Genomic DNA, 112,583 nt, shown 5'->3' on the forward strand with positions numbered 1-112,583 from the left:
GATCGACGCCGGCAACCCCGGCGTGCTGGACTTCCAGGACGCGCTGTACGGCCCGATCACCTACGACGTCGTCTCGCTGCTGCGCGACGCCTACGTGCAATGGGACGAAGAACTGGTGCTGGACTGGGCCATCCGCTACTGGCAGCACGCCAAGTCGCTGGGCCTGCCGGTCAACAAGGACATCGACAGTTTCTACCAGGACTTCGAGTACATGGGCTTGCAGCGCCACCTGAAAATCCTCGGCATCTTCTGCCGCCTGCACTACCGCGATGGCAAGGACCAGTACCTGGCCGACCTGCCCACGGTGATGGACTACGTGCGCAAGACGGCCGGCCGCTACCGCGACCTGAAACCGCTGGTGCGCCTGCTCGACCTGCTGGAAGACGTGCAGCCGCAAGTCGGCTACACGTTCTGAGGTCGGGCTGATGAAGGCCATGATTTTTGCCGCCGGACGCGGCGAGCGCATGCGTCCGTTGACGGACACCTGCCCCAAGCCGCTGCTCAAGGTGCGCGGCCGTCCGCTGATCGTCTGGCACATTCTCGGCCTGGTGCGCGCCGGCATCACGGAAATCGTGATCAACCACGCCCACCTGGGCGACCAGATCGAAACGACGCTCGGCGACGGCAGCAAGTACGGCGCCAAACTGCTGTACTCGTGCGAAGACACCGCGCTGGAAACGGCCGGCGGCATCGCCAACGCCCGCCACCTGCTCGGTGACGCACCGTTTGTGGCGATCTCGGGCGACATCTATTGCCCGCATTTCGACTTCGAGCAGGTCAAGGACGTGCTGCACGACGAAGACATGTGGGGCAACCCGTACCCGGCCGACCAGCGCGACATCTGCTGGCTGTACCTGGTGCCGAATCCCGACTTCCATCCCGAGGGCGACTTCGGCCTGTCGATGTACACGCTGAACAACGACGGCACGCCGAAGTTCACGTTCGGCAATATTGGTGTGTACCGTCCCGAAATGTTCGACGCCATCACGCCCGGCGACCACGCCAAGCTGGGCCCGCTGCTGCGCGCCTTCATCGACAAAAAACTCGTCGGTGGCGAAGTGTACGAGGGCGAGTGGCACAACGTGGGCACGGTGCAGCAGCTCGAGTTGCTCAATGCACCAAGGGCCGCGCTGGCGCCGGGTCCCAGGGCTGCGCAGTGACCAGGGAGACAGCTGCTCGTCGTGCGCGCCTGCTGGCGCAACTGCCACCGGGCGCGGTGGCGGTCCTGCATACGGCGCCCGAGGTGGAGCGCAACGGCGACAGCCACTATCCTTACCGCTACGACAGCGCGTTTTATTATTTGACCGGTTTTACGGAGCCGGAAAGCGCGCTGGTGCTCGTCGCCGCACACGGTGCTGCGCCGGCCCGAAGCCTGCTGTTCTGCCGCGAGAAAAATCCTGACCGCGAGATCTGGGATGGCTTTCGTTATGGACCGGAAGCCGCGCGTGCCGCCTTCGGTTTCGCCGAGGCATACCCGATCGAGGACCTCGACGGCGCACTGGCACAGCTGCGCGCTGGTGCGGCGGCCGAGCCGGTTGACTTGCTGCCGCTGCTGGCCGAGATGCGCCTGCTGAAAGACGACAGCGAACAAGCCACCATGCAGCGCGCCGCCACCATCTCGGCGCTGGCCCACGTGCGGTCCATGCAACACGCGCGCGCGGGCATGCACGAGTATGAAATCGAAGCGGAACTGCTGTACGAATTCCGCCGCCATGGCGCCCAGGGCCAGGCGTATCCGCCGATCGTGGCGGCCGGCGCCAACGCCTGCGTGCTGCACTACAGCGCCAACAACGCCCTCGCCCGCGACGGCGACCTGGTACTGATCGACGCCGGCTGCGAGCTCGATGGCTACGCCTCGGATATTACCCGCACCTGGCCCCTCAACGGACGCTTTACCGCGCCCCAGCGCCAGCTGTACGAACTGGTGCTGGCCGCGCAAAGCGCCGCCCTGGACGCCGTGGTGCCGGGCCGCCCGTACGCCGGCATCCATGCGGCAGCATTGAATGTGCTGGCGCAGGGCATGCTGGACCTGGGCCTGCTCGATAAAAACACCTGCGGCAGCGCCGCCGACGTCATCGCCGACAAGCGCCACCTGCAGTTCTACATGCACGGCACCGGCCACTGGCTGGGCCTGGACGTGCACGACGTGGGGGCCTACCGCGACCTGGGCGTCGCGGACCACCGTTCGCGCGCGCTGCAGGCGGGCATGGTGCTGACGGTGGAACCGGGCATCTACGTGCGCCCGGCTGCCGGCGTGCCCGAACAATTCTGGAACACGGGGATCCGCATCGAAGACGATGTGCTGGTCACCGCCACCGGCCACACGGTATTGAGCGCAGCCGCGCCCAAGTCCGTCGCCGACATCGAAAAGCTGATGCCATGACCGACCACGACACCCCGCCCGTTACCTTGTCCTGCGATGTGGCCATTTGCGGCGCCGGCCCGGCCGGCATGGCGCTGGCCGCCCTGCTGGCCAAACGCGGCATCCCTGCCCACCGCATCGCCCTGATCGACGCCAAGACCCTGGCCCAGTCGAGCGCCGATCCGCGCTCGCTGGCACTGTCGTGGGGCAGCCGCCAGATCCTGGAGGACATAGGCGCCTGGCCCTTCGCCGGCACGGCGATCAACGAAATCCACGTCTCGCGGCGCGGCCAGTTCGGCCGCAGCATGATCACCAGCACCGAGCAAGGCGTGCCGGCGCTCGGCTATGTCACCCGCTACGGCGACATCGTCAAGGCGCTGGGCGCCGTGTGCGAGGCAGCCGGCATCGCCACCCAGCGCCCGGCGCGGGTCGATGCGCTCGACGAACTCGATGACGAAGTGGTGCTCACCATTACCGACCTGGCGACGGGCGCGGCGCGCTCGCTGCACGCGGGCTTGGTGGTGCAGGCCGAGGGTGGCCTGTTCAACGAACAGCAGGACCGCGCCCAGCGCCGCGACTACGGCCAGACCGCGATCATCGCCCAGGTGCGCAGCAGCCGAGCCATCGCGCACCGCGCCTACGAACGCTTCACCGACGAAGGCCCGCTGGCGCTGCTGCCGCAGGGCGAGGCGCATGTGGGGGCGCAGGCGGCTGTGCATTCGGGTGCCCGGTCGGGTGAGTATTCGCTGGTATGGTGCGTGCGGCCGGCGCGCGCGGAACAATTGCTGGCACTGGACGACCAGGCGTTCCTGGCGCAGTTGGGCGAGGCGTTCGGCGACCGCGTGGGGCGTTTTACGTACGCCTCGCCACGCCTCGGTTTCCCGCTCGGCCTGAATGCCGATGCAAGGACCACGGCCCGCACGGTCGCCATCGGCAATGCCGCGCAGACGCTGCACCCGGTGGCGGGACAGGGCCTGAACCTGGGCCTGCGCGACGTGACGGTACTGGCGCGCCTGCTGGCGCAAGGCGCTACGCCGCAGATGCTGGCGCAGTTCACTGCGGCCCGACAGCAGGACCGCAGCACCACCGTGCGCCTGACCGACACCATGGCGCGCGTGTTTGCCAACAACTCGCCGGCGCAGGCGCTGCTGGGGTTGTCGCTGGCGGCGATCGACGTGGTGGGACCGGCGCGCAGCGTGCTGGCCGAATTGATGATGTACGGCCGGCGCTAGGCTTTACTCGACCGCCTTCACCATATCCTCGATCACCTTCTTGGCGTCGCCAAACACCATCATGGTATTGGCCTGGTAAAACAGCTCGTTGTCGAGCCCCGCATAGCCGGACGCCATCGACCGCTTGTTGACGATGATGCTCTTGGCTTTATAGGCTTCCAGGATCGGCATGCCGGCAATCGGCGAACCCGGGTCCTTGGCCGCCGGATTGACCACGTCGTTGGCGCCCAGGATCAGCGCCACATCGGCCTGGCCGAATTCGCCGTTGATGTCCTCCATCTCGAACACCTGGTCGTACGGCACCTCGGCTTCGGCCAGCAGCACGTTCATGTGGCCCGGCATGCGGCCCGCCACCGGGTGGATCGCATATTTCACGGTCACGCCCTTGTGCGTGAGTTTTTCCACCAGCTCTTTCAACGAGTGCTGGGCGCGCGCGACGGCCAGGCCGTAGCCAGGCACGATGATCACGCTCTCGGCATTGGCCATGATGAAGGCCGCGTCGTCGGCCGAGCCGGATTTGACGGGCCGCTGCTCCTTGGCGCCGCCGGCGCCGGCATCGCTTGGTGCGCCGCCAAAGCCACCCAGGATCACGTTGAAGAACGAACGGTTCATGGCCTTGCACATGATGTACGACAGGATCGCGCCCGAGGAGCCGACCAGCGAACCGGCGATGATCAGCATGGCGTTGTTGAGCGAGAAGCCAATACCGGCAGCCGCCCAGCCGGAATAGGAGTTCAGCATCGACACCACCACCGGCATGTCGGCGCCGCCGATCGGGATGATGATCAACACCCCAAGCACAAAGGCGATCGCGGTCATGACCAGGAACGGCGTCCACGCGGGTGCCACGCCATCGGCAAAGCAGAACGCCAGGCCCAGTCCCACCATGATCAGCGCCAGCACCAGGTTCAATGCATGCTGGCCGGCGAAACTGACCGGCGCGCCCTGAAACAGCCGGAACTTGTATTTACCCGACAGCTTGCCGAAGGCGATCACCGATCCCGAGAACGTGATCGCGCCCACGAACGTGCCGATGAACAGTTCGATGCGGTTACCGAATGGCAGCGCCTCGCCCACGGCTGCGATCCCGAACGCGTGCGGCTCCGACACGGCAGCGACCGCGATGCACACGGCGGCCAGGCCAATCAGCGAGTGCATGGCGGCGACCAGTTCCGGCATCTTGGTCATCTCGACTTTTTTCGCCAGGATGGCGCCAATCGCGCCTCCCACCACCACGCCCACTGCCACCAGCGCCAGCCCCATGCCGCCATTGAGACCCGCCTGCAATGCTTCCTCGCGCAGCTTGAGTATCAGGGCGATGGTGGTAATAAAGGCGATGGCCATGCCGGCCATGCCGAAGGCGTTACCCGAGCGCGCCGTGGCCGGCGACGACAGCCCTTTCAGGGCCTGGATGAAGCACACCGAGGCGACCAGGTACAGCATCGTCACCAGGTTCATGGTGATAAAGTTCATTTGCCGTCCTCCCGCTTGGCCTTCGGCTCTTTTTTGCGGAACATCTCGAGCATGCGCTGCGTGACCAGGAAGCCGCCAAACACGTTGACGGCCGCCAGCGCCACGGCCACCGTGCCGGCCACCTGGCCGACGATGCCCTCCGTGAGCGCAGCCGCAAGCATGGCGCCCACGATGATGATCGCCGAGACGGCGTTGGTGACGGCCATGAGCGGCGTATGCAGCGCCGGGGTCACGGTCCAGACCACGTGGTAGCCGACATAGATGGCCAGCACGAAGATAATCAGGTTGATGATGGTGTGGCTCACTTCCATGGCGTGTCCCCTTTTATTGTCGTAGCAGTTGGCCGTCCGCGCACAGCAGCGTGGCCTTGATGATCTCGTCTTCGCGGTCGATGACCAGTTGATCGTCCTTGTCGATGATCAGCTTGAGGAAGTCGAGTACATTGCGCGCGTACAGCGCCGAGGCGTCGGCCGCCACCAGCGTGGCCAGGTCGGGTTCGCCGACGATGTGCACGCCGTGTCTGATCACGGTTTTATTGAGCTCCGACAGCGGGCAGTTGCCGCCCTGGGATACGGCCAGATCGACGATCACGGAGCCGGGCTTCATCGCCTTGACGGTGTCTTCGGAAATGAGCACCGGCGCCGGGCGGCCGGGGATCAGCGCGGTGGTGATGATGATGTCGGCCAGCTTGGCCCGTTCGTGGACAAGGGCAGACTGGCGCGCCATCCAGTCGGGCGGCATCGACCGCGCGTAGCCGCCCACGCCCTTGGCGATTTCGCGTTCCTCGTCGGTGAGGAATGGTACGTCGATGAACTTGGCGCCCAGCGACTCCACCTGCTCTTTCACCGGCGGACGCACGTCGGACGCCTCGATCACGGCTCCCAGGCGCTTGGCCGTGGCAATCGCCTGCAGGCCGGCCACGCCCACGCCCATGATCAACACGCGCGCCGCCTTGACCGTGCCGGCGGCCGTCATCAGCATCGGCATGAAGCGCTGGTAGGTATTGGCCGCGATCATCACCGCCTTGTAGCCGGCGATGTTCGCCTGCGACGACAGCACGTCCATCGACTGTGCGCGCGTGATGCGCGGCACGGCTTCCAGTGCCAGCGCGCGCAGGCCGGCGGACGCCATGGCGGCGTTGTTGGCCGCATCGAAGGGGTTGAGCATGCCGATGACGACCGTGCCGGGCTTGATCAGTGCCCGTTCGGCATCGTCGGGCGCGCGCACCTTGAGGACGACGTCGGCGCCGAAGGCCTCGGCCGCGCCAGCGATTTGCGCACCCGCTGCCGCGTAGGCGTCGTCGGTGATGGAGGCGGCCAGGCCGGCGCCCGCCTGCACGATCAGTTGATGTTTCGCAGATAACTTCTTGACGGTTTCAGGGGTTGCTGCCACCCGGGTCTCCCCCGGTTTTGTCTCAACCGGTATGCCTATTCTCATTGTGTCTCCCCAGCAGATATCGCAAACCTACTGCGCGCCCCGCTCTCGCTTTCCGTTGCTCAGCGTACTTCCGTACGCTTGCGCTACTCGAAGCGACAGCAGGCCGCTCGCTACGGTTTTCGAAAATCTGCAAATGATTAATAAAGTGACTAGCCAATCTAACACGGTTTTTTGCGCAAAAGTCGTTATCTGGCGTTGTTTATCCCATGAAACGTTGCGTAATTTCAAAGCAAATGCTGTTTTTAACGACAGTGGTTTCAAACCAAATCGGCGGAACAGGCTAAAATGTCGGCTCTTTTCAAGGATGACTCATGCCGCGTATCTGGAAACCCTCTGTTACTGTTGCCGCCATCGTCGAAAAAGACGGCAAGTTCCTGCTGATCGAAGAAGAGACCAGCGACGGCATCCGCATCAACCAGCCTGCCGGCCATCTCGACCCCTACGAATCGCTGGAACAGGCCGTGATCCGCGAGACGCTGGAGGAAACCGCGTACGACTTCACACCCACCGCGCTGGTGGGCATGTATATGTCGCGCTACACCTCCAACCGCACCGGCGAGGAAGTGACGTACCTGCGCTTTACCTTCTGCGGCGTGCCGGGCGCGCAGCACGACCGCCCGCTCGACGAGGGCATCCTGCGCACCATGTGGCTCACGCGCGACGAACTGGCCGCCTGCGCCGACCGTCACCGCAGCCCTACCGTGCTGCAATGCGTGGACGAATACCTGGCCGGCATCCGCGCCCCGCTTGAATTGATACAGACCCACGCTTCCGTGTACAAAGAAGCCGTGAGTACCGCTATTGGATAGACAAGGATTGATGTAATGAGCAAGAAAAAAGTCGTGATCGGTATGTCGGGCGGGGTCGATTCCTCGGTCGCGGCGTGGATGCTCAAGGAGCAGGGCTACGACGTGGTGGGCCTGTTCATGAAGAACTGGGAAGACGACGACGATTCCGAATATTGCTCCACGCGCCAGGACTGGATCGATGCTGCCAGCGTCGCCGACGTGATCGGCGTGGACATCGAAGCCGTCAACTTCGCCGCCGAATACAAGGACCGCGTGTTCGCCGACTTCCTGCGCGAATACCAGGCCGGCCGCACCCCGAATCCCGATGTGCTGTGCAACGCCGAAATCAAGTTCAAGGCTTTTCTCGATCACGCCATGCACCTCGGCGCGGACCTGATCGCCACCGGCCACTATGCGCGCGTGCGCCAGAACGGCGAGAAGTTCGAGTTATTGAAAGCCGTCGATCACACCAAGGACCAGAGCTACTTCCTGCATCGGCTGAACCAGTCGCAGTTGTCGCGCACCCTGTTCCCGCTCGGCGAAATCCCGAAAACCGAAGTGCGCCAGATCGCCGAAAAACTGGCCCTGCCCAACGCCGCCAAGAAGGATTCGACCGGCATCTGCTTCATCGGCGAGCGGCCGTTCCGCGAATTCCTGAACCGCTACCTGTCGTACAAACCGGGCCCGATGAAAACCCCGGACGGCAAGGTCGTGGGCGAACACGTGGGCCTGTCGTTCTACACGCTGGGCCAGCGCAAGGGCATCGGCGTAGGCGGCATGAAAGCGTACAAAAATCCCGACGGCAGCAGCGACGCCTGGTACGTGGCGCGCAAGGACGTGGCCGAGAACACGCTGTACATCGTGCAGGGCCACGACCATCCGTGGCTGCTGTCGTCCACGCTGCGCGCCGACCAGGCCAGCTGGATTGCCGGCGAGGCACCCTCCCCGCGCGCGCTGTCGGCCAAAACCCGCTATCGCCAGGCCGACGTGGCGTGCGAAGTCGCGCCCGAGGGCGACTCGGACTTTGCGTTGCGGTTCATGGAAGCCCAGTGGGCGGTCACGCCGGGCCAGTCGGCCGTGCTGTATGACGGCGATGTTTGCCTCGGTGGCGGCATCATCGACAGCTCCACCACTTAAAGCGCCCTCAGTTATTCGGCAGCGGCGCTGTCTTCTTCCGGCTTGGGCGCCAGGGCCGCCATCGCGGCGCGCTGGCGCTTGACCATCGCGATCACCACGTTGCGTATGGTATTGAGGACCGTGTCGGCTTTAAAAGGCTTGACGATGAAGCCGTTGACGCCCATCGCGTGCGCGGACTGGATCGTGGCCGCGTCGAGCTGACTCGAGACCATGAAGATCAGCGCCTTGGGCCACTTGGCCTTGATCTCGCGCATGCCGTCGAGATCGTTTTCCACCTGCTCCAGCGCGATGCACACGATGTGCGGATTGTGCTTGATCATCAGGGCTACGCCGGCCGCGCACGTGTGGGCCTGCCCCGCCACGTCGTAACCGCCATCCTGCAACACCGTATTGAGCAGGCCGCGCGCGACCGCGCTTGAATCGATAATTATCGCTTTTAACATCTTAAAACTGCTCCCAGGCCAGCATATTCCAGGTGACGCCGACGGTTACGTCGGTTTTCAGCGCCACCAACTGTCGAGAAAGATACAGCATTTCACGTTCTTTTCGTAAAGTTTCACCCAGAGAATCTTTAAGAATGCCGGCGCCGGCCATGATGGCGTCCAGGGTGCCGTAAGTACGCAACAGGCGGGCAGCGGTCTTCACGCCCACCTTGGACACGCCGGGAATCGAATCGGTGACATCGCCCATCAGCGCCAGCAGGTCGGGCAATTGCTCGGGCGGCACGCCCCACTTGCGTTCGACCCAGGCGTGGTCGTGCCATTCGCCCTTGAAATGATCCCACACGCGGGCGCCGTGGGCGATCAGGCCGTGCAAGTCCTTGTCGGTGCTGGCGACGGTGGCGTCGCCGCGGCTGTCGGCCAGCCAGCGCAGCACCACGGTGCCGATCACGTCGTCGGCCTCCACCTCGGGCACGCACACCACGTGCATGCCGATGGCGCGCAGCTTGTCGTAAAACGCCGGCAACGCCGCGCGCAGCGGCTCGGGCATCGGCGCCCGGCCTGCGCGGTAGCCGGCAAACAGATCGTGGCGCCAGGTGCGCCCGCCGAAGTCGAACGCGGGCAGCACGTGGGTGGGCTGGTGGTCGTTGATCAGGTTGCGCAGGGAAGAAAACGCGTGGCGCAGCGCGATCTCGGCCTTTTCGGGGCTGTCAGGTTCGGGGCTGGCTTCATAGACACGGCGCACGATATTGAGGCCGTCAATGGCAAGGAGTCTACCCATGTTAAACGTGGTCCGGGCTACTTGGTGAAGCCGCCATTTTAACCGAGCGAGATGCGGTGGCGCTTGCTTGAAATCGGTGACAGATAGCGTAACATCAACCGAATCCTGCGGAGGCGATGTGGCCCACCATTGCTTTGGAAGAGTTTCTGGCAGACCCGCAGAAGGTGCTTAAAAAAATCGCGGCGTCCAGCGACATCTATTTCATTACCGAAAACGGCACGCCGATACCCGATATCCGTCCCTTCCGCTCGGTGCCAAACGAAAAAATGCGCGGCAGCGTGCTGGCCGAAGGCGACATCGTGTCGCCCATTGAAGCTGACGGCTATGCGTCCTTCCGATGATACTGCTCGATACTCACGCGTTGATTTGGTGGTTTGAAGGCAGCCCCAGGCGCCTGCCCTCACGTGCGGACCATCTGATAGCGCCATCCACATTACTTCAGCAGCGCATACTCCCCGCCACGCTCGATCGCCCGCTTATAGGCAGGCCGCGCATGGATGCGCTCGAGAAAGCTCATCAGCCGGGGACGGCGGCTGTCGAGGCCGGCCCGGGCGGCGGCCGCTTCCAGCGGAAAGCTCATCTGGATGTCGGCGGCGGTAAATTCGGCGCCGGCAAACCATGGCGACCTGGCCAGTTCGGCTTCGAGGTAGTCGAGGTGAGAAGCGATTTGCGGCTCGATGTAGGTGCCCTTGACCTTGCGGGCGATGCCACGCGTGATCGGCTTCACAAAAAACGGCGCCGGGCTGGTTTCCACGCGATCGAATACCAGCTTCATCAACAGCGGCGCCATCGCCGAACCTTCGGCGTAGTGGAGGAAATAAGTCCAGCGGCGGCGGTCTTCGGTGCCGGCGGGCGGCACCAGGCGGCCATTGCCGTAGGTGTCGACCAGGTATTCGACGATGGCGCCCGATTCGGCCACCACCACGCCGTTGTCGACAATCACCGGCGACTTGCCCAGCGGGTGGATGGCGCGCAGCTCGGGCGGCGCCAGCATGGTCTTGGCGTCGCGCTGGTAGCGCACGATCTCGTAATCCAGACCCAGTTCTTCCAGCAGCCAGAGCACGCGCTGCGAGCGCGAATTATTGAGGTGGTGAACGACGATCATGTGGATTCCAAAAAAGAACGGCCGTGCCGCGATATGCCTAGCTTAGCATTACTGGCACGATTGCACTGCTGGCCGATCGGGAGAATATGCAGCGCTCCGGCTGGCGATTGGCAAACGAGCAACCCTTTCCGATAAAGCAAGGTATGATCGACCGGTGATCCAGTACCGGGTTGTCGCATGATCTTTGTCTCCCTCAATTGCCCGCAGTGCGGCGCCTCGTTGCCGTCCTCGGCGCGCTGGCGCACCGTGCAATGCCTGTACTGTTCGGCCATCGTCTCGCCCCAGGTCCGCACTATCCTGGCGGCCGATTTTCGCGCCGCTTACGAGCGTTCGCTGGCGGACGACAGCGCTGCCAGCCACATCGTGTGCGCCGGCCAGCGCTACCGCATCATCACGCCCCTGACGTCCAGCGCCAGCGTGCTGCTGGCACAGCGTATCGGCGCCGGCCCGGAGCGGGTCGTGATCAAACTGGCGCAGTCACCGCACACCCTGCAACACGAAGCAGCGATCCTGCACCAGCTGCAAGCTGCGGCCATTCCCGGCACCGCGTATTTTTCACAGCGCCTGCCGCAACTGGTCGCGCAAGGCGCGGCCACCGGCAACGTGGCAGCGGGCGCGCAGGCGCTGGTGCTGCGCCACCCGGTCGGATACTGGGGCAGCCTGGCCGACGTGCGGCGCCATTACCCGGGCGGCGTCGACCCGCGCCACGCGGTGTGGATGTGGCGCCGCATGCTCGAAGTGCTGGGTTATGTGCACGCCGCTGGCTGGGCGCATGGCCGCCTGGCCCCGGAACACCTGCTGGTCCATCCCGCCGATCACGGCATCCTGATCATCGGCTGGGCAGGCGCAAAGCGGCTAAGCGTCAACGCCACGGCAGCGCGCGACCTGATGCAAGCTGCGTGGTCGATCCGCTGCCTGCTTGACGGTAGCGGCGACGATGGCAATGAGCCGCCAATTGCCGCTGCGGTACCGGCGCCGCTGGCCACGCTGCTGCGGCGCGCCAGCGAAGATGCCGACTGGTGCGCGCGGCACGGCGCCGCCGGCATCGACCAGGCCCTCAAGACCGCCGCCGCAGCCGCGTTCGGCCCGGCGCGGTTTATCCACTTTACCCCCAACCCTCGCTGACAAGGAGCTTCCATGGGACACGGAAATTATTCGCAGGCGGCCCACGCCGCCATCATCGCCGACCGCGCCAACGACGCGCATCGCGAAGTATTTACCCAGCGCCAGTGCCACCCGCTGATGAATCCGCACGGCATGGGCGTGCGCGAGGCGCGCGACAGCGCCGACCACCCGCACTCGCTCGGCATCGTGTTCGCGCTGGACGTCACCGGGTCGATGGGTGCGATTCCCAACAGCCTGGCCACCCGCGAGCTGCCCACCTTCATGGCCTTGCTCACTGCGTGCGGCGTGCGTGACCCCCAACTGCTGTTCATGGCAATCGGCGACGCCACGTCCGACGACGCCGCGCTGCAAGTGGGCCAGTTCGAATCGACCGCGCAGCTGATGGACCAATGGCTGACCTGGAGCTATCTAGAGGGCGGCGGCGGTGGCACCGGCGAAGAAAGCTACGAGCTGGCGTTCTACGTGGCGGCGCAGCACATGGAAATGGATTGCTGGACCAAGCGCCGCAAGAAAGGCTATCTGTTCCTGACCGGCGACGAGCATCCGTATCCGGCCGTGTCGCGCCACCAGATCGATACGCTCATCGGCGACAAGCTCGATGAAGACATCCCGATTGCGGAAGTGATCGCGGCAGCGGCCGAAACCTTCCACATCTTCTTCCTGGTGCCGGACCTCCAGCGCCGCAAGAACTGCGAACGGCGCTGGCGCGATCTGCTGGGCGACCGCGTGATCTGCATGGAGGCGCCGGAAGACGCTTGCGCGGTAGCCGCCTCGCTGGTGGCGCTCACCGAAAAATCGGTCGCCGGCATCGATGCCCTGGCGCCCACGCTGGCCGCCAACGGCATTGTCGGCGACCGGATTTCCGCCATCATCCGCGCAGTCCGCCCTTACGCCGCGCTCGGCGATCCGGACGCCGCTGCCCACGGCATGGGCGGCGCGGCAGTTGGCGGCAGCAGCTGGTGGCGCCGCCTGTTCGGTTGAGTGCGATGGCAACCCGGCTGGTGTCGGTCCAGGGGCTGGGTTTTGGCGACTGCGGCAAGGGCATGTTCATCGATGCGCTGTGCCGCGCCATGCAGGCGCACACCGTGGTGCGCTTCAATGGCGGCGCCCAGGCGGCGCACAACGTGGTGCTGCCCGATGGCCGCCACCACACGTTTTCGCAGTTCGGCGCAGGCAGCTTCCATCCCGGCGTGCACACGCTGCTGGCCTTCCCGGTCATCGTCCATCCCACCGCGCTACTGGTCGAGAGCAGCTACCTGCAGCGCGCCGGCGTCACCGATGCCCTGCAACGGCTGGTCATCGATGGCCGCTGCCGCCTCACCACGCCGTTCCACCAGGCGGCCGGGCGCATGCGCGAGCTGGCGCGCGGCGCCGCCGCCCATGGCAGTTGCGGCGTGGGCGTGGGCGAAACCGTCCGCCACGACCTGGCGCATCCCGAACTGACGCTGCGCTATGCCGACCTGCTCGCGCCCGCCCGCGCGCTCGACAAGCTGGAAGCGCTCCGCACCTCCCTGCTTGCGGCGGTAGAGCAAGACGGCGCCTCCAACGACGCGAACGCCGGCTGGCGCGAAGAGCGGGCCGTACTGCGCGATGGCGCCCTGGCGTACCGCTGGCTGGAACGGGCGCGGGAACTGGTCCGGCATGCACCGCCCGCGCCGCAGGCGGACGTGGCAGCCCGGCTGCACCTGCCCGGCACCGTGCTGTTCGAAGGTGCGCAAGGCGTCCTGCTCGATGAGTGGCGCGGCTTCCACCCGTACACCACCTGGAGCACCATCCATACGTCGGCAGTCGAAGCGGTGGCCGTTGACGCCGGCCAGCACGGCCGCATCAGCCACCTGGGCGCGATGCGCAGTTACCTGACGCGCCACGGCAACGGTCCGTTCCCCAGCCACGACCGGCGCCTGGACCTGCTGCCCGAGCCGCACAATGCGGCAGGCGGCTGGCAGGGAGCTTTTCGGCGCGGCCATCCCGACCTGGTGCTGCTGCGCTATGCGCTGGCAGCAATCGGCCGGCTCGATGGTTTGCTGGTCAGCCATCTCGATGCGTTCGACCGGGCGCCGGCACTGCGCTGGTGCGAGGGATACGAGGTGACGCATGGGGCGCATGAAGCGCAGCTATGCCAGCGCAATGCACAGGGCGCAGTCATCGGCCTGCACCAGGGCGCCAGGGGCGACCTCGAACACCAGGCAGGTTTGACGGCGCTCTTGCAGCAGGCCGCGCCAAGGCTGGCGGCGCAGCCCATCGCCAGTGCGGCGCAGTTTATCGAACAACTGGAACAGGCGACCGGTCTGCCGGTGGCGCGGGGCGCCTTTGGCCCCACGTGGCAGACGGTACGAAGCTTGAAGACTGATCGGCTCTGAGAGAGCGCGCAGATCAGCGCTGCACGTGCAGCGGAATCACGCGCTTGAGCGGCTGCGACGTATCGCCGGCGGAACCGGCCGCCGGCGCCCTGTCCTCGGTACCGCACGACCCGCACGAACCACAGCCGGTGCCGCAGTCGGGCGTGGTCTTGAAGAATTTGGCGGCCTTGTCCTGGTTGACGCCACGGCGCGCCAGGAAGTACACGATATGCCGGCGCCAGGCGGCCGGCAAATACCTGGTACTGAAGTGCGCCAGGGCTGCCGCCACGATCACTGCCACGATAAGGTTCTGCCACATATATCAGCCTCCGATGATTGCCGTCGAAATGCGGAACGTGAGGAATGCCGCCACGTACGCCAGCGCAAACAGATAACCGGCCATGAACCAGGCAGCTTTGACGCTGTTGGTTTCACGGCGGACCGTACTCAGGGTGGCCAGGCACTGCGGCGCAAACACGAACCATGCCAGCAGCGACAGCGCGGTCGGCAGCCCCCAGCTGGCGGCCAACACCGGCGCCAGCGAATTGGCCAGTTCGTCGCCGGTCTGCGACATCGCATACACGGTGCCCAGCGCACCCACCGCCACTTCGCGCGCAGCCATGCCGGGCACCAGCGCGATGCAGATCTGCCAGTTGAAGCCAATTGGCGCGAAGATGTATTCGAGGCCGCGGCCGATGATGCCCGCCACGCTGTAGTAGATGGCCGGCTGGGTGGCGCCTTCCGGCGCGTCCGGGAACGAGCTCAGTGCCCACAAAATGATGGTGAGACTGAGGATGATGGTACCGACGCGGGTGACGAAAATCTTGGCGCGTTCCCACAGGCCCAGCGCCAGGTTGCGCAGGTGCGGCCAGTGATAGGCCGGCAGTTCCATCATCAACGGGTGCTTGCCCTTGCCGCCCATGGTGCGCTTCATGACGTACGCCACCAGCATGGCCGAGACGATGCCGGCCACGTACAGGATGAACAGCACCAGGCCTTGCAGGTTCATGATGCCGAGCACTTCGCGGCTCGGGATGAAGGCGGCGATCACCAGTGCGTACACCGGCAGGCGCGCGGAACACGTCATCAACGGCGCGATCATGATGGTGACAAAGCGGTCGCGCCGGTTTTGAATCGTGCGCGCGGCCATCACGCCCGGAATGGCGCAGGCAAAGCTCGAGAGCAGCGGGATGAAGGCGCGGCCCGACAGGCCCACGCCGCCCATCAGGCGGTCGAGCAGGAAGGCGGCGCGCGGCAGGTAGCCGCAGTCCTCGAGGATCAGGATGAAGAAGAACAGGATCAGAATCTGCGGCAGGAACACCAACACGCCGCCCACGCCGCCGATGATGCCATCGACCAGCAAGCTGCGCAGGTGGCCTTCCGGCACATACGCGCCCAGCACCGCTCCCAGGTGCTCGAAGGCGCCGGTGATCATGTCCATCGGCGTGGCGGCCCAGCTGAACACGGCCTGGAACACGAAGAACATCAGCACCGCCAGGATGATCGGGCCGACCACCGGGTGCAGCACCACGCTGTCGATTTTTTCGGACGTGGACGATGCTTCGTCGTCGCCGCTGACAGCGGCAGCGATGATGCGGCGCACTTCGCGCTGGGTCTCCTCCACCGACACCGCGTCGATGGCCGACAGCGGCTTGGTGACGACCTGCGGCAGCGGCAGCATGGCGTCAAGCGCGGCGACCAGCGCCTTTTCGCCGCCCGGCTGCACGGCCACGGTCTCCACCACCGGCATGCCCAGCTCCTGCGACAGGCGCGCGGTGTCGATGACGACGCCGTTCTTTTTGGCCACATCGACCATGTTCAGGGCCAGCAGCATGGGCAAGCCCAGGCGCTGTACTTCGAGCACCAGGCGCAGGTTCAGGCGCAGGTTGGTGGCGTTGACCACGCACACCAGCACGTCCGGCGCGGCGTCGCCCCGGCGCAAGCCCGCCACCACGTCGCGCGTGATCGCTTCGTCCGGGGTGTGGGCGGTAAGGCTGTAGGCGCCCGGCAGGTCGAGCACGCGGAAGGTGTGGCCAGCTTGCGAGTTGAAGGCGCCTTCCTTGCGTTCAATGGTCACGCCCGCGTAATTGGCCACTTTCTGGCGCGCGCCGGTCAGGCGGTTGAACAGCGCAGTCTTGCCGCAATTGGGATTTCCCAGCAGGGCCACGACGGGTGGCAGGACATTGGCCGGTGCGTTATGAACACCCGGCACCGTTTTTTCTACGACAGCCATTATTAATTATTCCGGTTGGATCGAAATCAGCGCTGCTTCAAAGCGGCGCAAGGCAAAGGTGGAGTTGCCCACCTTGATGGCCAGCGGTTCGCCGCCGGGCATGCCGCGCTTGAGCAGGCGGACTTTTTCGCCGGGCACGAAACCGAGTTCCATCAGGCGGCGCGACAGCGACACGCCGTCTTCGGCGACATCGCCGGGGGCGACCTGGGTGACGATGGCCGAGGCGCCGACAGCGAGCGCATCGAGAGTGAGAAAGGGAACAGCTTGCGTCATATGCTAAATCCAGGCTGGTGAGTCGGCACTTGTCGGCTGCGCGCAACAAACTTTTAGTGCGGCAAAGAACAGGATACTAGCATTATATTCGTTAATGCGAATGACTACTATTTAGGCTTGCATCCGCAACGGAACTGAGGCAGTATACGGCTAATGATAATGATTCGCATTAAGTTAGTAGCAAGCTTGTTCTTAGCCAACTACTTGCAACTTATTGCAGTCACCGTGCAAACCCGCTGTAGTGCGAGCCTAGCCAGAAGGTGTATCAATGATTGTATGTGTCTGCAACAACATATCTGATCGTGAAATCCGTCAAGCCATGGAGTTTGGCATCACGTCGATGGAAGAACTGCGCCGCGATCTCGGCGTTGCCACCTGCTGCGGCCAATGTTTCAGCTGCGCTGAAGACATTTTGAACGAGCACCTGGCCACCGCGCAGGCTGCCGCCATCGAAGAAACTGTGCTCAAGCGCCCAGTGTTTACCAACTAATCATGAATACAATGCTCTATGAACGGACCGCGAGCGCGATGTCCGTGGATGGCTCCGGCCTGATGTGGCGCGCCCGGCGGTTATGGCGCGTACGCGGACGCAAGGCAGCCCCAGTGGCGGCAATTGTCGCAGTACATGGAGTGCTGTTCTGGATGATGAGCACCGGCATGCTCAACAAGGTGGCGCAAGCCGTCATGCCCAAGGTCGTCACGGTCAGCTTCGTGGCGTCGCCCGAGCCGCTCAAGCCCCCACCGGAACCGAAGATCGTGCCGATGGTCGTGCAAGTGCCGAAGTTTATTCCGCCGATGCCGGTCCTGCCCACGCCGCAAACGCAGCCGACCATCACGGTCGCGCCGCCTTCGCCGCGTAACTCCGAGCCGACCCCGCCCGCTACACCGGTGGCTGTCACCACGCCCACGCCGACACCGCCCGCGCCTGCACCAGCTGCACCCAAGACCATCCACGGCGCCGACTATATCCGGGCGCCGCAACCGGTGTACCCCAATATCGCCCGCCGCATGGGCGAAAGCGGCACCGTGCTGCTGCGCGTGCTGATCAACGTCAAGGGCGAGGCCGAGCAAGTGCTGATTCAGAAATCGTCAGGCTCGACCAACCTCGACGAAGCCGGCCGCCAGGCCGTGCTGCGCGCGCTGTACAAGCCGTATATCGAGGATGGCAAGGCCATCCCCGTGTATGCGCTGGTGCCGATCAATTTCCAATTGGGTTAAGACAGCCTCAAACGTCCAGGCGGCCTTCGATGGAATCATCGAGGGTCTTGCCGGTAATAGCCCCCACCAGCATCTTCACCCCTGCCACAGCACGTCCGTGCTTGGTGTCCCAGTAGTAGCCGTAGGTTGGCGCGAACTTGATCAGCGTGATGCGCGGGTCGTCCTCGCCTTCGGTGAACCACGTCTTCAGCGTAAAGTTCCACAATTCCTTTTGCTTGACCGGATCGCGCAGCACGGTGGCGATGCCCTCCAAGTGCAGGAACTCGTGCGACGCTCCCTGAAAGTACAGCGTGGCCGACGGATCGGCGGCCAGTTCGCGGTTTTTCAGGCTGTCGCTGGCGCTGAAGAACCAGAGGTTGCCCAGGTCATCGACCTGCATCGTATGCATTGGACGGGTGTCGCCGGGGCCGCCGGCATCGCTGGTGCAGAAGAAGCATTCGGGGGTGCTGTCGACCAGGTCGCGGATCTTCTTGATGGCGTCCTGGCCCATCAGGTCTTCGTGGTTGTGTTCCGGCTGGTTGGCGTTGATCGAATCCATGGGGCGCTCCTGTTGGGTGAAAAGTTCGAACACCCATACTAGCCTTGAGCGCGTGCGCACTAGGTTGGCTGCTTCACACACAGCCAAACCCGCGCAAACGACGTCAGATGCGGATGCTAATTGTTCTCATTATTCTCACTGGTCTCGTTACGCGCAATTAAATACGTATTTACTGCATTTAAGCGAAATTAACTTCACATCGCAGCGAAGTTCGTGGCAGAATGCGGTCATTGTAACCATTTGAGAAAGCCGCATATGAAGGGCGACGCCGACGTTATCCGCTTGCTGAACGCACAGCTGACCAATGAACTGACTGCCATCAACCAGTACTTCCTGCACGCACGCATGTACCGCCACTGGGGCCTGGAAAAAATTGCGAAGAAGGAATACGAAGAGTCGATCGGTGAAATGAAGCACGCCGACAAACTGATCGACCGCATCCTGATGCTCGACGGCCTGCCGAACCTGCAGGCCATGCACAAGATCATGATCGGCGAGAACACCGAAGAAATGATAGCCTGCGACCTGAAGCTGGAAAAAGCTGCCCACATCACGGTCAAGGAAGGCATCGCCACTGCCGAGAAAGTCGGCGACTATGTCTCGCGCGACCTGCTGTTGATGATCCTGGAAGACACCGAAGAGCACATCGAGTGGCTGGAAACCCAGCAAGACCTGATCGCCAAGGTCGGCATCCAGAACTACCTGCAAAGCCAGATGCACAGCGAATAAAAAAACTGCCCGACGTAGCGGGCAGGTTTCATCAAGCCGCAGCCGGAAGCGATTCCGCCTGCGGCTTTTTAATTTTCACGAACAGCACCGCGACCGCGCCGCACAGCATCAGCACGCCGGCCAGGCGTATCACGTTTTCCGGGTTGCCACCCAACAGGCTGCGGTAGTACAGCGGCAGCGTGAAGATCTGGATGATCATCGGCAGCACGATGAACATGTTGAAGATGCCCATATAGACGCCGGTCCGCTCGGGTGGGATGCAGCCTGCCAGCATCACGTACGGATTGCCCATGATGCTGGCCCACGCCAGGCCGATGCCGATCATCGGCACGAACAGCAGCGCCTCTGAATGAATCGACGGGATGCTCATCATGGCAAAGCCGGCCAGGGTCAGGCATACGCTGTGAGTAATCTTCGGGCCATAACGGCGCGTAAAGGGCACCAGCGCCAGCGCACCGACAAACGCGATGAAGTTATAGAACGCCCCCACCTGCCCGGCCAGCAAACCGGCATCGCGGAAGCCCTGCGAGGCCTGGTCGGTGGTGCCATACAAGGTGGTGGACAGCGACAGCATGATGTACTGCCAATAGCAGAACATCGCATACCACTGGAACAGTTTTACCCAGGCCAGCTGGCGCATGGTCTCCGGCATTTCACGGATGGCGGTGACAATATCGCCCAGCGTGTGGCGCCAGCCCACCGGGCGCGAACGGATCTCGGCCAGCTCCACCGGCGAAAGCGGATGCTCGGGCGTGGTTTTGAGGGTCCACAGCACCGACGTGATCGAGAATACGGCGCCGATCATGAAGGCGGCAATCACGATGTGCGGAATATGGCTGCCGTTGACGGCGTCCTTGTTCATGCCCATCCACACCAAGAGCGACGGTGTCAGGTAAGCGAGCGTTTGCCCCAGCCCCGTAAACGCGCTTTGGGTGAGGAAGCCCAGCGAGTGCTGCTTGGGCGCGAGCTTGTCGGAAACGAAGGCGCGGTACGGCTCCATGGTGACGTTGTTGGCGGCGTCCAGGATCCACAGCAGGCTGGCGGCCATCCACAAGGTGGGACTGAACGGCATGGCGAGCAAGCCCAGGCTGCACAGGATGGCGCCGATCAGGAAGTACGGCGTGCGCCGGCCCCAGCGCGTGACGGTGCGGTCGCTCATGGCGCCGATCAGCGGTTGCACCAGCAGGCCGGTCATCGGGCCGGCCAGCCACAGGTAAGGCAGGCTCGCCTCGTCCGCGCCCAGGTACTTGTAGATCGGGCTCATGCTGCTCTGCTGCAGGCCAAAGCTGAACTGGATCCCGAAGAACCCGATGTTCATGTTGACGATCTGCCAGAACGACAGGTGCGGCTTCATGCGGCCACTCCCAGGTCCGCTGCCGGTGGCAGCACCTGCCCTGCGTGCCAGGCGGCCAGCCACGGCGCGTAGAAACCGATATCGGTTGGCACCGCGCCGGCCACGCCGCAAATGGCGCCGGCAAACGCGTTGGCGCGCGCCAGGGTCAATGGCAGCGGCCAGCCTTGTGCCTGGCCATACAGGAACACGGCGGAAAACGCATCGCCCGCCCCCACGGTATCGACGATGTGGGCTGGCGCGTGGCACTTCTGGTTGATGGTGACGGCGCCGTCGGCCTCGAACACCATCGCGCCGCGCTCACCGAGCGTGACGATCAGGGTTTGCAGGTTAAAGGTGCGCATCAGCGCCTGGCAGGCGTCGGCCATCTCGCGGCTATCGACCGATTTGGTGCCGGGCTGCGTGTGGGTGTACCACTTGAACAGGTCCTTCAGTTCTTCCTCGTTGACCTTGACGATATCGGCCAGGTGCAGCGACTCGAACGCGCAGCGTTCGGTGACCTGGCCGTCGCGCACGTTCAGGTCCAGGTAGCGTTGCGCCTTCGAGGCCTCGAGCATGGCGCACACGGTGGCGCGCGAGGTTTCGTGGCGCTGGGCCATGGTGCCGAAGTACAGCACCGACGGCTTTGAGGCTGCCAGCGCGGCCAGTGCCGGTGCTGCAGCGACGTAGTCGTAGGCCTGGTCGGGCAGAATGATGAAGCGATGGCCGGCGTCATTGCGCTCGACCACCACGCGGCCGGTCGCTTCCAGGGCGTCGATTTGCAGGCCAGCCTCGGTCATGCCGAAACGCTCGAACTCGCGCCGCACCAGCGCGCCGTTTTTATCTTCACCGATGCGGGTGACCATCAGGGTCGCCACGCCGAAAGCGGCCAGGTTGCGCGCCACGTTGAACGGTGCGCCGCCCACCACCTGTTCGGTGATGAAGTCGTCCACCAGCGATTCGCCGAATACGGCGATGGTTTGTTGGTTCATGCTTGTCTCCGCGCCCTTGCGGACGAGTGTATCCCAGCCCTGGGGGCCGGTTTGGAATTATTCGCGCACCAGCCAGTGCAGCGCGTACGGCGCCAGCGTCAACGTTCCGGTCAGGAGACCAGGCGTAACAACGTCGCGCCACGCGCCATCGAGCGGGTACTGCTGCGGCGTTGCCGAGAAGTTGAACAGCGTGAGGAAGCGTTCGCCGCGCGCCAGCGCCAGCACGCCGGCCGGCGCATCGGCCAGCAAGGTGCGCGGGGCGCCGGCAGCCAGGGCGTCGTGGCCACGGCGGGCGCGCAGCAACTGCGCCAGCCCTTCGTACATCGCGCCTGCGGTGGTGCCGGCGTCGTGGCGGTGTTCCCAGCGCTGCTGGTCGAACACGGGGCGGTGCAGCCAGCGGCTGTCCATCGCGTGCTCGGGGCGGGCCAGGTAGCTCTCGTCGTTCAGCATCGCCAGCTCGTCGCCCATGTACAGCACCGGCAGCGCGCCAAAGCTCAGCGCCAGGCCGTGCAGCAGCAACATGCGGCGCAGCGCCAGCGCGCGTTCTTCTTCGGTGACGGCCGTCTGCAAACCGGTCAGCGACGCGGCCATGCCGTTGCTGCCGTGCGCCGCGTTGGGATCGGTGCTCTGGAAAATCGCGCCGCGCGCATAGCTGCCCGGCATGGCGCCGGCAAAGAAGCGCGAGGCGGCTGCCAGCCGTGCTGCGCTGTTCTCGCCCGCTTCGGCGCGCAGCACGTTCCAGCCGATGTCGTCGTGGCAGCGCACATAACTGAGCCAGGTCGCCGCGCGCGGCAGGTCCGGCGTGTTGTTCACCACGGCGCGCAGTACTTCGGTATCCTGCTCGGCCAGCGCCACCCAGCCGGCCGCCATCAGGCTGCTGTGGTAGGCGATATGGCATTCGGGCGCGTCGGCACTGCCCAGGTAGGCGGGCAGTTCGCGCGTGGGCACGATCGCCTCGGCTTTCAGCAGCACACCCGGCGCGACGATATCGACGATGGCGCGCAGCGCTTGCAGCAGCTGGTGCGCCTCGGGCTGGTTCATGCTGTTGGTGCCTTCGCGCTTCCACAGGAAGGCGGTGGAGTCGAGGCGGAACGCTTCGATGCCGCGGTTGGCCAGGCGCAGCATCACGGCCGCCATCTCGGCAAATACGTCCGGGTTCGACCAGTTCAGGTCCCACTGGTACGGGTAGAACGTGGTCCAGACCCAGCCGCCGGCCGCTTCCACGTACGTGAAATTACCGGGCGCCACCTGCGGGAACACCTGGCCCAGCGTGCGCTCGTGGCGATCCGGCAGGTCGCGGTCCGGGAACACGTGGAACCGGGCGCGGGCATCCGCATCGCCGGCCTTGGCGGCCAGCGCCCACGCGTGGTCGTCGGCCACGTGGTTGAGGATCAGGTCCGAGCACAGGCTCACGCCGGCGCCGCGCAGCTGTTCCGTGAGCGCTTCGAGGTCGGCATTGCTCCCGAGTGCCGGATCGACTTCGTCGAAACTGGTGACGGCAAAGCCGCCATCGTTTTCACCAGAGCGCGGGCGCAGGAACGGCAGCAGGTGCAGATACGTCACGCCCAGCTCTTCCAGGTACGGAATGCGCCGCGCCACGCCATTCAGGTCGCCACCGAACTTTTGCACATAGGTGCAGTAGCCGAGCATGCGCTGGTCGAGGAACCAGCCTGGATCGGCCGCGCGCTGTGCGTCCTGCGCGTGCAGTGCCGGCGCGCGCTCGGCGTGCAGCCGGCCCAGCGACTCCAGCAGGTTGCCGAACCAGGCATCGAAACCGGCGTGGCCGCAGCGGTCGCCGTACAGGCCGGCCAGCAACCGGTGCAGCACCGGGCCACTGGTGGCCAGGCGCTGCGCCGCCGGCGCGCGCAGTTCGTCGGGAAGGACCGCCAGCAGGCGGTCGGCAAAAACATCAGGGGCCATGGTCGGTGTGCTTGGGCTAATTAAAAGGCGTAGGAAACGGTCGCCTTGACGGCGCGACCGGTGACCGAGCGTGCGGCATGGCCGTCGCCTTCGATCTCGGTGTAGCCGATCTTGTTGAACAGGTTGTTGGCGCTGAGGGCAATGGTCGCCTTTTCGGTCACGCGGTAGTTCACGAACGCGTTCACGATCGCATACGACGGCATGATGATGGTGTGCGCATCGTCGCCCCACGATTTGCCGGTACCGACCACGCTGGCGCCCACGGTAGCATCGCCGAAGGTGTAGCCTGGCGCCACCTGGTAAATCCACTTGGCCTGGCGGCGCGGGGTGTTGCCGATGTTGGCCACGTCCGCCGCTGCCGTGCCGACGATCTTGGCATGGGTGTAGGTGGCGCCGCCGGTGATGCGGAAGTCGCCGATGCTGTACGCGCCTTCCAGTTCCACGCCCTTGGCGTCGTAGCGATTCGAGGTGCTGCGCTGGGTGGTCGCTTCGTAGTTGCTCTCGTCGGTCTTGGCCTGGAACAGGGTCACGAACGTGCTCACGCCGCCGCTGCGCCATTTCACGCCGCCTTCGTACTGCTTGACGGTGTTGATGTTGATCGGCGCGCTGCCGTCGAGCGGGGTGCCGAACAGGATGCGGTCGGCATTGAAGGCCACGCCATCGCTCACGCGGGCGAACGCCGCCAGGTTGCTGGTGATGCGGTAGTTACCACCAACCGAGTACGAAGTATGGTCCACCTTGTAGTTGACCATCTGTTCGGTGGCCGGGTTGTACAGCAGGCCGTTGACGGCATTGGCCGAGGTGCTGGCCGAGGCCAGGTTGGCGGTGCCGGTGGCTTTCTGGTTATCGCGGCGCACGCTGGCGTCCAGGTTCAGCGCACCCACTTCGTAACCGACGTTCAGGTACGGCGACGTGGTCTTGTATTCCATGTCCACGGCGCGCGAGCAGCAGCCGCCGAAGGCCGGGCCGACCAGGCCCGGGGTGGCGCTGGCCGTGCGTAACAGGGCCGGCTTGTCGCCGGTGGCCTGCATCAGGTATTCATTGAAGTTCCAGGTCAGCGCCAGCTTCTGGTTCGACAGGTACAGGCCCGCCGTGGTGGTCAGCTTGGCGCCGCCGCCGAGGGCAAAGGTCTTCGACAGCTTGGTGTCGTTGAGGGTGTTACCGGCGTCGTCGATCGACGTGTTGAACACCACGGCCGAAAACGCGCGGCCGTTGTAGGCCTGGCCGCGGTTCGGACCGGTGGCGATGGTGTAGTTGCCGACCGCGCCGTTGTTGCCGGCGAAGATGCCGGTGAAGCGGCCGCTGTTGTCGGCGGTGCGGAAGTTGTTCGACAGGGTCCAGCCGTCGCCGAGCTTGAACGAGCCTTCGAGGCCGAAGGTGTTGCTCTTGACGTGCAGGCCGTCGTTGACATCGGTGGAGACCGGCGTGTTGTTCTTGCTCAGGACCACGTCGCGGGTCCAGTACGGCGAGTAGAAGCTGACCGTGCGCGGGTCGATGCCCGGGATTTCGCTGATGTGCTGGTTGTTCACGCTCACCGGCACCGGCAGCGCGGTCGGGGTCTTGTCGTCGAGGTGCTTGAACGACAGGCGGATGAAGCCGTTGTCGAGTTCGTGCGTGATATTGCCGCGCACCTGGCCGCCGCTGGCGGTGCTCATGCCGGTGTCGCGCACGCCTTCGCCGGTGCGGTAGTTACCGCCGATGAAGAAGCGGGTCTTGTCCGAGATCGGCGCGCCGTAGCTGAAGTCATAGCGGGTTTCGTCGTAGCCGAGGCCGCGGCTGATGGCAATCTTGCCGCCCTGCTCTTCGCCGGTCTTGGTGATGAAGTTGATGATGCCGCCCGGGGCGTTGGTGGCCAGGGTGGAGGCCGAGCCGCCGCGCACCACTTCCAGGTGGTCGAGCGTGCCGTCGATCTTGACGAAGCTGTCGGGCGTGGTGAAGTTGAAGTCGCCGAATTGCAGCACCGGCAGGCCGTCTTCCTGGATTTGCACGTAGCGCGCGCCACCGGCCGAGACCGGCACACCGCGTACGGTGATGTTGGCGTTGCCTTCGCCACCCGACGATTCGGCGCGCACGCCCGGCACCGAGCGCAGCACTTCAGCGGCGCTGAGCGGCGCAGCGTTCTGGATGGCGTCGCCCTCGATGGTACTGATCGACACGCTTGATTTCATCTTCGACGAGCCCAGCGTGGTGCCGGTGACGATCACGCGTTCCATGTTGAGGCCGTCTGGTTGGGCTGCTGGCGCAGCGGCGGTGGTGTCTTGTGCGTGGGCGCCCAGGTGCAACATGGCGATAGCGACAGCGGCGGCGATGCCGCCCAGTTTGGGGGTGCGTTGAATCATGGTGATCTCCGGTGTTGTTGTCGTTTTGCTCTGCTGCATTATTGAGCAGATGTGACATTATTCACCGGATTGAAAATTAATGCAATCGATTGCATACCGTGCTGCACAAAGCTATCCATGCAGAATGACTACCTAAAATCTCGTAGGGAATGAACGGATGTGGATTGCTGCGCTGCGGTATAAATAGTTATGCAATCGGTTGCATAAACCCCACAATCCTCAGACTGTGCGGCTGCTGCTGCGCACGACCAGGGTGGTCGGCAGTTGTTGCGACGGCGCTTCGCGGCCCTCGATCAGTTCCAGCAGCGACGTCACCAGCGCCCGGCCCGCTTCGCGGATCGGCTGGCGGATCGTGGTCAGCGGCGGGTGGAAATAGCTCGACAATTCGATATCGTCGTAGCCGACCACGGCCACCTGTCCCGGCACGTACAGGCCGTGCTCGCGCATGGCGTTAATCGACATCATGGCCAGCAGGTCGGAGCCGGCAAAGATGGCGTCGAACGCCACGCCCCGGCGCAGCAGTTCCTCGACCGCCTGCTGTCCGCCCGACGGCAGGAACGACACCGGCACCAGCAGTTCCGGATCAATGCCGACACCCGCGCGTTGCAGGGCGCGGCAATACCCGGCATAGCGCAGCCCGACCTCGGGCAGGTTGATGTCGCCAAAGAAGGCGATGCGGCGCCGGCCCTGTTCCAGCAGATGGTCGACGGCCAGCTCGCCGCCGGTGACGTTGTCGCCGCCCACGGTACAGTACAGCTGCTGCGGCAGTTGCGCGCCCCACACCACGATCGGCACATGGCGCGCGGCCAGCTGGTTCAACTGGTCGTGGTGGCGCCACTGGCCGATCAGCACGATGCCGATCACGCGGCCGGTGTCGAACGGCGCGGCAGCGGCGTCGAGTTCGTCGGCGTCCACGCGCGAGACCAGCATGTCGAAACCGAGTTCGGTCAGCGCATCGGCCAGGCTGCCGAGCATGCCGAGAAAGAACGGGTCGGACAGGTGCTGGCGCGTGTTGTGGTCGTACGGGATCACCACGCCGATGGTGCGGTTCTGCTTCATGCGCAGGTTTTGCGCGCCGATATTGATGGTGTACTTGAGCGAGCGCGCCAGTTCCATGATGCGCACCCGCGTCTCTTCACTAACCAGTTTGCTGCCGGCCAGCGCGCGCGACACGGTGGACGTGGACACGCCGGCCAGGCGCGCAATGTCGGCCATTTGCAGGCGCCGCTGCTGGGCGGCGGACGGGTTGCTGTCGTCGGCGGACGGCTTGGAGTCGGCCATCAGTCAGGCGGACGGGAAAGTGTCCTTGAACGACTGGCGCTCGGACAGCTTGTCGAACAGGCGCGCCAGGTTGGCGTGGTCGTCGCGCCAGCCGATGTCGGGGAAACGGAACGTCAGCCAGCCCAGCGTGCAGCCGACCGCGACGTCGGCCAGCGAATAATTTTTGCCCATGCAGTAAGGCAGGTCGCCCAGCTTGTCGGACAGCGCGGCCAGGCCCAGCTTGACCTTGCCCTGCTGGCGCGCCACCCAGTCCTCGCTTTGCAGCTCGATCGGCCGCAGGCGCTCGAGGCGCACGATGACCGCCGCATCGATGATGCCGTCGGCCAGCGCTTCCCAGCACTTGACGTCGGCGCGGTCGCGGCTGTTGGCTGGCAGCAGCTTGCACACGGGCGTGAGCGTATCGAGGTACTCGACCATCACGCGCGAATCGATCATCACCGAGCCGTCGTCCATGACCAGGCTCGGCACCTTGCCCAGCGGGTTGAGCTTGCTGATGGCGGTATCGGGCGCCCAGACATTTTCCAGTTCGAACTGGTAGTCGAGTTTTTTCTCGGCCAGCACAACGCGTACTTTGCGGACATAAGGACTGCCGAGGGAACCGATGAGTTTCATAGCACGCTAACGTAGATGACCGAAGCACAGGCCGGGGTTGAAGATCGGTGGTGAGTATAACATCGGCAGGCACCTGCCCTGCCAATGGTAAAATCTGCCTTTGCGCATTTTTCACCCTACCCCTGCCATCATGACCACTACTCCTTACTCCACGCTGTCGGCGCTGTCCCCGCTGGACGGCCGCTACGCCGGTAAAACCGATCTGCTGCGTCCCATCCTGTCCGAGTCCGGCTTTATGCACCACCGCGTCAAGGTGGAAATCTCGTGGCTGCAAGCGCTGTCGCTGGCGGGCTTCGACGAGATCAAGCCGTTCTCGGCCGAAGGCTCGGCCCTGCTGGACAAGATCGCCTCGAACTTCACCGAGCAGGACGCTGCCCGCATCAAGGAAATCGAAGCCGTCACCAACCACGACGTCAAGGCCGTGGAGTATTGGCTCAAGGAACAAGTGAAGGATGTGCCGGAACTGGTCGCCGCCTCCGAATTCATCCATTTCGCCTGCACCTCGGAAGACATCAACAACACCTCGCACGGCATGATGCTCAAGGCTGCGCGCGACACCGTGATGCTGCCGTCGCTGCGCAACGTGATTGCCAAGCTGACCGAAATCGCCCACGCCAATGCCGAACTGCCGATGCTCTCGCGCACCCACGGCCAGACCGCCAGCCCGACCACCCTGGGCAAGGAAATGGCCAACGTCGTGGCCCGCCTGCAGCGCGCGATCAAGCGGATCGAGCAAGTGGAAATCCTCGGCAAGATGAATGGCGCCGTGGGCAACTACAACGCCCACCTGTCGGCCTACCCATCGTTCGACTGGGCAGCGTTCTCGAAAGACGTGATCGAAACCCGCCTGGGCCTGGAATTCAATCCGTACACGATCCAGATCGAGCCGCACGACTACATGGCCGAACTGTTCGACGCCTTTGCCCGCGCCAACACCATCTTGCTGGACCTGAACCGCGACATCTGGAGCTATGTCTCGCTCGGCTACTTCAAGCAAAAGCTGAAGGCTGGCGAAATCGGTTCGTCCACCATGCCGCACAAGGTCAACCCGATCGACTTCGAAAACTCCGAAGGCAACCTGGGCCTGGCCAACGCCGTGCTGAAACACCTGTCGGAAAAACTGCCGGTCTCGCGCCTGCAACGCGACCTGACCGACTCGACCGTGCTGCGCAATATCGGCGTGGGCTTCGGCTACACGCTGCTGGCCTACGACAGCTGCCTGCGCGGCCTGAACAAGCTGGAAGTCAATCCGGCCCGCCTGGCAGCCGACCTCGACGCCAACTGGGAAGTGCTGGCCGAGCCGGTGCAAACCGTGATGCGCCGCTACGGCATCGAGAACCCGTACGAGCAGTTGAAGGAACTCACGCGCGGCAAGGGCATCTCGAAAGACGCGCTGCGCGACTTCATCACCGGCCTGGCGATTCCGCAGGAAGCCAAGGACGGCCTGCTGGCGATGACGCCAGCCAACTACATCGGTATCGCCGCCACTCTGGCAAAAGCCATCTGATGTTGTAAAGCAAACTCGCTTACACTAGCCCCCGCAACTGAAAAGTTCCGGGGGCTTTTTTATTCTGGTTTAATGCAAAGTTAAGCAAAAGAATTATTTGTTTGCTATAGTCCGATTTAGTCCTAACACGTACTAATTTCTGGAGCACCTATGCAACGCTATACCAAGACAGCCATGCTCCTGCACTGGCTGATCGCCCTGATGATCATCGCAGCCTTTTTCCTCGGGCTGACCATGGTTGCCATTCCCGGCTTCTCTCCCACCAAGCTCAAATACTTTTCCTGGCATAAATGGATCGGTGTGACGGTACTGGCCCTGGTCGCGATTCGCCTGCTGTGGCGCCTGTCGCACAAGCCGCCTGCGGCGCTGGCCAGCATTCCTCCGCTCCAGCACAAGCTGGCCGAAGGCATGCACTACCTGCTGTACTTCCTGATGTTTGCCGCGCCTATTTCCGGCTACCTGTACGGCAGCGCGGCCGGCGTGCCGGTGGTGTACCTGAAGCTGGTGCAACTGCCGATGATCATCGCCCCCGACCCTGAACTCAAGGCGCTGTTGAAGACGGTGCACTACGTCCTGGTCATGACCATGGCGGGCGCAGTTGTCGCCCATGCCCTGGCCGCCCTCAAGCATCACTTTTTTGACCGCGACACCACGCTCAAACGCATGCTGCCGTTCTAATTCCACGACTTTACTTACCCGGAGCCCTACATGAAAACACTGAAGAAAACCCTGAACAAACTCGCCTTCGTCTCCCTGCTGGGCGTGAGCCTGATCGCCGGCGCCGCCGTGCTCAAGGCCGATCCCGCCAAATCCACCGTCAGCGCCACCTTCAAGCAGATGAACGTGCCGATCGAATCGAAATTCAAGAAATTCACCGCCACCATCGACTACGACGCGGCCAAGCCGGACGCGTCGAAAGCAACCGTGGAAGTGGAAACGGCCAGCCTCGACATGGGCGACCCCGACTACAACAAGGAAGTGGCCAAGAAAGAATGGTTCAACGCTGCCCAGTTCCCGAAAGCGACGTTCGTCTCGAGCTCGATCAAGGCCGCCGGCGCCGGTAAATTGACCGTCACCGGCAAGCTGACCGTCAAGGGCAAGACCACGGACGTCACCTTCCCGCTGACCGTGAAAACCGAAGGCGGCAAGCAGGTATTCGACGGCGCCCTGCCGATCAAGCGCCTGGCCTACAATATCGGCGAAGGCGAATGGAAAGACACCAGCATGGTTGCCGATGAAGTGGTCCTGAAGTTCCACGTTGTCGCCGGCTAATCAATCACAACCACCACCAGGGAGATACCTCGCATGAAGCTGAAGTTACTGATCGCCACGCTGTTGACCGCCGCCACCGCTTCGTCGATGGCAGCGAGCACGACCTACAATCTCGACCCGACCCACACTTTCCCGAGCTTCGAGGCCGACCACATGGGCCTGTCCGTCTGGCGCGGCAAGTTCAACAAGAGCAGCGGCACGGTAACGCTCGATCCGGCAGCCAAGACCGGCGCGCTGAACGTCAAGATCGAGGCCGACTCGATCGACTTCGGCCTCGATGCGATGAACAAGCACGCCAAGGACGACACCATGTTCAACGTGGCCAAGTATCCCACCATGACCTACGTCGGCAAAACCTTCAAGTTCGACGGCGACAAGCTGGTGGGCGTGGACGGCGAGCTGACCATGATGGGCGTGACCAAGCCGGTGTCGCTGAAGATCGACAAGTTCAAATGCATCATGCATCCGCGCTACAAGAAGGAAGCGTGCGGCGCCGACGCCACCGCCGAGTTCAAGCGCAGCGACTTCGGCCTCAATATCGGTCTGCCCGCGTTCTCGCCGGAAGTCAAGCTGGCGATCCAGATCGAAGCCATCAAAGCCGACTGATTTCCCGGCATTGCAACAAAGCCCTGCCATCCACCGCCGTGGATGCGCAGGGCTTTTTTTTGTTGATATACTCCACCCGCTGTTCCCAATCACCACTTTGGAAAACGATATATAACAAATGCATAAGACACTGATCGCGCTCGCCATCCTGAGCACAACCGCTGCCGCCCACGCCGACGAAGGCATGTGGATGCCACAACAGCTGCCACAAGTAGCCAAACAACTGAAAGCGGCCGGCCTGTCGCTCGCCCCTGCCTCGCTGACCAAGCTGACCGAGTTCCCGATGGGCGCCATCGTCAGCCTGGGCGGCTGCTCGGCGTCGTTCGTCTCGCCGCAAGGCCTGGTCGCCACCAACCACCATTGCGTGTATGGCAGCGTGGCCCACAACTCCACGCCCGAGCGCGATCTGCTGGCCAACGGCTTCCTGGCCAAGACCCTGGGCGAAGAACTGCCGGCCGCCCCTGGCAGCCGCATCTTCGTGACCAAGGCGGTCACCGATGTCAGCAAGCAGGTGATCACTGCCGACGTGGCCAGGTTGAACGGCAAGGCCCGCCTCGACGCGATCGAGAAAAACACCAAGACCATCCAGGCCGAGTGCGAAAAAGACGCCGGCCACCGCTGCACCGTGTCGTCGTTCTACGGCGGCCTCGAGTTTTACCTGATCAAGCAACTGGAAATCCGCGACGTGCGCCTGGTGCACGCGCCGCCTGCCGGCGTCGGCAAATTCGGTGGCGACACCGACAACTGGATGTGGCCGCGCCACACCGGCGACTACGGTTTTTACCGTGCATATGTCAGCAAGGACGGCAAGGCTGCCGACTTCAGCAAGGATAACGTGCCGTACGTGCCGCAGCACTTCCTGAAACTGGCCAAGCAAGGCGTGAAGGAAGGCGACTTCGTCATGGTGCTGGGCTACCCGGGCCGCACCAACCGCCACCGCCTGCCATCGGAAGTGGCTTACACGTTCGACTGGAGCTACCCGGCCTTCGTGAAATCGTCGGGCGAGAGCCTGGCGATCATTGCCGAGACCACCAAGGACAACAAGGACACCGCGCTCAAGTACGCATCGCAAGTGGCCAGCATCAACAACTATTACAAGAACCGCCAGGGCATGCTGGACTCGTACGCCGGCAGCGACATGCTGGCCCGCAAGACCGCCGAGCATGAAGCGCTGAAACAGTGGATCAACGCCAACGCCGCCCGCAAGCAGGAATTCGGCGCCGACATCGCGGCCGTGGAACAACTGATTGCCGAGCGCGACGCCGACACCAAGCGCGACTACTTCCTGTCGTCGTCGAAACCGCGCCTGCTCAACACCGCGCGCATGTTGTACCGCCTGGCCAACGAAAACGCCAAGCCGGACACCGAGCGCAAGTCCGGCTACCAGGTCCGCGACGTGCCACGCATCAAGTCGAGCGTGGCCGCACTGGTGCGCAACTACGACGAAACCGTCGACAAGGCACTGGTGATGAACAGCCTGGTGAAGTACGCCGCCCAACCGGCCGCCCAGCGCAACGCCGCCTTCGACCAGGTTGTCGGCATCAAGGACGGCATGAGCCGCGCCGACCTGCAAGCGGCACTCGACAAGCTGTACGCCGGCAGCAAGCTCGGCGACGCGGCCGTGCGCACCGCCTGGATCGACAAGCAGCCGGCCGACTTCAAGGCCAGCGACGACAGCTTCATCAAGGCTGCCGTGGCACTGTACGGCCCGGACCTGAAAGAGGAAGAGCAGGAAGAAGACCTGGGCGGCAAGCTGCAGCAAGCCTACGCCAACTACATGAAGGCAAAAATCGCCTACATGAACAGCAAGGGCCAGGCCGTGTACCCGGACGCCAACAGCACCCTGCGCGTGACCTTCGGCAAGATCGCCGGTCGCAAGCCCGGTTCCGACGGCACCGACTGGAAAGCGTTCACCACCGTCGCCGGCGTGGTCGCCAAGGCCACCGGCACCGGCGAGTTCAACGTGCCGAAAGCGCAACTGGACGCAATCAAGGCCAAGGACTTTGGCAAGTACGTCGATCCGGCGCTGAAAACCGTGCCGGTCAACTACCTGGCCACACTGGACATCACCGGCGGCAACTCCGGTTCGGCAGCGCTCAACAGCAAAGGTGAATTCATCGGCCTGGCCTTCGACGGCACGCTCGATTCGATCATCTCGGACTGGGACTTCAACAAGGCCATGACGCGCTCGATCCAGGTCGACCTGCGCTACATGCTTTGGAACATGAAACACGTGGACCACGCCGACAATCTGCTCAAGGAAATGAACGCCGAATAAGCGTTTATCCCGGCAAAGCAAAACCACGCCCCGGCAACGCGGCGTGGTTTTTTTATGTGGGCTGATGTGGCCTTAACGCTGCTGGCGGACGCCGAGCTCACGGCGCGCGATGTCGCCAAGCTCGCGCAAGGCGCGCGCCTGCTGGCCGGTCAGGCGACGCGGCTCGGTATCGATTACGCACAGCGAACCGAGTTTGAAGCCGTCGGCGTCAATCAGCGGCACACCAGCGTAAAAGCGAATATGCGGAGCGCCGGTCACCAGCGGGTTGTCGCGAAACCGCGCGTCGTCGAGCGTATCGGTGACAAAGAAAATGTCGTCCTGGGCAATCGTGTAGTTGCAGAAGGCCCAGTCACGCGGAGTGTCTTTCATCGTCACGCCCTGGCGCGATAAAAACAGTTGCTGCGATTGCGTCAGCAACGTCAGCAAGGCAATTGGCGCCGTGGTGACGGTGCCCGCCAGCCAGGTCAACGGGTCGAATATCCGTCCGGTCTCGCGTTCTCGTAATCCCGAGCGCTCCACCGCCGCCAGCCGCTGCACTTCGGCAGGACTCAGCACATCGCCGCTCATCGGTGCGACGTCGGCCAGGCCCGCATCATGAGCGAGGCGCTGTTGCAAGCGCTGCACCGACAACAGGTGCACGCGGCGATGCCCGCCCGGCGTTTTCCACGACGGCAAATTGCCGTTTTCCATCCACAACTGTGCTGTCGAGATTGAAATGCCCAACAGGGCAGCTACGCCCTTGCTGGTCAGGATGGATTGCGGATCGCTATCGGCCGCTGTTTCGGGAGAAGGAAGTCTGTTGACCATGCCGGACTGTAACGCAATCGATGTGGCTGAACAAGGACCAGACTTCCGCCAAAATGCTAAATTCAATAGAAAAATATGATGAATTCAAATTATGGTGCTATAGTGCAACTCTAATTAACCTAGTACAATGAATTCTTGAGGCAATCGATGCTGTCAAATATCAAAATTAAACATCTGGTCATCGCCGCCCTGGCAGCACTCATGGCCGTCATCGTGCTCATCGGCAGCTACGGCATTTATGCCGCCGACCACTCGGTCGCCCTGATCAACGATGTCACGCTGGCCGACCAGGCCCGGTCCGGCGAACGCAATGCCATTCGGCTCGACATGGAAACCAACCGCAGCCAGATCCTGCAGGCGCTGCAACACAACACCGAATTCGAATGGGCCAAGCTGCACGACCACGAGCTGGGCGTGCACTGGGGCGTGATCGACGCGGCCAGCCAGCGCATCAATGACCGCTGGCAGCGTTATATCGGCAGCATCGACAACGTCGAACAGAAACGCCTGGCGCAGGAGTGGTACCGCGCCAGCGACGGCCTGGGCGTGGCCCACATTGCCGCTGCCGTCGCCGCCATCCGGAATGGCGACTGGGACGATGCCGAGCTGGTACTCATCAAGAAGATCAATCCCACTTACCGCATCGGCGACGTGGCATTGGCCGCGCTGGAGAAGTTCAGCGGCGCGCACGCCGACGCCAATCACGCTCTCGTCCAGGACAGCCTGGCCACCATGCGCTACAGCACCATTGCTGCATTGGTCCTCGGTGCTGCGCTGGCGCTGGCTGTCGGCTACTTGCTGATCAAGTCCATCGCCCAGCCCCTGCAACAGGCGATGGCGATTGCCGGGCGGGTCGCGGCCGGCGACCTGCGTGGCAGCGCCACCGCACATAGCACCAACGAAATCGGCACCTTGCTGACCGCGCTCGACACGATGAAAGGCAACCTGGCCGGCATCGTGGCCGAAGTACGCGGCAGCACCACCCACATGGCCAGCGCGTCCGCGCAGATTGCGGCCGGCAACCAGGACCTGTCGCAGCGCTCGGCCGAACAGGCGGCGTCGCTGGAAGAAACCTCGTCGTCGATGGAAGAAATGACGGCCACCGTCAAACAGAATGCCGACAGTGCGCGCCAGGCCAATACGTTGGCGCTCTCGGCCTCCGAAATCGCCGTCAAGGGCGGCGTGCTGGTGGCGCAGGTGGTTGAAACCATGGGATCGATCAGCGCGTCGTCGAACAAGATTGCCGACATTATCAGCGTCATCAACGGCATCGCGTTCCAGACCAATATCCTGGCGCTCAATGCGGCAGTGGAAGCGGCGCGCGCCGGCGAACAGGGCCGGGGCTTTGCGGTGGTAGCGTCCGAAGTGCGCAACCTGGCACAACGCTCGGCAGCCGCAGCGCAAGAAATCAAGGCGCTGATCGAGGACTCAGTGCAAAAAGTGGGCAGCGGCGCCAAGCTGGTGGACCAAACTGGTGCAACCATGCAGGAAATCGTGGGCAGCGTGCAACGCGTGACCGGCATCATGGGCGAGATCACCGACGCCAGCCAGGAACAGGCCATCGGCCTCGACCAGATCCGCGCGGCCATCGTGCAAATGGACGGCCTCACCCAGCAAAACATGGCCCTGGTCGAAGAAGCAAGCGCCGCTGCCGACTCCCTGCATGAACAGGCGCAAGGGCTGGACACTGTGGTCAGCGTGTTTCAACTCGACAACGTGAAGCAGGCGCCTGCCGCGGCTCGTCAGACCGTAGCACGGCTTTCACCGGGGCTGCAATTGCGGTATGCCTGAGAGGGTTGCAAACGCCACCTGCGGGCACGCCAGCGGTCCCTCCCAAAAGGCTGGCGCGCGCCTTGTGGCGGCGGGGATCGGTTACAGTAAGAGGTCGTTTATTTCCCCATTGTCCATCCCCACAGGAGATTCCATGTCCGCCAAGAAAATCGCTGTCATCATCGGCAGTCTGCGTAAAGACTCGATCAACCGCAAGTTCGCCCACGAGGTCATCGCGCTGGCGCCCGAGTCGCTGAGCCTGGAGATCGTCGAGATCGGCGAGCTGGCCATTTATAACCAGGACCTCGAAGAAAACGGTGCGGTGGCGCCGCAGGCCTGGACCCAGTTCCGTGACCGCGTCAAGGAATACGATGGCGTGCTGTTCTTCACCCCGGAATACAACCGCTCCACCACCGCCGCGCTGAAGAATGCGCTCGACGTCGGCTCGCGTCCTTACGGCAGCAGCGTGTGGAGCGGCAAGCCGGCGGGCGTGGTCAGCGTCACCCCGGGTGCGCCCGGCGGCTTCGGCGCCAACCACAGCGTACGGCAGTCGCTGGTCTTCCTCGACATGCCGGTGCTGCAACAGCCGGAAATGTACATCGGCAACGCCACCAAGCTGCTCGGCGACGACGGCAAGGTCAGCAACGAAGATACCAGGAAATTCCTGAAAAAGTTCATCGACACCTATGCGGCGTGGGTCGAGACCAACGCCAAGAAGTAAATCCGCACTGCACTGGCAGCGCCAGCCGCCCTTGAACGCCTGGGGTCGGTTCCTGCAAAGGTCGACAGGGACGCAGGTCCCCTGTTGGCGCTGTGGACTGGCGGCTAGCGCCGCACAGCCGTGAATGCGTAACCTCCAACGGTCAGTGGCTCTGGCGCCTGCCGGCGGCGCACCGGCAGCAATTGCAGCCCCTGCTGCGCCGGCAACAGCGCCATGTCGGCGCCCGGCAGGCGGTCGGGCAAGGCGCGTACTTCTTCGTCCGCCAGCGGCGTGCAACCGAGGTACACGCGGTACGACGCCCTGCCATGGCCCAGCTCCAGCATGAAACCGGCCACGTGCGCCGTCCCCGGCTGACCGGGCATGGCGGTGACGCGCAGCGAGGTTTTGCCCTTGCGCAGGTGCAGCGCATCCCAGGTGTGCAGCGGATACCAGCGCGGCCCCTGCCCGTCTGGCGGCGGCACTGCCAGGTGGCCGCCCACCTCTGGCAACACCACGCCCAGTCCATGCGATGACGCCAGCGGCGCCAGGCCGCCGTAGCGCCCGTGACTGGCCGGCGTCAGCACCAGCAAATCGGCGGCCGGCCAGTGCCGTACCGCCTCGGCGCTGTAGGCATCGGCATCGGCGCCCACCGCCAGGATCGCCAGCCCCTGGTAGCGGATCAGCGCCAGCCCGTTGCCTGCCAGCGCCACCCGGCCCTGCTGCGACGGCGTGTACTGACCGGGCTTGAGCTGCACCGAGTAGCGCGGTCCGATCTGCGCCAGCACCGCCCGGCATGCCAGCGCCAGCAACACCACGATGACCAGCATCGTCGCCCCAGACCTGTTCCGCATAGCCGCCTCCCGCGTTGATGAGCATGGCGCCAGTACATCATCGACAGCCGATATTTTCCTTGCAGCAACGCAACTGCAGCGCCGCAACCGCTCAAAAAACGGGCAGCAATGATACAATTGCTGCCCTTGAAACGTGCCGGCAAGCTCACGAGGCACACCGCACGCACCGCCACCATGCACCCTGAGAACCAGACCGCCATGCACCCAGAAATGCCGACACCCTACGAACAGGGCAATCAAAACCAGACCACCTTGCACAGCGAATGCATCGCCTTCTACGAGCAGCTGGCGCAGCGCTTTCCGCAAGTGCTGCGTTTTGAACAGATCGGCACGTCCGATGGCGGCATCCCGATCCATGCCGGCGTGGTCAGCGCCGATGGCGTGTTCGACCGCCACCTGATCAAGGCGCAAGGCCGCCCGGTCTTCTTCAACAACAACGGCATCCACCCCGGCGAACCCGAAGGTGTTGACGCCTGCATGGCCATCGTGCGCGACCTGTGTTTCGATGCCGACAAGCTGGCGGCACTGGGCACCACCGTGCTGCTGTTCGTGCCGCTGTACAACGTCGATGGCGCGCTGAACCGCGCCAACACTTCGCGCGTGAACCAGGACGGCCCCGAGCAGTTCGGCTTCCGTGGCAACAGCCGCCACCTGGACCTGAACCGCGACTTCATCAAGTGCGACACCCTCAACGCCCAGCTGTTCAACCAGCTGGTCAGCACCTGGGACCCGGATGTGATGGTCGATACCCATACGTCCAACGGCGCCGACTACCCGTACACGATGACCTTGATCCACACCCAGGCCGACAAGCTCGGCTACGGATTGGGTCCGTTCCTGCGCCAGACCATGCTGCCGCATATCTACGAGCAGATGGCCGCCAAGGGCTGGCCCACCTGCCCGTACGTGAACCCGGTGCACGACACGCCCGACGATGGCATCGCCGAATTCCTCGAAGTGCCGCGCTTTTCCACCGGCTTCGCGGCCCTGCACCACGTGATCGGCTTCATGCCGGAAACGCACATGCTCAAGCCGTTCAAGGACCGCTACGAATCGATGCGCGCGTTGCTCGACGTGACCATGGCTTTTACGACCACCCACGGCAAGCAGATCATCGAATTGCGCGCCGACGCCCGCGAGCAAGCTGCTAACGCCACTGAATTTACCGTCAACTGGAAGATGGACGAGGCCAATCCATCGACCTTCCGCTTCCAGGGCTACGCCGCCAAGCGCAGCCCCAGCCTGCTTGGCGACTACCAGCGCCTGTCGTACGACCGCACCCAGCCGTGGGAAAAGGACATCGCCTACTACAACAGCTTTGTGCCGGCCGCCACCGTGCGCGCGCCCAAGGGCTACATCGTGCCGCAAGCGTGGCGCGAAGCGATCGAGCGCCTGAAGTGGAACGGCGTGGAAATGGCGCCGTTCGACGAGGCTGCCACCATCGAGGCGCAGTACTATCACATCGTCTCGGTCACCTCGCGCCCGAACGCCTACGAAGGCCATATGTACCACGACGCGGTCGAGCTCGAAGCGCGCACGGCCAGCTTCACGGTGCAGGCCGGTGACTGGTTCATTCCGCTCAAGCAGCACAATGCCCGCTACGCGGTGGAAACGCTCGAACCGCTGGGCCACGATTCCTTCTTCCGCTGGGGCTTTTTCAACAGCGTGCTCGAGAAGAAAGAGGCATACTCGGACTACGTGTTTGAAGACCTGGCGCTGGACATGCTGGGCGCCGAGCCTGAACTGAAAGCGAAGTTCGACGCGTGGAAAGCGGCCAACCCGGCGCTGCTGTCACAACAGGATGCGGTACTGGGCTTTATCTTCGAACACGGCCAGCGCCACGCCGAGCCGGAATGGCGCCGTTACCCGGTGTTATCGGTCTTCTAAGGTTTTAGACAATCTGAGTTCTTCGGATGCACGCAGCGGCGATCCCGCCGCGTGCATCTTGTCGCTTGTTCCGCTGCCCACAAGGTCACCGCATGCACTACGCACTCAACCTGCGCACGTTTTTCTACAGCCACTATTTTTACCTGGGGCTGCGTTTTGCCGCCGGCCTGGTCGGCGTCACCCTGATCTCGCTGCAATTTACCGACCTGCACACGGCAATGACCGTGTGTATCGGCGCGCTGTGCACGGCGCTGATGGACATGCCCAGCCCGCTGCGCCACAAGTTCAACGAGATGAGCGCGTCGGTGCTGCTGTGCAGCTTCGTGACGTTGTTGATCAGCCTGTGCGCGCCGCTGCACTGGCTGTTGATGACCATGCTGGTCCTGATCAGCTTTTTCGCCTGCATGATGGTGGTGTACGGCAAAAAGTCGATGCCGCTGCAACTGGCCACGCTGTTCATCATGACCATGTCGATGGAACACTCGATGACAGCCACCCAGTCCTTCATCCACACCGCCTGGTTTACCTCCGGCGCGGTGGCTTACCTGGCGTATGCGATGGGGATTTCATGGATCTTGCGCCATCGTATCAAGCAGCAGGTGCTGGCCGAGGCGCTGTTCGAGCTGGCCCATTACATCGACATCAAGGCCGATTTCTACGACACCCGTTTCAACCTGAACGAGCAGTTCAACAAGCTGGTGCGCCAGCAAAGCGTGCTGGCCGACCGCCAGCAGGCCTCGCGCGACCTGATCCTGCGCGCCCACCTGAACGCCAAGGACGCCATCGTGGTGCAAACCCACGTGTGCATGCTCGACCTGTACGAACTGGTGCTGTCCACCCATACCGATTACGCCCAGTTGCGGCTGCACCTGGCCGACTCGCCGGTGATGAAAACCCTGCACGACCTGGCCTGGAAGTGCGCACGCGATATCGAATCGGTGGCCTACGACGTCACCCGCAAGAAAGCCTCCTACCCGGAAATTACCTACGGCCCGGAACTCGACGCCATCGAAGCGGAACTGGCGGCCCTGCAAGCGCGCATCGCCGCCGGCAAACCGGAGCAGGAGGCGCTGGCGGTGCTGCGCGCGCAGCGCAACAAGATCCGCGCCATCATCAAGATGATCGGCGAACTGCACCAGGCCAGCCAGAAGGCCTACGCGACCACGCCATTCTGGGTCGATGCCGACATGGGCCCGTTCCTGTCGCAGCAGAAATACGAACTGCGCATGATCCTGTCGCACCTGCGGCTCGACTCGCCGATCTTCCGCTTCTCGCTGCGCGTGGCCATGGCGATCTCGGTGGGGCTGGCCGTGGCGGCGCTGTTGCCGTACGCGGCGCACAGTTACTGGATCGTGCTGACCATCGTCATCATCCTGAAACCGAGCTTCAGCATGACCAAGCAGCGCAGAACCGACCGCATCATCGGTACCATCATCGGCTGCGTGATCACGGCAGTGGTGCTGCACGTGATTAACAGCATGGCGGTGATCCTGGCCATGCTGGTACTGGCCACGGTGGCCACCCCCACGTTTATTTACCTGCGCTACCGGTATGCGGCAGTGGCGGTCTCGATCATGATCCTGCTGCAAATGCACCTGATCGCACCCGGAAATAACGACCTGATCATGGAGCGGCTGGTCGATACCTTTATCGGCGCGGCAGTGGCCACCGCCTTCAGCTTCGTGCTGGCCAACTGGGAATACCAGAGCGTGCCCCGGCTGGTGCGCGGCGTGCTCGAAGTAAACCTGCGCTATATGCAGGCCAGCTTCGACCTGCTGCAGGGCAAAGGCAAGGACGACTTCGCCTACCGCATCGAGCGCAAGCGCCTGATGGACAGCCTGGCGGCGCTCAGCTCGGCGCTGGTGCGCATGTTGGACGAGCCGGCCAGCAAGCGCCGCGCGGTTGAAGATATCAATTTGTTCATCGTGCAGAATTACCTGCTGGTGGCGCACGTGGCTGCCCTGCGCGCCATCCTGCGCCGCCACGTGGTCGAGTTGCCGACCGAGCCGGTCAACGCCATGCTCGGCATCAGCCACGAGCAGGTGGTGCGCACCCTGAGCCAGGCGCTCGATCCGCAAGCTGCTTATATCCAGGCGCAACCAGCGCTGGAAACAGCGCCCTCGGCGGACGCCGTGCCGTGGTCGGGCTGGCCGCTGGTACAGCGCCGCATCCGCCTGCTGCAGGCCGACGCCGTGAAAATCATCGGCTACAGCCAGACAGTCCTGCGCAATATTGCCTGACTAATAAAGTTGCATCGCCATGGCGTGACTTATCACGTCCATGAATATCATACCGCGCGGCAACGCTATAGTGTTATATGCTTTTTCTATCGCATGCATCACAAAATGAAAGTATATTTATTTCTCGGAGAGGCGCATACTGCACTGCATCAAACAGACATTCTCAAGGAGCAACACATGACTACCACCGTTTTCAACTACCACACCAACGTTACCGACTTCGCCAGCGACGTTACCAACGCAGTGCGCAAGTTGTTCGTCGCGGTGTTCGTCAAGAAGCCAGTTGCCGTTGCCGAGCAAATCGCTGCTGAACAAAGCACCGAAGAAACCATCTGGTGGCTGAGCAGCACCGCCAACGAAGTAGCCGCGCACTCGCCGAGCCTGGCGTCGGAACTGCGTTACGCCGCAGCCCGCGCTTAAGTTGTCCGGATCCCTGTTTGAATCACTGAATTCTAGGAGAAATAACATGCTGACCATCATCGAAAACCTGCCAGTTGCCGTTGCCCTGACCGCCGTTGCCCTGCGTCTTTACCTCGGCTCCAAGCCAGGCAGCGCTAAGTAAGTCGTCATCTGTAAATGGGCAAAAGCCCCGGCCGCGCAAGCGGACCGGGGCTTTTTAACGTCCGGGCCTGGCCTGGCTGTCTATGCTTTGTTCAACTTTGAGTTGCGCATGCCGTACAGGAAATACGTAATGACAGCCGCCGACATCCAGATCGCAAAGATCGTGTAGGTGGTCAGCGACAGGCCGAACATCAGATACAAGCAGGCGCTGATGCTCAGTCCCGGCACCAGGTAAGGGCCGAACGGCACGCGGAAACCGGCGGTCGGGTTGGCGCGCTGCTTGTAGCGCAGTACCGGCACCGCCAGCGACACCACGATGAACGCCGTCAAGGTGCCCATGCTGACCATGTCCCACAGGAAGGTCGCATCGACAAAGCCGGCCACCAGTCCCACCACCAGGCTGACGATCAGGGTGTTTTGCACCGGCGACGCCGTGCGCGGATTCACTTTCTGGAAGGTCCTGGAAATCAGGCCGTCCTTGGAAATCGCGTACAGGATGCGGGTCTGGCCATAAATCGTTACCAGGGTCACACTGAAGACCGAAATCACCGCGCCGGCCGCCAGCACCAGTGCCGGCCACTTCTGGCCGGTGACGTTCTGCAAAATCACCGCCAGGCCTGCTTCCTGGCCGGCAAACATCGACGCCGGCTGCGCGCCCATGGCCGCAAATGCCACCAGCATATAAAACACGGTAACGATTGCCAGCGCCGACAAGATGCCGATCGGCACGTTGCGGGTAGGATTGCGCACTTCTTCGCCGGCGGTGGCCACCGTGTCGAGGCCGATAAACGAGAAGAACACGGTGGCGGCAGCGGCAGTCACCCCGGCCATGCCGGTGTAGTGGACGCCATTGTCCGGGCTGAAGAACGGGTGGAAATTATTGATATCGAAACCCGAGAACGCGATCACGATAAAGAACACCAGAATCGCCAGCTTGATCAGCACCATGATGGCATTGGTGGTGGCCGATTCCTTGGTGCCACGGATCAGCAACACGCAGCATAAGATCACCAGCAGGATCGGCGGCAGGTTGATATGACCGGGGCGCAACTCGATGCCATGGCTGGCCGTGGCCACGATCATGGGTGAGCGCAACATTTCCGGGATATGCCAGCCGAAGGCATTATTAAGGAAGTTGTTCAGGTAGTCGGACCAGCCGATTGCCGTGGCGCTGGCCGCCAATCCATACTCGAGCAGCAAGCAGGCCGCCATAATAAAGGCCAAAAACTCTCCCACCGTGGCGTACGCGAACGAATACGACGATCCCGACGCGGGTATGCGGAACGACAACTCGGCATAGCACAGCGCCGTCAGGCCGGCGGTAATGGCCGCGATCAGGAACGACAACACTACCGACGGGCCGGCCTTGGGCACGGCCTCGACCATCGTGAAGAAAATGCCGGTGCCGATGGTGGCGCCAACGCCGATCATGGTCAGCGGAAACAATCCCATCGAGCGATGCAGGCGGTTGCCGGAAGGCGCTTGATCGGCGCTGACATGCTCGACGGGTGGAGCGACCGGCTTGGTACGGGTCAGCTTCTGGACCAGCGTTTGATTCACAGTGATTCCTTGTGGGAGATATGTTCGGGCAAAAAAACTAAGCGATTATAGGCCTTTACGCCTTCCCTAAAGAAAGTTCTTGTGTGTGATCTATACAACTTAAATAAAGTGTTAACAATGCTATTGTCGTTACAGTTACTTACTTTTGATACAGCCAGGATGTAGATCGAGATCGATACGCGCGCTACTCTTGGTACAAGTTTGATACTTATATAAGACATCGAGGAGATTCGTGTTATGCCGGTTAAAAAAATTCATTCCCATATTCCCACCGTCTCGCGCCGCGTCCACCCTGCCGTCGGCGTTGCTGCCGCTCTGCTGGGCTTTGTCGCCACGCTTGCCGCCGTCCTCATCGTGCGCGGCCAGGGAAGCAACTAACAAGTTACTGCTGACCAGCCGGAAGCCAGGCTGTAAAATTGAGCCGGTCGGGATAAGAAGGGGTATCCCTGACACCCAGGGTCAGCCAAAGCAGTCCAAGCCAGCCTGTGACGGGAGCCGTCGTCCCCTTGGCTTTGGATTTATGTGGTAACACGCTACTACCGAGAACTGCTCAATTTCCTGTCGCGCGCGGTGAACAACCGCGAGGCTGCCGCCGACCTGGCGCAGGAGAGCTATGCGCGCGTGCTTGCCATGCAGCAGGACGGTGTGACCATTGCCGAACCCCGCGCCCTGCTCTACCGCACCGCGCGCAACCTCATGATCGACCAGCACCGGCGCGACACGGTGCGCGGCGTCTCCGCTGAACCAGATCACCACGCCGACGACTTCAAGGTGCTCGATACGCTGGCCGCCCCCGCCGCCCTCGAACCCGAAACCGCCGCCATGTCCGCCCAGGGCGTGCAGGCGATGCTGGCCGTGATCGGCGAGCTGCCGCTGCGCTGCCGCGAAGCCTTTATCCTGCATAAATTCGACGGCCTGTCGCAAGCGGCCGTGGCGCAGCAGATGGGGATTTCGGTGACGATGGTCGAGCGCCACATCAAGCACGCCATGCAGGCATGCCGCCGCTGCGCGGAAAGTCCACCGCATGAATAAATTGTTCGCCGCCCGGGGTTGGGCTGGCGCCGACTCGCGCGTCTACATCCATATCCCCATGACACCGCCATGAACCCAAGCCCGTCATCCCCCGCTCACGCAAGCGACGTCGATCAACAGGCGCTGGACTGGTTCGCCCGCCGCCAGCGCGCGTTCACGGCCGCCGAGGAAGCCGCGTTTCACACCTGGCTGCAAGCCGATCCGGCCCACCGAGCGGCGCTGGCCCGCTGGCACGACGACTGGCGCCAGCTCGACGAGTTGCCGGCCGATGGCGTGGCCCAGCTGCGCCGGCAGCTGGCGGCAGACCTGGCGGCGGAGCAGCGCGGCAGTGCCCCAGCATCCCGAGGCCGGCGCGACTGGCTGGCGAGCCTGGCGGCGATGGCGCCGCGTGCTGCGCTGGCGACAGTTGCCCTGTCGGCAGCCGGCGGCGGCTTCCTGGCCTGGAACCGCTGGCAGCAGCAACCGCTTTACGCGGGCAACTTCCGCACCCAGCGCGGCCAGCAGCAGGACGTGACCCTGCCCGACGGCAGCATGCTGCGGCTCGATACCGACACCCGCATCGCCGTGGCCCTGTACCGCGAGCGGCGCGAGGTGCGCCTGCTGGGCGGCCAGGCCGTGTTTCACGTCCAGGGCGACCCGGCGCGCCCGTTCGAGGTGCTGGCCGGCGCCGTGCGCGTGACCGTGGTGGGCACGCGGTTCTCGGTGCGCCACACCCCGGACATCCCCGGCGCCGACGAGATCCGGGTGCAGGTCGAGGAAGGCCGTGTACGCGTGACCGGCGGCGCCGGCTCGCCGGTGATGGAGCTGGGCGCCGGCCAGCGCATCGCTGCCGATGCCGATGGCCAGCTGGGCCTGATCGGCCGGGTGGCGGAAGCGGGCATCGCACCGTGGCGGGACGGCCGCATCACGTTCGATAACACGCCGCTGGCGCAGGTGCTGGCGGAATTCGGCCGTTACGGCAGCACCGGCCTGCAGGTGCGCGATGCCGAAGTCGCCGCCTTGCGCGTGACCGGCACGTTCGATCCGCAACGGCTGGAAAACTTCCGCCGCGTGCTGCCGCGCGTGCTGCCGGTGGCGCTGCGGCGCGACGGCGCGGTGACCGAAATCGTCTCCAATGACAAATAACTGAAAAATATTTTGCTGCGGGGGTTGGGGTTCCGTTACACCATGCGTCTACATGAGAAGGATTCTTATTCAACTTCTGGAGATCGCATGTCCCGTTTCAGCTTTCAACCTGCGCCGCTGGCCTTAGCCATTGCCCTCGCATTTGCCACCACCGGCGCGTGCGCCCAATCTGCGCCGTCGCCAGCGGCGGCAGTCGCGGTCGAGATCCGTATCGGCGCCCAGCCGCTGGCGCCCGCGCTCGACGCCCTGGCGCGCCAGACCCGGCTCGAGCTGATGGTGCAGCCGGCGCTGGTGGCCGGCAAAACCGCGCCGGCCGTCAATGGCCGCATGACTGCGCGCGACGCGCTGCACATCCTGCTCACCGGCAGCGGGCTGGCGGCCGATATCGACGGCACCGTGGTCACCATTCGTCCCCAGCGCCGCGACGACGCCGCCGTGCAAACGCTGGGAGCGGTGTCGGTCACCGCGCAGGCCAGCCCCACCACCGAGGGCACCGGCTCGTACACCACGCGCGCGGTCAGCATCGGCAAGGGCGAGCAGGCGCTGAAGGACATTCCGCAATCGATCAGCGTGGTTACGCGCCAGCTGCTCGACGAGCAGGCGCTGACGACCGTGTACGACACCCTGGCCAGCACCACCGGTGTCACCATCCAGCAAAGCCCGCAAGGCGGCAAATACATCTACTCGCGCGGGTTCGATTTGACCACCGTGCAGTACGACGGCGTGCCGCTCAATCGCGGCATGTACGGGCGCGCCAGCAATCTCAATGCCGGCACCGCCGTCTATGACCGGGTGGAAGTGCTGCGCGGCGCGGCCGGTCTGCTGCAAGGCGCCGGCAATCCCGGTGGCGCGGTAAACCTGGTACGCAAGCGCCCCCTGGCCACCGACGCCACCAGCGTGGTGGCCAAGGCCGGCTCGTGGGACAACTACGGCGTGCAGCTTGACGCCAGCCGCGTACTGAGCGACGACGGCAAGGTGCGCGCGCGCGTGGTGGCCGACTACGAAGACAAAAAATCGTTCATCGACTACGCCGACCGCCGCAGCCCCACCCTGTTCGCCACGCTCGAAGCCGATCTGTCGCCGCAAACCACGGTGAACCTCGCGCTCAGCTCCGAGGAAGTGAAAGGCCGCCCGTTCCTCAACGGTCTGCCGCGCTACAACAATGGCCGCGACCTCGAGCTGCCGCGCTCCACCTTTCTTGGCGCCACCTGGAACCGCCAGAACAACAGCAACCGCGGCGCGTTCACCGACCTGACCCACTATTTCAACGACGACTGGACCCTGAAAGTCAGCACCGCCTACGTCGAGGAAAAAAACGACATGAAGTACGCCGGCTCCGGCGTGGCGATCAACCCGACCAGCAATCGCGGTGCGCTGCGCGCTTCGAACACCATCGCCAAGAACAAGCTCTCGGGCATGGATGCCAACATCACCGGCAAGTTCGACGCGCTGGGCCGCCGCCACGAAGTGGTGGCCGGCGTGACGTACTCGTACGCCGAAGCGCGCACCATCTACGGCGTGAGCAGCAACTACTACACCTACGACATCAATAACTTCAATCCCGATTTCCCGGAACCATCCGACGATTTCATTTATCAAACCACGCGCGAGGCGCGGGTAGGCAAGTCGCGCGAAATCGGCGCCTACACCGCCGTGCGCCTGCAACTGGCCGACCCGCTCAAGCTGGTCATCGGTGGCCGGGTGGGCTGGTCGCGCACCGTGTGGGACACCGTTACCACCGGCCGCGCGGCGTCGATCTCGACCACCAACCAGGGCGAACACGCCAAGCTGGCGCCGTACGCGGGCCTGATCTATGCGATCAGCCCGACCTGGAACGCCTACGCCAGCTACGCCGACATCTTCTCGCCGCAATACGAGCAAAAGGAATCGGGCGAAGCCCTGAAACCGCTGGTAGGCGCCAACTACGAGGCGGGCGTAAAGGGCGAGCTGCTGGGAGGCCGTTTGAACACGTCGCTGGCGCTGTTCCGCGTGGTGCAGAAAAACCGCGCGCAGGAAGACTTCAGCACCAGCCCCACCTGCCGCAGCGACTACTACTGCTACACCGACACCGGCAAGGTGCGCAGCCAGGGCATCGATGCGGAAGCGAGCGGCGAACTGCTGAAAAACTGGAACATCTTCGCCGGCTACACCTTCAACCGCACCAAGTACCTGGAAGACGTCAACAGCGGCGGCCTGGCCTTCAATAGCTTCACGCCCAAGCACATGCTGCGCCTGTGGACCACGTACCAGCCTGACGGCGCGCTGCGCGACGTCACCGTGGGCGGCGGCGTCAATACCCAGAGCATGAGCTATCGCACCATTGGCGCGCAGTCGGCGGTGGTCAGCGGCCGCGCGGTGTGGAACTCGATGATCAAGTACCAGATCAACCCGCGCTGGTCGGCCACCGTCAACTTCAACAATATGTTCGACAAGCGCTATTACAGCACCCTGTCGAGCTTTGTGAACGCCAACTATTACGGCGATCCGCGCAACGTGATGCTGACCCTGCGCGGCAGCTTCTGATCGTCGCGGAGTTCAGGTCGTGATGAAAGACGGTTTCCGTCAACAGATGTCATGGCTGCACACTTGGTGCGGCCTGACGGCGGGCTGGGTGCTGTGCGCGATTTTTCTCACCGGGACGCTGGCGGTGTTCCGCCAGCCGATCACGCAGTGGATGGAAGCACGGCCGGTGGTGCAGGACGCTGCGGTCGGTGACCGCGCGGCCGTGCTGCGCGCGGCCACCACGCACCTGGCGGCCAACGCCGGCAAGGCGCGCTTCTGGCGCATCGAACTGCCGGGAGAGAACGGCGGCCCGGTCCTGCTGGTGTGGCAAGGCGGCGGTCCTGTCGCGCTGAACCCGGCCACCGGCGCGCCGCTCACTGGTGAACAAGCAGCGAGCCGCAAGACCGAGGGCGGACGCCACTTCATGTCGTTCCACTACATGCTGCAGGCCGATACGCCCGGCTACTGGCTGGTGGGCTGGGCCTCGATGTGCATGCTGGTGGCGCTGGTCACCGGCGTGGTCGTCCACAAGCGCATCTTCAAGGACTTCTTCACGTTCCGGCCCGGCAAAGGCCAGAGATCATGGCTCGACGCCCACAATGCCACGGCGGTGCTGTCGCTGCCATTCCTGTTCATGATCGTGTATACCGGGCTGACGTTTTTCTACACCAGCTACATGCCCTGGCCGCTGCAAGCGGTGTACGGCCAGGACGGCTACCAGCGTTACCAGCTTGAGCTCGATGGCGAGCAAGCCGCTGCACGCCGGCCACGCGGCGGCGCGCCAGCGGCGATGCAGGACCTGGCGCTGCTGGTGCCGCAGGCTGAAGGCCTGATGGCCCGTCCGGCGCGGCGCGTGCTGGTCGAGCAGCCGGGCCGCGCCGGCATGGTGGTGCGCGTATTCGGCCCCGCCGACGATCACCGCGCCGCGACCATCGCCCATACCTTGTCGAGCGTGGCGTTCGACGGCGTGACTGGCGCCGTGATCGAAGTGAAGACGCCGCGTGTGAATGAGCCTACTAGCAGCGCCGACGTCCACGAAGTTTTAAAGGCGCTGCACCTGGTGCGCTTTGGCGGCTGGAGCATGAAGTGGTTGTATTTCGTGAGCGGCCTGCTGGGCACGGCGATGATGGCGACCGGCACCATCCTGTTTTGTGTCAAGCGCCGCAAGAAGAGCGAACAGGAATTCGGCCGCGCCACCGCCGGCGTGTATCGCGTGATCGAGGCGCTCAACGTGGCGGCGATTGCCGGCATCGCGCTGGCCTGCATCGGCTACTTCTATGCCAACCGCTTGCTGCCGGTCGAGTGGACCGACCGCGCGCTGTGGGAAATCCGCGCCTTCCTGTGGCTGTGGCTGGCGACCTTGCTGCACGCGCTGGTGCGCCCCTCCATGCGCGCCTGGGTCGAGCAACTGGCGGCCGGCGCGGTGCTGTGCCTGCTGCTGCCGCTGTTGAACTATCTGACGACCGGCCAGCACCTGCTGGCGTATGCAACAGCTGGCGACGGGCAGCGCGCCGGCGTGGAGCTGGTGGCGCTGGGGTTTGGCGTGATGCTGGCTGTGATGGCACGGCGCGCACAGCAGGTTCAGAAAGGGAAACCATGAGCGCGAAAACGACTGGGGTAAGTGCACGCTATCGCTGGGAAGTGGCAGGCAGATTCGTGCTGGCCGGCGTGGGTGGCTACGGGTTGACGGCGCTGCTGTCGACGGTGCTGGCCTTGGCGCTGCCATGGCTACCAGGCGTGTCGCGCGCCGAGGGCGTATTGATCGCCAGCCTGCTCAGTTTTACGTTTTACACGCTGTATGTGCTGTGGGTGTTTGCCACCCGCAGCGCTTGGAGGGTGTGGGTGGCGACTGTGCTGGCCTGCGCGCTGTTGTACGGCGCGCAGGTGCTGCTCAGTTAAACCTGCCTCAGGCTACCCGCACCACCATCAACCCTGCCCGTAACCCCACCCGCACATCGGGATTGGGAAACACCACCAGCTCTTCCGGATGCTGCACCGTGTAGACAGTGTCGCCGTCGCGGGCGATTTCTTCGCCCTGCTTCATCGCAGTGAAGTTGTGGGTTTCCTTGCCGAAGGCCATGCGGAAGTCGTCGCTGAGCTTGATGATCTGGCGCGCGGTGTTGAAGATGTGCGGCTGGCGGCCGGCGCCCGAGGTTGGGGTGCCGCGCAGCAGGTCGTCCAGTGCCTGCGACGCGTCGGCGAATTGCGCCAGGTCATTCTGGCCCAGCGTGCCGATGCGACCCAGTTCCACCGTGGTGCCGGCCGCGCCGTGGTGCTCGGCCGAGTAGTAGCTGTACGTGCCCACCGATGCCGGATTCATGATCACGGCGCCGATTCCCGCTGCCCCCAGCCAGTCGAGCAGCGCACGGCGCGGTTGCTCGGCGATGATCTCGGGGACAATGGCAAAGGTCGGATAGACCGAAGGGCGGATCGCCGTGTGCAGGTCGAGGTGCCAGCGCACCTGGCCCGCGTCACCGAAGAAATCGGCGGTGGCGGCAATCAGCTGGTCGGCGCGCGCTGCTTCGGCGGTACCGGCCAGCGTACCGCGCTCGGCGCGGAACATGCGGTTCAAGTCGGCGTCGATGAAGCGCTTGCCGGCGCGGATGGCGCCGATATTGCCCACGCAAAGCATCAGGTTCACTGCCAGCTTGTCCGCCTCGCGCGACAGGGCGTCGAGCAGGTACGCGACCATTTCGATCGGTCCCGTCTCGTCGCCGTGCACGCCGACTGAAATCAGCAACGCTGGCCGCTCCCCGGGGTTACCCTCCGCCTTGATGGTCAGGATGCCGTCGGCCGGCTGCGCCACCGCGAAGCCGGCGGCGCCGAAGCGCTGCGCAACCGCGCTGAAATCGGCTTGCGCCAGCGCGCGTACCGGCTCTGGCAATGCCGCCGGTACTGGCGTGCGATAGCCAGCCATGCGCTTACGCCGCCAGCAGGGTGGTCCCTGCCGTGGTGCCCGCGTTGACCGCCTCGGACAATGCCCACACATCGAGCATCGCCTGTTCCAGGTCGGTCGGCTGCGCATAGCCCGACAGGCCGAGGGTGTTGGCCACCAGTTCCACCGCTTCGGCCGCCGAATGGCCGCCGGTTGCGTGTTGCAGGACCTTGGACAGCAGGCGTTGCTGGGTGCGGCGCAGCGCGTTTTGTGCGTAGTTGCGCAGCTGCTCCTGCGAGCGGTTGGCTGCCGGCAGTTTCAGGCCGCGTTCGAGCACGTCGATGCCCACTTGCGTGCGCAGCGCCAGGCCGATTTGCAGGAAGGCCGGCAAGTCCATGCCCGCCGGACGCTGCACCGACAGGGCGGCAAACACGAACGCCGCCACCGCTTCGATGGCATCGACCGCGTTCCATGCCTGGACGAATTCAGGGCGCAGACCGGTGGTCAGTTCGGCATCGGACTGGCCGTCGGCTGGCGTCAGTTGCGACAGCAGTTCCGGCTGGTCGAACAGGCGCGTGAGTTCTTCCACGCCGCCGCGCAGCTGGTCGGCTGGCACGGTCAACGCGCCTTCGATCACGGCGCGTTGCAGCACGCGGGTGCGGGCATCGACCTTGATCGAGACGGCGCGCGGGATCTTGAGCGCGTCCGCGTCGAGCGTGGCAAATACCGGCGCCAGGTTCAGTGCCGACCAGGCCTGGCCCCAGGCCTGGATCACGTCGGTTTCATCGACGCCATGTTCGCCGGCCAGCTGGCGCAGCATCAGCGGACCGCAGCGGTTGACCGCTTCGTTGGCCAGCACGGTGGCCAGGATGGCGTTGGCCAGCGGGTGCGCCAGCGCCGGACGGGTGGCGACCATCAGCTCGGGGAAGTACGGCTTGAGCATCGACTCGGCCCAGCTGTGTTCCGTCAGCGGCAGCGCCGACAGGATGCGCTTGTAGCGGTTTTTCACGTTGGCGATCACCACCGCCAGTTCCGGCGTGGTCAGGCCGCGGCCGTCGGCCTTGCGGCGCGCCAGTTCGGCCACCGTCGGCAGCTGCTCCAGGTCGCGCGACAGCGCCCCCTCTTCTTCCAGGAACGCGATCAGGTCGGCGTAGCCGTCCTGCACCGCCGGTTCCACCTGCGCCTGCGCTTCGCGCACCAGCAAATGGGTTTGCAGCGTGTTGTCGCGCAGGACCAGGCGTTCGATGTCGGCGGTCATCAGGTTGAGCGTGTGGTTGCGGTCCGCTTCGCTCAGCTGGCCGGCGTTCATTTCCACGTCCAGCCACATCTTGACGTTGACTTCGTGGTCGGAGCAATCGACGCCGGCCGAGTTGTCGATGGCGTCGGTGAAGATGCGGCCACCGGTCAGCGCGAATTCGATCCGGCCCGCCTGCGTGGCGCCCAGGTTGCCGCCCTCGGTAACGACCTTGCAGCGCAGCTGGTTGCCATCGACGCGGATATTGTCGTTGGCGCGGTCCTTGACCTGCGCGTGGGTTTCGGTCGATGCCTTGATGTAGGTGCCGATACCGCCGTTGTAGAACAGGTCCACCGGCGCTTTCAGGATGCGGTGCATCAGCTCTTCCGGCGGCAGCGAGGTCTCTTCGATGTCGAGCACTTCGCGGATTTGCGGCGACAGTGCGATGGTACGCGCGGTGCGCGGGTACACGCCGCCGCCGGCCGAAATCAATTCCTTGTTGTAGTCGTCCCACGAGGAACGCGGCAGCGCGAACATGCGCTCGCGCTCGACGAACGACTGCTCCAGGTCCGGGTTCGGATCGAGGAAGATATGGCGGTGGTCGAACGCAGCGACGATTTTCAGCTTGCGCGACAACAGCGCACCGTTGCCGAACACGTCGCCCGACATGTCGCCCACGCCGACCATGGTGGTTGGCGTAGCGTGGATGTCGTGGTCCATTTCGTAGAAGTGGCGCTGCACAGCTTCGAAGGCGCCCTTGGCGGTGATGCCCATTTTTTTATGGTCGTAACCATTGGAGCCACCCGAGGCAAACGCGTCCCCGAGCCAGAAGCCGCGCTGCACGGCGATGCTGTTGGCGATGTCGGAGAAGGTCGCGGTGCCCTTGTCGGCGGCCACTACCAGGTACGGGTCGGCACTGTCGTAGCAGACCGTGTCTGCTGGCGGCACGATGTTACCGAGCACGCGGTTGTCGGTCACTTCCAGCAGGCTGGAAATGAACAGGCGATACACTGCTTCGCCTTCGGCCGCGATGGTTTCGCGCACGGCGTCTTTCGGCATCTGCTTGCAGACAAAGCCGCCCTTGGCACCGGCCGGCACGATCACGGCGTTCTTCACCATCTGGGCCTTGACCAGGCCGAGGACTTCGGTGCGGTAGTCCTCCATGCGGTCGGACCAGCGCAAGCCGCCGCGCGCGACCGGGCCGCCGCGCAGGTGCAGGCCCTCGAAGCGGCGCGAGAACACGTAGATCTCGCGGTACGGCTTAGGTTCCGGCACCAGCGACAGGTTGCTGGTGTCGAACTTGAAGATGATCTTGTCGCCCTTCTGGTCGTTCTGGAAGTAGTTGGTGCGCAGGGTGGCGGCAATCAGGTTGGCCAGCGCGCCCAGTACTTCCTCGCTGTCGGCGTGGTTGATCCCCGGCAGGCGCGCCTTGATGTCGGCCAGCTTGTCGAGCGCTTCGGCGCGGGTGGCCTCGGCCAGCGACGGGTCGAACCGGCGCAGGAACACGTCCACCAGCTCTTTGACCAATGCCGGCTGCTTGCGCAGGGTTTCGGCGATGTAGCGCACCGAGAACTGCGTGCCGGTCTGGCGCCAGTAGCTCATGTACGCGCGCACCAGCTGCACTTCGCGCACGCTCAAGCCGCCTTCGATGACCAGGCCATTGAGGCGGCCGTCTTCGGCTTCGTTGTTGAACAGTGCCGAGAACAGCTCTTCGGCCACCATCACCACGCCAGGCTTGGACAGGCTGGCCGCGCTGGCCGGGTCCACCGACAAGCTGGTGACGTAGCGGCGCTGGCCGTCAAGGCGCAGCGAGTGCGATTGTTCGCGGTCGATGGTCACGCCGGCGTTATGCAGCGCCGGCAGGATGATCGACAGCGACGGTACCTGGTCCACCGAGTACAGGCGGATCGAGGTGCCACCGTTGGAATTCTCCACCCGTACATCGACGCGCGACGGGTCGATGTTGTGCAGGATGGTTTGCAGGTCCTGGAAAGCGGCGACCGGCGTGGTGGACGCCACGTAATCGACCGGCAGCGTGGCGCACATCTTGCGCAGGTGGGCGCGTACCGGCTCATTGGGCACGGTGTCGGCCAGTTGCGAGAAGCTGTCGTGCCAGCCGTCGAGCACTGCGGTGAGCGGCTGCTGGATGTCGGTTTCCAGGTCGAGCGGATAGCGCGCGCCATGGGCGATCAGGTACACGCGGGCCAGCGGGCCATCGGCCACCAGCGTTTGCAGGCTGACGTGGCTGGCGCCGGACGTGCTTTGCAGCGTGCGCGCCAGCGACGAAGCGACGCTGTTGCTGTAACGCTCGCGCGGCAGGTACACCAGCACGTTCAGGTGGCGCGCATAGACGTCGCGGCGCGCGAACACCTTGGTGCGCGGCTGCTTGTACAGCGAGACGACGGCGCCGCAGACTTCGGCCAGCCATTGCGGATCGGCTTCCAGCGCTTCGGTGCGCGGCAGCGATTCGAGGATCTCGATGAATTTCTCGGCGCGGAAACCTTCCTGGCGCACGCCCGCAATCGACAGCACCTTGGCCACGCGGCCGCGCGCGAACGGCAGGCGGTTGAGCGGCGTGGACGTGGCGGCGCGGGTGAACAAACCGACGAAGCAGTATTCGCCGAGGATCGCGCCTTGCGCGTCGGTGTGGCGGATGCCGATGAAGTCGAGCTGCTGGTCGCGGTGCAAGGTGCCTTCCACGTCGGCCTTGACGATGGACAGCGTGTGGGCGCGCTTGGACAGCGTGTCGAAGTCGCCGGGGATGTTGGCCAGGCAGGTGCCATAGACCGGGTGCGCCGTATCTTGCAGCACGCCGATGCGGCTCGGGATGTCGCGTTCGAGCTCACGCACGCCCGGTTTCACCTGGTAGTAGGCATAGCCGAACGGCTCGAAGCCTTCGGTGCGCGCCCATTCCAGGAAGGCGGCGACTTCCTTGCCTTCTTCGCCGATGGCGGCAGCTTCGGTGCCGATGCGGCCCAGGTGCGCCAGCATGGCGGCCTTGTCGCGGCGGACCACGGCAGCGTCGCGCGAGACCATCTGGATGCGGTCCACCAGCGCGCCCAGTTCGGCGGCAGGCAAGTCTTCGGCCAGCAGGCACAGTACGTACGATTCGAGCTTGTCGCCGGCCTGGCCGACACTGGTGACCACGCCGTCGGCGTTGCGCGCCACCGGCAGCACGGCGTTCATCACGCCGCTGGCGGCGACGTGCAGCTTGCGCATGGCCATGACGATGGAGTCCACCAGGTACGGCATGTCGTCGTTGAGGATGAGCAGCGCGGTGGCTTTGCCGCCACGGCCATCGTCGTAAGGGAGCGTCACCACTTGCGCACCGGCGCCGGTGCGCTGGGCCGCTTTGCTGAAACCTTCCATCAAGACCGGCGCCAGGCTGGCGGGCACGGTGCCGGCCAGGTCTTCGTCGTCGAGGGCTGCGAGCCAGGCGCCGATCAGGGCCGGGACCTGGGCGTTGCTGCTGGCAGGCTGGCTGGCGTTGATCGATGCGAGCGTTTGGGCGCGCAGGTCTTGTGGTGTTTGTTTCATTGTTTCTTCTCCAATACGTAACGGGTATTTTAGTATTTAGGTAGTTCTCGCAGACCCACGCCGCGCCGCTTGTGGCGGCGCGGCGTGGGTCTGTTGCTGCTGGTGATGCGGTATTAGACCAGCTTTTAAAACTTCGCGCCCATACCAGAAGGATTGCCGGTCAACTCAGGTCGTACAGGTCGGGCAGGTTCAGGATGCGGCTCAAATCTTCCAGCGCCGTGCGCACCTCGATCGCCAGTTGCGGGTCGGCCAGGTCGTCCGGCGACAGGCTGTCGCGGTAGTGCTTTTCCACCCACGCCACCAGCGCGTGGTACAGCGTCTCGGTCATCACCACGCCCTGGTGCATGGCTGCGGCTTCCGCGCCGGTGAGCGCCACGCGCAGGCGCAGGCACGCGGGGCCGCCGCCGTTGCGCATCGACTGGCGCAGGTCGAACGTGATCAATTCGTCGATCGCGCCTTGCTCCGCCAGCAGGCCTTCGAGGTAGCGCGCAACCGATGCGTTTTCCTGGCATTCCTGCGGCACCACCAGCGCCATCTTGCCGCTGTCCTTGGTCAGCAGCTGGCTGTTGAACAGGTAGCTGGCCACCGTGTCGGCCACCGCCACCTGCGCCGTCGCCACGCGTATCGGATTGAACTCTGCGCCCAGGTCGCCCACCGCGCGGCGCAGGCGCTCGATGGCGTCCGCTTCGTCGGCAAACGCCTGCTCGTGGTAGAACAGCACGTTGCCGTTGCCGACCGCGATCACGTCGTTGTGGAACACACCCTGGTCGATCACGTCGGGATTCTGCTGCACGTACACGGTGCGCTCACGCGACAAGCCATGCAGGCGCGCCACGGCTTGCGAAGCTTCCAGCGTTTGCCGCGCCGGGAAGCGCTTCGGCGCCGGCGCCGCCGCATCGAACTCGGTGCGGCCATACACGAACAGCTCCACGCCGGCGCTGCCATGATCCTTCGCAAAGCGCGTGTGGTTGGCCGCGCCTTCGTCGCCGAACGCCGGCGTGCCGGGCAGCGCATCGTGTACGGCAAAATGTTTTTGATCGGCGAAGATGGCGCGCAGGCTGCGCGCCGACTGCGTGTGCTCGAAGGCGCGGTGCAGCTTGTTGTTCAGGTTGGCGGCGGTGAAGTGCGCGCGCCCGTCTGCGCTGTCGGCCGACGGACTGACGGTCGCCGCATTCGCGGTCCACATGGGCGAGGCCGAATATGCGCTGGCCAGGATTACCGGCGCCTGTTTCGCAGCCTTGGCCAGCACCTCGGCGTCGGTGCCGGTAAAACCCACGCTGCGCAGCAGGCGGAAGTTGGGACGCACCTGCGGCGGCATCACGGCCTGGCCAAAGCCGCGCGCGGCCAGCGCGCGCATCTTGGCCAGTCCCTGCAGGGCGGCCAGCTTGGGGTTGCTGGCGCTCTTGACGTTGTTGAACGAGGCGACGTTACCAAACGACAGGCCGGCGTAGTTGTGCGACGGCCCGACCAGGCCGTCGAAGTTGAATTCGCGTGCGCTCATGCCAGCCTCTTAAAAATGCATGCCGGGCGACAGCTTGGCCGGCAGTTCCAGTGCGGGGTTTTCAATCGAGGCGACCGGGTACGCGCAGTAGTCGGCCGCGTAGTAGGCGCTCGGGCGATGGTTGCCCGACTTGCCCACGCCGCCGAACGGCGCGGTGCTGGCCGCGCCCGTGGTCGGACGGTTCCAGTTGACGATGCCGGCGCGCGCGCGCACCTGGAAAATCTTCCACAACTGCTCGTCGTTCGAAATCAGCGCCGAGGCCAGGCCGAATTCGGTGGCATTGGCAGCACGGATGGCAGTGTCGAAGTCCGCCACGCGGATCACCTGCAGCAGCGGACCGAACCACTCTTCGTCGGGGATGTCCTCGGCATCGGTCACATCGACGATGCCGGCCGTGACAAAGCCGGTGTCTTCATCAAGGTGGCGCATGGCGAGCAGGCTCACGCCACCCTTGGCGACCATGTCTTCCTGCGCCTGCACCAGCCGTTTGGCAATCGCAGACGACACGACCGGCCCCATGAACGGCGCCGGTTCCGCGTTCGACGCGCCGACCGTCAGGCGGCTGGCCACGTCCACCAGGCGAGCGATGATGGCGTCGCCGGCAGGGCCCTGCTGGACGATCAGGCGGCGCGCGCAGGTGCAGCGCTGGCCGGCCGAAATGAACGCCGACGACACGGCCATGAACACGGCGGCATCGATATCGTGCGCATCCCAAATCACCAGCGGATTGTTGCCGCCCATTTCCAGCGCCAGCATCTTGCCCGGCTGGCCACCGAACTGTTTATGCAGCGCGGTGCCCGTGGGGCAGCTGCCGGTAAACAGCACGCCGTCGAGCTGTGGATTCTGGCCCAGCGCAATGCCGGTTTCGCGGCCACCGTTGACCAGGTTGATCACACCGGCCGGCAAGCCGGCCTGCTCCCACAGCTGCACGGTCTTGATCGCCGTGCGCGGTGCGTATTCGCTCGGCTTGAACACCACCGTGTTGCCGGCGATGAGCGCCGGCACGATATGGCCGTTGGGCAGGTGGCCCGGGAAGTTGTACGGTCCGAACACGCCGAACACGCCGTGCGGGCGGTGACGCAGCACGGCCTCGCCATCGGCCACCCTGTTTTGCGACAGGCCAGTGCGGGCGTTGTAGGCTTGCACCGAGATGTCGATCTTGTTGGCCATGGTGGTCACCTCGGTGCGCGCTTCCCACAATGGTTTGCCCACTTCCTCGGCGATCAAGAGCGCCAGTTCTTCCGCGTCCTGTTTTAACAGGTCACGGAAGCGCAGGCACACGGCGATGCGTTCTTCCAGAGGTGTCAGCGCCCACGCTTCGAATGCGGCTTGCGCAGCGGTGCAGGCGGCATCGACATCGTGCGGCGTCGATTCGCGGCTGGCCCAGGTTTGCTGGCCGTTCGATGGATCGACGGTCACCAGCTCGGCGCCGCCGCCCACCGACCACTGGCCGTTGACGAAGTTGCTCAGGACATTGCTCAGGGGGTTGTTCACGGTATTAAACATGGGGATTTTTCCTCGAGTTGAGCGACAGGGTGCGCACGGCGTCGCCGTCGGCGCAGCGCAGGGCGTCCTGCTCCGCTGCCGACAGCGCCACGGCGCCATTCACTGGCGCGGTCTGCGACAGGATCATGCGGAAATCGTGGAGCGTAGTGTTCGACACCAGCAGCGGCTCCGGGTCGGGCACCGTGGCGCACGCGGCGTCCGGCACAGCAGCACTGCCCACCTGCGCCAGCACGCTGTCGCGCATGGCGCGCAGTTCGGACACGCGCGCCTGCAGCACCGGGCCGGCATCGAAAATATCGACGTAGCCCTCGAAATACAGGCCCTCCTGTTCCAGCAGCCGGCGCGCCGGCGCGGTGGACGTGTGGACCTTGCCGATCACCTCTTGCGCGTCGTCGGGCAGGTAGGCCACGTACAAAGGCTGGCGCGGCATCAGCTCGGCGATGAACGATTTTTTGCCGACCGCGGTAAGCGCATCGACGTGATCGAAATCCATCTTGAAGAAGTGGCGGCCCAGTCCTTCGTAGAACGGCGAGCGGCCGTTTTCTTCCTGGTAGCCGCGCATTTCGGCGATCAGCTTTTCGGTAAACAGGTGCGGGAACTGGGCGATGAACAGGAAGCGGCTTTTCGACAGCAGCTTGCCGTTGTTGCCGCTGCGGTAGTCGGGATGCAGGAACAGCGAGCACAGTTCGGTGCTGCCGGTAAGATCGTTCGACAGGTACAGCGTTTCCATGCGCGTAAACACATCGATCTCGCGGCTCGAGTGCACCAGGGTGCCGATACGGTAGTTATAAAACGGCTCGTTCAGGCCCACCGCCCCCTTGATGGCGCACACGCCGGCCAGGCGGCCCGAGTCGGTATCTTCCATCACGAACATGTAGTCGCGTTTTTCGGGCGCGATGGTTTCGGCAAACGAGGCGACCGCGATCGCCAATCGGTCGCCCATCATCTTCATGTCGGGCTTCAAGGTGGTCATGCCGCTGCCGACCTGCGTGGCCATCACGTACAGGGCGTCGAGGTCGTCGGCTTGGATGGCGCGTACTACTAGCATAGGTGGTCCAGTCTCAGATTCGGACGCAGATGACGGTGTCGCCGTCCGCGATGTTCAGCGTGTCCAGCACCTCTGCCGGCAAGGCCACGGTTACCTGCGCTTCGAGCGCGGCGCAGTCGGCGATGACGGCGCGGAAATTGTGTTCGGCGCCGGACGAAATGGCGTAGCGCACCGGCGGTTCGCGGCCGCGATCGCGCAATTCCGGCGCCACGGTGGCGCGCCGTTGCAGCGCGCCGGTGAAGGTGCGCAGCGAGTTTTTATGGGCTTGCAAAATCGGGCCGCCATCGAAAATATCGATGTAGTCGTCGGCCTCGAAACCTTCGGCCGTGAGCAGATTGAACGCCAGCTCGCCCGACGGATGGATCTGGCCCATGGCGGCCTGGGCGTCGCCCGGCAGCAGCGGCACGTACACCGGGTAGTGCGGCATCAGTTCCACGATCAGGGTGCGGTTGCGGGCGCCGCCGATCACGCGTTCGGCATCGAGAAAATCCATCTGGAAGAACTTGCGGCCCAGCGCATCCCAGAACGGCGAACCGCCATTGGCATCGGTGACGCCGGCCAGCGGCACGAAGAAGCGGTCGGAGAAGCGGTGCGGCGCGAGCACGGCAAACATCAGCCGCGCACGCGAGAGCAGCGCCGCTTCGGCCGTGCCCTGTTCGCGCTCGCCCACGTAAAAGCTCGACAGCTGCGAATAGCCGGTCAGCTCGGAGCACAGCGTGAGCGCGTGCACGCTGTGGCTGATATTGAGGTCGCGCGAGACTTGCTGGATGACGTCGTTGCGGAACGAAAAATAGGTGCCGTTGGACCCGGCGGCAGCAAAGATGGCGGCGGTGCCCGCAATGGCGCCGTCGGCCAGGTTTTCCAGCACCAGCAGGTACGATTCCTCGCTGGCGATATCGACCTGCGCGGCAAAAGAGGCGATCGAACCCTCGATCATGGCGAGGATTTTCTCGCGTGTCTTGGGCAGGGTATGCACTCCCGGCATGGGTACTGCGGCCAGCGCCTCGAGGGCGTCGATATCCGCTAGTTCGACCGGACGGACTACATACATGGGAACTCCTTCGGTAGGGGGCTCGAAAACCTGCTGCGCGGGGCGCTATTGCCTGTGCGTTGCTCGCTACGGTTTTCGAGGCCCCCGTTAGGGTACAGGCAAGGCGCCCACCCGGAAACGTCGCGCCGCCCTGCCCGCGCAGGCGGAAAGGGCGGCGCGCGGCGCAATTTACGCCTTCAGCAAACCATCGATCGACAAGCGCAAGATGCGGTCGGCTTCGGCGATCTGTTCGTCGGTGACGATCAGCGCAGGCGCCAGGCGCAGCACGTCCATGCCGGCGATCAGCACCATCAGGCCGTTCGCTTCAGCGGCTTTCTGGATGTCTTTCGAGCGGCCTTTCCAGGCGTCGGTGACCACCATGCCCAGCAGCAGGCCGGCGCCGCGTACCAGCGCAAACACTTGCGGGTAATCGGCGACCAGCTGCTCCATGGTGCCACGCAGCTTGTCGCCGGCCTGCTTGACGCGCGCCAGGAACTCGGGCTGGTTGATGGTTTCCAGCACCGTCAGCGCCACGGTGGCGGCCAGCGGGTTGCCACCGTAGGTGGTGCCGTGGCTGCCGACGTTCAGGGTGGCGGCCAGTTCGTGGGTGGTCAGCATGGCAGCGACCGGGTAGCCGTTGCCCAGCGCCTTGGCGGACGTGAGCACGTCCGGGGTGATGCCGTAGGTCATGTAGTGGAACAGGTCGCCGGTACGGCCCATGCCGCATTGCACTTCGTCGAAGATCAGCACGGCGCCGGTCTGGTCGCACAGGTCGCGCAGCGCTTGCAGGTAGGCCTGGTCGCCCGGCACCACGCCGCCCTCGCCTTGCAGCGGCTCGACGATCACCGCGCACACGTCATCGGTAATGGCGGCGCGTGCCGCTTCGATATCGTTATAGACGATATGGTCGATTGACGGTGGCAGCGGCTCGAAGCCTTCGGTGTACTTCGACTGGCCACCTACCGAAACGGTAAACAGCGTGCGGCCGTGGAACGATTGCAGGCACGAGACGATGCGCGACTTGTGCGGGCCGAACTTGGCGTGCGCGTATTTACGCGCCAGCTTCAGCGCTGCTTCGTTGGCTTCGGCGCCGGAGTTGCAGAAGAAGGCGCGGTCGGCAAACGTGGCTTCGGTCAGGGCCAGGCCCAGGCGCAGTACAGGCTCGTTGGTGTAGCCGTTACCGAGGTGCCACAGGGTGTTGGCCTGGCGCGTCAGCGCCTCGACCACGATCGGGTTGCAGTGGCCGAGCGAGTTGACGGCGATGCCGGACGTGAAGTCCAGGTAGTGCTTGCCATTCTGGTCCCACAGGTCCAGGCCAGAGCCTCGGACCGGAACCATCGCTGCCGGTGCGTAAGTAGGCACCAGGACTTCGTCATACGTCTGACGAGTCACAGGACGGGTGGTAGCGGTCGTATCTTTGGCGTTCATGGCATTCCCTATTCATGTTGGAGAGTACTTGGGTTGCGCGCGGCAACGTGCCGCGAGACCCATTATAAAAAACGGCATGCTAAAACTCTTTTCTAATGGCGACAAGGTTTTTCACTTTTGGCCGCCAGGAAAGTCGAGAGCGCGTGACATAGCCTTCAGAGCAAGGCGCAGCGACGAAGACAGTACGCCTGTACAGCGAGGCGCTGCAACGCAGCGCTGGAGGTTTTGTCACGCGCTCTAGTTGGCCAGTTTGCGTTGGCGTTCTTCGCGGGGAGTATTGCCGAATAAAGCACCGAACGCCGTGGAAAAATGCGAGCCCGATGAAAAGCCGCACATCAGTCCCACCTGCACGATCGAGTGGTTGGTTTCGAGCAGCAACTGGCGCGCACGTTGCAGGCGCAACTCCAGGTAGTAGCGCGACGGCAGGCTGTCGAGGTACTGCTTGAACAGGCGTTCGAGCTGGCGGCGCGACAGGCCCACCAGGTTGGCGATGTCGTCGGTGGACAGCGGTTCTTCGATATTGGTTTCCATCAGGGTCACCGCTTCCGACAGGCGCGGCTGCAAGGCGCCGAAGCGGGCCTGCAGGGCAATGCGCTGGCGCTCGTCGTGGCTGCGCACGCGCTCGATGCACAGGTTTTCCTTGATCGCCGCCTGCACCGTGGCGCCGCACAGGTGTTCGACCAGGGTCAGCGCGAAGTCGATGCTGGCGGCGCCGCCGCAGCAGCTGAGGTGGCGGCCGTCGAGCTCGAACAAGTGCTGGCTCAGGATGGCGCGGTCGGTGATGCTTTCGGTGTCGCCGTACAGCGCCCACGGCAGCGCCACGCGCACGCCGGCCATCACGCCCGCCAGCGCCAGCCATAGAACGCCCGCGCCCACGCCGCCCCAGTATTCGGCGCTGCGGATGCGCTCGATCACGGCGCGCGCCAGCTCCGGTGCCATGGTGCGGTCGGCGTCGTCCGCCACCAGCAGTGCAATCTGCCAGCCAGGCTGTGCCAGCACCACTTGCGCGGGGGTCATGGTTTCAAGCTGGAAGGCGTCGCGGCCCAGCATGGCGGCGGCCATGCGCAGCGGTTGCACCAGGCCGGCCCAGGTGAGCGCGTCGGCCTCGCCCGCATTGACCAGCAGCACGCGCAGCGGCCGTTGGCGGGCCAGGCCGGACAGGTTAGCAAAGGACATCGATACGCTGGGGCATGAATGGAAGTTCACTATAGTACCCGCCCCGGCTGCAAATTGCGAACCAGCTATAATCACGCCCCATGGGCGAACGATATTTGAAAAGTGTCCGGCTGCTGGCCGAATGCATGCAAAGCTTTGAGCGCAGCTCGGCGGAACACGCGCGCGCCTGCGGCCTGACTCATGCGCAGTTCGACATCATCGCCACGCTGGGCAATACACCGGGCATGTCGTACAAGGAGCTGGGCGAGAAAACCCTGATCACCAAGGGCACCATGACCGGCGTGATCGAACGCCTGGAACAGAAAGGCCTGGTCGAGCGCGAGCGCAGCGACTGCGACAAGCGTTCGTTTTTTGTCCGGCTCACGGCCGCCGGCGAGGCCACGTTCAACACGGCGTTTCCGGCAATGGTGGCGATGGGCCGGCAAATGTTTGCCGATTACAGCGACGAAGACTACGCGGCCCTTGAAAAAAATCTCGCCAGGCTTAAGAATGCCGTCATGGCTGGCGCCAATCACTGTGCGCCCATCACCGACCCAACCAAGGAAATCATTTGAAAACTGCTCTGATCGACGGCGTCAAGCCGGCAAAATTCGACAAACACATCATCGGCAACCTGCTGCTCAACGTCGCCCACGAGGACGAAGTGCGCCTGGAAAAGCTGTTGATCGGCGTGCGCAATGAAGAAGGCGAAATCTTCCGCCTGATCGGTGCAACCAAGCCGAACAGCTATATGAACGCGGTGGAAGAGCTGGAAGACCTGGGCCTGGTGGACGAGCTCAAGGGCATGGACAATACCGACGGCTACGACGCCATCTTCAGCGAAGAGTAAGACAGTTTAAAAAGTCTTTACATAAAAGTTCCACCGAAAAGTTCTACGGAGCAATATTCCGCGTATAATTTTTCGGATGGACAGACTCGACGCATTCAAGGCCATCGCTGAACAGGCTGGCCGCGGGGAATTGACCTTCCCCGCCAACGTCAACGCTTCGCTGCGCTTGCAGCAGGCATTGAACGATCCCGACTGCCACGTGGAAGCGGCAGCCAAACTCATCCAGGCTAACCCATTGCTGGCTGCGCGCAGCGTGGCGATTGCCAACTCGGCAGCCTACAACCGCTCCGGCATCGAGATTACCAGCGTCAAAACTGCCGTGCAACGGCTCGGTGTACGCACCCTGCAATCGCTGGTGGCGGCCCTGATCGTGCGCCAGATCGGCAGCGAAGTCACCAATCCCGCCCTCAAGCAGCAAATCAACCAGTTGTGGGAGCACACGGCGCACGTGGCCGCGCTCGCGCAGGTGATCGCGCGCCGCGTTACCCGGGTCGATCCGGAAACCGCGCTGTTCGCCGGCATCATGCACGAGGTGGCGGGCTTTTACATGCTGTCGTGCGCCGGCGACTACCCGGAGATCATCGACGGCGAACCGGAAGACTGGGTGGACCATGGCGAGATCAAGATCGGCCGTGGCGTGTTGACGCGGCTGGGCGTGCCCGACGGCGTGTTCCAGGCCATCGAGGCGATGTGGGCCGGCTTGCGCGCGATTCCGCCGGAAACCCTGGGCGATACCCTGCTGCTGGCCAACGACCTGTCGCCCGTGCCGTCGCCGCTGTACCAGCCGCGCGCCAACATCAGCGAACAGGGCGCGCGCACCATCGACTTCCTGATCGGCGACGGTTCGCTGCATGGCATCATGCTCGAATCGGCCGAAGAAGTGCGGTCGCTGTACTCCGTGCTGATGATGTAGGCAAAAAAAAAGCCCGCTGGGTAGCGGGCGAAGTCCAAAACTAGGGATCTCCTCCAGAGGAGATGACTGAACAATATCAGCTCTGCGTGACTCGCTCCGTGCGCCACTTCACACAAGCGCACCATTCGTTTCCAAATCCAAATGTTTTTCGGTCTGGCGCCATGCCGGCAGCTGGCGGATGCGCGCGTGCCACGCCGCCAGGTGGATGTAGCCGTCCAGCGGCAGACGTGCCTGCTGCGTGTACATCAGCGGCGCGGCCAGCGCGAAGTCGGCCAGGCTGAGGGCGTCGCCCGCCACCCAGGCATGGGCGCGCAGGTGCCGATCCAGCACGGCCGCGTGACGGGTCAGGTCGTACGTGCCGCGCGCCACTTCGAGCGGATCGCGGGCGCCGCCGCCGGTCATGCCCTTCCAGATATTTTCCCAGGTGAGCACGCTGATGGCCGGCGCGAAGTGCTGGCATGCCCACAGCATCCAGCGGTTGACATCGGCGCGCTGCGCCGGGTCGCGCGGGTACAGCGCCGCGCCGCCCGCCGTGGTGTCGGCCAGGTATTGCATGATGGCGCACGATTCCCACAGGATGAATTTGCCATCCTGCAGCACCGGCAGCATGCCGTTCGGATTGAGCTCGGCCAGGCGGCGGCGGTCGCCCGCGTCCATCAGGCTGATTTCGGTCAGATCGAGCTGCACGTCCAGGTGGATGGCGGCCATCATCACGCGGCGGGAATTGGACGAGATCGGGTGGTGGTACAAGCGCATGCGGGGCTCCGTGTGGTATAGAAGAGCCTCGATGGTAGCGGCGCGGCGCGCCAGTTTCTGTCAGGAGTCGGGCCGGATATTGTGTTCGCGGCGCCAGGTGGCCAGCAGTTCGTGGCGGCGGGTGGGGTAGCGCTCGCGCGTGGTCTCGACGGTAGCGATGCGGTCGATACGGAAATGGCGGAAACCGGCGCGCAGCTCGCACCACGCGGCCAGCAGGCGCTTGCCCTCGAAAAACGCCAGTGCGAACGGCCACACCATGCGCTCGGACGGCTGGCCGTGCTCGTCGCAGTAGCCGATGCGCAGCCGGTGCTGGTAGCGGATGGCCTCGCGCACCGGGCCCACGTGCTGCTCGTTCACCGGCTGCCGTTCCATGCCGAGCGGCACCCATAAACTGGTTTCGGCCATGTCGTCACGCAGGTCTTTTGGCGTGGCGGCGGCGATGCGGGCCAGGGCGGTCTGGGCGGCAGCGGCGAGCGCGGCGTCGCCCTGGCCGCGCACCCAGCGCGCACCGAGCACCAGCGCTTCGAGCTCGTCCATGTTGAACATCAGCGGCGGCAGAAAGAAGCCGGTCTTCAGGCGGTAACCGACGCCGGCCGCGCCTTCGAGCGGCGCGCCGAGGCTGCACAGGGTCTGGATGTCGCGGTAAATGGTGCGCTCGGAGACGCCCAGTTGTTCGGCCAGGCGGGCGGCGGTGACGGGACGGCGATAGCCGCGCAAGGCATCCATCAGCTGGAAAAGTCGGGTGGTGCGGCTCATGTTGTAGGTGTTAGTCGAGCAGGAAATTACGCCGGGAAGATGCCAGCGCCGGATCGTCGTCCGAGGTTTCATCCTTGAGCGCCACACCCGATAACTGGCGGCGGCGCGCTTCGGACAGCAAGTAGTGCAGCTTGAACGCTGCCGCCTCCCAGGTCAACCCCGCCGGCCGCACATTCGAGATGCAGTTGCGGCTGGCGTCGGTGAGGCCCACGCGCGGCGCCCAGGTCAGGTACAAGCCCATGCTGTCCGGCGAGCTCAGGCCCGGACGTTCGCCCACCAGCACCAGCACCGCGCGCGCACCGAGCAATTCTCCCACCTCGTCACCCACGGCGACGCGGCCCTGCAGCACGACGGCCGGCGGTGCAATCGTCCATTCCTCGAGGGCGAGGCGCGCCGTCAGGCAGCGCAGGAATGGCAGCACGTTTTGCTCGATGGCCAGCGCTGACAGGCCGTCGGCGATAACGAACGCCAGGTCGTAGCTGCCGGCTGCGGGTAGCGGTGGCGACTGTGCCGCTGACGGCTGCGGCTGCAACTGCCCGTATTGTTGCAACAACTGGCGCGAGGCAGCGTCCAGTCGTCGCCCCAGGTCGGGCCGTTGCAGGTAGATGTCGCGGCTGGCGGCGGCGCTGTGCAGCGCCAGCGCGGGTTGACCGCTCAGTTCCTGCAAACCTTCGAGCAGCGGCGCCACGTCGAGCGCCTGGTGCACGGCGTCACGCGCGCGCGCATGGGCCAGCTGGAACGCCAGTTGCGGCGCGGTCGGCTGGCTCACGCCGACACGTCCAAGCGCGATGCGCGCGGCGGTGAAACGGCGCAGCGCGGCCCAGGGGTTGACCACTACCAGCGCGTCTTCAACGTTGGCATTGGCATTGGCGTCACGCTGCCGAAATTCGAGCTCGTTCATGGCGCCCTCACGTCAGTTGCGCCAGCGCGCGTTGGAACGATGGCGGCATCGCCCGGCCCAGCGTGGCGCGCTCGTCGCCCGTGAAGATTTCCATCTGCTTGAGCCATATTTCGAACTCCGGTGCGGGTTTGAGGCCCAGCGCGCGGCGCGCGTACAGCGCGTCGTGGAACGACGTGGTCTGGTAGTTGAGCATGATGTCGTCCGAACCCGGAATGCCCATCACGAAGGTGCAGCCAGCCGCGCCCAGCATGGTGAGCAGGATGTCCATATCGTCCTGGTCGGCCTCGGCATGGTTGGTGTAGCAGACGTCGCAGCCCATCGGCAGGCCCAGCAACTTGGCACAAAAATGGTCTTCCAGCCCGGCGCGCACGATCTGCTTGCCGTCGTACAGGTACTCGGGGCCGATGAAGCCGACCACCGAGTTGACCAGCAGCGGCTTGAACTTGCGCGCCACCGCGTAAGCGCGCGCTTCGCACGTTTGCTGATCGACGCCGTGGTGGGCATTGGCCGACAGCGCACTGCCCTGCCCCGTTTCGAAATACATGACGTTGTCGCCCACGGTGCCGCGTCCCAGCGACAGCGCGGCGTCGCGCGCCTCGCCCAGCAGCGCCAGGTTGAGGCCGAAGCTGGTGTTGGCCGCCTCGGTGCCGGCAATCGACTGGAACACCAGGTCCACCGGCGCGCCGCGCTCGATCGCGGCAATGGTGTTGGTGACGTGGGTCAGTACGCATGACTGGGTGGGAATGCCGTAGCGGTCGATGATTTCGTCGAGCATGCTGACGATCTTGATCACCTGCGGGACGTTGTCGGTGGCCGGGTTGATGCCAATGACGGCGTCGCCGCTGCCGTACAGCAGGCCGTCGAGCAGGCTGGCTGCAATGCCGGTGGCGTCATCGGTCGGGTGGTTCGGTTGCAGCCGGGTGGCCATGCGGCCTTCGAGCCCGATGGTGTTGCGAAAGCGCGTGACCACGCGGCACTTGCGGGCCACCAGCACCAGGTCCTGGATGCGCATGATTTTCGATACCGCTGCTGCCATCTCGGGCGTGATGCCGGGGGCGACGGCCGCCAGCGCGGCACTGTCGGCAGCGTCGCCGAGCAGCCAGTTGCGCAGGTCGCCCACAGTGAGATGGGCGATGGGCGCGAACGCGGCGGCATCGTGGTCGTCGATGATCAGCCGCGTGACTTCGTCGTCCTCATACGGCACCACCAGCTCGTTCAGGAACAGCCGCAGCGGCAGGTCGGCCAGCGCCATTTGCGCCGCCACGCGTTCTTCCGCGCTGGCGGCAGCCAGCCCCGCCAGCGCATCGCCAGAGCGGGCCGGCGTGGCCTTGGCCATCAAGTCCTTCAGGTCGCGGAACTGGTAGGTCCTGCTGCCTGCCGTGTGCGAAAAGCTGCCCATTGCCCCTCCGGGTTTAAAAATTGCGCGTGGCCGTCACCAGCAAGCGCTTTTGCACCACGTTCTTGCTGCTGCCGTCGGCGTTGAAAAAGGTCCATAACGGCGTGCCGTTCTTGCTGGCGTCGCCACTGTTGTACACCCCTGCCGCCGCGAACGCCCAGTTGCCGACGGTCTTGGTCACACCGACCTTGGCGTCGTAGAAATTGAAGTCGTCCATGTGGCGCACTTGCTGGCGGCCCGCGTGCAAATTCAATACCAGGCCCGGGGCAAGTTCCGGATTCCAGTTCAGTTCGCCGTACACGGTGCCACGCGTATCGACCAGCTCACCGCTACCCGGTTGCACCGTGAAGCCGAACCAGTAACGGCTCAGCGACACCCGGCCGGTAGCATTGAAACTGCCGATATTCACGCCGAGCTTGGCCTCCTGCGTATGGTACTTGATGTCCTTGCCGCCTGTCGCATAGTGCGCGCCGGGGAACCAGTACGTGACCAGGCCGGCGTCGATGGTGGTGTCCGCATTGACGCTGTGGCGGTAGCCGCCGTACACGTCGAGCTCGGAACCGGCGCCATTGTTATAGGCCGCGTGCGACACGCCCGAGCCGAACAGCCCCAGGTACACGCCGCTGCTGTGGGTGAAGTCGAGCGTGGCCTGGGCGGTGGGCTTGGCCTGGGTTTGCGAAATGCCGCGAAACAGGTAGTCGGAGACGGCCGTGATGTTGCCGGTTTCGGTCCAGGCCGACGGTACCGGCTCGGCGGCGCAAGCCGTGGTGGCCAAGGTGGCCAGGCAACTGGCGGCGGCCAGGCGGTGCAGTGTGCGGGACGGGGAAAACATTCAGACTCCTTTGATGGGGGTGGCGGCGTGCAGTGCGCGGCTGCCCTTGGTGGCGCGGAAGTACCCATAACCGGCAGCAAGGAAAGCAGCGAACAGGCAGAACACCAGCGGGTTGTAGTAAATCATCGTGACCAGGCAGACCACGGCGCCAGCCAGGGCAATCGCCGGGAACACCGGGTAGAACGGCGCGCGGAACGGCCGCACCATGGCCGGCTCGTCGCGGCGCAGCTTGAACAGGCTCAGCATGCTGAGGATGTACATGGTGATGGCGCCGAACACCGACATGGTGACGATGTTGGCGGTCAGGGTCTGGCCGCCGATCTTGATCAGCTCGTCGCTGAAGATGGCCGCGATACCCACCGCGCCGCCGGCCAGGATGGCGCGGTGCGGCGTCTTGAAGCGCGGGTGGATCTTGGCCAGCGCTGGCGGCAGATAAGCTTCGCGGGCCAGCGCATAGATCTGGCGCGAGTAGCCGAGGATGATGCCGTGGAACGAAGCGATCAGTCCGAACAAACCGAGCCACACCAACATGTGCAGCCAGCCGCTGTTCTCGCCGACGATCATTTTCATGGCCTGTGGCAGCGGGTCGTTGATGTTGGCGAGCTTGGTCCAGTCGCCGGCGCCGCCGGCAAACGCCATCACGCCGATGGCCAGCAGCACCAGGGTGATGATGCCGGTGATGTAGGCGATCGGGATCGAGCGCTTGGGGTCCTTGGCTTCTTCGGCTGCCATGGCCACACCTTCGATCGCCAGGAAGAACCAGATGGCAAACGGGATCGCGGCAAACATGCCCGGAATCGCGGCAGCGCTGAACACGTCCTGTCCCGACCAGCCGCCCTTGGTGAAGTTGGCGACCGAGAAGCCCGGCGCCACCACGCCCATGAAGACCAGCAGCTCGAAAATCGCCAGCAAGGCCATCAGCAGCTCGAAGGTGGCCGCCACCTGCACGCCGACGATGTTGAGCGTCATGAACACCACGTAGGCGCCCACGGCCGCCAGCTTGGGATTGATCTCGGGGAACTGCACGTTCAGGTAGGCGCCGATGGCCAGCGCGATGGCGGGCGGTGCGAACACGAATTCGATCAGGGTGGCGGCGCCGGCCAGGTAGCCGCCGGTGGGGCCGAACGCGCGCTTGCTGTAGGCAAACGGACCGCCCGCGTGCGGGATCGACGTGGTCAGCTCGGTAAAGCTGAAAATGAAGGTGGTGTACATGGCCGCGATGAACAATGCGGTAATGGTGAAGCCCAGGGTGCCTGCCGAGGCCCAGCCGTAACTCCAGCCGAAATACTCCCCGGAGATCACCAGGCCGACGGCGATGCCCCAGAGCTGGAACGTGCTCAGCGTCTGTTGCAGAGCCGGCTGACCGGCCGGCGGTTTTGCGTTCATGTGGTTCCCCTTAAAGATAAGCCGTCACCGGCGCCCCTGCCCGTGCAGGGGGCGGGTATGAAAGTTGCTCAATGTGTTGAGTCGGATTTCAGTATAGGAGCGCGCTTGGCAAGGGCGTTATCGCAAATCGGCAAACCTGCAGCGGGCCTGCCGCGCGACTGCAACACCACCACTGTGGAGCAAATATGCACCAGACTGCGACACCACCATCGCACCACGCACCGTCATTACGCACGGTGCTGGCGCACGATGCCGACGAACTGGCCAGCAAGCTGACCAACTGGCAGCAACGCTATGACCAGGTCAGCGCCGGCCGCTTTTCGGGCGCGCTGACCGAGCGGCAATTGCCGCAGCTGCAAGTATTCAGGGAAAGCCTGAGCCAGGCGGTACGGCAGTCATGCCGGGTGTGGCCCGACGCCATCTGGTTCGGCCTTCCCGACCACGACACTGCCACCCGTATCAACGGTCGCCAGGCGGCAGACAACACCTTGATGGTGCGCCCGGGCGACGTCGAGTTCGAACTGGTCACGCCCAGCGCCTACAGCATTTACGGTATCGTTGCGAGCCGGCAATTGCTGGAAGATGCCGCGCAGCGGCATGGTTGCCGGATCGACTGGCAGCAGGTGCAGGCGGCCGAGGTGTTGCAGGTGGATGCAAGCGCACGCGCGGCTTGCTTGCGGACCCTGTCGGCGGCGCTGCCGCCTGGCGCGGCGTACGCAGTCGATGGTGCAGCGGCAGCCGACGCCAGGGTAGTTGCGCCGGGTGCGGGCAGGCTGCCAGCTGGCGCAGGGGCGTCCGGGGACGCTGGCTATGCCTGGCAGGATGGCGTGCTGTCGTCACTGCTGGACCTGCTCGATCGCAGTTGCGGCGAGCCGGTCGCCAGCCCCAGCCTGCAACGCCGGCGCCGCGTCGTCGAGCACGTGCGCGCCTATATCGATGCGCACATGGCCGACCATGCGGCGCTGACGGTGCCGCTGCTGTGCCAGCAGGTACACGTCAGCCGCCGCACCTTGCAGTATTGTTTCGAGGATGTGTTGGGGATGAGTCCGCTGCTCTATATGCGCATGATGCGCCTGAACGGCGCCCGCCGCGAGCTGCTCGACCAGGGCGCGGGGCGCGCCGCCATCGGCGACGTCGCCGACGCCTGGGGCATGAGCAATTTCAGCCAGTTCTCCAGCGATTACCGCAAGCTGTTCGGCGAGTGTCCGTCGGCCGCGATGCGGGCGCGACGGACACAGTAGGGAACCGCGAAAAACCTGCTGCGCCGCTCGTGACAGTTTTCCGAAGTTCCTGCTTGGTCGTTACTTGTTGTCGAGCTTATCGACACTGCTCGGCCGCGATACCGGCTGCGGCACCGTGCCCTCGCGTCCCGCCGCAAACGCCGCTGCCGTCAACGGCTTGACGGGAATGGCGATCTTGCGCACCTTGGCCACGTCCTTGGCCACCACCGTACCGCCCTGGTTGCCCCAGCTGGTCTGGATGAAGTTGACCACGTCGGCCACCTGCTGGTCGTTGAGCTCTTTCGCATACGGCGCCATGGTCAGCGCCGACGGCGCCGTGTGGGTTGATGGCACCGCGCCGCCCGACAGGATGATGTTGATCGCCGAGGTCGCATCCTTGCCCTGCAATACCGCGTTGCCCGCGAGTGCCGGGAACGCCGTGCCATAACCCTTGCCGTCCGAACGGTGGCAGCCCGCGCACTTGTTCAGGTAGAGCAGCGCGCCTGCCGTGGCGGGCTGGCCGTTGAACAGCTGCGTGGCCACCTTGGCGTCGGCCACGAACGGCTTGGCCTGGTTATTGGCCGGCAGCGATTTCAGATACACGGCCATGCTGGTCAGGTCCTCGTTGCTCAGGTACTGGGTCGAGTGCGCGACCACGTCGTTCATGGCGCCGAACGATGCCGTGTGACCGTTGCGTCCGGTCTTGAGGAAATCGACAATGTCAGCCGTGCTCCAGCGCGCCAGGCCACCGCCGTGCTCGTTGCGCAGCGATGGCACGTTCCAGCCATCGATCACCTGGCCGCCGGCCAGGAAGTCGGTATTGCCGTTGCTGGTATAGGCTTTTTCCTGCATGGTCACCGCGCGCGCCGTGTGGCAGGCGCCGCAGTGGCCCAGGCCTTCGACCAGGTAGGCGCCGCGCAGGATCTGGGCGTTGGCCGTGTTGGTGGCGGGCGGCTGGTACGGCTCGGGCTTGGGCGCGAACGCCCAGCGCCAGATCGCCAGCGGAAAGCGCATCGACAGCGGCCAGACGATGTCGGAATCGCGGCTCGGCGTGGGGTCGGGCTTGACGCCGTGCATGAAGTACGCGTACAGCGCCTGCATGTCGGCCTGGCTCAGGCGCGAGTACGACGGGTATGGCATGGCCGGATAGACGGTGTAGCCGGCCTTGGTCACGCCAGTGCGCATCAGCTTGTCGAAGTCTTCGAAACTCCAGGTGCCGATGCCGGCCTTCTTGTCAGGCGTGATGTTGGACGAATAGATCTTGCCGATCGGCGTCTCTATGCCGAGGCCGCCAGCGAACGGCTTGCCGCCGGTCACGCTGTGGCAGGCGAAGCAGTCGCCGGCGCGGGCCAGGTATTCGCCCTGCTTGATCAGTTTGGCATCGGGCGCAGCCCAGGCCGAGGTCGCCAGCGCCAGGCCCAGCAGGGCCAGTGATTTGGTGAGGTAATGGGTCATGGACGGTCTCATACGGCAACAAGGGGACGGGGATCTTTGAGGTACTGCTCGCGGATCGCCTTGGCCGACCAGTACGTCAGGGCGGCAGCGAGGCCGGTCGGGTTGTAGCCGATCCCGATCGGGAACACGCTCGATCCGACCGCGAACACGTTGTAGACGTCCCAGCTTTGCAGGTAGCGATTCAGTACGCTGATCTTGGGATCGGTGCCCATCGCGGTGCCGCCGGCCCAGTGCGTGGTCTGGTAGTTGCGCAGGTCCAGGTGGTCGCCGAAGTTTTTCACCGACACGTGGATCGATTTCGGATTCATGGCCTTGGCGACCGCGAGCATCTTGTCGGTGACATAGCGGCTCATCTTGATGTCGTTGTCGTGCCAGTCGAACGTGAAGCGCAACAACTTCTGGCCGAACTGGTCGGTGTAAGTCGGGTCGAGATCGACATAGCAGTCGCGGTACACCATGTTGGCGCCGTGCACGTCGAACGATACCGTGTTGGTGTAGTTGTCCTTGACCGCGCGCTTCCAGCCCGCGCCCCACGACGGCGTGCCGTCCGGTACCGGGATGCCGGCAATCGGTTTGACGCCGGCCGGGTTACACCACGCGGGCGAGCCGCCGACAAAGCCGAGCGGCCCGTGGTCGAAATGGTCGCCGTTGTAATCATCGACCGCCACGCCGTTGCCGCCGGAGCCGATAAAGGGATTGGTGTTCTTGTTCGGATCGAAAAACATCTGCACGGTGGACATGGTTTGATAGGCGATATTGCGCCCCACCACGCCCTCGTTTTTCACCGGGTCGTACGGTTTGCCGACGCCCGACACCAGGAACAGGTGGGCATTGTTGTAGGCAAAGGTGCTGGCGATCACCAGGTCGGCCGGCTGCTCGACAGTCTTGCCGTCCTTGTTCACGTACGTGACGCCGGTGGCCTTTTTCTTGCTGCTGTCGAGATTGATGCGCAGCACATTGCAGTGCGGGCGCAGCTCGAAGTTCGCGGCCTTGCGCAGCGCCGGCATGATGTTTACCTGCGGCGACGCCTTGGAATAGTTGTAGCAGGCAAAACCGGAGCAGAAGCCGCAGAAGTTACACGGCCCCATCTGGCAGCCATACGGATTCACGTACGGTTGCGACGCATTCGACGACGGCGCCACGAATGGGTGCAGGCCCACTTCGGCAGCGGCCTTGTGGAACAGGTGCGCCGTGTACGGCACTTTTTGCGGCGGCAGCGCGTAGTGGTCAGAACGGCTTGGTTCGAAGAAGTTTCCTTCTCCCACCACCTTGCCATCGACACGGTAGGCCACGCCCGACGTGCCAAAGACTTTTTCGACGAAGTCGAAGTGCGGCTCCAGCTCCTCGAAAGACACGCCGAAGTCCTGGGTGGTCATACCTTCGGGGATGAATTTTTTGCCGTAGCGCTCGTTGTAATGCGTGCGCAGTTTCAGTTCTTCCGGCAGCACGCGCCAGTGCTGGCCCGACCAGTGCAGGCCGGCGCCACCGACGCCGGTGCCCGGCTTGAACGCGCCGATCTGGCGGTACGGGACCGCCACGCCACCGACGTCGTGGCGGAACGTGAACGAGCCTTTCGACAAATCCTGGAACAGCTTGGAGCGCTGGATATAGGTCAGTTCGTCCAGCGTCTTCGGGTAGGCGCCGTCCGGGTACGTGTCCTGGAACGCGCCGCGCTCGAGCGCCAGCACTTCCATGCCCGCTTCCGTCAATTCCTTGGCCATGATGGCGCCGGTCCAGCCGAAGCCGACAATGACGACCTCGACTTTTTTGAGTGTGATATCTGCCATGCTGTTTCCTTACGCGATCGAGGCGGGTGGCAGCGGATAGTGCTTGCCGTATTGCTCGACCCAGTCCATGTAGTCGGCGCGGGCGCCGGGGAAGTTGATCATTTTCCAGGCCGCCATGTCCTTGTTGCCACCGTGGACGGGGTCGCTGAAATACCCCTCGCGCGTGTTTTGCAGCAACTGGCCGAAGAAGGTCTTCGGCGGCACGGCGCCGATGGCCAGCGTGCCCTGTTCCAGTTCGCCGATCACGGCATCTTTCTGCGCTGCATCGAGCGTAGTAAAAGCCTTGCCCAGCTTGGCCTGGACCGCGTGCTCGAGGCCTGCGAGGGCGCTGCGGTACAGGTCACGCGGCGCCATGTGGAACTGGTAGCCGAACTCGGGCGGGGACTCGGGCACGAACGGCGCCTGCATGAACCACAGCTTGCCGTATGCATACGGCGTGTTCATCTGCAGGTCGATGAATTCGTGCACGCCCGCTTCAAGCGCGCCGGGGCCGTCGCTGTTGGCCGGGATCAGGCGATCGACCAGCGCTTGCAGCGTGGCCCACTCGGCTGCGGTGAAGTAGGCAGGGCGATAGGCGGGCTGGGTGTTGCTGCTGGCCGCCACGCCAACGCCGGCGGCAGCGACCAGGGCGACGGCTGGCCCGGCGGTGACCGCCTTGCGCAGGAAGCTGCGGCGGTGCGGAGAGATACCAATGGTTTTCATGAGAACCCTTTTATTCGACTTGCAGTACCAAAAGTACATAAATAAAGTAAGTGACGAATTGACATCCTACGCCTACATCCATCGGCCTCGCGCACGATACGGATTTGACTACGCGTTGTTACTGACCACAGGTACAGGCGAAAAAAAGCCGCCTCCCGAGGGAAGCGGCTTTGTGCCGGGAACAGGCGGGGGGCTTACACCACTGCGCCGTCGGTCTCGTCTTTTTCCTTGACCGGCTTGATCAGGTCTTCACGCTTGACGCCGAGCCACATGGCAATCGCTGCCGCCACGAACACCGACGAATAAATACCGAAGCAGATGCCGATGGTCAGCGCCATGGCAAAGTAGTGCAGCGTCGGGCCGCCGAAGAACAGCATCGCCAGGACCATCATCTGGGTGCTGCCGTGGGTGATGATGGTACGCGAGATGGTGGACGTGATCGCGTTGTCGATCACTTCATGCACGCTGGCCTTGCGGGACTTGCGGAAGTTTTCACGGATCCGGTCGAAAATCACGACCGATTCGTTGACCGAGTAACCGAGCACGGCCAGGATACCGGCCAGCACCGTCAGCGAGAATTCCCACTGGAAGAACGCGAAGAAGCCGAGAATGATGACCACGTCGTGCAGGTTGGCGATGATGGCCGAGACGGCGTATTTCCACTCGAAGCGGATGGCCAGGTAAATCATCACGCCCACCACCACCATCACCAGCGCGTTCAGGCCGTTCTGGGTCAGTTCTTCACCGACCTGCGGGCCGACGAACTCCACCTTGCGCAGCTCGACCGCTTCGGCGCCGGAGGCGCTCATGCAGGCCTGCTTGACCACGTGTTCGCCCTTGGCGTTGACGTTGTCGATCTGGGTCAGCGCGCCTTTTTCAGCCTTGCACAGGGTCTCGTAGACCAGTTGCGAAGCATCCTTGGCGCTGATGTTCTTCACCACCGGCAGGCGCAGCAGCACGTCGTGCGCAGTGCCGAAGCCGGCCGCTTCCGGGTGCTCGTAGCCGATGCCGCGCAGCGAGTCGCGTATCCCTTCGAGGTTGGCCGGTTGCTGGTACTTCAGCTCCATCACGGTGCCGCCGGTGAATTCCACCGACAGGTGCAAGCCGCGGTGGAACAGGAAGAACACGGCCGCCACGAAGGTCAACGCCGAAATGACGTTGAACACCAGGGCATGCCGCATGAACGGTATGTCTTTCTTGATGCGGAAAAATTCCATTTGCTATGCCTCGAATTATTTGGTGTCCGGACGCCAGATGGTGCCGATGGCGATCGATTGCAGCTTCTTCTTGCGGCCGTACCAGAGGTTGACCACACCGCGCATGATGAACACCGCAGAGAACATCGACGTCAGGATGCCCAGCGTGTGCACCACGGCAAAGCCGCGGATCGGACCGGAACCGAATACCAGCAGCGCCAGACCGACAATGAGGGTGGTGACGTTGGAGTCGATAATCGTGGCCCAGGCGCGGTCGAAACCGGCCGTGATGGCCGCCTGCGGCGACGCCCCGGCCCGCAACTCCTCGCGCACCCGTTCATTGATCAGCACGTTCGAGTCGATCGCCATGCCGAGTGCCAGCGCAATAGCAGCCATGCCCGGCAGGGTCAGGGTAATGCCCAGCAGCGACAGCAAGGCCACCAGCAACAGCAGGTTGCACGCCAGCGCAAACACGCTGAACAGGCCGAACATCATGTAGTACGCAATCATGAAGATCGCCACGGCGGCAAAGCCGTACATGGTCGAGTGCATACCCTTGGTCACGTTCTCGGCGCCCAGTTGCGGGCCGATCGTGCGTTCTTCGATCACTTCCATCGGTGCGGCCAGCGCGCCCGAGCGCAGCAGCAGCGCCAGTTCGGCCGAATTCTCGGCATTGCCCATGCCGGTGATCTGGAAGCGGCTGCCCAGTTCACTCTGGATGGTGGCAACCGACAGCACTTCCGGCTTGCCCTTCTCGAACAGCACGATGGCCATTTTCTTGCCCACGCGGGTGCTGGTGGCGTCGCGCATGCGGCGGCCGCCATCGCCGTTCAGGTCGATGCCGACGGCCGGTTGCTGGTTCTGGTCGAAGCTGGCGGTGGCGCTGGAGATGTAGTCGCCGGTCAGCACCACGTCCTTGGTCAGTACGACCGGTACGCCTTTACCGACGGTAAACAGTTCCGAGTTCAGCGGAACCGCCGACGTCAGCTCGGTACCCGGCGTGATCGATTCGTCGACCATGCGGATTTCCAGGGTGGCGGTGCGGCCGATGACGGAACGCGCGCGCGCCACGTCCTGCACGCCTGGCAGTTGCACGATGATGCGGTCGGGACCTTGTTGCTGGATGATCGGTTCGGCCACGCCCAGCTCGTTGACACGCTTGGACAGGGTCGAGATGTTCTGCTTGACGGCTTCGTCCGTGGTCTGCTTGAGTGCGGCAGCTTTCAGGCTGATCACGGTTTTCAGGTCGGTGTCGCTGCCGGCGTCGGCAAACGTCACGTCCGGCATCTGCTCGCCCAGCACGGCCTTGGCCTTCTGGCGGGTTTCATTGTCGCGGAAGTTGATGACGATGGTGTCGCCCGAGCGCTCGATACCGGCGTGGCGCACATTCTTGTCGCGCAGCTGGCTGCGGGCGGAAGCCTGCATACCCTGCAAACGCTTGGCCAGCACGGCCTTGGTATCGACTTGCATCAGGAAGTGGACGCCGCCGCGCAGGTCGAGGCCGAGGTACATCGGCGCCGCGTGCAGGGTTTGCATCCATTTCGGGGTATCCGGTTGCAGGTTCAGCGCCACCAGGTACGATGGATCTTCAGGATCGGCGTTCAGGCCTTTTTCCAGCACGGCCTTGGCGCGGAACTGGGTGTCGGGATCGGGGAAGCGCACGCGCACGGAAGCGTAGGTGCCGGTGCCATCGAAGGAGAGTTCGCTGTGCGGGATTTTTTCGCGGGTGAGCACGTCATCGACCTTGGCGACCATGTCGGACGTCAGCTTGAGCGTCGATTTACCGCTTGTCACCTGCACTGCCGGCGATTCGCCGAAGTAGTTGGGCGCGGAGTAAAGCGCACCCAGCAGGATGGTGACGGCAATGAGTATGTATTTCCAGACGGGATAGCGATTCATATTGTTCAACGTTCAGGGTTAGGCGTCGGATGCAATACGGCCCGCCTGTCGTGCGACAAAGCGGGCCGGGGCCTGGGCCGGTTACAGCGCCTTGAGCGTGCCTTTCGGCAGGACCATGGTCACCGAGCTTTTTTGCACGGTCATTTCCACGCCGTTCGAGATTTCGATGGTCAGGTACAGGTCCGAAATCTTCGAGATACGGCCCAGAACGCCACCAGCGGTCACGACTTCATCGCCCTTGGCCAGCGCTTCCATCATGGTCTTTTGTTCCTTGGCGCGCTTCATCTGGGGACGGATCATCAGGAAGTACATTGCCACGAACATCAGAATCAGGAAGCCGTATTGGCCCAGGAAGCCGCCGGCGCCGCCGAGCGACTCGAGAGGGTTGGATTGGGCGTAAGCGTTGGATATAAACACAGTGACTCCGATAATAGTTTGAAAAAACAGCGCTGTATTCTAGCACTGGCCGGAAGGCGCTAGGACTTCCGGTCATGTTGGTGGCTTAATTTCTTTTACAAGACTTACAAGCCTGTCAGCTAAAAATTTAAACCCCGCGCGCGCGGTCGGCGTGGAATTGCTGCACCCATGCCGGGAAACGGTCGGCATCGAGGGCATCGCGCATTTGCTGCATGATGTCGAGGTAATAATGCAGGTTGTGGATGGTATTGAGGCGCGCACCGAGGATTTCCTGGGTGCGGTTCAGGTGGTGGTGATAGGCGCGCGAGAAGTTCTTGCAGGCATAGCAGGAGCAGGTGCTGTCGAACGGCTCCTTGTCTTCCTTGTAACGCGCGTTCTTGATCTTGATGTCGCCATAGCGGGTGAAGATCCAGCCGTTGCGGGCATTGCGGGTCGGCATTACGCAGTCGAACATATCGACACCGTGCGACACGCCGGCCACCAGGTCTTCCGGCGTGCCCACGCCCATCAGGTAGTGCGGCTTGTTGGCCGGCAGTTTCGGGCCGACGTGCTGCAGGATGCGCATCATGTCTTCCTTCGGCTCGCCCACCGACAGGCCGCCGATGGCCAGGCCCGGGAAGTCGATGGCTTCGAGGCCGGCCAGCGACTCGTCGCGCAGGTTCTCGAACATGCCGCCCTGGACGATACCGAACAGCGCGTTCGGGTTTTCGCCACGGTGGAATTCGTCGTGCGAGCGCTGGGCCCAGCGCAGCGACATGCGCATCGACTTGGCCGCTTCCTCGATGGTAGCCGGGCGCTTGTCGATCTCGTATGGCGTGCATTCGTCGAACTGCATGACGATGTCGGAATTGAGCACGCGCTGGATCTGCATCGACACCTCAGGCGAGAGGAACAGCTTGTCGCCGTTGATCGGCGAATTGAAGTGCACGCCCTCTTCCGTGATCTTGCGCATCGCACCGAGCGAAAACACCTGGAAGCCGCCCGAGTCGGTCAGGATCGGCTTGTCCCAGCCCATGAAGTCGTGCAAGCCACCAAACTTGGCCATCACGTCGTTGCCTGGGCGCAGCCACAGGTGAAAGGTGTTGCCGAGGATGATCTGGGCGTTGATTTCCTTCAGTTCCAGCGGCGACATGGCTTTCACCGAGCCGTAGGTACCGACCGGCATGAAGATCGGGGTCTGCACCACGCCGTGGTTGAGTTTGACTTCACCGCGACGGGCGTGGGTGAGACCGGTGGTATCGGTTTTGTGTAGCTTGAATTCCAACATTGCGTATTCCTTAATTATGCTCGTGCTTGCGTCGTCAGCAGCATGGCGTCGCCATAGCTGAAGAAGCGGTATTCGTTGGCGATCGCATGCGCGTAGGCGGTGCGGATCTCTTCAAAACCTGCAAAGGCCGACACCAGCATCAGCAGGGTGGACTTGGGCAGGTGGAAATTGGTGATCAGGCGCGTGACGGTCTTGAACTGGTAGCCGGGCGTGATGAACAGCGCGGTGTCGGCGCTGCCCGCTTCCAGCTGGCCGCTTTGCGACGCCGATTCCAGCGCGCGCAGGCTCGTCGTACCGACTGCCACCACGTCGCGGCCGGCTGCACGGGTGGCGCGCACTGCGTCCACCGTCTCTTGCGGCATGGTGTACCACTCGGTGTGCATCTGGTGCTCGGACAGCACTTCATTGCGCACCGGCTGGAAGGTGCCGGCGCCCACGTGCAAGGTCACGAACGCGAAGTTCACGCCTTTCGCCTTTAATGTATCGAGCAGCGCCTGGTCGAAGTGCAGGCCGGCCGTGGGCGCAGCCACGGCGCCCGGCACCTTGTTGAACACCGTCTGGTAGCGGGTTTCGTCGAACGAATCGGCATCGTGCTCGATGTACGGCGGCAGCGGCAGGCGGCCGTGCGCTTCGATCAGGTCGAACACGTCGGCGTCGAAATGCAGCGTGAAAAATTCGCCGGCGCGCTCGCCGACGGTAACGTCGAAGGCGTCGGCCAGGCGCATCTTCGTGCCGGCCAACGGCGAGCGCGAAGCGCGCACCTGCGCCAGCACGGTGCGGTTGTCGAGCACGCGCTCGACCAGCGCTTCGACCTTGCCGCCGCTTTCCTTGGTGCCGAAAAAGCGGGCCTTGAGCACGCGCGTGTCGTTCATCACCAGCAGGTCGCCGGCCTGCAGGAGGCCCACGATGTCGGCGAACTGGCGGTCGATGATCTGCGCGCCGTCCAGGTGCAGCAGGCGCGAAGCGCTGCGGTCGGGCAGCGGAAATTGCGCGATGCGCTCCTGGGGCAAGTTAAAATCGAAATCGGAAAGCGAATACATGGCGAACTTGTGAAAACGGTTGAAGAATCGGGTGTGCTTCTACGGATGGCTAGCCTTACAATACCGGCGTTGCTGCTTCGGGTTTGTTACGGCCAACCCTCTATTTTACGCTAGTGTTCGAAAAATGCTCCAATATGCCCGTCGCCCCATCTAAACCCGTCAAGAAGACCGTCAGCCCGCAGGTGAAGCTGGCCAAGCTCGGCCTGCATACCGACATGGACCTGGTGCTGCACCTGCCCATGCGCTACGAGGACGAGACGCAAGTCATCACCATCGAGGAGGCGCGCCTGCATGGCGGCGACACGTCGCAGGTCGAGGGCGTGGTGGTCAAGAACGAGATCACCTTCAAGCCGCGCCGCCAGCTGCTGGTGCATATCTCGGATGGCACGGGAGAGCTGCAACTGCGGTTCATGAATTTTTACGGCAGCCAGGTCAAGCAGCTAGCCGAGGGCACGCGGGTGCGCGCGCGCGGAGAACTCAAGCACGGCTTCTTCGGCGCCGAGATGGTCCACCCGGCCTACAAGATCGTCAACGAAGGCGCGCCGCTGCCCACGTCGCTTACGCCCGTGTACCCGTCCGGCGAAGGCCTGTCGCAACCGATCCTGCGCCGCGCCATCGGCGACGCCATGAAGCGCGTGGACTGGACCGACACCCTGCCCGCCGACCTGCGCGCAGCGATGCAGCTGTCCGACTTCGAACCGGCCGTCAAACTGCTGCACTATCCGCCGCAGCAGGTCGATGAGCACGCCCTGGCCGACCGCTCGCACCCGGCGTGGACGCGGGTGAAATTCGACGAGCTGCTGGCGCAGCAGCTGTCCCTCAAACGCGCGCAGCACGCACGCCGCTCGAAAGGCGCCGCGGTGCTGAAGGTGGCAGGCCAGTTGTCCGCCCAGTTCCAGGCCGCGCTGCCGTTTCAGCTGACCGGCGCGCAGCAGCGCGTGCTGGCCGAAATCCGCGCGGACCTGCGCCAGCCGTACCCGATGCAGCGCCTGCTGCAAGGGGATGTGGGCAGCGGCAAGACGGTGGTGTCGGCGCTGGCCGCCGCCCAGGCCATCGACAGCGGCTTCCAGGCCGCGCTGATGGCGCCCACCGAGATCCTGGCCGAGCAGCACTTCCGCAAGATCGCCGCGTGGATGGAGCCGCTGGGCGTGAAGGTGGCGTGGCTGACCGGCAGCCTGAAGAAAAAGGACAAGCAGGCCGCCTACGACATGATCGAATCGGGCGAGGCGCGGCTCGTCGTCGGCACGCATGCGCTGATCCAGGAGGCGGTGGTGTTTGCCAACCTGGGGCTGGTGATCGTCGATGAACAGCACCGCTTCGGCGTGGGCCAGCGCCTGACCTTGCGCAACAAGGGCAACGAAGGCGCGATTCCGCACCAGTTGATGATGTCGGCCACGCCGATTCCGCGCACACTGGCCATGACGTATTACGCCGACCTGGAAGTGTCGGTGATCGACGAACTGCCGCCGGGCCGCACGCCGATCGTCACCCGCACCATCGACCAGAACCGCCGCGACGAAGTGATCGAACGCGTGCACGCGGCGGCGCTCGAGGGTCGCCAGGTGTACTGGGTGTGCCCGCTGATCGAGGAATCGGAAGCGCTGCAACTGCAAACGGCCACCGACACCCACGCGCTGCTGGCCGAAGCCCTGCCCGACCTCAACGTGGGACTGGTGCACGGCCGTTTGAAGCCGGCGGAAAAGCAGGCCATCATGGATGCCTTCACGGCCAACGAAATGCAGGTGCTGGTGGCCACCACCGTGATCGAGGTAGGCGTGGACGTACCCAATGCGTCGCTGATGGTGATCGAACACGCCGAGCGTTTCGGCCTGTCGCAACTGCACCAGCTGCGCGGGCGCGTGGGCCGGGGTTCGGCGGCCAGCGTCTGCCTGCTGCTGTACCAGAGCCCGCTGGGCGGCATCGCCAAGCAGCGTTTGATGACAATGCGCGAAACCACCGACGGCTTCGAGATCGCCCGACGCGACCTGGAGATACGCGGGCCCGGCGAGTTTTTGGGTGCACGCCAGTCGGGGCAGGCGATGCTGCGCTTTGCCGACCTGGAGACGGACGGCTGGCTGGTGGACCAGGCCCGCGACGTGGCGCACGACCTGCTCCATGCGGGCACGCCGGAGAAAACGGCAACGGTGGAGGCGCACTTATCGCGCTGGCTCGGTGGACGCGAGGAGTTCCTGAAGGTATAACGAATATGCGCGCCTTTGAAGTCCCCGGTCAAAAACACATATAAACCCGGTTCGCCAAGTCCACCACAAACCCCGGCTGCAAATACGCCACGAACACCAGCGCCAGCACCGCCGCAATCACGCCGCGCCAAAGCCAGAGGTTCATGTCACGCCGCCTGCAAGCCGCCACGCACCAGCGGGCGTTCGTTGATCGGCAGGTTGACCAGGCCAGCCACCACACCGAGCGCAATCGAAATCCCCCACACCACGTCGTAGCTGCCCAACAGCGTATACAGGTAGCCGCCGAGCCACACGCCGAGGAAGCTGCCCACCTGGTGCGAGAAGAACACCATCCCCGCCAGCATCGACATGTGCTTGACGCCGAAGATGCCGGCGATGATGCCGTTGGTGAGCGGCACCGTGGACAGCCACAGCACGCCCATGGCAGCGGCAAACAGATACACGGTCAGCGGCGACAAGGGCAGCAGCACGAACGCGGTGATCACGAGCGCCCGCAAAAAATAGATCCCGGAGAGCAGGTAGCGCTTGGGCAGCCGCCCACCGAGCTTGCCCGCGTGGTAGGAACCGACGATGTTGAACAGACCGATCAGCGCCAGCGCCATCACCGCCACGCTCGGATCGATCACGCCCTTGTCCTTCAGGTACGCCGGCAGATGGACGCCGATGAACACCAGTTGAAAGCCGCACACGAAGTAGCCGGCCACCAGCAGCAGGAACGAGCGGTTGCGCGTGGCCTCGCCGAACGCTTCGCCGATGCTCTGGCGCGGACCGTCGTCGTGGACTGTGGCCGGCTCGCGCAGGAAGAACGCCATCGGCACCATCAGCGCCACGACCACCGCCGCCAGCACGAAAAATGCGTGCTGCCAGCCGACCGCCGAGATCAATTGCTGCTCGACCGGCATCAGCACGAACTGGCCGAACGAGCTGGCCGCGCCCGAAATGCCGAACGCCCACGAGCGCTTATCGACCGGCGCGGTGCGGCCGATGATGCCACTGACCGCACCGAACGCGGTGCACGCCAGCCCCAGGCCAATGAACACGCCCGAGCCGATCACGAATAAGGTGGGATCGGTGACCAGCGCCATCCACACCAGGCCGGCCATATACGACAGCGCACCAACCAGCACCACGCGCATGGTGCCGAAGCGGTCGGCCGCCATGCCGGCAAACGGACCGAACACGCCCCACAACAGGTTTTGCAAGGCCATCGCCAGCGAGTAGGTCTCGCGGGTCCAGCCGTTGGCCTGCGAGATCGGCTGCATCCAGAAGCCGAAACCGTGGCGCACGCCCATGGCCAGCGTCAGCACGACGCCGGTGGCAAGCAGCACGGTTTTCAGGGAAGGCGCGCGGGTGGCGAGGAACATGGGGCATCCTGGTGATCAAAACGACATCAGGCGATTGTAACGGCTATGCGCCGCCCGCGCTTGAGAGGTTATCGGTCGGCGGGGTAGCGCAGGCCGATCTGGTCACGGATGGCGTCGAGCGTGCCCATGAGATTGAGCGTTTCAGCGTGCGGCATCACCGGGCTTTCGATCAGGCCGGCGCGCAGGCAGCGGCCTACTTCCTGCGCCTCGTGGGTGTAGCCGTTGCCGCTGCGCGGCACGTTGACGGTGCGCTCGGTGCGGCTGGCGCCATCGACCACGGTCACGCTGAATGCCTCGGTGTTGTGGAAGCGGTCGGCGAGACGGACGAATCCCTTGGTGCCGGAGATGGTCAGCTCGGTGGGCGTGCGCGAGCGCAGGCTGCACACGCACGACGACAGGCCGCCGCCGTCATGCATCAGGGTGAACGCCGTCTGCATGTCCACGCCGGTATCCGTCATTTGCGCCTGCGCCTTGACGCTGGCGACGCCGCCCAGGAAGAACGAGGCGATCGACAGCGGATAAATTCCCAGGTCGAGCAGCGCGCCACCACCGAGCTCGGGATTGAACAGGCGGTGTTCGGGACCGGCGTCGGACGTGAAGCCGAAGTCGGCAGTGATATTGGCCGGGGTGCCAATCTCGCCGCTGTCGACGATGCGTTTGGCCTCGATCACGGCCGGCATGAAGCGGGTCCACATCGCTTCCATCACGAACAGGTTTTTGGCGCGGGCCAGGTCGATGATGTCTTCGGCCTGGCGGCGGTTCATGGTGAACGATTTTTCCACCAGCACGCCCTTGCCCGCGTTCAGGCACATCAGCGCGTTCTCGTGGTGCATCGGGTGCGGCGTGGCGATGTACACCACGTCGACTTCGGGATCGTCGGCCAGCGCCTGGTAGCTGCCGTGGCAGCGCTGTGCGCCATACTCGGCGCCAAATTTGGTAGCGCTATCTACACTGCGCGAAGCAACGGCGGCGAGATGTGCGCCGGGCGTGTCCTGCAAAGCGGTGGCAAAGGCCTTGGCGATTTTTCCGGTGCCTAGTATGCCCCAGCGGATGTCCTGCGTCATGGCGTGCTCTTTCTGCCGCGTCGGCGGCGATGGTGGTCGATATCGGAATGACATTGTACTGCGGAGCGCGCGTGCAGGGTCACGCTGGACGCTCGTCGCTGGCGGGCACCGACCGCTGCGCCTGGCGTTGATGGCGTTGATGGCGTTGATGGCGCTGAAGGCGATGGCCGGTGCGGCCAAAGCGTCAGGCCTGGCGCTTGGGCCGGAACACCGCCTGGTCGGCGTAGAACGCCTCGTCCTGCTCGGGCCACCAGCCCGGCACGCCCAGTGCCTGCATCGGCGTAAAGCCTGCGGTGGTGATGGTTTCCGCAGCGAGTTGCCGGGCCACGGTGGCATCGATCCAGGCACGGCGTGCGACGTGGTCCAACGTAAAAAATTCGTCGCCGGCCACCACCACGCGCGTATGGGCGGTGATTGCCTTGCGCGGAGCCACCAGCTTTTCCATCAGCGCGTGGCCGAACAGCCAGACCTGGGCGTCGGGACCGAAGCTGGCGCGCCGTTCGAGGAACGCTTCGCGCCAGCGGTGCTCGCGCAGCGCTGCCGTCAACGCCTGGCCGGCAGCACTATCGCGCACTACCAGCAGCGCCGCGTTTTCATCAAAAATGGTGGCACCGTCGCGCGCGGGACCGCGCGACTTACCGACGCCGTCGCGGGCGATCTGCGCCGCCTGCAAGGCGTTCAACTGTACCTTGATGCGCGGGAAACTCAGCCACACCAGGCCGTTGAAAAAATCGTGCAGGTTGTCGCGCGTGGGCACGCCGCCGGTGGCGCCGATGAACTCCTCGTACGCGGTGCCATCGGGCAGCGCCTCCTGCGGCACGAACGACAGCGGCAGGCCGGCGTGGTTGCGCAGGCCCAGAGCCGCCGCCTGCGCGGTGAAGCTGTCGCGGAAGTGGCGATCGGCTGCCAGGCAGACGGCTGCGTCGCGCACAGCGTCGTACCAGGGCTGCGACCAGTCGATCACCGACAGCACTGTTTACACCATTTTCCAGTTGATGGTTTCGCCGGCGTTGAGCGGCACCACTTGCTGGTCGGCCATCGGCAGCAGGTCGGGCAGCGTCCACTGCTCGCGCTTCAGGGTGATGGTGCCGGTGTTGCGCGGCAGGTCGTAGAAGTCCGGGCCGTTGAAGCTGGAGAAGGCTTCGAGCTTGTCGAGGGCGCCCGCGCGGGCGAAGGCTTCGGTGTAGAGCTCCATCGCGTGCAGCGCGGTGTAGCAGCCGGCACAGCCGCAAGCGGCTTCCTTGGCGCCCTGCGCATGCGGCGCCGAGTCGGTGCCGAGGAAGAAGCGCTCGTCGCCGCTGGTGGCGGCGGTGACCAGCGCCAGGCGGTGCTCTTCGCGCTTGAGCACCGGCAGGCAGTAGTAATGGGGACGGATGCCGCCTTTGAAAATCTCGTTACGGTTGTAGAGCAGGTGGTGGGCGGTGATGGTGGCCGCAATCGGGCCTTCGGCCTCGGCCACGTACTGCGCCGCTTCCTTGGTAGTGATGTGCTCGAACACGATTTTCAGGGCTGGGAAATCGCGGCGCAGCGGACGCATCACGCGCTCGATGAATACCGCCTCGCGGTCGAACAGGTCGATGTCCTGGTCGGTCACCTCGCCGTGCACCAGGAACGGCATGCCCAGTTCCTGCATTTTTTCCAGGGTCTTGTAGCAGTTGGCGATGTCGGTCACGCCGGCATCGGAATTGGTGGTGGCGCCAGCCGGGTACAGTTTCACTGCGTGCACCACGCCGCTGTCGATGGCGCGCACGATTTCTTCCGGCGGCGTGTTGTTGGTGAGATAAAGCGTCATCAGCGGATCGAATGCCATCCCCGCCGGCAGCGCGGCCAGGATGCGCTCGCGGTAAGCGACGGCAGCAGCAGCGGTGGTGACCGGCGGCTTCAGGTTCGGCATCACGATGGCGCGGCCGAACTGGCGCGCGCTATGCGGCAGCACGCTGGCCAGCGTGGCGCCATCGCGCAGGTGCAGGTGCCAGTCGTCGGGACGGGTGATGGTGATGCTGTCGGGGAGGGTTTCGAAGTCGGACATGGCGGGGCTTTCAGGCGGTTTTCGGGCTGCCAGGATGGCTAAAACGGCGGAATGGCGATATTTTACCCCGACAACCCGAGCCTTCGGGGTCAGTGCCGACATTCGGACACGATCTCGGCAAAATAGCGCTGGGCCGAGTTCAAATATCGGAACTGCCTCTGAATTAGTGCGCGGCGCCGACCTTGGCGTTGGCTTTTGCCTGAGCCAGCAACTGGTCAAGCATGGTGCGGTCATAGACTTTGCCGCGGCTGACCACGGTGCGGATCTGCCGGGTGGCGGCGATATCTTGCAGCGGGTTGGCGTCCAGTACCAGCAGGTCGGCGGTCTTGCCTGCTTCCAGGCTGCCGTAACGGTCCAGCTTGCCCAGGAAGCGCGGGCCGGCGATGACTGCCGATTGCAGCGCCTGCGCCGGCGTCAGCCCGTATTTGACGTACAGGCCGATCTCGTCGTGCAGTGCCTGGCCCGGGTAGTCGTAGGAGTTCAAGAAGCCGGCATCGGTGCCGGCGATGATGCTCACGCCTTCCTGCGCCAGGATCGGCAGCAGCGCGGCGGACTTTTCGAACGTGGCCTTGCGCAGTGCGACCTGCTCGGGATTGTCCTGGGCCGCACGCTGCACGCGCCAGTCGTAGGTGGCGCGCAGGCCGGGGCCGATGTATTGCAGCGCCTCGTCATGGCTGTGGTCTTCCGTGTCGAGGTAGGCCACCACGCGCGACACCGACAATGTCGGCACCACCGCCGTCCCCTTCGATGCCATGTAGCGGAACGATGCGCGCGCGGTCGGCTCGTCGTAGCTCGCCAGGCTCAGTTTCATCGCCTCCTTGCCGGTCAAGGCGCCGGCGGCAACTTGCGCGGTGAGCTCGGCCTCGCGCGGAGTGGCCGCGCGCAGCAGGTACGATTGATGCTCGACCGTGCCCAGGCCAGCGTCGAACATTTGCGCCAGCGTCTTTTGCACCGGGATATGGCCCGAGGTGCGCATGCCGCGCTCCTTGGCCTGCCGCAGCGCTTCGAGGTACAGCTCGGGCTTGAGCGTGTTCTCGGTGATCTTCACGAAATCTACTTTCTGCCCCTGCAGGCGGTCGAGCGCCTTGCCCACTTCTTCCGGCGTGCCCACTTCGATGGTGCCCTTCCACAGCGGCTTGTAACCTTCGAGCTTGGCGCCCGAGGTGAAGATGGTGGGGCCTTCGAGCTCGCCGTGGTTGATCTGGTCGCGCCACGACAGCACGGTGTCAGGCAGGTCGCCCGAGCAATCGCGCACGGTGGTGATGCCGTAGGCCAGGTACACCGGCAGCAGATTCTTGTTTTCGTCGATCAGCGCCGGCCCGCCGCCGAAGTGCACGTGCGTGTCCCACAGGCCCGGCATCAGATACTTGCCCGGCAAGCGCATGGTGCGGCGCGCGGCATAGTTGGGCAGGTCGCGGTCAGCGACGACGGCGATAATGCGATCCCCTTTGAGCACTACCGATTTGCCACGCACGGCCTGGCCGCCGGCAACGTCGATCAGGGTCGCTTGCGTGAGCACCAGGTCGGCGGCGATCTTGTCGGCGGCATGGGCGCTGGCGAGCGTCCCGAGGGCCAGCATGGCGCTGGCAAGTTTGGTCAAGGCAGGCATGGGAGTTCCGGTCGAGGCTGCAAAGCGGGCATGGTAGCAGAGCCTACCGCACGATGGCGACCCTGTCTTGCAGCCGACGTGCCAGCCACGACAGTGCGCAGCACAGCACGAAATACACCACGGCCACGAAGGTGTACATCTCAACCAGCCGGCCATCGCGCTGGGCGATCTGGCTGGCGGCGCCCACGAAGTCCGGCACCGACAGCACATATACCAGCGAGACATCCTGGAACAGCACGATGGTTTGCGTGAGCAGCACCGGCAGCATGTTGCGCAGCGCTTGCGGCAACACCACGCGGCCCATGACCTGCCAGTAGCGCAGGCCCAGCGCTTGCGCTGCCAGCACCTGGCCGCGCGGGATTGCCTGGATGCCACCGCGCATGATCTCGCAGTAATACGCTGCCTGGAACAGCGTGAACGTGATCAAGGCCGACCAGAAGGTGCCCACCTTGACCGGTTCGTGCGCGCCAATCAGCCAGGCCGCCACATATGGCACCAAAAAATAAAACCAGAAGATCACCAGCACCAGCGGCACCGCGCGCACCAGGTTGACGTACGCGCTGGCCGCCAGCACCAGCGGCGCAAAACCCGACAGGCGCGCCAGCGCCAGCAAGGTGCCCAGCACGACGCCTCCGAACATGGCCAGCACCGTCAATTGCACGGTGAACGCCATGCCGACCTGAAACAGGTACAGCCACGAGCGGGCGATCACATCGACATCGAAATCGGCTAACATCAGCGGCCTCCCAGCGTACCCGGCAGCGCCAGCCGGCGTTCGAGCCGGTGCATGGCAGCCGTCACCAGCAGATTGAGCAGCACGTAGATCACGGTGGCGGCAGCAAACGCTTCAAACACCTGGAACGAAAACTCCTGCAAGGCGCGCGCACTGGCGGTCAGCTCGACGAGGCCGATGGTGAGCGCCACCGAGCTGTTCTTGATGATGTTGAGGAATTCGCTGGTAAGCGGCGGCATGATGATGCGCAGCGCCAGCGGCAGCAGCACGTGGCGGTAGGTTTGCCGCAGATCGAGGCCCAGCGCCAGCGCGGCCAAACGTTGACCGCCGGCCAGGGCCTCGATACCGGCCGTCACCTGCACCGCCACCCGCGCCGACGTGAAAAAGCCCAGGCACACGACCGCGGTGACGAACGGCGCATTGGGCATGGCCTTCACGCGCTCCCCCAACGTAATCGGCAACACCTCGGGCACCACGAAGTACCATAAAAACATCTGCACCAGCAGCGGGATGTTGCGAAACAGCTCCACGTACGCGGTACCGAGCCGGCGCCACCACGGCGAGGGCAGCGTGCGCACCGCGCCGATGGCAAAGCCAAGCGCCAGCGCCATCACCCAGCCGGCCAGCGCCGTGGCCAGGGTCCAGCCCAGGCCGTCCGCCAGGGTTTGCCAGTAGGGGCGCACGCCGTCCGGCGAGAGTTCGCCGAAGATGGCCCAGTGCCAGTGGTAGTCCATGGCGGCGCCAGAGAATGATTACTTCACCGCGTAGGCGGCCGGGTCGGGCGAATCGGTCGGCTTGGCGATGGCCGCCTTCAGTTGCGCCGACATCGGGAAGTTGAGGTTGATGCCGCGCGGCGGGATCGCTCTGGTAAACCACCTGGCGTAGATTTTCGGGAATTCGTCGGACCGGTACAAGTCGGTCAGCGCGCCATCGACCACGGCCTTAAACCTGGGATCGCCCCTTCTGAGCATGATGCCGTACGGTTCGACCGACAGCGCCTCGGCGCCGATCACGTACTGGTCCGGGTTGCGCGCGGTGGCGACCTGGCCAGCGAGCAGGATGTCGTCGTTGGCCTCGGCCACGGCGCGGCCGGTTTCGAGCATCAGGAACGATTCGGGGTGGTCCTTGCCGACCAGGATCTTCATGCCCAGCTTGCGCTCGGCGTTGAGCATGGTCATCTGCTTGTGGGTGGTGGTGCCGGCGGTGGCCACCAGGGTTTTGCCTTTCATGTCGGCCAGCGAATTGATATTGGACGATTTTTTGGTGAGCAGTCGGTTGGCGATCACGAACATGGTGGGCGCGAACGCCACCTGCTGTTGCCGCTCGGCGTTGTTGGTGGTGGAGCCGCACTCGAGGTCGATGGTACCGTTGGCCATGAGCGGAATGCGGTTGGCGGCGGTGACCGGGTTGGTGACCACCTTCAGCCCGCTCATATTCAGGTGTTTCTGCACGGCCGCCACGATCTTCATGCACAGGTCGATCGAATAACCCTGGTAGCGCTGGCGGTCGTCGAGGAAGGAAAACGGAATCGAGCCGTCGCGCACGCCCAGCGTGATGGTGTTGGTGCGCTTGATCTTGGCCAGCGTGCCGCCCGGGTCCTGGGCGCTGGCAGTGGCAGAGACCGCCAAGGCGGCTGAGGTGGTGACAATGGTGGCGATGCGAAGATAAGACATGATTCCTCCCTGAGGTGAAAACAATGCCGGCGGCGCTGCCGCCCTTCTAGTGAATAATACGCGCTAAAAATTCGCGGGCGCGCTCGGAACGCGGCGCGCCAAAAAACTCGTCTTTGCCGCAATCCTCGAGGATCTTGCCCTGGTCCATGAACACCACGCGGTTGGCCACCTTGCGCGCAAAGCCCATCTCGTGGGTCACCACCATCATGGTCATGCCTTCCTGCGCCAGCCCCACCATCACGTCGAGCACCTCGTTGATCATCTCGGGATCGAGCGCCGAAGTCGGTTCATCGAACAGCATGGCGATCGGGTCCATCGACAAGGCGCGGGCAATTGCCACGCGCTGCTGCTGGCCGCCCGACAGCTGGTTGGGAAACTTGTCCTGCTGCGACAACAGCCCTACCCGGTCCAGGTACAGCAAGCCGCGCGCGGTAGCTTCTTCCTCGCTGCGGCCCAGGACCTTGACCTGGCTCAGGTTCAGGTTCTGCCGCACCGACAGGTGCGGGAACAATTCGAAGTTCTGAAACACCATGCCGATCCGGGCCCGCAACCTGGGCAGGTCGGTGCGCGGATCGCCCACCGCAATGCCATCGACCGTGATGTTGCCTTGTTGAAATGGCTCGAGACCGTTGACGGTCTTGATCAGCGTCGATTTACCGGAGCCGGACGGGCCGCAGATCACCATGACATCGCCCTTGGCAACGTTGGTGGTGCAATCGGTGAGGACCTGGAACTGGCCATACCATTTGCTGAGATTACTGATCGCTATCATATTTTTGTCGCCCCGGGAGCGCGGAAAGAATCGATGTGGAACGGTGTCCACGCAAGCTTGACAGTGACCTTGGCCCCAAGGATACTGCGTCACTTGCTCAACAGATTGCTCAATGTTTCATCAACTCACAAGGTTGACATTGACCGGATCATACCTCCGCACCTGGAGGAAATGACTTTATTTTGAACCAGATTGCGCTGGCGCAGAATCTTTCTGCGGCAAGCAACGTCCACAGAGACACTATCACAGGGAAGCTCAGAACATGCAGAAAAAAAGCCGATTGACCACCTACATCCTGCTTGCCCTGGTGCTAGGCATTATTACCGGCTATTTCGTCAACGCCAACGTGGCTACGCCCACCGGTTTCGTTGATTCGATGTCCTTGTTGACCACCGTGTTCCTGCGCCTGATCAAGATGATCATCGCCCCGCTGGTATTCGCCACCCTGGTGGTCGGTATCGCCCGCATGGGAGATGCAAGCGAAGTGGGCCGTATCGGCCTGAAAACCATGGGCTGGTTCTTCCTGGCCTCGGTCATGTCGCTGAGCCTGGGCCTGGTGCTGGTCAACATCTTCCGCCCTGGTGATGCGCTGCTGGGCCATATGTCCACCGCTGCGTCCAACACAGGTATCGTGGCGTCGTCCTTGTCGCTGAAAGACTTCGTCACCCACCTGGTGCCGGCGTCCATCGTCGATGGCATGGCCAAGAACGAGATCCTGCAGATCGTCGTGTTCTCGCTGTTCTTCGGTATCGCCGCTGCCGCCATCGGCGAAAAAGCCCGCATCCTGATCGACGCGCTCGACGGCCTGGCCCACATCATGCTCAAGGTCACCGGCTACGTGATGGCGTTCGCGCCGGTCGCGGTGTTTGCCGCTGTTGCCGGCACCATCGCCAAGAGTGGCCTCGGCGTGCTGTCCACGTACGGCGTGTTCATGGCCGAGTTCTACCTGGGCATCATGATCCTGTGGGGCTTGCTGATGTTTGCCGGCTTCCTGTTCCTGAAAAAGCGCGTATTTGCCTTGATGGGCGAGCTGCGCGGCCCGGCCCTGCTGGCGTTCTCCACCGCGTCGAGCGAAGCGGCCTATCCGAAGACGCTGGAAGGCCTCGAGCGTTTCGGCGTGCGCAACCGCATCGCCTCGTTCGTGCTGCCGATCGGCTACTCGTTCAACCTCGACGGCTCGATGATGTATTGCACCTTCGCCACCGTGTTCATCGCCCAGGCCTACGGCATCGAGATGACCCTGGCCGAGCAGATCACCATGATGGCCGTGCTGATGGTAACGTCCAAGGGGATCGCCGGTGTGCCGCGCGCGTCGCTGGTGGTCATTGCCGCTACCCTGAGCCAGTTCAATATCCCGGAAGCGGGACTGCTGCTGCTGCTCGGTATCGACCACTTCCTGGACATGGCGCGGTCGGCCACCAACGTGGTCGGTAACGGTGTGGCCGCTGCGGTGGTCGCCAAGTGGGAGGGAGAATTGGCCCATCCCGGCGACGAAGAGATGATCAAGGATGCTGCGTAATTGAGCGCAGCGCTCTGAAATAGAAAAGCCCGTTCAGGCGACTGAACGGGCTTTTTTTTATTGTGCTGCGACGTCTTCGTCCTGCCTGGCCTGCTGGCGCTGCCACATCTGCGCATATAGCCCATCGGCAGCCAGCAGCGCCTGGTGGGTGCCACGCTCGACGATGCGGCCATGATCGAGCACCAGGATCTGCTGCGCATCGGCCACCGTGGACAGGCGGTGCGCGATGACCAGCGTGGTGCGGCTCTTGGCGATTTCCTTCAACTGCGCCTGGATCGCCTGCTCGGCTTTCGAATCGAGCGCCGACGTGGCCTCGTCAAAAATCAGGATGGCCGGATTCTTGAGCAGGGTACGGGCGATTGCCACGCGCTGCTTTTCGCCGCCCGACAGTTTCAGTCCGCGCTCGCCCACCATGGTGGCATAGCCGTCCGGCAGGCTCTCCACGAAGTCGTGGATCGACGCCGCGCGCGCGGCCGCCACGATGTCTTCGCGCGTGGCGCCCGGCTTGCCGTAGGCGATGTTGTATTCGATGGTGTCGTTGAACAGCACCGTATCCTGCGGCACGATGCCGATCGCGTGGCGCACTGAATCCTGCGTCAGCGACCGCAGATCCTGGCCGTCGATCGAGATGCTGCCCGTATTGACTTCATAGAAGCGGAACAGCAGGCGCGACAAGGTGGACTTGCCCGAGCCGCTATGGCCCACCACTGCCGTGGTGGTACCGGGGGCGATCGTGAAATCGACATCGAACAGGATCTGGCGCTTGGCCTCGTAGCTAAAATCGACATGGTTGAAGCGCACCTCCGCACCGGTGGTTGCCAGCGGCTGCGCGTCCTTGGCATCGGCGATTTCGCGGTTCTGGTCCAGCAGCGAAAACAGCTTTTCCATATCGGCCAGGCTTTGCTTGATCTCGCGGTAGATCACGCCGAGGAAGTTGAGCGGGATGTACAGCTGGATCATGAACGAGTTCACCAGTACCAGGTCGCCCAGGGTCATGGTGCCGGCAATTACGCCCTCGGTGGCGCGCCACAGGATCAGCGTAACGGCCACCGCGATGATCAGCGACTGCCCGGTGTTCAGGACCGACAGCGAGGTTTGCGACTTGACCGCTGCCGACTCGTAATGCTGCAAGCCGTCATCGTAGCGTTTCGCTTCGTAGTCTTCGTTGCCGAAGTACTTGACGGTCTCATAGTTGATCAGCGAATCGATCGCACGGGTATTGGCCTTGGAATCGAGTTCGTTCATGGTGCGGCGGAAGTGCGTGCGCCAGTTGGTCACCGTCACGGTAAACACGATGTACGACACCAGCGCAACGAACGTGATCACACTGAACCAGATATCGTAATGCAGCACCAGATAACCCAGCACCAGCGTGATCTCCACCAGCGTGGGCAGGATGTTGAACAGGGTGTAGGAAATGAGCGAACCGACCGCGCGCGTGCCGCGCTCGATATCGCGCGTCATGCCGCCGGTCTGGCGATTGAGGTGAAAGCGCAGCGACAGCGCGTGCAGGTGGCGGAACACTTGCAGCGCGATGGTGCGCACGGCGCGCTGCGTCACCCGCGCGAACAGGAACTCGCGCAGCTCGGTAAATACCGTGGTCGATAGCCGCAGCAAGCCATACACCACCAGCGCCGCCACCGGCAGTACCAAGAGCGCCTGTGGATGCTGCGGCGTGATGGTGAGCGAGTCGATCAGGCGCTTCATCACGATCGGCACGCCCACGTTGGCAAGCTTGGCGCCCACCAGGCAGCCCAGCGCCAGCAGCACGCGCCACTTGTACACCCACAGGTAGGGCAGCAGGGTTTTCAGGGTGGCGAGGTCGGTGCGGGAACGGGGGGCTGGCTGGACGCTGGCGTCGGCTGGCGAATTCGGATAACGGCGCATAGGGGCAAGATTGGGCGGGGTGGGCAGCGGGGGGCTTTTTATGGTTCAATCTTGGTCATTGTAGCCCTTGCCGAGATTTCACGATGACCACCCCAGAAAAAACCCCGCTTGCCATCACCACCATCAACCGGGGCCTGCCCGCTGGGAAAATGCCGGAACTGCGCATGATGCCCTCCCCGTCCGACGCCAATGTCTACGGCGACGTGTTCGGCGGCTGGATCATGGCGCAGGTCGATATCGCCGGTTCGCTGCCGGCCACGCGCCGGGCCAATGGCCGCGTGGCGACCATCGCCGTCAATTCCTTCGTGTTCAAGAACCCCGTGTTCGTCGGCGACCTGCTGTCGTTCTATGCTGATATCGTCAAGGTTGGCAATACGTCCATCACCGTCAACGTCGAGGTGTACGCGGAGCGCAACCGCCTGCAAGCGGACACCGTCAAGGTCACCGAGGCCGTGCTGACCTACGTGGCGACCGACTCCGACCGCAAGCCGCGCAAGGTGCCGCCCATTGAAACGCTGATCCACGCCCAGCCTGCATGATTGGGGTCGGCCGGATGCCCTGCCCTGCGCGCGGTCATGGATAACCAGCGCCGCATCTTCCTGGCCACCGCCGGCCACCTGGCCGGGCTGGCGACGCTGGCTGCGTGCCATGACAGCCGCAGTGGCAATGCAAACAGCACCGCAGGCGCGCGCCCGACCATGCCCGTCAGCGCCGGCCAGGGTGCCTATCCGTTCAGCCTGGGCGTCGCCTCCGGCTCCCCCCTGCCCGACGCGGTGGTCATCTGGACCCGCATCCTCTACGATCCCCTGAACGCCGCCGCGATGCCGGCGCTTGCCATTCCCGTGCGCTGGGAAATGGCCGACGACGAGCATTTCGGGCGCATCGTGGCGAAGGGCAGCACCACCGCCACACCCGCCCTCGCACACAGCGTACACGTCGACGTGAAGGGTTTGACGCCGGGGCGCTGGTACTTCTACCGCTTCATCCTCGGTGACGCGGTCAGCCCCGTGGGCCGCACCCGCACCGCGCCGGCAGCGGCCAGCATGCCCGAGCGCCTGAAGCTGGCCGTAGCCTCGTGCCAGCACTGGGAATTCGGCACCTACGCCGCCCACCGCCACATCGCCGCCGCTGCGCCCGACCTGGTGGCCTTCCTCGGCGATTACATCTACGAGTGGGGACCGTACCAGCTCCAGCACCCGAAGCGCGCCGTGCGCGTGTCGGAATCGTTCACCCTGGCCGATTACCGCAACCGCTACGCCCAGTACAAGAGCGACGCCCACCTGCAGGCCGCGCACCACGTGGCGCCATGGATCGTCACCTGGGACGACCACGAAGTGGCCAACGACTACGCGGCCGACCGCGACGAGCGGCTCAACCCCGAATTCATCCTGCGCCGCGCAGCAGCCTACCAGGCGTTCTACGAACACATGCCGCTGCGCCTGTCGGTGCCCAAGCCCGGCGACTTCGCCAACATGCGCATCTACCAGCGCTACGACTGGGGGCGGCTGGCGCGCTTCCACGTGCTTGACGACCGCCAGTACCGCGCCTGGCACGCGTGCCCGCCCAAGGGGCGCGGCGGTTCCACCTCGGTGATCCGGCGCGACTGCGCCGCGCTCAGTGACCCGCAGCGCACCATGCTGGGCGACGTCCAGCAGCGCTGGCTCGATGATGGCCTGGCGTCGTCGCCAGCGCGCTGGAACATCCTGGCGCAGCAGACGCTGATAGCGCAGAACAGCCAGCTGCCGTTCAAGCAGGACGCGGACGTGCGGATCTGGACCGATGGCTGGGACGGTTACCCGCTGGCGCGCCAGCGCCTGCTCGAGTCGCTGAGGACCAGCGGCGCCAGCAACCCGGTGGTGCTGTCGGGCGATGTGCACAGCTTTTTTGCGGCCGAAATCAGCCGCTATCCCACCCGGGCCGCGACCAGGAACAACCAGGTACTGGCCAGCGAATTTTGCGGCACGTCGATCACGTCGCCGTCACGGCCGCAAAAGCGCACCGAGGAATACGTGGCGATCAATCCGGGGATCAAGTATGGCAAGAGCGACCAGCGCGGCTTCATGCTACTGGACGTCACGCCCGAAACAACCACGGCGCACTTCCAGGCGCTGGCCGACGTGCAGGATGCGGGGAGCGCAATCGCGACGGCGGCCAGTTTTGTCGTGAGGAATGGCCGCGCCGGGGTGGTGAAGGTGTAGTTTGGCTAAGCCGCCGGCTTTTCATCGCGCAACTGGCGCCGCAAAATCTTGCCCACGTTGGTCTTCGGCAGCTCATCGCGGAATTCGACGAACTTCGGTTTTTTATACGCCGTGAGTTCGTGCTTGCAGAAGTCCAGCAACTGCTCGGCCGTCAGGTTCGGATCCTTGCGCACCACGAACAGTTTGACAGCCTCGCCCGAATTCTTGTCCGGCACGCCGATGCACGCCACCTCCAGCACGCCCGGGTGGCCGGCCACCACGCCCTCTACTTCGTTCGGGTACACATTGAAACCCGAGACGATGATCATGTCCTTCTTGCGGTCGACGATGCGGGTGTAACCACGCTCATCCATGATGCCGATGTCGCCGGTCTTGAAGAAGCCGTCGGCGGTCATGGTCTTGGCGGTTTCGTCGGCGCGGTTCCAGTAGCCGGCCATCACCTGCGGGCCTCGGATGGCGATTTCGCCGGTTTGGCCCAGCGGTACTGCGCGGCCGTCGTCATCGATGATCAGCACCTCGGTTGACGGAATCGGCAGGCCGATGGTGCCGGTGAACTCCTTGATATCGACGCGGTTGGCGGTGGCCACCGGCGACGTTTCGGACAAGCCGTAGCCTTCGATAATCGGCGTGCCAGTCACCTTGAGCCACTTGTCGGCCACGGCCTTCTGCACCGCCATGCCGCCGCCGTTGCACACCGAGTAGCTGGAGAAATCAAGCCTGGAAAACTCCGGGTTGTTGAGCAGCGCGTTGTACAGGGTGTTCACGGCCGGCAGCACCGCCACGCGGTACTTGGCCAGTTCCTTCACGAAGCCAGGGATATCGCGCGGGTTAGGAATCAGCAAAGTGAGCCCACCCATGCGCATGCCCATGAAGGCGCTCACCGTCAGCGAATAGATGTGGTAAAGCGGCAGCGCCGCCACGAACACCAGTTGCTCGTTGCTGTGCTTGAATTGCAGCCATGCCTCGTTTTGCAGCACGTTGGCGATGATGTTACGGTGCAGCAGCACCGCGCCTTTCGACACGCCCGTGGTGCCGCCCGTGTATTGCAGGAAGGCGATGTCGTCGTGGCCCTGCTTGACCGGCTTTAAGGTCATGCCGGCGGCAGCCGCCATCATTTTCTTGTACGAGATCGAGCCGGGCAGCGAGAACGCGGGCACCAGTTTTTTCACCTTGCGCACCACCAGGTTGACGATCGTGCCCTTTACCAAACCCAGCATGTCACCCATGGTAGCCACCACCACGTGCTTGACCTTGGTGTTGGCGACCACCTGCTGCAAGGTGGTGGCAAAGTTTTCCAGCACGATGATGGCTTCGGAACCGGAATCGATCAGCTGGTGCTGCAACTCGCGCGGCGTGTACAGCGGGTTGACGTTGACCACCGTGTAGCCGGCACGCAGGATGGCCGCCATCGCCACCGGGTACTGCAACACGTTCGGCATCATGATCGCCACCCGCGCGCCCGGCGACAGGCCCAGGCTTTGCAGCCAGGCGCCCATCTGCTGCGACAGCTGGTCCAGCTCGCGGTAGGTGAGGAACTTGTCCATGCACACATAGGCATTGCGGTCGGCGTACTTGCGGAATGCTTCTTCCAGCAAGTGCGTGATCGAGCGGAATTGCGTGCTGTCGATTTCCGCCGGGACGCCCTCGGGATAGGACTTGAGCCAGATTTTTTCCATCGTTATGCAGCCTTTTCGTTCGGTTTTTTCTGTTGTTGGGTATTGTCGTCCCGCAGCATACGCCGCAGGATCTTGCCCACATTGGTTTTAGGCAATTCGTCCCGGAATTCGATATATTTCGGCTTCTTGTAGCCGGTCAGGTTTTGCTTGCAGTACGCCATCAGGGTCTCGGCGGTGAGGTTAGGGTCCTTGCGCACCACGAACATTTTGACGGCTTCGCCCGAATGCTCGTCCGGCACGCCCACGCAGGCGCACTCGAGCACGCCAGGGTGGGCGGCAACCACTTCTTCGAGTTCGTTCGGATACACATTGAAGCCGGACACCAGGATCATGTCTTTCTTGCGGTCGACAATTTTCACGTAGCCGCCTTCGTTCATGATGCCGATGTCACCCGATTTGAAGTAGCCGTCGGCGGTCATCACCTTGGCGGTCTCGTCCGGACGGTTCCAGTAGCCGGCCATTACCTGCGGGCCACGGATGGCGATTTCGCCACGCTGGCCCAGCGGCACCTCGTGCCCATCATCGTCGAGGATGGCAATGTCGGTCGATGGAATCGGCAGGCCGATGGTGCCGCTGAACGCCACAGCATCGCCGCGGTTGCAGGTAGCGACCGGCGCGGTTTCGGACAGGCCGTAACCCTCGATGATCGGTGAGCCGGTGGCCTTGAACCAGCGCTCGGCCACCACCTGCTGCACCGCCATGCCGCCGCCAAAGCTGAGCTTGAGGCTGGAGAAATCGAGGTGGCCGAAATCGGGATGGTTGAGCAAGCCATTGAACAAGGTATTTACCGCCGGCAGCATATTGAAGCGATACTTGCCCAGCTCCTTGATGAAACCGCCGATATCGCGCGGATTCGGGATCAGGAGGTTGAGCATGCCGCTGCGCATGCCCCACATGGCGCACACGGTCAGCGCGAAGATGTGATACAGCGGCAGCGCCGCCACCATCACCGGCTGGGCATCGACCATGCCGACGGCCGGCTCCGCCCATGTCTCCATCTGCAGCATGTTGGCGATAATGTTCTGGTGCGTGAGCACGGCGCCCTTGGCCACGCCGGTGGTGCCGCCCGTGTATTGCAGGAAGGCGGGATCGGCAGGCTTGATATCGACCGGTGTGAGTTTCATGCCGGCGCCGTGCGACAGCGCCGCCTTGAAGCGCACCGCGTTGGGCAGCGAGTACGCCGGCACCAGGTGCTTGACGTTACGCACCACGAAGTTGACCAGCAGCCCCTTGGCAAAGCCCAGCATCTCGCCCATGGTGGCCACCACGACGTGCTTGACCTGGGTGCGCGGCAGCACCTGCTCGAGCGTGTGGGCGAAGTTTTCCAGGATCACGATGGCGCTGCAGCCGGCATCGTTGAGCTGATGCTCGAGCTCGCGCGGCGTGTACAGCGGGTTGATGTTGACCACGGTATAGCCGGCGCGCAGGATGGCGGCAATCGCGATCGGGTATTGCAGCACGTTGGGCATCATGATGCCCACGCGCGCGCCCTGCTTCATGCCCCGGCTTTGCAGCCAGGCGCCCAGGCGCTTCGAATAATTATCGAGCTCGGCATAGGTGAGGTATTTGTCCATGCAGACATAGGCATTGCGGTCTGCGTACTTGCGGAAGGACTCTTCCAGCATCTGCACCAGGGAACCGTACTGTGCAGTATCTATCTCTGCCGGCATGCCGGGGGGATAGGACTTCAACCAGATTTTTTCCATGCCTGTGCCTCTTGTCTCGTTATCGTTGTGGGCCGGCGCATGGTGCCGGGTCAGGGGTGGCGTGTCGTCTGTGCGCACTGTCCGAGCCTGCTGATAACGCGATGCTATCGGTCAGTTGACGCGGACGCAAGCGCATTTGAACATAATTAGAACGCGCCTTCTAACGCGTTAAGACGAGCAAATCATGTTGCATAGCAGCATGGGAGCGGTATCACAACATGCCCGGTGCGGCCTTTTGTCCATCCTCTGCGGGCACGCTGTCCGCTGTTGCGGTGCGCGCGAGTTGATCGAGGCGCTGCTGGCGCTGAGCAAAATCAAGCGCAGCCATTTTTTGCACCGCACCATAAAATCGCACGAACGTTCTTTCTTTCTTGAGCAAGCTTCTAAATGCCGGCAAGTAATCATGATAGGTACCTACCGCGCTCAGGTGCGCATTGGTCAGCGGCTCGGCAAACCAGCGGTCGTAACCGGCATAGCCGCCCCAGCTTTCCTTGAGCTTCAGGTAGTCCGATTGAAGGTGGGCAAAGATGCGCGCCTTCTCGGCGCGGCGGTGGCGCACGCTGGTTTTGCTGGCGTAGTTATCGGCCAGCATTTGCCGGTGGCGCACCAGCAGTTCCAGAAATTCGGCACGGCGGCCGTTGTAGCGCATGTAAGCCAGGCGCATGTCGTCGGTGCCGTACAGCTCCAGCCAGCGCTGCACGCCGGCCTCTTCCACCGCCGTGGCAAAGCTTTCGTTGAACTGGGTATCGCCGGGCACGTACACCACCTGGTGCGCCAGTTCGTGGAACACCATGCGCGCCAGTTCGGCATCCGAGTAATTGATGAAGGTGGACAGCAGCGGATCGCTGAACCAGCCCAGCGTGGAGTACGCCGGCACGCCGCCCACTTGCACGTCGTTGCCTTCGCCGCGCAGTTCGTCGGCGTAGGCCATGGCGTCGCCCTTGCTGTAGTAGCCGCGATAGCTGACGCAGCCGGCAATCGGGAAGCACCACTGGATCGGCCGCAGCGACAGCTCGGGCGTGGCCACCACGTTCCACAGCACGAACGGCCGCGACAGCGCGGCGTAGTTTTTATAGGAGGCGTTATCGGGCAGGCCCAACTCCTGCACCGCGAAGCGGCGGATCAGCAGCGCTTTTTCGAGCCGGGCTTTCAGTTGCGGATCGGTGGCGGGGTCGCCGAGCCAGTCATCGATCGGACGGGCGTCCGACCACAGCGAATATTGTCCTTGCGCCGCCTGCATGTAGTACCTGACCTGGGCGCAGCCTGCCAGCATCGCCAGCGTGCACGCCGCTACCAGCCAATACTTGGTACGAAGAACGCGGCGGGCAAATTGGCGCATACATTACCTTCAAGCACTAACTCTTTCAACCTGTACGAGTGTATCGTAAAACGTCGGTGCGCGGCCCATGTCGGTAAGCCGTTGACTGGTGACTTCGTTGGCATTCTTGCCGTCGCTGGCAAGCTTTTTCCACCACACTGACAATCCGACCACCAGGCCCTGCCGGGCTTTATCGGTCACCCGCGCCCTGGCCACGAAGGTGCCGCGATCATTAAAAATCCTCACCATTTCCCCATGGGCGACGCCGCGTGCAGCGGCGTCAAGCGGGTGAATATCGAGGTGCGGCTCGCCCTCGGCCGCCCGCAAACTCTTGACGTTGACGAACGTCGAATTGAGGAAATTGCGCGCCGGCGGAGAAATCATCGCCAGTGGATAGCGCTGTGCAAGTTGAGGGTTGCTTGCAACAGATTCGTACGGTTCGAGGTAGGTCGGCAGCGGGTCGAGGCCGTCCGCCGCCATCTGCGCCGAGTAAAACTCGCACTTGCCCGATGGCGTGGGAAAGCCGCCGTGGGCAAACGGCGCCGCGGGCATGTTGAGCTTTTGCCAGCCCTGCTGTTTCAGCGATTCCCAGTCGAAGTGCATGGCGCGGACGTCGCTGGTCTTGAACGCTTGCGCGGCCAGCTGGTCGTCGGTCTCGGCAAAGCACGGATCGGTAAAACCCATGGCGCGCGCCAGCAGCCGGAAGATTTCCGTGTTGGGCTTGGACTCGCCCAGCGGCGTAATGGCGGCGTTGTTGGCCATCATGTACAGGTGGCCGTACGACGTGTGGGCGTCGATGTGTTCGAGCTGGGTGGTGGCAGGCAGCACGATGTCGGCGTAGTCCGCCGTATCGGTCTGGAACTGCTCGATCACCACCGTAAACAAATCTTCGCGGGCGAAGCCGGCCGCCACTTTCGACGAGTCGGGAGCGATTGCCACCGGGTTGGAGTTGTACACGATGATTGCTTCCACCTGCGGGCCGAACGCGGGCGAAGCCGGGCGCAACAAATCGTCGCCGATGGTGGTCATGTTGATGGTGCGCGGCGTTTTTTTCAGCAAGTCCGGCCGTTGCAGCGCCGGCTTGTTGGTCGGGAACGAGCCGCTCGACGACAGTTGCACGCCGCCGGCCGCGTGGCGCCAGGCGCCGACCAGCGCCGGCAGGCAGGCGATATTGCGCACCGCCATGCCGCCGCCGCGCACGCGTTGCACGCCGTAGTTGGTACGGATCGCCACCGGCAAGCCGGCCTTGGCGGTCTGGCCGTACAGGCGCGCCAGGTCCACCACTTCGTCAGCGGTGATGCCGCAGGTGGCAGCGGTGCGCTCGGGCGTCCATTCCGCCGCGCGTGCCTTGAGCTCGTCAAAGCCCAGCGTGTAATCGGCGATGTAGTCGTGGTCGAGCAGGTCTTCGGCGATCAGCACGTGCATCAGGCCCAGCGCCAGCGCGGCGTCGGTACCGGGCAGCAGGGAGATGTGCTGGTGGCATTTTTCGGCCGTGAGCGAGCGGTACGGGTCGATGGCAATCAACTTGGCGCCATGACGCTTGGCTTCCTGGGCGCGGGTCCAGAAGTGCAGGTTGGACGCAATCGGGTTGCCGCCCCAGATGATGATCAGCTTGGCATTTTGAAACTGCTCCATGTCGGTACCCACCGAGGCGCCGATGGTGTACCGGTAGCCGGTAAAGCCGGCCGTGGCGCACACGGTGCGGTCCAGCAGCGAGGCGCCGAGCTGGTTGAAAAAGCGCGAGGACATCGATTCGCCCTGGACCAGGCCCATGGTGCCGCAGTAGCTGTACGGCAGGATCGCTTCCGGATCGCGCGCGGCGATCGGCGCCAGGCGGTCGGCAATGGTGCGCAGCGCCTCGTCCCAGCTGATACGCTCGAACTTGCCCTCGCCCTTGGCACCCACGCGGCGCAACGGATGCAGCAGGCGCTCGTCGTGGTAGGTACGCTCGGTATAGCGCGACACCTTGGTGCACAGCACGCCGGCCGTGGTCGGGTGGTCGGGGTCGCCCTTGACGGCGGTGGCCACGCCGTCTTCCACGGTCACCAGCAGGGCGCAGGTGTCGGGGCAGTCGAGCGGGCAGGCCGCGCGAACTTGTGTGCTTGTCATGTCTGGATCCAAAATAGCGGGAGGCGTAAAAACAATATGGTAAACGATTAGGGTCCTGCTTATGCCGGCTTGAGTCCGCTCTGGATAAAGTTGACGCACACGGGCTACAATGGTCCTTCTCGCTACTCACAAGGCAAGCGAAATCCCATATGGAGAAGCAGATGAAACTAGTTGATCCCATCATTGCGTTTCAATCCGAAATACAGCAGATCCGCCGCGATCTGCATGCCCATCCAGAACTCTGCTACGAAGAGCAGCGCACGTCCGACGTGGTCGCCGACAAGCTCACGCAGTGGGGCATTCCCGTCATCCGCGGCCTGGGCGTGACCGGCGTGGTCGGCATCATCAAGCATGGCACGTCCGAACGCTCGATCGGCCTGCGCGCCGACATGGACGCGCTGCCCATGCAGGAAATTAATACTTTTGACCACGCCTCGCGCCATCCGGGCAAGATGCACGCCTGCGGCCACGATGGCCACACCGCCATGCTGCTGGGCGCGGCCAAACACCTGGCCGAGCACCGCAACTTCGATGGCACGGTGTACCTGGTGTTCCAGCCGGCCGAAGAAGGTGGCGCCGGCGCCAAGCGCATGATCGAGGACGGCTTATTTGAACAATGCCCGATGGATGCGATCTACGGCATGCACAACTGGCCCGGCATTCCGGCCGGCCACATGAGCGTGGTCGAGGGCCCGATGATGGCGTCCAGTAACGAGTTCTACCTGACCATCAAGGGCAAGGGCGCGCACGCGGCGCAACCGCACAAGGGCATCGACCCGGTGATGGTGGCGGTGCAGATCGCGCAAAGCTGGCAGACCATCATCAGCCGCCAGAAAAGCCCGCTCGATACTGCCGTGCTGTCGATCACGCAAATCCATGCCGGCAGCGCCACCAACGTGATTCCCGACGACGCCAAGATGGTGGGCACGGTGCGTACCTTCACCTGGCCGGTGCTCGACCTGATCGAACAGCGCATGGAAGAAATCGCGCGCCACACGGCGGCGGCCTTCGGCGCCGAGGCGGAGTTCCGCTTCCGCCGCAACTACCCGCCGCTGGTCAACCACCCGGCCGAAACCCGTTTCGCGGTGGAGGTGATGAAGGAAGTATTGGGCGCCGAGCGGGTGGACGACCAAGTGGAACCAACCATGGGCGCGGAAGACTTCGCGTACTTCCTGCAGGCTAAGCCCGGCTGCTATATGTTCATCGGCAACGGCGAAGGCGACCACCGCGATGGCGGCCACGGCCTCGGTCCATGCGTGCTGCACAACGGCAGCTACGATTTCAACGACAACCTGTTGCCGATTGGGTCGAGTTTCTGGGTGCGGATGGTGGAAAAGAGCTTGCCGCTGGCGGGTTAGATCAGGTCCAGGCCGCTGCCGACTCGTACACCCGGATTCAATCCCTCCAGCGCTACCAGCGCAGCAGAATGATCCGCCTGCGGCAACTGCTCGGCCAGCGACTCGAACCGCTCCGTCACCAGCGCGGTGACCGGCAGCACCACCCCGGCAGCGGCGGCCGCAGCGAGAATGTTGCGCTGGTCCTTGACCTGCGTAGCCACCTTGCCGCCAGCGACAAAGTTACGCTCCAACATGCGCTGACCATGAACATCGAGGATTTTGCTCTCGGCAAAGCCGCCGCGTATCGCTGTCCGCATCGCGGCAGGATCGGCCCCGGCCGCCTGGGCCAGCACCATGGCCTCGGCCACGATATTGATGGTGGCGCCGACAATCAGCTGGTTGCATAGCTTGGCCACCTGGCCGCTGCCGGCTGGGCCCACCAGGGTGGGCCGTCCCATCGCCGCCAATATTGGCGCGACTTCAGCGTAATCATCGACATCACCACCCGCCATGATCGCCAGCGTGCCGGCGGCCGCCCCACCCACGCCGCCGGACACCGGCGCATCGACAAAGCGGTTGCCCTGCCCTCGCAACAACGCGTGAAACGCCTGCGCCTCCGCCTGTTGGGTCGAGCTCATGTCCACCCACAACGCCTGTGGCGCCAGCGATGGCAAAGCGTCATGCATGACTTGCGCCACGATCGGGCCAGCCTCCAGCATCGAGATGACGATGCCCGCATCGCGCAACGCATCGCCCAGCGGCGCCACCGGCAGCGCGCCGACGCTGGCGAGCGCCTGTGCCTTGGCGAAGGTGCGATTCCAGACCGTAACCGCATGGCCGGCCGCAAGCAGGCGCCGGACCATGGGATCTCCCATCAAGCCAATACCGAGAAAAGTGATACGCATAGACAATCCTGCTCTGAGGGTAATCAAAACACCGGTGCGCCGGAAGAAAATCCGGAACACCGGTACAATCTTGCCAGCCGTATCAAACACGCATACAGCACTGAAAAGTCGGAAATAAACCCAAGGATACTATGTTCACGAAGACAATGATGGCGGCGGTGGCCGCCCTGATGGTGAGCCAGGCTGCAATGGCCCAAGACAAACTGATCGACTCGGTGTCGGTCGATTACGGCAGCGGCCCGAAACAACGGATGGTGCGCCTGAGCGCAGCCAGTGATTGGGACAAGCGCTGGTTCCAGTCGAACGGTACGCACGTGAGCGGCTACTGGGAAGGCAGCGTCGGTTACTGGCGCCAGAACCAGTACCGCAACGTCCCAGGCTGGGAAAAAGGCCTGTGGGACGTCGGCTTCACCCCGGTATTGCGCTTCCAGAATGACAACAAGAAGGGGATTTACTATGAAGCAGGCATCGGTGTTCACCTCTTGTCCAGCCTGTACAAAAACGATAGCCGGGAATTATCGACCGCGTTCCAGTTCGGCGACCATATCGGCATCGGCTACGTGATGCAAAACAACTGGGAAGTCGCGCTCAAGTTGCAGCACTTCTCCAACGCCAGCATCAAGCGCCCGAATGGCGGCGCAAACTTCCTGGAACTGAAGGCGGCGTACCACTTCTAAACAGGTTCGCCACAGGTTCCCAGATCGGCGCTTCTTCGGAAGCGCTTTTTTATACCTGTCTTATAGACGCCCAAACGCGAAAAACCCCCAACCAGATCACTGGAAGGGGGTTYTTCTATATAACTAGCCTGACGATAACCTACTTTCACACTGGTTGCAGCACTATCATCGGCGCAAAGTCGTTTCACGGTCCTGTTCGGGATGGGAAGGGACCTACTTTCACACTGGTTGCAGCACTATCATCGGCGCAAAGTCGTTTCACGGTCCTGTTCGGGATGGGAAGGGGTGGGACCGACTTGCTATGGTCATCAGGCATTGAACTGTACGAGTCGCGTTCTTGTGAACGTTACTCAGAATCTGGAAGTWGTAAGTAGGTGGGTAATGAAGTTGTTTGTATCAACGAACGTTYCAACGYACTTCTTATTCACCATAACCTGCYAAGGTTATAGGGACAAGCCGTACGGGCAATTAGTACTGGTTAGCTTAATGCATTACTGCACTTCCACACCCAGCCTATCAACGTCCTGGTCTCGAACGACCCTTCAAAGAGCTCAAGGCTCTGGGAAATCTCATCTCAAGGCAAGTTTCCCGCTTAGATGCTTTCAGCGGTTATCTCTTCCGAACTTAGCTACCCGGCAATGCCACTGGCGTGACAACCGGTACACCAGAGGTTCGTCCACTCCGGTCCTCTCGTACTAGGAGCAGCCCCCTTCAAATTTCCAACGCCCACGGCAGATAGGGACCAAACTGTCTCACGACGTTTTAAACCCAGCTCACGTACCACTTTAAATGGCGAACAGCCATACCCTTGGGACCGGCTACAGCCCCAGGATGTGATGAGCCGACATCGAGGTGCCAAACTCCCCCGTCGATATGAACTCTTGGGAGGAATCAGCCTGTTATCCCCAGAGTACCTTTTATCCGTTGAGCGATGGCCCTTCCATACAGAACCACCGGATCACTATGTCCTACTTTCGTACCTGCTCGACTTGTCAGTCTCGCAGTTAAGCACGCTTATGCCATTGCACTATCGTCACGATGTCCGACCGTAACTAGCGTACCTTCGAACTCCTCCGTTACACTTTAGGAGGAGACCGCCCCAGTCAAACTGCCTACCATGCACTGTCCCCGACCCGGATAACGGGCCAAGGTTAGAACCTCAAATGAACCAGGGTGGTATTTCAAGGTTGGCTCCACRAGAACTGGCGTTCCYGCTTCAAAGCCTCCCACCTATCCTACACAGATTGATTCAAAGTCCAATGCAAAGCTACAGTAAAGGTTCATGGGGTCTTTCCGTCTAGCCGCGGGTAGATTGCATCATCACAAACACTTCAACTTCGCTGAGTCTCGGGAGGAGACAGTGTGGCCATCGTTACGCCATTCGTGCAGGTCGGAACTTACCCGACAAGGAATTTCGCTACCTTAGGACCGTTATAGTTACGGCCGCCGTTTACTGGGACTTCAATCAAGAGCTTGCACCCCATCATTTAATCTTCCAGCACCGGGCAGGCGTCACACCCTATACGTCCACTTTCGTGTTTGCAGAGTGCTGTGTTTTTATTAAACAGTCGCAGCCACCAGTTTATTGCAACCCTTTCGCCCTAYYRMAGTAAAKYRRCCAAGCTACCGGGGCGTACCTTTTCCCGAAGTTACGGTACCAATTTGCCGAGTTCCTTCTCCCGAGTTCTCTCAAGCGCCTTAGAATACTCATCTCGCCCACCTGTGTCGGTTTGCGGTACGGTCTCGTATGACTGAAGCTTAGAGGCTTTTCTTGGAACCACTTCCGATTGCTACAGARCCGAAGYTCTTCGTCCCAGTCCCTTGAATTACGCGCCCGGATTTGCCTAAGCGCCTTCTATGAACCAGAAACTGCCACTTCCAACAGGCAGACAACCTTCCGCGATCCGTCCCCCCATCGCATCATACGACGGTGCAGGAATATTAACCTGCTTCCCATCAGCTACGCATCTCTGCCTCGCCTTAGGGGCCGACTCACCCTGCTCCGATGAACGTTGAACAGGAAACCTTGGGCTTACGGCGTGGGGGCTTTTCACCCCCATTATCGCTACTCATGTCAGCATTCGCACTTCTGATACCTCCAGCATCCTTTACAAGACACCTTCGCAGGCTTACAGAACGCTCTCCTACCATATGCTTACGCATATCCGCAGCTTCGGTGACTGGCTTAGCCCCGTTACATCTTCCGCGCAGGACGACTCGATCAGTGAGCTATTACGCTTTCTTTAAATGATGGCTGCTTCTAAGCCAACATCCTGACTGTTTTAGCCTTCCCACTTCGTTTTCCACTTAGCCAATCTTTGGGACCTTAGCTGGCGGTCTGGGTTGTTTCCCTCTTGACGCCGGACGTTAGCACCCGACGTCTGTCTCCCAAGCTCGCACTCATCGGTATTCGGAGTTTGCAATGGTTTGGTAAGTCGCGATGACCCCCTAGCCATAACAGTGCTCTACCCCCGATGGTGATACTTGAGGCACTACCTAAATAGTTTTCGGAGAGAACCAGCTATTTCCAAGTTTGTTTAGCCTTTCACCCCTACCCACAGCTCATCCCCTAATTTTTCAACATTAGTGGGTTCGGACCTCCAGTGCGTGTTACCGCACCTTCATCCTGGCCATGAGTAGATCACTTGGTTTCGGGTCTACACCCAGCGACTATCGCCCTGTTCGGACTCGATTTCTCTACGGCTTCCCTATMYGGTTAACCTTGCCACTGAATGTAAGTCGCTGACCCATTATACAAAAGGTACGCAGTCACGGAACAAGTCCGCTCCTACTGTTTGTATGCACACGGTTTCAGGATCTATTTCACTCCCCTCCCGGGGTTCTTTTCGCCTTTCCCTCACGGTACTGGTTCACTATCGGTCGATTACGAGTATTTAGCCTTGGAGGATGGTCCCCCCATATTCAGACAGGATTTCTCGTGTCCCGCCCTACTTGTCGTACGCTTAGTACCACCGGTCTGATTTCGWRTACGGGRCTATCACCCGCTATGGYTSCYATTTCCAGAGSATTCYWCTATCAGTCCGACTATCACGTACAGGCTCTTCCCATTTCGCTCGCCACTACTTTGGGAATCTCGGTTGATTTATTTTCCTGCAGCTACTTAGATGTTTCAGTTCGCCGCGTTCGCTTTGCATGCCTATGTATTCAGCATGCAATGACCTAAAAGGCCGGGTTTCCCCATTCGGAAATCTGCGGATCAAAGCTTGTTTGCTAGCTCCCCGCAGCTTATCGCAAGCTACTACGTCCTTCATCGCCTGTAATCGCCAAGGCATCCACCATGTGCACTTATTCACTTGTCCCTATAACGTTAGCCCCT

At 63.5% G+C, this 112,583-nt stretch carries 96 protein-coding genes and 2 rRNA genes (1 of these 98 cut by a window edge); 40 read left to right on the top strand and 58 right to left on the bottom strand.

The features are described 5' to 3' along the window. The 4 genes in view from ASF04_RS03725 to ASF04_RS03740 are tightly spaced (at most 10 nt apart) and all read left to right on the top strand, a layout consistent with a single transcriptional unit that may run on beyond the window. Positions 1-415: the 3' portion of an aminoglycoside phosphotransferase family protein gene (locus ASF04_RS03725; protein ID WP_056138196.1), read on the top strand. The gene continues 629 nt to the left of window position 1, outside the view; the window shows 415 of its 1,044 coding nt (coding positions 630-1,044); its start codon lies off the left edge, out of view; its stop codon occupies positions 413-415. Between the two features lie 10 nt (positions 416-425). Beyond that, entirely contained in the window at positions 426-1,160 is a 735-nt protein-coding gene (murU, locus tag ASF04_RS03730) for an N-acetylmuramate alpha-1-phosphate uridylyltransferase MurU (RefSeq protein ID WP_056138198.1), read from the top strand. Next, on the top strand, positions 1,157-2,383 hold the full coding sequence (locus tag ASF04_RS03735) for an aminopeptidase P N-terminal domain-containing protein (RefSeq protein ID WP_082488524.1): 1,227 nt from the start codon (positions 1,157-1,159) through the stop codon (positions 2,381-2,383). The genes murU and ASF04_RS03735 overlap by 4 nt, the downstream gene beginning before the upstream one ends. Next, on the top strand, positions 2,380-3,594 hold the full coding sequence (locus tag ASF04_RS03740; RefSeq protein WP_056138203.1) for an FAD-dependent monooxygenase: 1,215 nt from the start codon (positions 2,380-2,382) through the stop codon (positions 3,592-3,594). The genes ASF04_RS03735 and ASF04_RS03740 overlap by 4 nt, the downstream gene beginning before the upstream one ends. Before the next feature lie 3 nt (positions 3,595-3,597). Here ASF04_RS03740 and ASF04_RS03745 read toward each other — a convergent pair whose 3' ends face one another. From ASF04_RS03745 to ASF04_RS03755, 3 genes are read right to left on the bottom strand one after another with little or no spacing between them, the layout of a single operon-like run. Next, positions 3,598-5,067 (bottom strand): NAD(P)(+) transhydrogenase (Re/Si-specific) subunit beta, encoded by a 1,470-nt coding sequence (locus ASF04_RS03745; protein WP_056138205.1) that lies wholly within the window; start codon positions 5,065-5,067, stop codon positions 3,598-3,600. Beyond that, positions 5,064-5,378, bottom strand: a complete 315-nt coding sequence (locus ASF04_RS03750; protein ID WP_056138207.1) for an NAD(P) transhydrogenase subunit alpha — start codon at positions 5,376-5,378, stop codon at positions 5,064-5,066. The genes ASF04_RS03745 and ASF04_RS03750 overlap by 4 nt, the downstream gene beginning before the upstream one ends. 13 nt (positions 5,379-5,391) lie before the next feature. Further along, complete coding sequence (locus tag ASF04_RS03755) at positions 5,392-6,504, bottom strand: Re/Si-specific NAD(P)(+) transhydrogenase subunit alpha (RefSeq protein WP_056138209.1); 1,113 nt, start codon at positions 6,502-6,504, stop codon at positions 5,392-5,394. A 311-nt stretch (positions 6,505-6,815) separates the two neighbouring features. Between ASF04_RS03755 and ASF04_RS03760 the strand changes: the two genes are divergently transcribed. Then, the gene (locus tag ASF04_RS03760; RefSeq protein ID WP_019923648.1) at positions 6,816-7,313 is read left to right on the top strand and encodes an NUDIX hydrolase; all 498 of its coding nucleotides are present in this window, start codon (positions 6,816-6,818) and stop codon (positions 7,311-7,313) included. Between the two features lie 15 nt (positions 7,314-7,328). After that, on the top strand, positions 7,329-8,429 hold the full coding sequence (gene mnmA / locus ASF04_RS03765; protein ID WP_056138210.1) for a tRNA 2-thiouridine(34) synthase MnmA: 1,101 nt from the start codon (positions 7,329-7,331) through the stop codon (positions 8,427-8,429). A gap of 11 nt (positions 8,430-8,440) precedes the next feature. On the opposite strand, the gene ASF04_RS03770 is transcribed toward mnmA, so the two are convergent. Next, positions 8,441-8,872 carry a response regulator gene (locus ASF04_RS03770; protein WP_056138212.1) on the bottom strand — a complete coding sequence of 144 codons (432 nt, stop codon included), beginning with the start codon at positions 8,870-8,872 and terminating at the stop codon, positions 8,441-8,443. Between the two features lies 1 nt (position 8,873). Beyond that, positions 8,874-9,650 (bottom strand): 5'-3' exonuclease H3TH domain-containing protein, encoded by a 777-nt coding sequence (locus ASF04_RS03775; protein WP_056138213.1) that lies wholly within the window; start codon positions 9,648-9,650, stop codon positions 8,874-8,876. 116 nt (positions 9,651-9,766) lie between these two features. Between ASF04_RS03775 and ASF04_RS03780 the strand changes: the two genes are divergently transcribed. Beyond that, the gene (locus tag ASF04_RS03780; RefSeq protein ID WP_056138215.1) at positions 9,767-9,991 is read left to right on the top strand and encodes a hypothetical protein; all 225 of its coding nucleotides are present in this window, start codon (positions 9,767-9,769) and stop codon (positions 9,989-9,991) included. A 92-nt stretch (positions 9,992-10,083) separates the two neighbouring features. Here ASF04_RS03780 and ASF04_RS03785 read toward each other — a convergent pair whose 3' ends face one another. Then, complete coding sequence (locus ASF04_RS03785) at positions 10,084-10,755, bottom strand: glutathione S-transferase family protein (protein ID WP_056138216.1); 672 nt, start codon at positions 10,753-10,755, stop codon at positions 10,084-10,086. Between the two features lie 177 nt (positions 10,756-10,932). Between ASF04_RS03785 and ASF04_RS03790 the strand changes: the two genes are divergently transcribed. Genes ASF04_RS03790 through ASF04_RS03800 form a run of 3 tightly spaced genes read left to right on the top strand, consistent with a single transcriptional unit; the run spans position 10,933 to position 14,240 of the window. Further along, positions 10,933-11,880 (top strand): hypothetical protein, encoded by a 948-nt coding sequence (locus tag ASF04_RS03790; protein WP_056138218.1) that lies wholly within the window; start codon positions 10,933-10,935, stop codon positions 11,878-11,880. A gap of 12 nt (positions 11,881-11,892) precedes the next feature. Then, complete coding sequence (locus ASF04_RS03795; RefSeq protein WP_056138219.1) at positions 11,893-12,861, top strand: hypothetical protein; 969 nt, start codon at positions 11,893-11,895, stop codon at positions 12,859-12,861. Between the two features lie 5 nt (positions 12,862-12,866). Continuing rightward, positions 12,867-14,240 (top strand): adenylosuccinate synthetase, encoded by a 1,374-nt coding sequence (locus ASF04_RS03800; RefSeq protein ID WP_056138220.1) that lies wholly within the window; start codon positions 12,867-12,869, stop codon positions 14,238-14,240. 13 nt (positions 14,241-14,253) lie between these two features. On the opposite strand, the gene ASF04_RS03805 is transcribed toward ASF04_RS03800, so the two are convergent. The 3 genes from ASF04_RS03805 to ASF04_RS03815 are packed head-to-tail and all read right to left on the bottom strand — an operon-like array spanning position 14,254 to position 16,725. Then, positions 14,254-14,538 (bottom strand): DUF6587 family protein, encoded by a 285-nt coding sequence (locus ASF04_RS03805; protein ID WP_056138221.1) that lies wholly within the window; start codon positions 14,536-14,538, stop codon positions 14,254-14,256. A gap of 3 nt (positions 14,539-14,541) precedes the next feature. Further along, entirely contained in the window at positions 14,542-16,452 is a 1,911-nt protein-coding gene (gene feoB / locus ASF04_RS03810; RefSeq protein WP_229204901.1) for a ferrous iron transport protein B, read from the bottom strand. Between the two features lie 6 nt (positions 16,453-16,458). Next, a complete protein-coding gene (locus tag ASF04_RS03815) occupies positions 16,459-16,725 on the bottom strand; it encodes a FeoA family protein (RefSeq protein ID WP_056138224.1) in 267 nt (88 codons plus the stop codon). 268 nt (positions 16,726-16,993) lie between these two features. On the opposite strand from ASF04_RS03815, the gene ASF04_RS03820 reads away from it, so the two are divergent. After that, positions 16,994-17,215, top strand: a complete 222-nt coding sequence (locus ASF04_RS03820) for a bacterioferritin-associated ferredoxin (protein WP_026637602.1) — start codon at positions 16,994-16,996, stop codon at positions 17,213-17,215. Positions 17,216-17,217: 2 nt separating this feature from the next. Next, positions 17,218-17,943 (top strand): energy transducer TonB, encoded by a 726-nt coding sequence (locus ASF04_RS28555; RefSeq protein ID WP_304438331.1) that lies wholly within the window; start codon positions 17,218-17,220, stop codon positions 17,941-17,943. Positions 17,944-17,950: 7 nt separating this feature from the next. Here the strand turns inward: ASF04_RS28555 and ASF04_RS03830 are convergent, their stop codons facing one another. Next, positions 17,951-18,481, bottom strand: coding sequence for a pyridoxamine 5'-phosphate oxidase family protein (locus ASF04_RS03830; RefSeq protein ID WP_056138228.1), 531 nt, complete (start codon positions 18,479-18,481; stop codon positions 17,951-17,953). Between the two features lie 255 nt (positions 18,482-18,736). Between ASF04_RS03830 and bfr the strand changes: the two genes are divergently transcribed. Then, positions 18,737-19,210, top strand: a complete 474-nt coding sequence (gene bfr / locus ASF04_RS03835; protein ID WP_056138230.1) for a bacterioferritin — start codon at positions 18,737-18,739, stop codon at positions 19,208-19,210. 31 nt (positions 19,211-19,241) lie between these two features. Here the strand turns inward: bfr and ASF04_RS03840 are convergent, their stop codons facing one another. From ASF04_RS03840 to ASF04_RS03865, 6 genes are all read right to left on the bottom strand, one after another. Then, positions 19,242-20,564, bottom strand: coding sequence for an MFS transporter (locus tag ASF04_RS03840; RefSeq protein WP_056138232.1), 1,323 nt, complete (start codon positions 20,562-20,564; stop codon positions 19,242-19,244). Continuing rightward, a complete protein-coding gene (locus ASF04_RS03845) occupies positions 20,561-21,532 on the bottom strand; it encodes a PfkB family carbohydrate kinase (RefSeq protein WP_056138234.1) in 972 nt (323 codons plus the stop codon). The genes ASF04_RS03840 and ASF04_RS03845 overlap by 4 nt, the downstream gene beginning before the upstream one ends. Positions 21,533-21,589: 57 nt before the next feature. Next, the gene (locus tag ASF04_RS03850) at positions 21,590-23,452 is read right to left on the bottom strand and encodes an alpha-amylase family glycosyl hydrolase (RefSeq protein ID WP_056138236.1); all 1,863 of its coding nucleotides are present in this window, start codon (positions 23,450-23,452) and stop codon (positions 21,590-21,592) included. A 20-nt stretch (positions 23,453-23,472) separates the two neighbouring features. Beyond that, entirely contained in the window at positions 23,473-25,791 is a 2,319-nt protein-coding gene (locus ASF04_RS03855) for a TonB-dependent siderophore receptor (protein WP_056138238.1), read from the bottom strand. Between the two features lie 219 nt (positions 25,792-26,010). After that, the gene (locus ASF04_RS03860; protein WP_056138240.1) at positions 26,011-27,072 is read right to left on the bottom strand and encodes a LacI family DNA-binding transcriptional regulator; all 1,062 of its coding nucleotides are present in this window, start codon (positions 27,070-27,072) and stop codon (positions 26,011-26,013) included. 3 nt (positions 27,073-27,075) lie between these two features. After that, positions 27,076-27,684: a glutathione S-transferase family protein gene (locus tag ASF04_RS03865; RefSeq protein WP_056138241.1), complete on the bottom strand. Its 609-nt coding sequence runs from the start codon at positions 27,682-27,684 to the stop codon at positions 27,076-27,078. A gap of 130 nt (positions 27,685-27,814) precedes the next feature. On the opposite strand from ASF04_RS03865, the gene purB reads away from it, so the two are divergent. The 5 genes from purB to ASF04_RS03890 all read left to right on the top strand — a co-directional run bounded on the left by purB (position 27,815) and on the right by ASF04_RS03890 (position 33,347). Then, positions 27,815-29,191, top strand: a complete 1,377-nt coding sequence (gene purB, locus ASF04_RS03870; protein ID WP_056138242.1) for an adenylosuccinate lyase — start codon at positions 27,815-27,817, stop codon at positions 29,189-29,191. Positions 29,192-29,341: 150 nt separating this feature from the next. Next, positions 29,342-29,869: a cytochrome b gene (locus tag ASF04_RS03875; RefSeq protein WP_056138243.1), complete on the top strand. Its 528-nt coding sequence runs from the start codon at positions 29,342-29,344 to the stop codon at positions 29,867-29,869. A 30-nt stretch (positions 29,870-29,899) separates the two neighbouring features. Beyond that, entirely contained in the window at positions 29,900-30,463 is a 564-nt protein-coding gene (locus ASF04_RS03880) for a YceI family protein (protein WP_056138244.1), read from the top strand. A gap of 33 nt (positions 30,464-30,496) precedes the next feature. After that, complete coding sequence (locus ASF04_RS03885; protein ID WP_056138246.1) at positions 30,497-31,069, top strand: YceI family protein; 573 nt, start codon at positions 30,497-30,499, stop codon at positions 31,067-31,069. Between the two features lie 118 nt (positions 31,070-31,187). Then, positions 31,188-33,347: a S46 family peptidase gene (locus tag ASF04_RS03890; protein WP_056138248.1), complete on the top strand. Its 2,160-nt coding sequence runs from the start codon at positions 31,188-31,190 to the stop codon at positions 33,345-33,347. Positions 33,348-33,419: 72 nt separating this feature from the next. Here ASF04_RS03890 and ASF04_RS28440 read toward each other — a convergent pair whose 3' ends face one another. Continuing rightward, positions 33,420-34,154, bottom strand: a complete 735-nt coding sequence (locus tag ASF04_RS28440; RefSeq protein WP_156368518.1) for a GAF domain-containing protein — start codon at positions 34,152-34,154, stop codon at positions 33,420-33,422. Between the two features lie 201 nt (positions 34,155-34,355). On the opposite strand from ASF04_RS28440, the gene ASF04_RS28560 reads away from it, so the two are divergent. Then, positions 34,356-35,945, top strand: coding sequence for a methyl-accepting chemotaxis protein (locus tag ASF04_RS28560; protein ID WP_373922118.1), 1,590 nt, complete (start codon positions 34,356-34,358; stop codon positions 35,943-35,945). Between the two features lie 133 nt (positions 35,946-36,078). Continuing rightward, the gene (locus ASF04_RS03905; protein WP_056138253.1) at positions 36,079-36,645 is read left to right on the top strand and encodes an NADPH-dependent FMN reductase; all 567 of its coding nucleotides are present in this window, start codon (positions 36,079-36,081) and stop codon (positions 36,643-36,645) included. 104 nt (positions 36,646-36,749) lie between these two features. Here ASF04_RS03905 and ASF04_RS03910 read toward each other — a convergent pair whose 3' ends face one another. After that, a complete protein-coding gene (locus ASF04_RS03910) occupies positions 36,750-37,451 on the bottom strand; it encodes a hypothetical protein (protein WP_056138256.1) in 702 nt (233 codons plus the stop codon). Between ASF04_RS03910 and ASF04_RS27290 the strand changes: the two genes are divergently transcribed. The 4 genes from ASF04_RS27290 (at position 37,441) to ASF04_RS03925 (ending at position 42,022) form a co-directional block, all read left to right on the top strand. Next, complete coding sequence (locus ASF04_RS27290; RefSeq protein ID WP_156368519.1) at positions 37,441-37,587, top strand: hypothetical protein; 147 nt, start codon at positions 37,441-37,443, stop codon at positions 37,585-37,587. The two genes, ASF04_RS03910 and ASF04_RS27290, sit on opposite strands and share 11 nt — an antisense overlap. 86 nt (positions 37,588-37,673) lie before the next feature. Further along, the gene (locus ASF04_RS03915; protein WP_056138451.1) at positions 37,674-39,362 is read left to right on the top strand and encodes a M14 family zinc carboxypeptidase; all 1,689 of its coding nucleotides are present in this window, start codon (positions 37,674-37,676) and stop codon (positions 39,360-39,362) included. Between the two features lie 92 nt (positions 39,363-39,454). Further along, positions 39,455-41,602 (top strand): FUSC family membrane protein, encoded by a 2,148-nt coding sequence (locus ASF04_RS03920; RefSeq protein ID WP_056138258.1) that lies wholly within the window; start codon positions 39,455-39,457, stop codon positions 41,600-41,602. Positions 41,603-41,779: 177 nt separating this feature from the next. Beyond that, positions 41,780-42,022, top strand: coding sequence for a hypothetical protein (locus ASF04_RS03925; protein WP_019923614.1), 243 nt, complete (start codon positions 41,780-41,782; stop codon positions 42,020-42,022). 222 nt (positions 42,023-42,244) lie between these two features. Here ASF04_RS03925 and ASF04_RS03930 read toward each other — a convergent pair whose 3' ends face one another. Beyond that, complete coding sequence (locus tag ASF04_RS03930) at positions 42,245-43,723, bottom strand: APC family permease (protein WP_056138260.1); 1,479 nt, start codon at positions 43,721-43,723, stop codon at positions 42,245-42,247. Positions 43,724-43,960: 237 nt separating this feature from the next. On the opposite strand from ASF04_RS03930, the gene ASF04_RS27295 reads away from it, so the two are divergent. The 6 genes from ASF04_RS27295 (at position 43,961) to ASF04_RS27895 (ending at position 50,281) form a co-directional block, all read left to right on the top strand. Next, positions 43,961-44,101, top strand: coding sequence for a hypothetical protein (locus ASF04_RS27295; protein WP_019923611.1), 141 nt, complete (start codon positions 43,961-43,963; stop codon positions 44,099-44,101). Positions 44,102-44,245: 144 nt separating this feature from the next. Next, entirely contained in the window at positions 44,246-44,755 is a 510-nt protein-coding gene (locus ASF04_RS03935; RefSeq protein WP_056138262.1) for a sigma-70 family RNA polymerase sigma factor, read from the top strand. Between the two features lie 69 nt (positions 44,756-44,824). Next, positions 44,825-45,880, top strand: coding sequence for a FecR family protein (locus ASF04_RS03940; RefSeq protein WP_056138263.1), 1,056 nt, complete (start codon positions 44,825-44,827; stop codon positions 45,878-45,880). 87 nt (positions 45,881-45,967) lie between these two features. Next, complete coding sequence (locus ASF04_RS03945; RefSeq protein WP_056138265.1) at positions 45,968-48,403, top strand: TonB-dependent receptor; 2,436 nt, start codon at positions 45,968-45,970, stop codon at positions 48,401-48,403. Between the two features lie 22 nt (positions 48,404-48,425). Then, the gene (locus ASF04_RS03950; protein WP_056138266.1) at positions 48,426-49,982 is read left to right on the top strand and encodes a PepSY domain-containing protein; all 1,557 of its coding nucleotides are present in this window, start codon (positions 48,426-48,428) and stop codon (positions 49,980-49,982) included. Further along, complete coding sequence (locus ASF04_RS27895; RefSeq protein ID WP_056138269.1) at positions 49,979-50,281, top strand: hypothetical protein; 303 nt, start codon at positions 49,979-49,981, stop codon at positions 50,279-50,281. Before ASF04_RS03950 ends, ASF04_RS27895 begins: the two co-directional genes overlap by 4 nt. 7 nt (positions 50,282-50,288) lie before the next feature. On the opposite strand, the gene ASF04_RS03960 is transcribed toward ASF04_RS27895, so the two are convergent. From ASF04_RS03960 to ASF04_RS03995, 8 genes are all read right to left on the bottom strand, one after another. Beyond that, complete coding sequence (locus ASF04_RS03960) at positions 50,289-51,299, bottom strand: succinylglutamate desuccinylase (RefSeq protein ID WP_056138271.1); 1,011 nt, start codon at positions 51,297-51,299, stop codon at positions 50,289-50,291. Between the two features lie 4 nt (positions 51,300-51,303). Next, a complete protein-coding gene (locus ASF04_RS03965) occupies positions 51,304-56,028 on the bottom strand; it encodes an NAD-glutamate dehydrogenase domain-containing protein (RefSeq protein WP_056138273.1) in 4,725 nt (1,574 codons plus the stop codon). 160 nt (positions 56,029-56,188) lie between these two features. Beyond that, positions 56,189-57,529, bottom strand: a complete 1,341-nt coding sequence (gene astB, locus ASF04_RS27300; RefSeq protein ID WP_056138275.1) for an N-succinylarginine dihydrolase — start codon at positions 57,527-57,529, stop codon at positions 56,189-56,191. 9 nt (positions 57,530-57,538) lie between these two features. After that, a complete protein-coding gene (gene astD, locus ASF04_RS27305) occupies positions 57,539-59,035 on the bottom strand; it encodes a succinylglutamate-semialdehyde dehydrogenase (protein WP_056138277.1) in 1,497 nt (498 codons plus the stop codon). After that, entirely contained in the window at positions 59,028-60,083 is a 1,056-nt protein-coding gene (gene astA, locus ASF04_RS03980; protein WP_056138278.1) for an arginine N-succinyltransferase, read from the bottom strand. The genes astD and astA overlap by 8 nt, the downstream gene beginning before the upstream one ends. A 13-nt stretch (positions 60,084-60,096) precedes the next feature. Next, positions 60,097-61,134, bottom strand: coding sequence for an arginine N-succinyltransferase (locus ASF04_RS03985; RefSeq protein ID WP_056138280.1), 1,038 nt, complete (start codon positions 61,132-61,134; stop codon positions 60,097-60,099). A gap of 168 nt (positions 61,135-61,302) precedes the next feature. Further along, positions 61,303-62,541 carry an acetylornithine/succinylornithine family transaminase gene (gene astC / locus ASF04_RS03990; RefSeq protein WP_056138281.1) on the bottom strand — a complete coding sequence of 413 codons (1,239 nt, stop codon included), beginning with the start codon at positions 62,539-62,541 and terminating at the stop codon, positions 61,303-61,305. Positions 62,542-62,778: 237 nt separating this feature from the next. Further along, on the bottom strand, positions 62,779-63,717 hold the full coding sequence (locus ASF04_RS03995; protein WP_019923597.1) for a GlxA family transcriptional regulator: 939 nt from the start codon (positions 63,715-63,717) through the stop codon (positions 62,779-62,781). A gap of 125 nt (positions 63,718-63,842) precedes the next feature. On the opposite strand from ASF04_RS03995, the gene ASF04_RS04000 reads away from it, so the two are divergent. The 3 genes from ASF04_RS04000 to ASF04_RS04010 all read left to right on the top strand — a co-directional run bounded on the left by ASF04_RS04000 (position 63,843) and on the right by ASF04_RS04010 (position 65,459). Further along, positions 63,843-64,271: a MarR family winged helix-turn-helix transcriptional regulator gene (locus tag ASF04_RS04000; RefSeq protein WP_082488545.1), complete on the top strand. Its 429-nt coding sequence runs from the start codon at positions 63,843-63,845 to the stop codon at positions 64,269-64,271. Then, positions 64,268-64,546 (top strand): hypothetical protein, encoded by a 279-nt coding sequence (locus tag ASF04_RS04005; RefSeq protein ID WP_019923595.1) that lies wholly within the window; start codon positions 64,268-64,270, stop codon positions 64,544-64,546. The genes ASF04_RS04000 and ASF04_RS04005 overlap by 4 nt, the downstream gene beginning before the upstream one ends. A gap of 76 nt (positions 64,547-64,622) precedes the next feature. Then, entirely contained in the window at positions 64,623-65,459 is an 837-nt protein-coding gene (locus ASF04_RS04010; RefSeq protein WP_056138284.1) for an HDOD domain-containing protein, read from the top strand. A gap of 108 nt (positions 65,460-65,567) precedes the next feature. Here the strand turns inward: ASF04_RS04010 and ASF04_RS04015 are convergent, their stop codons facing one another. Genes ASF04_RS04015 through eat form a run of 6 tightly spaced genes read right to left on the bottom strand, consistent with a single transcriptional unit; the run spans position 65,568 to position 71,486 of the window. Next, positions 65,568-66,215, bottom strand: a complete 648-nt coding sequence (locus ASF04_RS04015; RefSeq protein WP_056138286.1) for a glutathione S-transferase family protein — start codon at positions 66,213-66,215, stop codon at positions 65,568-65,570. A gap of 60 nt (positions 66,216-66,275) precedes the next feature. Continuing rightward, positions 66,276-66,971 carry a YafY family protein gene (locus ASF04_RS04020; protein ID WP_056138287.1) on the bottom strand — a complete coding sequence of 232 codons (696 nt, stop codon included), beginning with the start codon at positions 66,969-66,971 and terminating at the stop codon, positions 66,276-66,278. 10 nt (positions 66,972-66,981) lie between these two features. Beyond that, positions 66,982-67,872, bottom strand: a complete 891-nt coding sequence (eutC, locus tag ASF04_RS04025) for an ethanolamine ammonia-lyase subunit EutC (RefSeq protein ID WP_056138289.1) — start codon at positions 67,870-67,872, stop codon at positions 66,982-66,984. Between the two features lie 7 nt (positions 67,873-67,879). Further along, the gene (locus tag ASF04_RS04030; RefSeq protein ID WP_056138291.1) at positions 67,880-69,271 is read right to left on the bottom strand and encodes an ethanolamine ammonia-lyase subunit EutB; all 1,392 of its coding nucleotides are present in this window, start codon (positions 69,269-69,271) and stop codon (positions 67,880-67,882) included. Positions 69,272-69,284: 13 nt separating this feature from the next. Next, positions 69,285-70,100 (bottom strand): TorF family putative porin, encoded by an 816-nt coding sequence (locus ASF04_RS04035; protein ID WP_056138293.1) that lies wholly within the window; start codon positions 70,098-70,100, stop codon positions 69,285-69,287. Beyond that, positions 70,101-71,486, bottom strand: a complete 1,386-nt coding sequence (eat, locus tag ASF04_RS04040; protein ID WP_056138295.1) for an ethanolamine permease — start codon at positions 71,484-71,486, stop codon at positions 70,101-70,103. Between the two features lie 185 nt (positions 71,487-71,671). On the opposite strand from eat, the gene ASF04_RS04045 reads away from it, so the two are divergent. Further along, complete coding sequence (locus tag ASF04_RS04045) at positions 71,672-72,727, top strand: helix-turn-helix domain-containing protein (RefSeq protein WP_056138296.1); 1,056 nt, start codon at positions 71,672-71,674, stop codon at positions 72,725-72,727. A 60-nt stretch (positions 72,728-72,787) separates the two neighbouring features. Here ASF04_RS04045 and ASF04_RS04050 read toward each other — a convergent pair whose 3' ends face one another. The 8 genes from ASF04_RS04050 to queA all read right to left on the bottom strand — a co-directional run bounded on the left by ASF04_RS04050 (position 72,788) and on the right by queA (position 82,469). Then, on the bottom strand, positions 72,788-74,161 hold the full coding sequence (locus ASF04_RS04050; protein ID WP_056138298.1) for a cytochrome c: 1,374 nt from the start codon (positions 74,159-74,161) through the stop codon (positions 72,788-72,790). A gap of 8 nt (positions 74,162-74,169) precedes the next feature. After that, on the bottom strand, positions 74,170-75,948 hold the full coding sequence (locus ASF04_RS04055) for a GMC family oxidoreductase (protein WP_056138300.1): 1,779 nt from the start codon (positions 75,946-75,948) through the stop codon (positions 74,170-74,172). 9 nt (positions 75,949-75,957) lie between these two features. Continuing rightward, a complete protein-coding gene (locus tag ASF04_RS04060; protein WP_056138302.1) occupies positions 75,958-76,650 on the bottom strand; it encodes a gluconate 2-dehydrogenase subunit 3 family protein in 693 nt (230 codons plus the stop codon). 194 nt (positions 76,651-76,844) lie between these two features. Beyond that, positions 76,845-77,867, bottom strand: coding sequence for a protein translocase subunit SecF (gene secF, locus ASF04_RS04065; RefSeq protein ID WP_056138304.1), 1,023 nt, complete (start codon positions 77,865-77,867; stop codon positions 76,845-76,847). Positions 77,868-77,882: 15 nt separating this feature from the next. Beyond that, the gene (gene secD / locus ASF04_RS04070) at positions 77,883-79,745 is read right to left on the bottom strand and encodes a protein translocase subunit SecD (RefSeq protein ID WP_056138306.1); all 1,863 of its coding nucleotides are present in this window, start codon (positions 79,743-79,745) and stop codon (positions 77,883-77,885) included. Between the two features lie 81 nt (positions 79,746-79,826). After that, positions 79,827-80,162: a preprotein translocase subunit YajC gene (yajC, locus tag ASF04_RS04075; RefSeq protein ID WP_019923583.1), complete on the bottom strand. Its 336-nt coding sequence runs from the start codon at positions 80,160-80,162 to the stop codon at positions 79,827-79,829. Positions 80,163-80,289: 127 nt separating this feature from the next. Further along, positions 80,290-81,429 carry a tRNA guanosine(34) transglycosylase Tgt gene (gene tgt, locus ASF04_RS04080; protein ID WP_019923582.1) on the bottom strand — a complete coding sequence of 380 codons (1,140 nt, stop codon included), beginning with the start codon at positions 81,427-81,429 and terminating at the stop codon, positions 80,290-80,292. A 14-nt stretch (positions 81,430-81,443) separates the two neighbouring features. Next, on the bottom strand, positions 81,444-82,469 hold the full coding sequence (gene queA / locus ASF04_RS04085) for a tRNA preQ1(34) S-adenosylmethionine ribosyltransferase-isomerase QueA (RefSeq protein WP_019923581.1): 1,026 nt from the start codon (positions 82,467-82,469) through the stop codon (positions 81,444-81,446). A gap of 134 nt (positions 82,470-82,603) precedes the next feature. Between queA and recG the strand changes: the two genes are divergently transcribed. Continuing rightward, on the top strand, positions 82,604-84,670 hold the full coding sequence (gene recG / locus ASF04_RS04090; RefSeq protein ID WP_056138308.1) for an ATP-dependent DNA helicase RecG: 2,067 nt from the start codon (positions 82,604-82,606) through the stop codon (positions 84,668-84,670). A gap of 146 nt (positions 84,671-84,816) precedes the next feature. Here the strand turns inward: recG and ASF04_RS04095 are convergent, their stop codons facing one another. The 9 genes from ASF04_RS04095 to ASF04_RS04135 form a co-directional block, all read right to left on the bottom strand. Further along, positions 84,817-86,034 carry an MFS transporter gene (locus ASF04_RS04095; protein ID WP_056138311.1) on the bottom strand — a complete coding sequence of 406 codons (1,218 nt, stop codon included), beginning with the start codon at positions 86,032-86,034 and terminating at the stop codon, positions 84,817-84,819. 68 nt (positions 86,035-86,102) lie between these two features. Further along, positions 86,103-87,098 (bottom strand): Gfo/Idh/MocA family protein, encoded by a 996-nt coding sequence (locus tag ASF04_RS04100; protein ID WP_056138313.1) that lies wholly within the window; start codon positions 87,096-87,098, stop codon positions 86,103-86,105. A 184-nt stretch (positions 87,099-87,282) separates the two neighbouring features. Beyond that, the gene (locus tag ASF04_RS04105; RefSeq protein WP_056138314.1) at positions 87,283-88,071 is read right to left on the bottom strand and encodes a DUF3025 domain-containing protein; all 789 of its coding nucleotides are present in this window, start codon (positions 88,069-88,071) and stop codon (positions 87,283-87,285) included. A 3-nt stretch (positions 88,072-88,074) separates the two neighbouring features. Further along, positions 88,075-89,127, bottom strand: a complete 1,053-nt coding sequence (gene pyrC, locus ASF04_RS04110) for a dihydroorotase (protein ID WP_056138315.1) — start codon at positions 89,125-89,127, stop codon at positions 88,075-88,077. A 163-nt stretch (positions 89,128-89,290) separates the two neighbouring features. Then, a complete protein-coding gene (locus ASF04_RS04115) occupies positions 89,291-90,736 on the bottom strand; it encodes an amidohydrolase family protein (protein ID WP_056138317.1) in 1,446 nt (481 codons plus the stop codon). Positions 90,737-90,779: 43 nt separating this feature from the next. Continuing rightward, positions 90,780-91,472 carry an amino acid ABC transporter permease gene (locus ASF04_RS04120; RefSeq protein WP_056138319.1) on the bottom strand — a complete coding sequence of 231 codons (693 nt, stop codon included), beginning with the start codon at positions 91,470-91,472 and terminating at the stop codon, positions 90,780-90,782. Further along, positions 91,472-92,203, bottom strand: a complete 732-nt coding sequence (locus tag ASF04_RS04125; protein ID WP_056138320.1) for an amino acid ABC transporter permease — start codon at positions 92,201-92,203, stop codon at positions 91,472-91,474. Before ASF04_RS04125 ends, ASF04_RS04120 begins: the two co-directional genes overlap by 1 nt. 18 nt (positions 92,204-92,221) lie before the next feature. Then, entirely contained in the window at positions 92,222-93,142 is a 921-nt protein-coding gene (locus ASF04_RS04130) for an amino acid ABC transporter substrate-binding protein (protein WP_056138322.1), read from the bottom strand. A 46-nt stretch (positions 93,143-93,188) separates the two neighbouring features. Continuing rightward, positions 93,189-93,914, bottom strand: a complete 726-nt coding sequence (locus ASF04_RS04135) for an amino acid ABC transporter ATP-binding protein (protein WP_056138324.1) — start codon at positions 93,912-93,914, stop codon at positions 93,189-93,191. A gap of 262 nt (positions 93,915-94,176) precedes the next feature. Between ASF04_RS04135 and ASF04_RS04140 the strand changes: the two genes are divergently transcribed. Further along, positions 94,177-95,433 carry a dicarboxylate/amino acid:cation symporter gene (locus tag ASF04_RS04140; RefSeq protein WP_040378054.1) on the top strand — a complete coding sequence of 419 codons (1,257 nt, stop codon included), beginning with the start codon at positions 94,177-94,179 and terminating at the stop codon, positions 95,431-95,433. A gap of 57 nt (positions 95,434-95,490) precedes the next feature. Here the strand turns inward: ASF04_RS04140 and ASF04_RS04145 are convergent, their stop codons facing one another. Then, positions 95,491-97,320 carry an ABC transporter ATP-binding protein/permease gene (locus tag ASF04_RS04145; RefSeq protein WP_056138326.1) on the bottom strand — a complete coding sequence of 610 codons (1,830 nt, stop codon included), beginning with the start codon at positions 97,318-97,320 and terminating at the stop codon, positions 95,491-95,493. 83 nt (positions 97,321-97,403) lie between these two features. Between ASF04_RS04145 and ASF04_RS04150 the strand changes: the two genes are divergently transcribed. Both ASF04_RS04150 and ASF04_RS04155 read left to right on the top strand, forming a co-directional pair. Then, the gene (locus tag ASF04_RS04150) at positions 97,404-97,859 is read left to right on the top strand and encodes an acyl-CoA thioesterase (protein ID WP_019923567.1); all 456 of its coding nucleotides are present in this window, start codon (positions 97,404-97,406) and stop codon (positions 97,857-97,859) included. Positions 97,860-97,895: 36 nt separating this feature from the next. Beyond that, entirely contained in the window at positions 97,896-99,518 is a 1,623-nt protein-coding gene (locus ASF04_RS04155) for an alkaline phosphatase (RefSeq protein WP_056138327.1), read from the top strand. A 5-nt stretch (positions 99,519-99,523) separates the two neighbouring features. On the opposite strand, the gene ASF04_RS04160 is transcribed toward ASF04_RS04155, so the two are convergent. The 4 genes from ASF04_RS04160 to ASF04_RS04175 form a co-directional block, all read right to left on the bottom strand. After that, positions 99,524-101,194 carry a long-chain-fatty-acid--CoA ligase gene (locus ASF04_RS04160; RefSeq protein WP_056138329.1) on the bottom strand — a complete coding sequence of 557 codons (1,671 nt, stop codon included), beginning with the start codon at positions 101,192-101,194 and terminating at the stop codon, positions 99,524-99,526. Between the two features lie 2 nt (positions 101,195-101,196). Continuing rightward, complete coding sequence (locus ASF04_RS04165) at positions 101,197-102,900, bottom strand: long-chain-fatty-acid--CoA ligase (protein ID WP_056138330.1); 1,704 nt, start codon at positions 102,898-102,900, stop codon at positions 101,197-101,199. 211 nt (positions 102,901-103,111) lie between these two features. After that, complete coding sequence (locus ASF04_RS04170; RefSeq protein WP_056138332.1) at positions 103,112-104,239, bottom strand: aminopeptidase; 1,128 nt, start codon at positions 104,237-104,239, stop codon at positions 103,112-103,114. 9 nt (positions 104,240-104,248) lie between these two features. Beyond that, the gene (locus ASF04_RS04175; RefSeq protein ID WP_056138333.1) at positions 104,249-106,327 is read right to left on the bottom strand and encodes a molybdopterin-dependent oxidoreductase; all 2,079 of its coding nucleotides are present in this window, start codon (positions 106,325-106,327) and stop codon (positions 104,249-104,251) included. Between the two features lie 161 nt (positions 106,328-106,488). On the opposite strand from ASF04_RS04175, the gene ASF04_RS04180 reads away from it, so the two are divergent. Continuing rightward, positions 106,489-107,685, top strand: coding sequence for a M20 aminoacylase family protein (locus ASF04_RS04180; RefSeq protein WP_056138335.1), 1,197 nt, complete (start codon positions 106,489-106,491; stop codon positions 107,683-107,685). Here ASF04_RS04180 and ASF04_RS04185 read toward each other — a convergent pair. Further along, positions 107,682-108,569: an NAD(P)-dependent oxidoreductase gene (locus tag ASF04_RS04185; RefSeq protein WP_082488526.1), complete on the bottom strand. Its 888-nt coding sequence runs from the start codon at positions 108,567-108,569 to the stop codon at positions 107,682-107,684. The genes ASF04_RS04180 and ASF04_RS04185 overlap by 4 nt on opposite strands. A gap of 131 nt (positions 108,570-108,700) precedes the next feature. On the opposite strand from ASF04_RS04185, the gene ASF04_RS04190 reads away from it, so the two are divergent. Beyond that, complete coding sequence (locus ASF04_RS04190; RefSeq protein ID WP_056138337.1) at positions 108,701-109,246, top strand: acyloxyacyl hydrolase; 546 nt, start codon at positions 108,701-108,703, stop codon at positions 109,244-109,246. Positions 109,247-109,447: 201 nt separating this feature from the next. Here ASF04_RS04190 and rrf read toward each other — a convergent pair. Next, positions 109,448-109,559: ribosomal RNA gene (gene rrf, locus ASF04_RS04195) — 5S ribosomal RNA — on the bottom strand. 134 nt (positions 109,560-109,693) lie between these two features. Beyond that, positions 109,694-112,566, bottom strand: a 23S ribosomal RNA gene (locus ASF04_RS04200). Positions 112,567-112,583: the final 17 nt, after the last annotated feature.

Origin of the sequence: Duganella sp. Leaf61 (assembly GCF_001421905.1) — a bacterium.
Lineage (GTDB): Bacteria > Pseudomonadota > Gammaproteobacteria > Burkholderiales > Burkholderiaceae_D > Rugamonas > Rugamonas zoogloeoides.

Bases quoted from the DNA above. Each gene is read 5' to 3' on its own strand.
- ASF04_RS03925 (WP_019923614.1), top strand. From the start codon at position 41,780: ATGACTACCACCGTTTTCAACTACCACACCAACGTTACCGACTTCGCC.
- ASF04_RS03805 (WP_056138221.1), bottom strand. From the start codon at position 14,538: ATGTGGCAGAACCTTATCGTGGCAGTGATCGTGGCGGCAGCCCTGGCG.
- ASF04_RS04045 (WP_056138296.1), top strand. From the start codon at position 71,672: ATGCACCAGACTGCGACACCACCATCGCACCACGCACCGTCATTACGC.
- ASF04_RS03880 (WP_056138244.1), top strand. From the start codon at position 29,900: ATGAAAACACTGAAGAAAACCCTGAACAAACTCGCCTTCGTCTCCCTG.
- ASF04_RS04170 (WP_056138332.1), bottom strand. From the start codon at position 104,239: ATGCGCCAATTTGCCCGCCGCGTTCTTCGTACCAAGTATTGGCTGGTA.
- ASF04_RS04055 (WP_056138300.1), bottom strand. From the start codon at position 75,948: ATGGCAGATATCACACTCAAAAAAGTCGAGGTCGTCATTGTCGGCTTC.
- ASF04_RS04000 (WP_082488545.1), top strand. From the start codon at position 63,843: ATGCAAAGCTTTGAGCGCAGCTCGGCGGAACACGCGCGCGCCTGCGGC.
- ASF04_RS03875 (WP_056138243.1), top strand. From the start codon at position 29,342: ATGCAACGCTATACCAAGACAGCCATGCTCCTGCACTGGCTGATCGCC.
- mnmA (WP_056138210.1), top strand. From the start codon at position 7,329: ATGAGCAAGAAAAAAGTCGTGATCGGTATGTCGGGCGGGGTCGATTCC.
- eutC (WP_056138289.1), bottom strand. From the start codon at position 67,872: ATGAACGAGCTCGAATTTCGGCAGCGTGACGCCAATGCCAATGCCAAC.
- ASF04_RS03905 (WP_056138253.1), top strand. From the start codon at position 36,079: ATGTCCGCCAAGAAAATCGCTGTCATCATCGGCAGTCTGCGTAAAGAC.
- ASF04_RS04185 (WP_082488526.1), bottom strand. From the start codon at position 108,569: ATGCGTATCACTTTTCTCGGTATTGGCTTGATGGGAGATCCCATGGTC.
- ASF04_RS03965 (WP_056138273.1), bottom strand. From the start codon at position 56,028: ATGAAACAAACACCACAAGACCTGCGCGCCCAAACGCTCGCATCGATC.
- recG (WP_056138308.1), top strand. From the start codon at position 82,604: ATGCCCGTCGCCCCATCTAAACCCGTCAAGAAGACCGTCAGCCCGCAG.
- ASF04_RS03745 (WP_056138205.1), bottom strand. From the start codon at position 5,067: ATGAACTTTATCACCATGAACCTGGTGACGATGCTGTACCTGGTCGCC.
- ASF04_RS04125 (WP_056138320.1), bottom strand. From the start codon at position 92,203: ATGGACTACCACTGGCACTGGGCCATCTTCGGCGAACTCTCGCCGGAC.
- ASF04_RS03960 (WP_056138271.1), bottom strand. From the start codon at position 51,299: ATGGCTGGCTATCGCACGCCAGTACCGGCGGCATTGCCAGAGCCGGTA.
- ASF04_RS04130 (WP_056138322.1), bottom strand. From the start codon at position 93,142: ATGTCTTATCTTCGCATCGCCACCATTGTCACCACCTCAGCCGCCTTG.
- ASF04_RS04115 (WP_056138317.1), bottom strand. From the start codon at position 90,736: ATGCCTGCCTTGACCAAACTTGCCAGCGCCATGCTGGCCCTCGGGACG.
- ASF04_RS03915 (WP_056138451.1), top strand. From the start codon at position 37,674: ATGCACCCAGAAATGCCGACACCCTACGAACAGGGCAATCAAAACCAG.
- ASF04_RS28560 (WP_373922118.1), top strand. From the start codon at position 34,356: ATGGCCGTCATCGTGCTCATCGGCAGCTACGGCATTTATGCCGCCGAC.
- ASF04_RS03860 (WP_056138240.1), bottom strand. From the start codon at position 27,072: ATGGCCGACTCCAAGCCGTCCGCCGACGACAGCAACCCGTCCGCCGCC.
- ASF04_RS04120 (WP_056138319.1), bottom strand. From the start codon at position 91,472: ATGTTAGCCGATTTCGATGTCGATGTGATCGCCCGCTCGTGGCTGTAC.
- ASF04_RS03865 (WP_056138241.1), bottom strand. From the start codon at position 27,684: ATGAAACTCATCGGTTCCCTCGGCAGTCCTTATGTCCGCAAAGTACGC.
- ASF04_RS04155 (WP_056138327.1), top strand. From the start codon at position 97,896: ATGGATAACCAGCGCCGCATCTTCCTGGCCACCGCCGGCCACCTGGCC.
- secF (WP_056138304.1), bottom strand. From the start codon at position 77,867: ATGGAATTTTTCCGCATCAAGAAAGACATACCGTTCATGCGGCATGCC.
- ASF04_RS03780 (WP_056138215.1), top strand. From the start codon at position 9,767: ATGTGGCCCACCATTGCTTTGGAAGAGTTTCTGGCAGACCCGCAGAAG.
- ASF04_RS04180 (WP_056138335.1), top strand. From the start codon at position 106,489: ATGAAACTAGTTGATCCCATCATTGCGTTTCAATCCGAAATACAGCAG.
- ASF04_RS03740 (WP_056138203.1), top strand. From the start codon at position 2,380: ATGACCGACCACGACACCCCGCCCGTTACCTTGTCCTGCGATGTGGCC.
- eat (WP_056138295.1), bottom strand. From the start codon at position 71,486: ATGAACGCAAAACCGCCGGCCGGTCAGCCGGCTCTGCAACAGACGCTG.
- ASF04_RS28555 (WP_304438331.1), top strand. From the start codon at position 17,218: ATGAATACAATGCTCTATGAACGGACCGCGAGCGCGATGTCCGTGGAT.
- ASF04_RS03850 (WP_056138236.1), bottom strand. From the start codon at position 23,452: ATGGCCCCTGATGTTTTTGCCGACCGCCTGCTGGCGGTCCTTCCCGAC.
- feoB (WP_229204901.1), bottom strand. From the start codon at position 16,452: ATGGCTGTCGTAGAAAAAACGGTGCCGGGTGTTCATAACGCACCGGCC.
- ASF04_RS03830 (WP_056138228.1), bottom strand. From the start codon at position 18,481: ATGGATTCGATCAACGCCAACCAGCCGGAACACAACCACGAAGACCTG.
- ASF04_RS27295 (WP_019923611.1), top strand. From the start codon at position 43,961: ATGCCGGTTAAAAAAATTCATTCCCATATTCCCACCGTCTCGCGCCGC.
- ASF04_RS04060 (WP_056138302.1), bottom strand. From the start codon at position 76,650: ATGAAAACCATTGGTATCTCTCCGCACCGCCGCAGCTTCCTGCGCAAG.
- ASF04_RS04175 (WP_056138333.1), bottom strand. From the start codon at position 106,327: ATGACAAGCACACAAGTTCGCGCGGCCTGCCCGCTCGACTGCCCCGAC.
- ASF04_RS03820 (WP_026637602.1), top strand. From the start codon at position 16,994: ATGATTGTATGTGTCTGCAACAACATATCTGATCGTGAAATCCGTCAA.
- ASF04_RS04140 (WP_040378054.1), top strand. From the start codon at position 94,177: ATGCAGAAAAAAAGCCGATTGACCACCTACATCCTGCTTGCCCTGGTG.
- ASF04_RS03945 (WP_056138265.1), top strand. From the start codon at position 45,968: ATGTCCCGTTTCAGCTTTCAACCTGCGCCGCTGGCCTTAGCCATTGCC.
- ASF04_RS04030 (WP_056138291.1), bottom strand. From the start codon at position 69,271: ATGGGCAGCTTTTCGCACACGGCAGGCAGCAGGACCTACCAGTTCCGC.
- ASF04_RS03795 (WP_056138219.1), top strand. From the start codon at position 11,893: ATGGGACACGGAAATTATTCGCAGGCGGCCCACGCCGCCATCATCGCC.
- astC (WP_056138281.1), bottom strand. From the start codon at position 62,541: ATGAACGCCAAAGATACGACCGCTACCACCCGTCCTGTGACTCGTCAG.
- ASF04_RS04020 (WP_056138287.1), bottom strand. From the start codon at position 66,971: ATGAGCCGCACCACCCGACTTTTCCAGCTGATGGATGCCTTGCGCGGC.
- tgt (WP_019923582.1), bottom strand. From the start codon at position 81,429: ATGTTGGAATTCAAGCTACACAAAACCGATACCACCGGTCTCACCCAC.
- ASF04_RS03775 (WP_056138213.1), bottom strand. From the start codon at position 9,650: ATGGGTAGACTCCTTGCCATTGACGGCCTCAATATCGTGCGCCGTGTC.
- ASF04_RS03790 (WP_056138218.1), top strand. From the start codon at position 10,933: ATGATCTTTGTCTCCCTCAATTGCCCGCAGTGCGGCGCCTCGTTGCCG.
- ASF04_RS03800 (WP_056138220.1), top strand. From the start codon at position 12,867: ATGGCAACCCGGCTGGTGTCGGTCCAGGGGCTGGGTTTTGGCGACTGC.
- ASF04_RS03910 (WP_056138256.1), bottom strand. From the start codon at position 37,451: ATGCTGGTCATCGTGGTGTTGCTGGCGCTGGCATGCCGGGCGGTGCTG.
- ASF04_RS04190 (WP_056138337.1), top strand. From the start codon at position 108,701: ATGTTCACGAAGACAATGATGGCGGCGGTGGCCGCCCTGATGGTGAGC.
- ASF04_RS04160 (WP_056138329.1), bottom strand. From the start codon at position 101,194: ATGGAAAAAATCTGGCTCAAGTCCTATCCCGAGGGCGTCCCGGCGGAA.
- ASF04_RS28440 (WP_156368518.1), bottom strand. From the start codon at position 34,154: ATGGTCAACAGACTTCCTTCTCCCGAAACAGCGGCCGATAGCGATCCG.
- ASF04_RS03920 (WP_056138258.1), top strand. From the start codon at position 39,455: ATGCACTACGCACTCAACCTGCGCACGTTTTTCTACAGCCACTATTTT.
- astB (WP_056138275.1), bottom strand. From the start codon at position 57,529: ATGAGCGCACGCGAATTCAACTTCGACGGCCTGGTCGGGCCGTCGCAC.
- ASF04_RS03855 (WP_056138238.1), bottom strand. From the start codon at position 25,791: ATGATTCAACGCACCCCCAAACTGGGCGGCATCGCCGCCGCTGTCGCT.
- astA (WP_056138278.1), bottom strand. From the start codon at position 60,083: ATGCTAGTAGTACGCGCCATCCAAGCCGACGACCTCGACGCCCTGTAC.
- ASF04_RS03785 (WP_056138216.1), bottom strand. From the start codon at position 10,755: ATGATCGTCGTTCACCACCTCAATAATTCGCGCTCGCAGCGCGTGCTC.
- secD (WP_056138306.1), bottom strand. From the start codon at position 79,745: ATGAATCGCTATCCCGTCTGGAAATACATACTCATTGCCGTCACCATC.
- ASF04_RS03845 (WP_056138234.1), bottom strand. From the start codon at position 21,532: ATGAACCAACAAACCATCGCCGTATTCGGCGAATCGCTGGTGGACGAC.
- ASF04_RS04035 (WP_056138293.1), bottom strand. From the start codon at position 70,100: ATGTTTTCCCCGTCCCGCACACTGCACCGCCTGGCCGCCGCCAGTTGC.
- ASF04_RS03985 (WP_056138280.1), bottom strand. From the start codon at position 61,134: ATGTATGTAGTCCGTCCGGTCGAACTAGCGGATATCGACGCCCTCGAG.
- astD (WP_056138277.1), bottom strand. From the start codon at position 59,035: ATGTTTAATACCGTGAACAACCCCCTGAGCAATGTCCTGAGCAACTTC.
- bfr (WP_056138230.1), top strand. From the start codon at position 18,737: ATGAAGGGCGACGCCGACGTTATCCGCTTGCTGAACGCACAGCTGACC.
- ASF04_RS03940 (WP_056138263.1), top strand. From the start codon at position 44,825: ATGAACCCAAGCCCGTCATCCCCCGCTCACGCAAGCGACGTCGATCAA.
- ASF04_RS03770 (WP_056138212.1), bottom strand. From the start codon at position 8,872: ATGTTAAAAGCGATAATTATCGATTCAAGCGCGGTCGCGCGCGGCCTG.
- ASF04_RS03885 (WP_056138246.1), top strand. From the start codon at position 30,497: ATGAAGCTGAAGTTACTGATCGCCACGCTGTTGACCGCCGCCACCGCT.
- ASF04_RS04100 (WP_056138313.1), bottom strand. From the start codon at position 87,098: ATGACGCAGGACATCCGCTGGGGCATACTAGGCACCGGAAAAATCGCC.
- purB (WP_056138242.1), top strand. From the start codon at position 27,815: ATGACCACTACTCCTTACTCCACGCTGTCGGCGCTGTCCCCGCTGGAC.
- ASF04_RS04145 (WP_056138326.1), bottom strand. From the start codon at position 97,320: ATGCGCCGTTATCCGAATTCGCCAGCCGACGCCAGCGTCCAGCCAGCC.
- ASF04_RS03950 (WP_056138266.1), top strand. From the start codon at position 48,426: ATGAAAGACGGTTTCCGTCAACAGATGTCATGGCTGCACACTTGGTGC.
- ASF04_RS04095 (WP_056138311.1), bottom strand. From the start codon at position 86,034: ATGTTCCTCGCCACCCGCGCGCCTTCCCTGAAAACCGTGCTGCTTGCC.
- ASF04_RS04010 (WP_056138284.1), top strand. From the start codon at position 64,623: ATGGACAGACTCGACGCATTCAAGGCCATCGCTGAACAGGCTGGCCGC.
- ASF04_RS04015 (WP_056138286.1), bottom strand. From the start codon at position 66,215: ATGCGCTTGTACCACCACCCGATCTCGTCCAATTCCCGCCGCGTGATG.
- ASF04_RS04135 (WP_056138324.1), bottom strand. From the start codon at position 93,914: ATGATAGCGATCAGTAATCTCAGCAAATGGTATGGCCAGTTCCAGGTC.
- ASF04_RS04150 (WP_019923567.1), top strand. From the start codon at position 97,404: ATGACCACCCCAGAAAAAACCCCGCTTGCCATCACCACCATCAACCGG.
- ASF04_RS03750 (WP_056138207.1), bottom strand. From the start codon at position 5,378: ATGGAAGTGAGCCACACCATCATCAACCTGATTATCTTCGTGCTGGCC.
- ASF04_RS03840 (WP_056138232.1), bottom strand. From the start codon at position 20,564: ATGAAGCCGCACCTGTCGTTCTGGCAGATCGTCAACATGAACATCGGG.
- pyrC (WP_056138315.1), bottom strand. From the start codon at position 89,127: ATGTCCGACTTCGAAACCCTCCCCGACAGCATCACCATCACCCGTCCC.
- ASF04_RS27290 (WP_156368519.1), top strand. From the start codon at position 37,441: ATGACCAGCATCGTCGCCCCAGACCTGTTCCGCATAGCCGCCTCCCGC.
- ASF04_RS27895 (WP_056138269.1), top strand. From the start codon at position 49,979: ATGAGCGCGAAAACGACTGGGGTAAGTGCACGCTATCGCTGGGAAGTG.
- ASF04_RS03995 (WP_019923597.1), bottom strand. From the start codon at position 63,717: ATGTCCTTTGCTAACCTGTCCGGCCTGGCCCGCCAACGGCCGCTGCGC.
- ASF04_RS03815 (WP_056138224.1), bottom strand. From the start codon at position 16,725: ATGACGCAAGCTGTTCCCTTTCTCACTCTCGATGCGCTCGCTGTCGGC.
- ASF04_RS03890 (WP_056138248.1), top strand. From the start codon at position 31,188: ATGCATAAGACACTGATCGCGCTCGCCATCCTGAGCACAACCGCTGCC.
- murU (WP_056138198.1), top strand. From the start codon at position 426: ATGAAGGCCATGATTTTTGCCGCCGGACGCGGCGAGCGCATGCGTCCG.
- ASF04_RS03760 (WP_019923648.1), top strand. From the start codon at position 6,816: ATGCCGCGTATCTGGAAACCCTCTGTTACTGTTGCCGCCATCGTCGAA.
- ASF04_RS04165 (WP_056138330.1), bottom strand. From the start codon at position 102,900: ATGGAAAAAATCTGGTTGAAGTCCTATCCCCCCGGCATGCCGGCAGAG.
- ASF04_RS03755 (WP_056138209.1), bottom strand. From the start codon at position 6,504: ATGAGAATAGGCATACCGGTTGAGACAAAACCGGGGGAGACCCGGGTG.
- queA (WP_019923581.1), bottom strand. From the start codon at position 82,469: ATGTATTCGCTTTCCGATTTCGATTTTAACTTGCCCCAGGAGCGCATC.
- ASF04_RS04050 (WP_056138298.1), bottom strand. From the start codon at position 74,161: ATGACCCATTACCTCACCAAATCACTGGCCCTGCTGGGCCTGGCGCTG.